74 protein-coding genes and 1 pseudogene (1 of these 75 running past the window's edge) are annotated in these 115,343 nt (G+C 57.8%); 36 read left to right on the top strand and 39 right to left on the bottom strand.

Annotated features, from left to right (window positions below; translation table 11 throughout):
- The 10 genes from Mal65_RS12730 to def form a co-directional block, all read right to left on the bottom strand.
- A protein-coding gene (locus Mal65_RS12730) for a vWA domain-containing protein (protein WP_145298077.1) crosses the window boundary here: on the bottom strand, positions 1-390 show its start. The gene continues 2,412 nt to the left of window position 1, outside the view; 390 of the gene's 2,802 nt are visible here — the first part of the coding sequence; its start codon is at positions 388-390; the stop codon falls past the left edge of the window.
- Positions 387-2,930, bottom strand: a complete 2,544-nt coding sequence (locus Mal65_RS12725) for an N-terminal double-transmembrane domain-containing protein (protein ID WP_145298074.1) — start codon at positions 2,928-2,930, stop codon at positions 387-389. The genes Mal65_RS12730 and Mal65_RS12725 overlap by 4 nt, the downstream gene beginning before the upstream one ends.
- Positions 2,931-3,024: 94 nt before the next feature.
- Positions 3,025-3,906: a DUF58 domain-containing protein gene (locus Mal65_RS12720; protein ID WP_145298071.1), complete on the bottom strand. Its 882-nt coding sequence runs from the start codon at positions 3,904-3,906 to the stop codon at positions 3,025-3,027.
- A complete protein-coding gene (locus Mal65_RS12715) occupies positions 3,896-4,990 on the bottom strand; it encodes an AAA family ATPase (protein ID WP_145298068.1) in 1,095 nt (364 codons plus the stop codon). The genes Mal65_RS12720 and Mal65_RS12715 overlap by 11 nt, the downstream gene beginning before the upstream one ends.
- Positions 4,991-5,391: 401 nt before the next feature.
- Positions 5,392-6,765: a Gfo/Idh/MocA family protein gene (locus Mal65_RS12710; protein ID WP_145298065.1), complete on the bottom strand. Its 1,374-nt coding sequence runs from the start codon at positions 6,763-6,765 to the stop codon at positions 5,392-5,394.
- A gap of 91 nt (positions 6,766-6,856) precedes the next feature.
- The gene (locus Mal65_RS12705; protein ID WP_174820164.1) at positions 6,857-8,551 is read right to left on the bottom strand and encodes a sulfatase-like hydrolase/transferase; all 1,695 of its coding nucleotides are present in this window, start codon (positions 8,549-8,551) and stop codon (positions 6,857-6,859) included.
- Positions 8,552-8,681: 130 nt separating this feature from the next.
- Positions 8,682-10,916, bottom strand: a complete 2,235-nt coding sequence (locus Mal65_RS12700; protein WP_145298059.1) for an alkaline phosphatase D family protein — start codon at positions 10,914-10,916, stop codon at positions 8,682-8,684.
- A gap of 425 nt (positions 10,917-11,341) precedes the next feature.
- Entirely contained in the window at positions 11,342-12,556 is a 1,215-nt protein-coding gene (gene xseA / locus Mal65_RS12695; RefSeq protein WP_145298056.1) for an exodeoxyribonuclease VII large subunit, read from the bottom strand.
- Between the two features lie 3 nt (positions 12,557-12,559).
- Positions 12,560-13,588, bottom strand: a complete 1,029-nt coding sequence (fmt, locus tag Mal65_RS12690) for a methionyl-tRNA formyltransferase (RefSeq protein WP_196784799.1) — start codon at positions 13,586-13,588, stop codon at positions 12,560-12,562.
- Positions 13,589-13,610: 22 nt separating this feature from the next.
- Positions 13,611-14,195 carry a peptide deformylase gene (gene def / locus Mal65_RS12685; RefSeq protein WP_145298053.1) on the bottom strand — a complete coding sequence of 195 codons (585 nt, stop codon included), beginning with the start codon at positions 14,193-14,195 and terminating at the stop codon, positions 13,611-13,613.
- Positions 14,196-14,468: 273 nt separating this feature from the next.
- On the opposite strand from def, the gene Mal65_RS12680 reads away from it, so the two are divergent.
- Entirely contained in the window at positions 14,469-15,437 is a 969-nt protein-coding gene (locus tag Mal65_RS12680; protein ID WP_145298050.1) for a hypothetical protein, read from the top strand.
- An 18-nt stretch (positions 15,438-15,455) separates the two neighbouring features.
- On the opposite strand, the gene Mal65_RS12675 is transcribed toward Mal65_RS12680, so the two are convergent.
- Positions 15,456-16,649 (bottom strand): trans-sulfuration enzyme family protein, encoded by a 1,194-nt coding sequence (locus tag Mal65_RS12675; RefSeq protein WP_145298048.1) that lies wholly within the window; start codon positions 16,647-16,649, stop codon positions 15,456-15,458.
- Complete coding sequence (locus Mal65_RS12670; protein WP_145298045.1) at positions 16,646-17,971, bottom strand: trans-sulfuration enzyme family protein; 1,326 nt, start codon at positions 17,969-17,971, stop codon at positions 16,646-16,648. The genes Mal65_RS12675 and Mal65_RS12670 overlap by 4 nt, the downstream gene beginning before the upstream one ends.
- A 376-nt stretch (positions 17,972-18,347) precedes the next feature.
- On the opposite strand from Mal65_RS12670, the gene Mal65_RS12665 reads away from it, so the two are divergent.
- From Mal65_RS12665 to Mal65_RS12655, 3 genes are all read left to right on the top strand, one after another.
- Positions 18,348-19,949 (top strand): hypothetical protein, encoded by a 1,602-nt coding sequence (locus Mal65_RS12665; RefSeq protein WP_145298042.1) that lies wholly within the window; start codon positions 18,348-18,350, stop codon positions 19,947-19,949.
- 245 nt (positions 19,950-20,194) lie between these two features.
- Positions 20,195-20,896 (top strand): hypothetical protein, encoded by a 702-nt coding sequence (locus Mal65_RS12660; protein ID WP_145304876.1) that lies wholly within the window; start codon positions 20,195-20,197, stop codon positions 20,894-20,896.
- Between the two features lie 75 nt (positions 20,897-20,971).
- Positions 20,972-21,979: a hypothetical protein gene (locus Mal65_RS12655; protein ID WP_145298039.1), complete on the top strand. Its 1,008-nt coding sequence runs from the start codon at positions 20,972-20,974 to the stop codon at positions 21,977-21,979.
- Positions 21,980-22,001: 22 nt separating this feature from the next.
- On the opposite strand, the gene Mal65_RS12650 is transcribed toward Mal65_RS12655, so the two are convergent.
- Complete coding sequence (locus Mal65_RS12650) at positions 22,002-22,565, bottom strand: DUF4416 family protein (RefSeq protein WP_145298036.1); 564 nt, start codon at positions 22,563-22,565, stop codon at positions 22,002-22,004.
- Between the two features lie 134 nt (positions 22,566-22,699).
- Here Mal65_RS12650 and Mal65_RS12645 point away from each other — a divergent pair, with 134 nt between their 5' ends.
- On the top strand, positions 22,700-23,803 hold the full coding sequence (locus Mal65_RS12645) for a pyridoxal phosphate-dependent aminotransferase (protein ID WP_145298033.1): 1,104 nt from the start codon (positions 22,700-22,702) through the stop codon (positions 23,801-23,803).
- Positions 23,804-24,282: 479 nt separating this feature from the next.
- Here Mal65_RS12645 and Mal65_RS12640 read toward each other — a convergent pair whose 3' ends face one another.
- From Mal65_RS12640 to Mal65_RS12615, 6 genes are all read right to left on the bottom strand, one after another.
- Complete coding sequence (locus Mal65_RS12640) at positions 24,283-24,990, bottom strand: hypothetical protein (protein WP_145298030.1); 708 nt, start codon at positions 24,988-24,990, stop codon at positions 24,283-24,285.
- 103 nt (positions 24,991-25,093) lie between these two features.
- Positions 25,094-27,727 (bottom strand): sulfatase-like hydrolase/transferase, encoded by a 2,634-nt coding sequence (locus tag Mal65_RS26475; protein WP_390621972.1) that lies wholly within the window; start codon positions 27,725-27,727, stop codon positions 25,094-25,096.
- A 154-nt stretch (positions 27,728-27,881) separates the two neighbouring features.
- Positions 27,882-29,078: a galactokinase gene (gene galK, locus Mal65_RS12630; protein WP_145298027.1), complete on the bottom strand. Its 1,197-nt coding sequence runs from the start codon at positions 29,076-29,078 to the stop codon at positions 27,882-27,884.
- A 236-nt stretch (positions 29,079-29,314) separates the two neighbouring features.
- A complete protein-coding gene (gene acpS, locus Mal65_RS12625) occupies positions 29,315-29,698 on the bottom strand; it encodes a holo-ACP synthase (RefSeq protein ID WP_145298024.1) in 384 nt (127 codons plus the stop codon).
- A 97-nt stretch (positions 29,699-29,795) separates the two neighbouring features.
- The gene (gene trpS, locus Mal65_RS12620) at positions 29,796-30,767 is read right to left on the bottom strand and encodes a tryptophan--tRNA ligase (protein WP_145298021.1); all 972 of its coding nucleotides are present in this window, start codon (positions 30,765-30,767) and stop codon (positions 29,796-29,798) included.
- Between the two features lie 73 nt (positions 30,768-30,840).
- A complete protein-coding gene (locus tag Mal65_RS12615; RefSeq protein WP_145298018.1) occupies positions 30,841-32,709 on the bottom strand; it encodes a carbon starvation CstA family protein in 1,869 nt (622 codons plus the stop codon).
- Between the two features lie 411 nt (positions 32,710-33,120).
- Here Mal65_RS12615 and Mal65_RS12610 point away from each other — a divergent pair, with 411 nt between their 5' ends.
- The gene (locus Mal65_RS12610) at positions 33,121-34,194 is read left to right on the top strand and encodes an NAD(P)/FAD-dependent oxidoreductase (RefSeq protein WP_145298015.1); all 1,074 of its coding nucleotides are present in this window, start codon (positions 33,121-33,123) and stop codon (positions 34,192-34,194) included.
- Here the strand turns inward: Mal65_RS12610 and Mal65_RS12605 are convergent.
- Entirely contained in the window at positions 34,170-34,442 is a 273-nt protein-coding gene (locus Mal65_RS12605; protein ID WP_145298013.1) for a hypothetical protein, read from the bottom strand. The two genes, Mal65_RS12610 and Mal65_RS12605, sit on opposite strands and share 25 nt — an antisense overlap.
- Before the next feature lie 557 nt (positions 34,443-34,999).
- Between Mal65_RS12605 and Mal65_RS12600 the strand changes: the two genes are divergently transcribed.
- The 5 genes from Mal65_RS12600 (at position 35,000) to Mal65_RS12580 (ending at position 46,138) form a co-directional block, all read left to right on the top strand.
- A complete protein-coding gene (locus Mal65_RS12600; RefSeq protein ID WP_145298010.1) occupies positions 35,000-36,601 on the top strand; it encodes an NRAMP family divalent metal cation transporter in 1,602 nt (533 codons plus the stop codon).
- A gap of 116 nt (positions 36,602-36,717) precedes the next feature.
- Positions 36,718-38,112 (top strand): asparagine--tRNA ligase, encoded by a 1,395-nt coding sequence (gene asnS / locus Mal65_RS12595; protein WP_145298008.1) that lies wholly within the window; start codon positions 36,718-36,720, stop codon positions 38,110-38,112.
- Positions 38,099-39,124, top strand: a complete 1,026-nt coding sequence (locus Mal65_RS12590; RefSeq protein WP_145298005.1) for a glutamate--tRNA ligase family protein — start codon at positions 38,099-38,101, stop codon at positions 39,122-39,124. The genes asnS and Mal65_RS12590 overlap by 14 nt, the downstream gene beginning before the upstream one ends.
- Before the next feature lie 216 nt (positions 39,125-39,340).
- Complete coding sequence (locus Mal65_RS12585; protein WP_165701236.1) at positions 39,341-40,504, top strand: WD40 repeat domain-containing protein; 1,164 nt, start codon at positions 39,341-39,343, stop codon at positions 40,502-40,504.
- A gap of 222 nt (positions 40,505-40,726) precedes the next feature.
- Positions 40,727-46,138, top strand: coding sequence for an SdrD B-like domain-containing protein (locus Mal65_RS12580; RefSeq protein WP_449252308.1), 5,412 nt, complete (start codon positions 40,727-40,729; stop codon positions 46,136-46,138).
- A gap of 592 nt (positions 46,139-46,730) precedes the next feature.
- On the opposite strand, the gene ltrA is transcribed toward Mal65_RS12580, so the two are convergent.
- From ltrA to Mal65_RS12570, 3 genes are all read right to left on the bottom strand, one after another.
- Complete coding sequence (gene ltrA, locus Mal65_RS12575) at positions 46,731-48,224, bottom strand: group II intron reverse transcriptase/maturase (protein ID WP_196784796.1); 1,494 nt, start codon at positions 48,222-48,224, stop codon at positions 46,731-46,733.
- Positions 48,225-48,611: 387 nt separating this feature from the next.
- A complete protein-coding gene (locus Mal65_RS26470) occupies positions 48,612-48,836 on the bottom strand; it encodes a hypothetical protein (protein WP_165701235.1) in 225 nt (74 codons plus the stop codon).
- Positions 48,837-49,015: 179 nt separating this feature from the next.
- Positions 49,016-49,996: a hypothetical protein gene (locus tag Mal65_RS12570; RefSeq protein WP_165701234.1), complete on the bottom strand. Its 981-nt coding sequence runs from the start codon at positions 49,994-49,996 to the stop codon at positions 49,016-49,018.
- Positions 49,997-50,357: 361 nt separating this feature from the next.
- On the opposite strand from Mal65_RS12570, the gene Mal65_RS12565 reads away from it, so the two are divergent.
- From Mal65_RS12565 to Mal65_RS12545, 5 genes are all read left to right on the top strand, one after another.
- Positions 50,358-50,630, top strand: a complete 273-nt coding sequence (locus tag Mal65_RS12565) for a hypothetical protein (protein WP_145297993.1) — start codon at positions 50,358-50,360, stop codon at positions 50,628-50,630.
- 38 nt (positions 50,631-50,668) lie between these two features.
- A protein-coding gene (locus Mal65_RS12560) for an IS3 family transposase (protein ID WP_145293271.1) occupies positions 50,669-51,855 on the top strand; the annotation gives its coding sequence in 2 pieces (ribosomal slippage) (positions 50,669-50,939 and positions 50,939-51,855; 1,188 coding nt in all).
- A gap of 2 nt (positions 51,856-51,857) precedes the next feature.
- Positions 51,858-52,985 carry an IS4 family transposase gene (locus tag Mal65_RS12555; RefSeq protein WP_165701233.1) on the top strand — a complete coding sequence of 376 codons (1,128 nt, stop codon included), beginning with the start codon at positions 51,858-51,860 and terminating at the stop codon, positions 52,983-52,985.
- 226 nt (positions 52,986-53,211) lie between these two features.
- Positions 53,212-53,757 carry a DUF2975 domain-containing protein gene (locus Mal65_RS12550; protein ID WP_231131357.1) on the top strand — a complete coding sequence of 182 codons (546 nt, stop codon included), beginning with the start codon at positions 53,212-53,214 and terminating at the stop codon, positions 53,755-53,757.
- Between the two features lie 9 nt (positions 53,758-53,766).
- Positions 53,767-53,991 (top strand): helix-turn-helix domain-containing protein, encoded by a 225-nt coding sequence (locus tag Mal65_RS12545; RefSeq protein ID WP_145297982.1) that lies wholly within the window; start codon positions 53,767-53,769, stop codon positions 53,989-53,991.
- Positions 53,992-54,099: 108 nt separating this feature from the next.
- On the opposite strand, the gene Mal65_RS12540 is transcribed toward Mal65_RS12545, so the two are convergent.
- On the bottom strand, positions 54,100-55,863 hold the full coding sequence (locus Mal65_RS12540; protein WP_145297979.1) for a ShlB/FhaC/HecB family hemolysin secretion/activation protein: 1,764 nt from the start codon (positions 55,861-55,863) through the stop codon (positions 54,100-54,102).
- Positions 55,864-56,291: 428 nt separating this feature from the next.
- Between Mal65_RS12540 and Mal65_RS12535 the strand changes: the two genes are divergently transcribed.
- Both Mal65_RS12535 and Mal65_RS12530 read left to right on the top strand, forming a co-directional pair.
- Positions 56,292-64,184 (top strand): two-partner secretion domain-containing protein, encoded by a 7,893-nt coding sequence (locus Mal65_RS12535; RefSeq protein WP_145297977.1) that lies wholly within the window; start codon positions 56,292-56,294, stop codon positions 64,182-64,184.
- A 344-nt stretch (positions 64,185-64,528) separates the two neighbouring features.
- Positions 64,529-65,863 carry a tetratricopeptide repeat protein gene (locus tag Mal65_RS12530; protein WP_196784795.1) on the top strand — a complete coding sequence of 445 codons (1,335 nt, stop codon included), beginning with the start codon at positions 64,529-64,531 and terminating at the stop codon, positions 65,861-65,863.
- Positions 65,864-65,902: 39 nt separating this feature from the next.
- On the opposite strand, the gene Mal65_RS12525 is transcribed toward Mal65_RS12530, so the two are convergent.
- From Mal65_RS12525 to Mal65_RS12500, 6 genes are all read right to left on the bottom strand, one after another.
- Positions 65,903-67,915 carry a sodium:solute symporter family protein gene (locus tag Mal65_RS12525; protein WP_145297974.1) on the bottom strand — a complete coding sequence of 671 codons (2,013 nt, stop codon included), beginning with the start codon at positions 67,913-67,915 and terminating at the stop codon, positions 65,903-65,905.
- Between the two features lie 6 nt (positions 67,916-67,921).
- Positions 67,922-68,602, bottom strand: coding sequence for an HAD family hydrolase (locus Mal65_RS12520; RefSeq protein WP_145297971.1), 681 nt, complete (start codon positions 68,600-68,602; stop codon positions 67,922-67,924).
- A 184-nt stretch (positions 68,603-68,786) separates the two neighbouring features.
- Complete coding sequence (locus Mal65_RS12515; protein WP_145297968.1) at positions 68,787-69,593, bottom strand: PEP-CTERM sorting domain-containing protein; 807 nt, start codon at positions 69,591-69,593, stop codon at positions 68,787-68,789.
- A gap of 514 nt (positions 69,594-70,107) precedes the next feature.
- Positions 70,108-71,157, bottom strand: coding sequence for a LacI family DNA-binding transcriptional regulator (locus Mal65_RS12510; protein ID WP_145297965.1), 1,050 nt, complete (start codon positions 71,155-71,157; stop codon positions 70,108-70,110).
- A 168-nt stretch (positions 71,158-71,325) separates the two neighbouring features.
- Positions 71,326-72,249, bottom strand: coding sequence for a sugar phosphate isomerase/epimerase family protein (locus tag Mal65_RS12505; protein WP_145297963.1), 924 nt, complete (start codon positions 72,247-72,249; stop codon positions 71,326-71,328).
- A 28-nt stretch (positions 72,250-72,277) separates the two neighbouring features.
- Entirely contained in the window at positions 72,278-75,658 is a 3,381-nt protein-coding gene (locus tag Mal65_RS12500) for a DUF4838 domain-containing protein (protein WP_145297960.1), read from the bottom strand.
- 209 nt (positions 75,659-75,867) lie between these two features.
- Between Mal65_RS12500 and Mal65_RS12495 the strand changes: the two genes are divergently transcribed.
- The 4 genes from Mal65_RS12495 to Mal65_RS12480 all read left to right on the top strand — a co-directional run bounded on the left by Mal65_RS12495 (position 75,868) and on the right by Mal65_RS12480 (position 82,060).
- On the top strand, positions 75,868-76,266 hold the full coding sequence (locus tag Mal65_RS12495; RefSeq protein WP_145297957.1) for a cupin domain-containing protein: 399 nt from the start codon (positions 75,868-75,870) through the stop codon (positions 76,264-76,266).
- Between the two features lie 538 nt (positions 76,267-76,804).
- Positions 76,805-78,979, top strand: coding sequence for a glycoside hydrolase family 32 protein (locus Mal65_RS12490; RefSeq protein ID WP_165701232.1), 2,175 nt, complete (start codon positions 76,805-76,807; stop codon positions 78,977-78,979).
- A gap of 14 nt (positions 78,980-78,993) precedes the next feature.
- Complete coding sequence (locus Mal65_RS12485; protein ID WP_145297951.1) at positions 78,994-80,334, top strand: sulfatase-like hydrolase/transferase; 1,341 nt, start codon at positions 78,994-78,996, stop codon at positions 80,332-80,334.
- A gap of 433 nt (positions 80,335-80,767) precedes the next feature.
- Positions 80,768-82,060, top strand: coding sequence for an IS4 family transposase (locus tag Mal65_RS12480; RefSeq protein ID WP_145296824.1), 1,293 nt, complete (start codon positions 80,768-80,770; stop codon positions 82,058-82,060).
- An 830-nt stretch (positions 82,061-82,890) separates the two neighbouring features.
- Here Mal65_RS12480 and Mal65_RS12475 read toward each other — a convergent pair.
- The 4 genes from Mal65_RS12475 to Mal65_RS12460 form a co-directional block, all read right to left on the bottom strand.
- Positions 82,891-84,018 carry a patatin-like phospholipase family protein gene (locus Mal65_RS12475; RefSeq protein WP_145297949.1) on the bottom strand — a complete coding sequence of 376 codons (1,128 nt, stop codon included), beginning with the start codon at positions 84,016-84,018 and terminating at the stop codon, positions 82,891-82,893.
- A gap of 357 nt (positions 84,019-84,375) precedes the next feature.
- Entirely contained in the window at positions 84,376-84,843 is a 468-nt protein-coding gene (locus Mal65_RS12470) for a hypothetical protein (protein WP_145297946.1), read from the bottom strand.
- Complete coding sequence (locus Mal65_RS12465) at positions 84,840-86,597, bottom strand: hypothetical protein (RefSeq protein ID WP_145297944.1); 1,758 nt, start codon at positions 86,595-86,597, stop codon at positions 84,840-84,842. The genes Mal65_RS12470 and Mal65_RS12465 overlap by 4 nt, the downstream gene beginning before the upstream one ends.
- A 228-nt stretch (positions 86,598-86,825) precedes the next feature.
- Positions 86,826-88,463: a sulfatase family protein gene (locus Mal65_RS12460; RefSeq protein ID WP_145297941.1), complete on the bottom strand. Its 1,638-nt coding sequence runs from the start codon at positions 88,461-88,463 to the stop codon at positions 86,826-86,828.
- 250 nt (positions 88,464-88,713) lie between these two features.
- On the opposite strand from Mal65_RS12460, the gene Mal65_RS12455 reads away from it, so the two are divergent.
- The 3 genes from Mal65_RS12455 to Mal65_RS12445 all read left to right on the top strand — a co-directional run bounded on the left by Mal65_RS12455 (position 88,714) and on the right by Mal65_RS12445 (position 92,916).
- The gene (locus Mal65_RS12455; protein WP_196784794.1) at positions 88,714-91,185 is read left to right on the top strand and encodes a glycoside hydrolase family 3 protein; all 2,472 of its coding nucleotides are present in this window, start codon (positions 88,714-88,716) and stop codon (positions 91,183-91,185) included.
- 143 nt (positions 91,186-91,328) lie between these two features.
- Positions 91,329-91,544 (top strand): hypothetical protein, encoded by a 216-nt coding sequence (locus Mal65_RS12450; RefSeq protein WP_145297938.1) that lies wholly within the window; start codon positions 91,329-91,331, stop codon positions 91,542-91,544.
- A gap of 190 nt (positions 91,545-91,734) precedes the next feature.
- The gene (locus tag Mal65_RS12445) at positions 91,735-92,916 is read left to right on the top strand and encodes an FG-GAP repeat domain-containing protein (protein ID WP_145297935.1); all 1,182 of its coding nucleotides are present in this window, start codon (positions 91,735-91,737) and stop codon (positions 92,914-92,916) included.
- A gap of 288 nt (positions 92,917-93,204) precedes the next feature.
- Here the strand turns inward: Mal65_RS12445 and Mal65_RS12440 are convergent, their stop codons facing one another.
- Positions 93,205-94,575 (bottom strand): Gfo/Idh/MocA family protein, encoded by a 1,371-nt coding sequence (locus Mal65_RS12440; RefSeq protein ID WP_145297932.1) that lies wholly within the window; start codon positions 94,573-94,575, stop codon positions 93,205-93,207.
- Between the two features lie 218 nt (positions 94,576-94,793).
- Positions 94,794-96,128 carry an excinuclease ABC subunit UvrC gene (locus Mal65_RS12435; RefSeq protein WP_145297928.1) on the bottom strand — a complete coding sequence of 445 codons (1,335 nt, stop codon included), beginning with the start codon at positions 96,126-96,128 and terminating at the stop codon, positions 94,794-94,796.
- A 232-nt stretch (positions 96,129-96,360) separates the two neighbouring features.
- Between Mal65_RS12435 and Mal65_RS12430 the strand changes: the two genes are divergently transcribed.
- The 5 genes from Mal65_RS12430 to Mal65_RS12410 all read left to right on the top strand — a co-directional run bounded on the left by Mal65_RS12430 (position 96,361) and on the right by Mal65_RS12410 (position 103,583).
- Positions 96,361-97,944 carry a vWA domain-containing protein gene (locus Mal65_RS12430; protein ID WP_165701231.1) on the top strand — a complete coding sequence of 528 codons (1,584 nt, stop codon included), beginning with the start codon at positions 96,361-96,363 and terminating at the stop codon, positions 97,942-97,944.
- A gap of 38 nt (positions 97,945-97,982) precedes the next feature.
- Entirely contained in the window at positions 97,983-98,285 is a 303-nt protein-coding gene (locus tag Mal65_RS12425) for a P-II family nitrogen regulator (protein WP_145297923.1), read from the top strand.
- Positions 98,286-98,537: 252 nt separating this feature from the next.
- On the top strand, positions 98,538-101,045 hold the full coding sequence (locus Mal65_RS12420) for a PSD1 and planctomycete cytochrome C domain-containing protein (protein ID WP_145297920.1): 2,508 nt from the start codon (positions 98,538-98,540) through the stop codon (positions 101,043-101,045).
- A 43-nt stretch (positions 101,046-101,088) separates the two neighbouring features.
- Complete coding sequence (locus tag Mal65_RS12415) at positions 101,089-102,537, top strand: DUF1501 domain-containing protein (RefSeq protein WP_145297917.1); 1,449 nt, start codon at positions 101,089-101,091, stop codon at positions 102,535-102,537.
- A 122-nt stretch (positions 102,538-102,659) separates the two neighbouring features.
- Positions 102,660-103,583 carry an NAD(P)-dependent oxidoreductase gene (locus Mal65_RS12410; protein WP_145304872.1) on the top strand — a complete coding sequence of 308 codons (924 nt, stop codon included), beginning with the start codon at positions 102,660-102,662 and terminating at the stop codon, positions 103,581-103,583.
- A gap of 18 nt (positions 103,584-103,601) precedes the next feature.
- On the opposite strand, the gene trhA is transcribed toward Mal65_RS12410, so the two are convergent.
- Both trhA and Mal65_RS12400 read right to left on the bottom strand, forming a co-directional pair.
- Positions 103,602-104,357, bottom strand: a complete 756-nt coding sequence (trhA, locus tag Mal65_RS12405) for a PAQR family membrane homeostasis protein TrhA (protein WP_196784793.1) — start codon at positions 104,355-104,357, stop codon at positions 103,602-103,604.
- An 87-nt stretch (positions 104,358-104,444) separates the two neighbouring features.
- Positions 104,445-105,299, bottom strand: coding sequence for an alpha/beta hydrolase (locus Mal65_RS12400; protein WP_165701230.1), 855 nt, complete (start codon positions 105,297-105,299; stop codon positions 104,445-104,447).
- A 306-nt stretch (positions 105,300-105,605) separates the two neighbouring features.
- On the opposite strand from Mal65_RS12400, the gene Mal65_RS12395 reads away from it, so the two are divergent.
- From Mal65_RS12395 to nadA (Mal65_RS12370), 6 genes and pseudogenes are all read left to right on the top strand, one after another.
- A complete protein-coding gene (locus tag Mal65_RS12395) occupies positions 105,606-106,916 on the top strand; it encodes a hypothetical protein (RefSeq protein WP_145297912.1) in 1,311 nt (436 codons plus the stop codon).
- 71 nt (positions 106,917-106,987) lie between these two features.
- The gene (gene nadA / locus Mal65_RS12390; protein WP_145297909.1) at positions 106,988-108,142 is read left to right on the top strand and encodes a quinolinate synthase NadA; all 1,155 of its coding nucleotides are present in this window, start codon (positions 106,988-106,990) and stop codon (positions 108,140-108,142) included.
- A gap of 2,316 nt (positions 108,143-110,458) precedes the next feature.
- Positions 110,459-111,400: a hypothetical protein gene (locus tag Mal65_RS12385; protein WP_231131355.1), complete on the top strand. Its 942-nt coding sequence runs from the start codon at positions 110,459-110,461 to the stop codon at positions 111,398-111,400.
- Between the two features lie 32 nt (positions 111,401-111,432).
- The gene (locus Mal65_RS12380) at positions 111,433-112,695 is read left to right on the top strand and encodes a hypothetical protein (protein ID WP_165701229.1); all 1,263 of its coding nucleotides are present in this window, start codon (positions 111,433-111,435) and stop codon (positions 112,693-112,695) included.
- A gap of 47 nt (positions 112,696-112,742) precedes the next feature.
- Positions 112,743-113,666, top strand: a complete 924-nt coding sequence (locus Mal65_RS12375) for a DUF1559 family PulG-like putative transporter (protein WP_165701228.1) — start codon at positions 112,743-112,745, stop codon at positions 113,664-113,666.
- Between the two features lie 126 nt (positions 113,667-113,792).
- A pseudogene (gene nadA / locus Mal65_RS12370) lies at positions 113,793-114,116 on the top strand (quinolinate synthase NadA); the annotation flags it as partial.
- 34 nt (positions 114,117-114,150) lie between these two features.
- On the opposite strand, the gene Mal65_RS12365 reads toward nadA (Mal65_RS12370), so the two are convergent.
- Complete coding sequence (locus Mal65_RS12365; RefSeq protein WP_196784791.1) at positions 114,151-115,044, bottom strand: aldo/keto reductase; 894 nt, start codon at positions 115,042-115,044, stop codon at positions 114,151-114,153.
- Positions 115,045-115,343: the final 299 nt, after the last annotated feature.

Below are 115,343 nucleotides of genomic sequence, written 5' to 3'. Positions count from 1 at the left end.
TGTCAATAACGGCGAATCATCCAGCAGGGTTTCGGCCAACTGCACCCGACTGGGCGATCCCGGATCGATGCCGCCGGCCAGCGACATGCTTTGGCTGGTGTCGACCATCAGGACGACTTCGCTGGGCCGCGTCACCACCCGCTGCGTTCGACGTTGCAGATCGAAGAAAAAGAACACCAGCGCGATCACGGCCGTCAAACGCAACAGCATCAGCGTCCAGCCGACCGGCCGTGAAATTTCCACGATGTCACGTCGATAAAAACGCACGCACAGCGTCAGCAGGGCGATCACGCCCAAGACGACCACGGCCCAAATCCACCACCCGTCCAGCGATCGGGCTCGCATGAATTCGTAAACGACTTCGCTTCGGTCCGCCACTTGTCCGATCATCCGACGCGATCCCCCGTCAAATCACCGTTCGCTTCCGAACCTGTTGTCGATCGATCCGACCAGGACGGCGCGGCGCTTCCCACGCCGCCGCCACGCCGACCACTCTTGATCGACGATGGGGCCGCCGCGTGATAGCTGGCCCAGTACGCCAGGGCCTGTTCGATCGCAAATACCAATGCCAACAATCCCAACAACACCAGCGACACCAACGAACTGCCCGCTTGGCGTGTCTGGTCATTCCAACGTCCTCGATCGATGAACTCCGCATCGACCGGCTGCAAGTCACGCAAGACCTCGGCATGCTTGCTGCGTTGCAAATCGCTTTCGCCCACTCGGATCGTCGTCGCCACCGGCCGCATTTCCGTTTGGCCGTCCAGCGCCGTCAGCATCCATTCGCCCAAACCGGGACGCATCAGATCCGTCACATCGACACGGCCGTCGACGATCGCACCGACCGGATCGAGTTCCAGCGTTTGTTGTCCGTCACCGTCACCAGATGCTGCACCGGAGCCCGCATCGGTCGAATCATCTTCGGCAAGGTCATCACGGGACAGTTCGATCGGCAATCGCGGGGGTTCGTTGGCCGGCAACCAAGTCAACACAGGGGCGTATCGATCAGCGGGCAAGGAAACACGCATCGGGTCGTCGACCGACCGAGCCGTTGGAGGCGACGCGGCACTCCACAAATACGCATTGGTTTGCAACAAGAACACCACAAAGGTCGGATCACCCGTCCAGTTGGTCCATTGTCCGTCCAGTCCCGCGGCGACGGTCACGACACGGCCACGGCCGTAATCATGTTGCATCACCACCGGTACACCATCGGTGCGTCGCAGCGGAACTCGCACCGGTCCCATCACAGGGTTTTCGGACTCGGTGGTGGTTGCTTCGGCCACATCGCCTGACACCACGTCTGTCGTAATGCCCGTGTCGTTTGGGTCGTTCTCTTTCAAGTCCAGCAACCAAGAATCGCTGAACCGGACCAAGGAAAACACGCCGTCACCGGCGGATGCCAGCGGACGCAACAGATCCGACGAATCATCCATCCGCACATCCGCCGTCACGCCATCGGGGCGATCACGCAGCGGTTGGATTTGCAGCAACGGAGCCGGCAATAACCGTCGATCCGCCGACACCAAGGTTTGGTTGTACACCGTTCGATCGACCGATTCGCCCAAGAACCACGCCAGCCCGCCACCGCTGCGGACATACTGGTCCAGCGCCGCGGCGGCACCTTCGCCGATTGTCGGAACATCGATCAGATAGACCGCTCGAAACTCCGCCAACGATTCCGGCGTGATCGATCGCAGGAAACTGGAGGCTTCGACTTGCGGAACCGCACCGATATTGACTTGGCCGCCGGGATTCAGAACCGATCCGACGTGATAGGCACCGCGGCCGTCGGGATCATCGTCGATGACCAGAACCTTTTGCGTTTCGGATAACGGCAACGTGCAGATGCGGCGGTTGTCGATCGCCAAAGCATCCTCGGGCAACCAAGCTTCGATCGCATGAGTCCCCGGTTGCGCGACAAAGACTTGAAAGGTCTTGGTGACTTCTTCGCCACTTTGAAGCGATTCGATCACAATTGCGGGCAACGATTCGACACGACCGCTTTGTGGCAATCCGGGTTCGGGTGTCGTGACGTCGTCGCCGTACAAAACCATCCGCACCCCGATCGTCACGTTGTTGACCGGACCGCTGCCATAATTTTTGACTTTGGCCCGGATCACCACTGGAACGCCCGCGACCCAGACGTCTTGCTGGGGTGACAGTTCGGTGATTGCCAAGTTGCCTGCCGCCGCACCGGCACAATCGACCAGCCGAATTTCTGCATCGCCGTCGATCCGACGAAGCTGTTGAGTCAAACGCTCCGGCGCCGACCAATCGCGACGCCGAAAATCGCTTAACAAGTAGACGTGTCGTTCATCGGCCGAATCGTTTTCCAACAACTGGGCGGCCATCTCCACCGCCGCAGTCATGTCGGTCCGCAGCGGTGATGCCGCCGTCGCCATCACACGTCGGATCAAACGCGAATCGCCGGTGATCGTTTGCGACGACAAATCCGCCGCCGTATCACCCCGCTGGATCCCGCCTCGTGTCGCCAGTGCCGCGCGGCTGGATCGCATCACGGTCAAACGGTGTTCGCCGTCTTCCTGAGCCAATTGGCGGGTCAAGTCCTGCAGCGTTTGCAACGCCGACTGATAGGCGGTCGTGTTGCCGCTGGCATCTCCCATCGAATAGCTGTCATCCAACAGCACGACGTGGTGAACCGTTTTGCCGCCCAGCATTTGCATCAGCTTGCCGCCGCCGGTCCAACCGGCCAACAAGGCGATCAGCAAGGCTGCGAGGGCCAGACGCGACAGCAACAACAACAGTTGCCGCAACACCACCCATTTGCGTTGCTTGCGATAACTGGCCAACAAAAAGTCCATCGCCGCCCACGGTTGTCGGCGATGGCGCAGCATGTTGATCAGGTGGACCAACAGCGGCACCGCGACAAACAGAAAACCGATCGTCAGGACGGGAAACAGAAACAAGTCGAAGACTTAACGGAAAAAGGAAGACGTGGGGTAAAAACCAATCAAAGGGTCGGGCGGCCGAATCAAAAACCCTTCGACCGGGCGGCGAAATTTACTTGCGCAAGTTGGGCAACCTTAAACGCGTCGACAAAAACTTGGCCAGCACTGCATCTAACGGTTCGCTGGTGCGTGTCAGCATGTAATCGATCTGCAACCGGCCACAAGCCCGGCGGGTGGACTCCAGGAACTCGTTGAGCGCCTCCAGATAACCTTCCCGCAGTGCCCGCGGGTTGCAGTTCAGAATTTGGTCGGTCTCCAAGCCTTCGAATCGCGTCGCCCCGTCGAATTGAAAGTCGACTTCGTGGTCATGCAGCACATGGAACAACGCGACGTCGTGACCGCGGGCACGGAAAACCTGAAGCCCTTCCAACAGTGAATCGACGCCCAGCAAATCACTGATCACCACGACCAAACCGCGCCGAGGGATTGTTTGTGCAATTTCCATGGCCACCGATTTTAAATCGGTCCGTCCGTCGGCCCCCACCGATTCCAACAACGCCAACATGCGGGCAAGCTGTTGTTGGTTGCTGCGCGCGGTGATGCTGTCGCGGACCGCGGTGTCGAAGGTGTACAGGCCCGTCGCGTCCTTTTGCCGAAGCGCCAAGTACGCCAGTGATGCGGCGATCGACGCGGAATAATCAAACTTGTTCGAATCGCCATCGCCGTACGCCATGCTGGCCGAACGGTCGACGACCAACTGCAACCGCAGGTTGGTTTCTTCTTCGTATTGCTTGATGTGCAACCGGTCCTGCCGCGCGTACACCTTCCAATCGATGTGCCGAATCTCGTCACCGGGCACGTATTGCCGGTGCTGCAGAAACTCGATCGATTGACCGAAGTAGGGGCTGCGGTGCATGCCGCTAAGGAAGCCTTCGACGACCCGACGAGCCGTCAACTCCAAGCGGCGGATGCGACCGGTAACCTCAGGACGCAAATATCTTTTGGAACCGGGCATCGCGTGACAGGGCGTCTTCGGTGGTGGGCGTGGCGTCAATGATCCGATCGATGACTTCGTCGCTGCCGATGCCTTCGCTTTCGGCGGCGAAGTTGACCACCATGCGGTGACGCAGCACCGGTTTGGCCAACGCTTGGATGTCTTCGATTTGGACGTGGAATCGGCCCTGCAATAATGCCCTGGCCTTTCCGCCCAGAATCAAAAACTGGACCGCCCGCGGGCCGGCACCCCAGCCGACCAATTCGTCGACAAAGTCCGGCACGCCGTCGCTGCCGACCCGCGTTTGACGGACCAGCGACAGTGCGTATCGAATGACGTGATCGCTGACCGGGACGCGACGCACCAGGTCTTGCAGACGAATGATTTCTTCGGCCGCCATCACCGGTTGGACGTCCTGATCGTTCATTCCGGTCGTTCGCCGGGCGACTTCGAATTCTTCGTCAAAGCTGGGATACTCGACGAAGATTTTGAACATGAACCGGTCCTGCTGCGCCTCGGGCAGCGGATAGGTGCCTTCCTGTTCAATCGGGTTTTGGGTCGCCAAGACAAAGAACGGATTGTCCAGCGGGTGCCGCGTCCGCCCCACGGTGACCTGACGTTCCTGCATCGCTTCCAACAACGACGCCTGCGTCTTGGGCGGCGTCCGGTTGATTTCGTCCGCCAACACGACGTTGGCAAACAGCGGCCCCTTCATGAACCGCAATTCGCGATGCCCAGAATTCCGATCTTCTTCGATGATTTCGGTGCCCGTGACGTCGGCGGGCATCAAGTCGGGGGTGAACTGGATCCGGCTGAAACTGAGGTCCAACGTCTGTGCCAACGTGCTGATCATCAGCGTCTTGGCCAAACCAGGCACACCCTCGAGCAATACGTGACCGCGGCTGAACAGCCCGATCAAGATTTCTTCGATGACATCGTCCTGTCCGACGATGATTTTGCCCAGTTGTTGACGGATCCTCTCCCGAGCTTCCGACAACCGCTTCGCATCATCTGTCCCCAAAGCGGCGTCGTCTTGCGGCGGTCCACCGTTGACGGTCCCGCCGTGATCGGCATCAGCGGCCATGCAATATCCTTGACGTGTTCCATGGATTGGCAGTGAAAAGATCGCTCCGACGCCTCAGTGTATGGCAAAACACATCCGCGGTGCGTCGCCCGGCGAATTTGGCCGTCGGCGTGAAGTCATTCGCCCCACAGTGCGGGCGACCGTCCGTCTGGCGGACCTTAACGCCGACCGCATGTTTCGGCAATTCAGGCCAACAACGACGCAGAATCAAGCAAAATCCGATGGCTGGCAATCGACAATCGCTCGATCGACCGGCCGAATTCCGTACGACCGGCCCGCCACCCTTGGTTCATGACGGCCCGATCAGCAATGCCAAGATTTCCTGACTTTGGACCCAGGTGACCACCCGTCTGGTGTTCGGCCACGCACCGCATTTCCGCCGGCGCAGCGGATTCGATCACCTACATCTGGATCTCATAGCCCGGTCGATACGGACGCGCCAGCATGCTGTCGGCCAATTCGTCTCCGATCACTCGCTCCGCATCGGGGTCCCACCGGATCTCACGTCCCAGACGGCAACAAATCCCGGCCAAGTGACAAACGTGCAGCGACCGCATATGCGAATGCACGTTGGCGATCGGCAACTGTCGCGTGTTGATGCAGTGAATCAGGTTGGCCCAGTGCGCCGGCCGATCGTTGCCTTCCATCGGCATCCCACGATAGATCTTGGCGATCGCATCGTCGGGCAACGGGTCGTGTGCCAAGTCCTCCACCGGTTTGCCGACCAACTTGCCGCGATTGACGAAGATGCGTCCCTGGTCGCCTTCGAACAAAATCCCGCGATCGCCGTCGTGCCGGATATTCATCTCCACGTCGCCGCCGGCAAACCGGACCGTCAAATCAAATTCACGCGCCGTGTTGTAGCGATCGTCTTGCTGTGGAATCCCGTCGACAAACTTAACGTCATGAGCCGCGGTCCCGTTGATAGAAACGGGTTGATCGTTCAAGCCGGCCGCGGCAATGCCCAACAGACCAATGTCGATGTGGTGGGCGCCCCAGTCGGTCAGCTTGCCACCGGAATACTGATACCACCAACGGAATTGTGTGTGCCCGTTGGTGTACCACCTATCGTTGGGCGTTTTCAAATAGCGGTAATCCGCTTTCGGTGCCGGACCCAGCCAACGATCCCAATCCAAACCGCTGGGAACGTCAGCCAGCGGAATCTCTGGACTCCAACTACCGGCATTGATCCGCACGGTCACCTTCTTCAACGTGCCCAACCGGCCCTCGGCGATGATCGCCAACGCTTTGTTGAACTTGTCAAAGCTGCTGCGTTGTTGCGTGCCGACTTGGACGACGCGTCCGGTTTCCTTTTGCACTTTGCGAATCAGCTTGCCTTCATCGATGGTCAACGTCAAAGGCTTCTCGCAGTACGCGTCTTTGCCCGCCAACATCGCTTCGACCAAGATCTTGGTGTGCCAGTGATCGGGCGTCGAAATCTGCACCATGTCGATATCGTCACGTTGCAGAATCTGTTGATAATCCGAATACAAGTCCGCTTTGCCGTCACACAGCAATTCGTTCCCACGCTGAAGGTGACCTTCATCGACATCGCACAACGCGACCAAGTCGGCAAACTCCTTCCCCACCGGCGACGTCCGCGTTCCATTGCCACCGCATCCGATCAATGCAAACCGCAGACGCTCGGACTTCGAAGCCGCTTTTGCGGTGGTCGATCCGATCGGCCAGGCGGCCAACGATGCGGCCGACGCGGTCTTCAGAAACTGACGGCGCGACGGCGCGTGTGCTTGAAAGCCTTCGTTCTTGCGATTCATTGCAGTGTCCCTGCGGTGGGGCGGTGGGAAGGGAAAGTCAAAGATTGGTATCAGTCGCTGGCATCGCTGTTGCGCCGACCACTCGTCACGTTCAACGGTTACCAGATTTTGATTGTTTCGATGCAAGCTGGCGTTCCAGTTCGCTTTCGTCGGTGTAACGCAGCACCGCCGGTGGTTCGGTGCCACGAGCCTGTCGCAGTTTCTGACGCCACACCTTGCGAAGTCGATTCAGTTGACGCGCGTGTTTCGGATCCGCGGCCAGGTTGTTCAACTCGCTCGGATCATTGGCCAAGTCGTACAGTTCTTCGTAGTCGGGAAACGGCGTACGCAGCGAAGATTCCACCAAATCACGATAGTGGAACATCATCGGATCGCTGACGCCGTACAGCGCCGCGGTCTGCTTCAATCCCAGCTGAGCGGCCGCTCCGATCTTCGCCTCGGCCGACATGCAATTGTTGCGATAGTAACGGATGTATTTCCAACGCTTGTCTTGGACCGCTTCGATCTTGGGATTCCCAAAGTGGGTAACCCAAAGGTTCTCGGTGAAGATGTAATCATGAACCGCGTCGCCGTCCTGGTCGATCAAACCTCGCAGCGATTTGCCTTGCATCGTTTCGGGAACGTCGACACCCGCATAGTCCAACATGGTCGGGGCCAAGTCCACCGTCTGGACCAGTTCATCACATCGCCGGCCGCGCGCATTCGATTCCGCCAATGGGTTGTAAATCATCATGGGAATATGCGTGACCTTTTCATAGCAAAGTGCTTTGCCACCAAGGCCCTGTTCGCCCATGAACAATCCGTGATCGGACGCGAACACCAAAATGGTGTTTTGATCCACGTCCAACTCGGCCAGCTTTTCACGCAACTGACCGACCATGCGATCGATCCCCGTCATCGCCTGCATTTTGCGGATGATTCGTTCTCGGTTGTCGTCCGGATTGTCAACGTGGTCGTATCCGGTTTGACGATCCGACACTCGCCAGACGTCGGCGGGGACTTTGGGCTGTTTGATATCGGCTTTGGCCACGTAGTGCGGCGGCATCGGGATCTCTTGATCTCGATACAGCGTTTTATAAATTTCATCATCCGAATCACGCAGCGCCATCGACCCGGTACCCGCATTGTGCGGTAGGTTGAAACACACGCTCAGACAAAACGGTCGCTCGGTCGGCCGAACGTCCAGAAAACGGATCGCTCGCCCCAAGCGGTGTTCATTTGACAAGAAATCCGTCGCCCCTTCGGACAAGATTTCTACCTGGGTATCAAAAGCCGCGTCATTAAAGATCGCGTGCCGATCCTTGGGATAGAACGTCAAATGCCGATGGCCGGCGTAAAAGTAGTCGAACGACTTCTCCATCAGCCCGCTGTCATAACCGCCATCACCAATCGGTGCGTGGTTCTTGCCGACGTACCCGGTGTAATACCCGGCGTCGCGCAACAGCACCGGGTACGACTTCTTCCAAGCTTGCGGCGCGACACTGGTCCCCGAGTTGAAATTCACACCGTGCTTACGCTCGAACTGGCCCAAAAAAATCGATATTCGGCTGGGCGTACAGATCGCACTGGAAACATAGGCGGAATCAAAGAAGACGCCATCTTTCGCCAGCTGGTCCAGGTTGGGCGTTTGAGTCAATTGATTGCCGTCGCACCCCATCATCCCGTACGACTGATCGTCGGTCAAAATGAAGACGAAATTGGGTCGCGTGTCGGCATGACACGGCGGCAACCCTAACCAAAGTCCGGCCCAACAAAGGCCCAAGGTCATCAATAAGTATTGTTTCATCACAGGTGGGACGTTCGGATGAAAGGTTGGGGGAAGGTTAGATTTACGAGAAGTACAATGCGGCTGCCAATGTTATTGAATTCCACGTCGCAGCCGTTTGGCAGAGCGAGGGTTGGGCTCGCTTCGCCGTTTAGTTGGAACGGGAACGTATTTGAATGGTTTGCGGAAAACCATCGAACATTTCTTCTTGGTCACCCAAGCGATACAGGGAAATCTTGGCAGATCGCCGATCGGCGGAGAAATCCACGACGCCATACCCGCTGCCTTTGCGATATCCGATTTCCATGGGGTCGGTCGTTTTTGGCAACAGGTTGCTGCCCGGCTGTGGATTGCCGACCGCCAGGATATGGATCGGGTGCCCGGCATCGTCATGGAACTTGCCGGTGTAATCGCCGCCCGGTTCTGGCTGGCCTTTGTTCACGCCCGGCCACCAAGCACGAGGGAATCCATTTGCCGTTCCCGGCACCATGAACGCGTAACCGGCGTCATCGAAATCGTCGACGCCTTGCCGCAGCAAAACACCCAGGTGCTGGTCACCGTGTATCGACAACGCTTCACAGTCACCCAAGATTCGAACCGCTCGGTTGCGTGCCTCGACCGGCCACGCACCGCTGTCGTGATAGTAACGCCCACGCTTCAAGTTTTCGCCGACATGAGTGGCGGCATTGCAGAAAATCGTTTGTGATAACGCGACCTTCACACGTTGTCCCGTCCATTCGTCAGCCCATCGTGCCAAGAACGCTTCTTGATCAGGCCCCAGCAAATCGTATCCGTCGCCCCGTGGACGATCCGAGGCTGGTATCGCATCGGGGCCCGTTTTGAATTTGCGATCCTCCAAGATGGCAAATCCAATTCCGGCATAGGTCAGGTCCGTAAAGTACGGCTTGATCCCGTGAGGCAAGATCTTGTCGATCGCGGGATCGGGCAAGCTGCCGACTTGCGTTCTTTCCACGGCATTGACCCAATCGGCGGGCATCAGATAACCGCCGGCGGCCCAGTCGTTCTTCTTGTCCGACGGTGGTAAGGCGCGTCCGCCGTGCCCCCAAATATTGCCTTGGAACACATCGTGATCGTCCGGCAGAATCACGCTGGGACGATCCTTCAGCAAGTCGCGCCAGGTCCATCCGAATTGATAGTACTTTCTCAAATAATCCAGCATCGCGACCGGTGTGTCGGCACGACGTACCACACCAAAGCCGCCATAACTTTCGTAGATCTGGTCGCCCGCAAAGAACATCATGTCGGGATCTTGCCGACTGACCTGCCCAACCATCGCGGGGATCGGAAACAGATATCCGTTGTCACAAGAAAAGCAAGCCAACTGGAAAGGTTCATCCGCCGCCGGTTCCGCTCGAATCGTACCGGACCACCGATACGTCTGCCCAAGCCAATCAAACCGGATCTGATAATCTCGATCGACGGTCCCGTCCCAATCGTCCAACGTGAAAATCGCGGTGCGGCTGAGCTTTTCAACGGGCTGTGTGCCCATTTCGCGAAATTCCCCCTGGTTGTCTTCGCCACGAAGACACAGCCGTGCCTTGGATCGGTTCCCCTTTCCAAGCGGTGCAAATTGCACCATCAATCGGACGCGGTTTTGATCGAGCGTGTACTGCGACCACAAGATCGGTCCGAACGAACGATCCGGGTGCGACGAGATCAACGATCCCGTCAGGTCCACATCCGCAAATTTGCACATTCCGGCGGGGCGAGACCCGCCGGCTCGTGGCGGCCCGTCGGCCAGCAATGAAATGCCGCCCACCACTTTGTCCAAGCTGACGGTGTCTTGAATCTGCCAAGTCTGCTGTCCGTTTTCAGCGGACAACGTCAATGCGATCCGCTGGCCGCTTCGTTGCCCCGTCAGCGTCAGCCTGATGGGCGCATCGCCAATCGCCACCGCTTCGTCACTGGTTTTTGACCCCAGAACGAGCTCTCCATTGGATCGAAGTCCCGCGTCAAAGAACTTCGTTGCCGACACCAAGGCGTGACGGTATTCGTCAATGCCACCGCGGCGTCCGATGCGAAAACCGGCGGTGATGGGGCGAAGGTTCTTGTCACCCTTTATGGGCACAAACGTGAGGTCGACCGATAGATCCAGACTTTGACCGTCTGTCGAATCAGGGTCCGCTTCCACTTCCGCCGGCAGCCAGCACAACGTGCGATCTTTGCCGGCGGCGGCGTGAACGACGCCGTCACGAATCGACCAGTCGGTCAAAGGGTTGGCCCACCAATCCGGTCCGATCCACGCGCGACTGCCCCGCCACGTGTCGCTCGCTTCGCGTGGCTGATCCGTTTTGGCATCTTCGGAAAAGATCGTCGACGAGACCTGCATGGCGAACAAGACGATCGGGAAGATCAAGAAACGCATAGCGTTGGTCCTTTCACCGGCCACCGGGACCGTGGGGAAGATTCACACTCACTGATTGGCGTTTGATCATAGCCACATTCTCATCCCCAGTGCGAATCACTGCAGGTTAAGAATCGACATGCCGAGATTAGCTCGGGCTATGGAACGCGGACGCAGCGGAGTAGAGATTTCAACTGGGCCTATGCGCGCGAAGCTCCAGCGAAAACCTCAGCGAAACCCCGGCCTTTCAACTTCGCCCCAACGCCCACGAAGACGCAAACATCGACGGTGCCGATGCTTAGAGCGAAGCGATTTAACGATCGCTCGGGTTGCAAACGGTCGACACGGGGCGAGTCAGATCATCGATCGCCGACACTTTGGTGTGGGGCGAGACAGGTGATGTTGGATTCCAAATGGATTTCTTTTATCGCACCAAGTCGACCAGCCTATTTCGCGTCGTCGATCGACTGAACGGTCGACTTGACGCGACCATCTGATAGCCGCGTGCGAATGACGTCGCCCGGCTGGACCGATGTGGCATCGGTCAACGGGTTTCCATCCGGGCCATAGGTCAGGCTGTACCCGCGGCCCAACACCGCCAGCGGTGAAAGCGCGTGTAGCGAACTTGCGGCGGTGGCCACCCGGCGTTCGGCAGCTTGCAAACGACGCTCCATCGCCACACGGCCGCGACTGTCCAGTTCGTCCAGAATGCGACTGCGGTGATGCAGAAACTCCATCGGACTCTTCAACACCGAGTGTTTGGACAGTCCGTCCAAACGCAATCGATGTTCACGAATCTGGCTCAGCATCCGCTGGCTCAACCGGTCGCGCCAACCTGCGATGGCGCCGGCCAAAGCCTGGGCATCCGGCAAGACTTTGGTTGCCGCATCGGTCGGCGTCAACGCGCGAACGTCGGCAACAAGATCACACAGTGTGACGTCGATCTCGTGACCGATCGCCGACACGATGGGCAGCGGAAAATCGGCCACCCGCCGCACGACGGCTTCGTCATTAAAGCACCACAGGTCTTCCAGACTTCCGCCACCCCGGGTCAAGACAACCGCGTCGGGCGGATCCGACATCGCGTCGACCGCATCCAGCGCGGCCAAGATTGACGGCGTCGCGCCCACGCCTTGCACCTGAGCCGGCACGATGAAGATTTCCGTGCCGCGATATCGCGCCGATGCCGCTTGCAAAAAATCGGCGATCGCCGCACCGGTCGGGCTGGTGATCACCGCGATACGTGCGGGAAACACCGGAAGATCTCGTTTCCGCTCGGCCGCAAACAATCCTTCGGTTTGCAGCTTGGTCCGCAACTGATCGAACGCCAATTGCAACGCGCCGACGCCCTGCGGTTGGACTTTACGAACAACGATTTGGTAGGTGCCGCGTGGCGAATAGACTTCCAGCCCGCCGTAACACAACACCGCCTGGCCATCGGTCAGGTCGAAGGGGATTCGCGCCGCGGTGCTGCGCCAAATCACGCCACGGATCTGTGAATCTTCGTCTTTCAGCGTGAAGTACATGTGGCCGCTACGCGGCTTGGCCAGATCGCTGATCTCTCCGGCCACCCACAACGGCGGAAACGTGGCTTCGACCACCGCTTTCAAATGGCCGTTCAGTTCGCTGACCGACAGAATGCGTTCGGGTGATTCCGCCATTGATCAAGCCGTCCCGCCTTTGCCACCGACCGCCGCGTCGCCACACGTGGCGCCGAAACAGGCATCGGGGCCGGGTTGATAGCCGTTGGCGAACGCCGCGCCGGTCATCGGTTTCTTGCCGGCCGGTTGGATCTGATCGATCCGCAAGACGCCGTCGCCGCTGGCCACACACAATCCGTCACCCGATACCAGGTGGCCCGGTTGCGACTGGCTTGGCGCATCGCCACTCGCATCGTCACCGATGGGTGTGACCTGGCGAATCTGTACCCGAACCGGTTTGCCGCCGTTGCCCGGATGAAAGAAGGAAAATGCGACTGGCCATGGCTGCATCCCGCGGACATGGCAATCGATCATGCGGCTGGGCTGTTGCCAATCGATCTGAGCTTCCGCTTTGGAAAGCCGTGGTGCTTTGCTGACCAATGCCGCATCTTGCGGATCGCCGATCACGGATTCTTGATCCCAGTCCAGCAGACGGTCGATCGCTTCGATAGTGGCGTCGACGCCGATGGCCGACAAGCGCTGCTCCAGTTGGCCGGCGGTTTCATCGTCACGAATCTCGGTCACCCGTCGCGCCAAAATCGGACCACCGTCCAAACGCGGCGTCATGTGGATCACGGTGACGCCGGTTTCGCGATCGCCAGATAACACGGCACGTTGCACCGGAGCCGCCCCGCGATAATTGGGTAACAGCGAACCGTGCAGATTGATTCCGCCCAGCGGTGCGGTTTCCAACGCCGCGGGCTTCAATATCTGGCCATAGTCGCACACGACCAGCAAATCCGCGTGCAAGGATCGAAGCTGCTGTACCGTTTCATCATCGTTGATGCTGTCGGGACGGATCACGGCCAGCGATCGCTCTTCCGCCCAGTCGGCCACGGGTTGCGGCGGTGGGCCACCACGGCTTTTCACCGGCGGCAACGGCCGCACGATCACTTGGACGATTTCGTGGGGACCATCGGCGATGCGATCAAACGACGGGACCGCAAACGGTCCGGTGCCCATCAGCACCAGCCGCAACTTAGAATCAGCCACTGGAAGACATCCTTTGGTTTTCTCAGGCGTATTTCTTTTCCCACGCCGACAACGCTTCGACCAATTTGTCGTCCGACGGCAGCGAACCGCTACGCTGTCGCGATAAGTGATCGGCTTGGAATTCGTCCAGCGCCGGCATCAATTCCTTGGTCGCTTGTTCGGGCATGCGGTCAAAAAACAGCACGCCGTTCAAGTGATCATTTTCATGCTGGACCACGCGAGCGAAAAAGCCGTCCAGGACGCGATCGATTTCGTTGCCTTGTAAATCGAACGCCGACAAGCGGATCGTTTTGGATCGCTTCACTTGGCCATACATTCCCGGCAAACTGAGACAGCCTTCCTGGCCCGATTCGGTTCCACGCGGTTTGCTGATCACGGGATTGATGACGACCAATTCTTCGCCGTCGCCGCGGACGCCGGTCGGGTTGCAGACGAACAACCGCAGCGGCAGATCGACTTGGTTGGCGGCTAACCCGACGCCCTCGGATTCGTACATCAAATCCAGCATTTCCGCGACGATGGATTTCAATTCGGCGTCGACGCGGCGAATCGGCTTGCTTTCGTATCGCAGCGTCGGGTGGGGGTACTTGATGACTTCGAGCGGCATGATTTCCAGATGGATCGTTTCGGCGGGCTTTGGGGGCAGCGAGCGACCCGGGACGAACCGGGCCAACGGCTAAGGATGACCGATTGATCGGTGCCTGGGGAGCCCCGGCCGAATCGGCGAACCTGGTCGGTCAGTCAGCGGAGCGAACCGACGCAGCAGATTGTGACAGTCAATCAATCCAGCGACCGCCGATCAGGGCAGCAACGCACCGACGGTTCCGTTAGCCTGCGTTGTGCAAAAGACCCGAAAAACGTCGCTCGACTCAGCCAGCCGATGCCAGAATCCCGCGAAGCAAACTTGCTGACAGACAAAGACCGGATTTCACGACAGTCTGGCGATGCGCGACGATCGATGCTGACGGCGCTCGCCCGGCTTCTGGCCGTTTTCGTCATCGCGACCATGTTGGCGACCGTGCTGATGTGGCTTCGAAACCGATCACCATTCTTGTCGACGATTTCCCTGTGGATGTGGGTGTTTGCCCCGGTTTCCGGCATCGCCGAACAGATTGCCAATGTCGTCACCGTGCAAATTGTCATCGCGGCGCTCTGGCCCGTACCGCGTCTGTTGCGTTGGTATCAATGGCTGACCGTCATGATGGTCATCGTGGGTGTGATGGGATTGCGTGCGGTGGTCCCGAGCTATCCGGAACTGGATTACATCAACCAATGGGTCATGGCGCTGATGATCAGTCAATCACAGCTATTGAGTTTCTTCTTGTCCGCCTTTGTCATGGCAGCCGCCGCGCCCGTTGTGCAGACACACTTGGTGGCAAGAAACCAACCCATGGTTTTGCCGAAACGACAATGGACCATCGCCGGCATCATGGCCGTCACTTTGTTGACCGCCAGCGTCTTTCTAAGCCAACGTGTTTACCGGACTTTGGTGGAATGGTATTGGGACGCCGACGCCATCATCGATTCAAGCGGTTGGCAAATGCTATTCGGCTATGCGTCGTACATCTTTCCGCCGGTAATGATCGCTTGGGCCGCGGCATTTCGCGGGGCCGGTTGGTCTTGGACGTGGGCGATCCTGTTGCTGCTTTTCGCTTGGCTGTTCCAGTTGGCCGGACAACTGTCGATCATGATTTCCATGGAAGCAAACAATCTGTTCATGGTCCTTGGCATTTCCGGGGTGCACTATCTGGTGGCCAACGGATTCGCGTTTCTGGTTCACCGGTGGTGTTTCCGGCGTTGGCACCGGGCGGGATACGACCTTTGGGTGAACGTGCGGTGGGCTGCATGAATCGCACGGCAGCACAGTTCAACCGATCGCCGCGTTCAAATCGTCACGCAGGTCGTCGAAAGACTCCAAGCCCACCGACAAACGGATCAGCCCATCGGTGACGCCAAACTTTGCACGATCGGCCGCGTCGTAACTGGCGTGGGACATCGTCGCAGGCTGTTCGATCAACGATTCAACCGCACCCAGGCTGACCGCCAGATGAAACAACTGTGTCGATTCGCAAACCTTTGCGGTCGTCTCCAGCGACGCATCCAATTCGAACGTCAACATGCCGCCGAAAGCACCGTCGAATTGTGATCGGGCCAGGTCGTGTTGCGGATGGTTTTCTAGGCCGGGATACAACACCCGGGCCACACGCGGATGTTGCGAAAGCCAGACCGCCAAACGCATCGCCGTTTCGCTTTGCCGTCGCACCCGCAGGTCCAGCGTCTTCAATCCCCGAGCCACCAGGAAACAGGACATCGGATCCATCACCGCCCCCGTCGCATTTTGAACGTAGGCCAATTCGCGACAGAGGTCTTCGCGCCCGGTCGCCAGTGTCCCGCCCAGCACATCGCTGTGCCCGCCCAAGTACTTGGTGGCCGAGTGCATCACGATGTCGAAGCCGAATTCCAAAGGCCGACAAAGTGCGGGCGTTCCGAACGTATTGTCGACTGCGGTGATGACTTGACGACGCCGGCCGATGGCCGCGATCGCCGCCAAATCGGGAACGGTCATCTGAGGGTTGCCGATGGATTCCACCCAGATCAACTTCGTCTCCGGCTTGATGGCCGCTTCGATCGCCGCCGGATCCGTGGCATCGACCAGGGTCGGCGTGATGCCGGAACGATCACAGATTTTGTGCAGCAACCGATAGGCACCGCCGTACAAGTCGCTGCCGGCGATGACGTGATCGCCCGATCGCAACAGCATGGTGACCGCGTGAATCGCCGCCATACCGGTGGAAAAGGCCAACGCCCCGCCGCCGGATGACTCGTCGTCGACCGCAGAATCCAAATTGGCCAAGGTGGTTTCCAGCCTTCCACGCGTCGGATTACCGCTGCGGGAATAATCAAATTCGCCCCACTGGCCGGCACCCGGTTGGCGAAACGTCGATGCGAAATGCACCGGCGGGACGACGGCACCCGTCTGTGGGTCCAGATCGTTACCCACATGGATCGCTCGGGTGCAAAAGCTTGTCTTGCGCGAGCGTACGCTATCACCTTCGCTCATGCCGACAACGCCTGATCCAGGTCTGCGATCAGATCATCCGAGTTTTCGATTCCGCATGAAAAGCGAATCATGTTGTCGGTGATACCGAATTGCCGACGCTGATCGGCCGTGTAGTGGTAATAGCTCATCACATACGGCTGTTCGATCAACGATTCGGTGCCGCCAAGGCTGGGGGCGATCCGTGCGATTCGCGTCGCGTCGACCACTCGGGACGTCTGTCGCCAATCCGCATCCTTGATTGTGAACGTGACCAAGCCGCCGAAGCCGGACATCTGTGCCGCGGCGATCGCGTGGGTCGGATGGCTGGGCAACCCCAGATAAAAAACGCGATCGACCCGAGGGTGCTGCTGCAAAAACTGGGCGACCGCCATGCCGTTTTCGTTGTGACGCTGCATCCGCAGGTCAAATGTCTTCAGGCCGCGTTCCAACAGATACATGTTGTGCGGCGAATTGATGTTGCCAAGGCATCCGCGCATCGCCCGCACCGGATCCAGGTCTTCCTTGCGGCCGCACAACACGCCGGCCAACAAATCGTTGTGTCCGCCCAAGTACTTCGTCGCCGAGTGCAAAACGAAGTCGATACCATGATCCAACGGCCGGACGTTGGCCGGTGTCGCCAAGGTGGCGTCGATCAGCGTTTTCACACCAAAGCGGCGGCCGATGTCGGCGAAGGCGTCCAGATCGATCGCCGTCAAATGTGGGTTGGTGGGCGATTCGCTGACCAACAATTTGGTGCGGTCGGTGATGGCGGCCGCCATCGCATCCATGTCGCCGGTGGGGACTTGGATGGTGCGGACACCGAACCGGGCCAAGTGCTGGGCACAAAACTGTCGGCTTCGATGATAACACTGGTCAAAGAAAACGATTTCGTCGTCTTGCCCCAGCGACGTCATCAACAATCCGACCAAGGCGGACATGCCGCTGCTGTACAAGATTGCGTCTTCCGCACGGTCCAACGCCGCCAATTTGGCTTCGACCGATTTCTCGTTGGGGCAACCGTATCGACCGTATTCTTCACGCTCGTGACGGCCTTCGACAAAGTCGATCAGCTCGTCGGTGGACGAAAACGTGAACGTCGACGCGGTGTGAATGGGCGTGGTGATCGCACCGTCGGCTTTCTGCCGGTGTTCGCCCGCGTGAACGCACTGCGTGGACAATCCGTACGACGACGGATGCGTCACCGGAACGGGGCGTGGCGAAGAATCGCCGGGAATACCAACCCGCTGAATTTCGCAGGCCTTCGCCGTAGCGGTTGGTTCCGAAAGATCGACTCCCACGGAGTCGGCCGAGCCGTTGGCCCGGAAATCGACATTCAATGACATCTCGATTGGCTCTTTAGCAGGTAAGGCTGCAAGCGGCCGCAAATCCCTAAAATACGAGTCGAACCTGAATGGGACCCCAGATCCGACGATCGCCAAGACTAGCCGGGCCGATTCCGGCCAGCAAGCCCTTTTCCACTTTCCAAGCCGGCGAATGTGGGTGAAAATGCAATCTTGCCTTTTCCGTCCCGACGCCTTTCTCATTCTTCCACGTCTCCGATCGACAACTCCTTGCCGCCGACCACCGGGCCCGCGAAGCTTGCATCGCCCGGCCGACAGATAACGGCTCCATCGCAACGCACACGCCGCCGCGACCGCCCCGCCGACGTCCGGTTTCTCCTGTTCGACATCCGCGTTTTCCATCATCGAGGCCATGATCGTGACTAAACGCGAAATGCATCCGCGTCGCACAGCAACGTCGCCGATCATGACCGCCTTCGCTTTGGCGGCGTTGACGATGGCCGGCATTCCAGGATCATCGGTCGTGGCACAGCAGCCCCCCACGCCTCCGCCGGCGTCGTCGAATCCTGCAGAATCCTCTGGCCAGACGGAAGCTGAAGCATCACCACAGAAACCGATCGCCCACATCGCGCCGCTGTCGCCCGATCGTTACGAACAGGTCTTTGCCGAAGCCGATCCTGAACGTCAGTGGCGATCGGTCACCGAGCCGCTGCGTTCGCAATCCGCCGGTGATGATGCGGATACCGAAGGAGCGCAAACCGCCGGTGAAGACGCAAGCACGGAAACACAAGACGTTGCACCGGAGGCCACCGGTCGCGAGTCATCCGATGCGACATCGCCACGACTGAAAAGCCGACAAGAATTGGCCGAACAGTTTGGCCCGACGTTGGAGACGGTCGAAACGTTGGTCGACCAACTGGGGTCGTCCGACTTTGCCGTCCGTGAACGGGCATCGGCCAGTCTGCTGGAAAGCGGTTATCCGATCGTTCCGATTCTGCAACGCGGCGAAGCTCTGTCGGGTGACCCGGAAGTGCGTCTGCGTCTGGGCCGCCTGCTGGCTCGACTGGAAGACCAATACCAACGTTCGATCGAATCGGCATTCCTGGCGGGCACCGGCAATGACATGCCGGGTTGGTCGGTCGCGAAGAAGCTGATGGGGGATTCCGGTTGGGTTCGTAGCGAAGTGGTGATGATGTACCGCGAGGTTCCTGATCTGCTGCAATCGTTGGAAGGAACCACGGATGATCGCCGCCGCGCGATCCAAAAGGCTTTGAACACGCCCAACGCCAACTTCCGCTCGGTGATGGGACCCGACACCCGTCCCGCACTGACGGCGTTGCTGATGGCGGCGGCCGACCCAGACTTTGCACCGGAGCTGGCGACCGAACGTGCGATGCTGAACCAGTTGCGTCGCAGCCAGGGCGGATTATTGCTGAACGGGAACGCATCGCGATCGTACGGCACCAATTTGTTCGGGGCGTTTTTGTTGAAGACATCCGATTCGGATCGCCCCGAATGGCTGTTCCACGCGTCGGATCGCAACGTGCCCGCAGCGGGTGATTTGGCCGTTCGGACACTGGATGAAACCGACCAACCGCAAAGTTTGGTCCAGGCGATGGCCACGCTGGTACGATTTGACCGTGCCGACCAAGTTTTGAAGGTCACCGAATTTTTTGATGACCATCGCATGTTGGGGCTGAACCAGATCCGCGACGGATCGTTGCTGGACGTCCGCGTCAGCGATGTTGCGATGGCGACCGTGGCGGGTTTGCTGGGACGTTCGACCATGGACATCGGATTCCCCGAAGACGCCAACTATCGCCAAGTCGGGCTGGACTACAACCGGCTGGTCCTGCCGGTGATCGAAGACGAAAAGACGAAACAGTTGCGACGCAACATACGCCGGAATGTCGACGAATTGGTCCGTCGCCATCGTGATCAACCTGACCAGACCGATCAGCCCCAAGACGCCGATCCGCCTGTCAGCAACGTTCCGCTAGATCAGGCCGAGCGACCATAATGAACTGGACAATCGGTTTCGCCGCTTCCGTTGAACATGCCCGTTGCTCGTCCGTTTCGGACGCGTCACGGTGCTGGCCGTGTGGACTTGGCCACGAACAATTCCACAACCCCGTCGGGCATTGCCCCTCTCATTGACGTGTCGCCGTCGTACCGCGACACCGTCACTTTTTCATAAATCGATGATCGAAAGGAACATGCCACGTGCTTGGATACAGCGATTACTGCGACGAGTATTACGTGAACATGAACTTGAGCACCGAAATGAGCCTGCCGCAGACCCGTGAATCGGTGCTGCACTACTTTGAACAGGTTCGTCGTCGCTATCCCAGCATGGTCAACTTTTACAACCGCGAAGCGAATGAGTTTGTCCTGGAGGAGGAGAAGGACAACGGCACGTATCGTTGGGTCGGTACGGAGTCGAAGCGAGTCAACAGCGGCGTGGTCAATCCGGAATCCTATGATTCGGCGTGCGAGCAGCACCGGGCCGTTTTGGATTTGGTGCCCTACGAATTGTCCGTCAGCCCGCTGGATTGTGAATCGCTGAGCGTGATGCTGGGTTTCGACTTTGCCTACAAGGGCAACCACAACGAAATCTTGACTGAGGCGATCGGCATCGCGCCGGGCTTGGAAAAATTCGCCAACCTGCCCTACGGCAAGGTATTATCCAATGAGCCGGCGATCCAGTTTTCGCTGGACGAAGAATGCCGAACACAGTGCCGAATCGGCTTTGAATCACGGACCAATGCGTACCAAATCCGCACGGGCGAATTCTCTGAAGACCAACTGAGCGTTTATTTGACGGTCCGCCGTTACGACAGCTTGGCCCCGACCGAGACGTATGTGTCTGAATTTGATCGCCTGTCATCACTTTGTCGCGACTTGGTCGACGAGTATTTGATCGAAAGCGTCCTGCAACCACTGCAAAAAACGATCAGTTTGCGCTAATTCGCCTTAGCGGCACGATCGTTGCAACCGACCGATTCGGACCCACCCCAGATGACTTTCGGGAGACCTTCGAAAGTGAGTACGAACTTGAAACGATACGCCGCACTGGCATTGGCCGGTTGCCTGTTTGCCGGCGCCGATTCGGCGCACGGCCAAGACGATGCCCCGGGAATCACCTACGGCGGTGAACTGCCGACCCCGGTCGGTGAACCGGATGAGTTGCCCGACGCCAAAGCCGGCTCCGTCTTTGACGCACCACTCCAAGACGACTCGGCCGACGCCGCGACCGACACCAACAACACACTGCGGGCCAGCGATTCCGGCGAGCAAGCCGATGATTCGACGCCCGAGTTTGATCAGTTGGTCCAGTCGATCGATCGGCTTTCGCGACTGATCCGTGGATTGCCCAGCAGCGTGAACCGTGCCGATGAATGGCAGTTCACCGTCAATCAGGTTGCACAAGACGTTCGCGATCTCGCCGACCAAAACGATCAACAGAGTGTCGAAACCATCCGCGCGATGAGCCAGTCGTTGCGTTTGCTGGAACGTTCGATCCGCGACGTGATGAGCCAAGGGATGCCGACCGATCAATTCAACGCGGTGCGTCAACTGCGTGACGTTTTGACGGGCGAAGTCTATGCGGCGCTGGCTCCCTGGGAACGAGGTGCCGGAATCACCCCGGAAACTTGGTCGCCGTCGACCCGTGATCGCGTCGTCGGCCGGGCGCCGATCCAATCCGGCGGCGACCGCGTGATCGCGCGGCCGGTGATGCCGGTGCCCGAAGCCACCATCGATCCGTATTCGTCGTATCGCCCGTCGATCACCGAGGAATACCGATACGTGCCGGCGCGTCCACGATTCGAATTGGAAATCGACATTCCCGCTCCGCCGATCGCCCCCTACGGTGTCGCCGTCCCGTACCCACCGGCACGCGGCTATCGTTACGGCTATGGGCCGATCTATGGTCCCCGCGATTACTTCTATCGCGGCTACGCCGTTCCGCCGGTTCCGGTCGCACCGCTGGGCGGTCTGCGGATCGACATCCCGATCGGACCACTGGGTCCCTTCGGAATCGGATTCTAAAACCGACCGATCGCCAAGTGATTCATGCCGTGGCGGTTCGCGTCAGCCCGTTGGCCAGAATGTGATCACGCAAACGATCACGGCAACGCATCGCGAAATCGGCAATCGGATCCGTGCGATAACTGGGATACGTCCAGCGGTGGTGGACCCACCGCCGGCCGACGTAGTTCAACGTGACTTCGGCGAAGATGCCGTCACGCAAATACATCCGATGGTCGCGATCCTTGACCGTCGCCAGGACCCACTTGGCTTGGGTGATGTAGCCGACGTCCAAGTTGATCGGCCGCGGCACATCGGCGTCGATCCGTTCGGCCAATTCGAATTCCCACCGGTTCGTCGCAGTCTTCCACGGTGCCAGCCCGGCCGGGTCCGCAAAGCCGTCAAACGCGACCACCTGCTTGACCAGGCCATCGCCCATCGTCGGCGTGTAGAACCCGCCGGCTTCGAACGCCAACGGCTGACTGGTTTCACAAACCGGCCCCCAACGCTGGACCAGCCAATCGATCGCCGTCTGACGCCACGCTTCCTGTTTTGCGATGACGCCGCAGATTCGTACGACCGGTTCGACAGGACGCAGATCGCTCACGGTAACCGTTGGGTTGAATGCCGGGGGAACAGAACCAGCCGTTGGTCGGCTGCGCGAAACCGGGACGAGCGACTAGAATCCTACGCCGTTCGACCTTTCGCCATCATTGAATCTTATCCGACGCCGGAAACCCTATGCACCCTTGGATCGCCCAGCGCACCACGACGTTCGACAGCAGCGGCATTCGCAAAGTCTTTGACCTGGCCGCCAAACTAAAGGACCCGGTCAACCTGTCGATCGGTCAGCCTGATTTTGATGTGCCGCAGCCGATCCAAGACGCGGCGATCCAAGCCATCCGTGACGGCAAGAACGCATATTCCCCAACGCAAGGGATCGCACCGCTGCGTGACGCAATCAACGATCGCGTGCAGCAACAATTCGGGCACGACGACCGCGACGTCTTCATCAGCAGCGGGACCAGCGGCGGACTGGTGTTGTCGATGCTGGCGATGATCGACCCGGGCGATGAAGTGATCTTCATGGATCCCTATTTCGTCATGTACCCGGCACTGATTCGGCTGTGTGGCGGCGTTCCTGTACCGGTCGATTCGTATCCCGATTTTCGGTTGCATGTTGATCGGATCGAAGCTGCCATCACTGACAAGACCAAGATGATTCTGGTCAATAGCCCGGCCAACCCGACCGGCGTCACAGCGACCGAACAAGAATTGCGAGACGTCGCGTTGTTGGCAAAAGAGAAAAACATCGCGTTGTTGTCCGACGAAATCTATTCGCAATTCATGTATGACGCGCCGTTCTATTCCCCGGCGACCGACAACGACCAAACGATCGTGATCGACGGATTCAGCAAGAGTCATGCGATGACCGGTTGGCGGGTCGGATACGTCCACGGGCCGTCGGAAATCATCGCGACGATGCTGAAGATTCAGCAGTATTCGTTCGTCTGCGCCCCTCAACCGGCACAATGGGCGGCGCTGTCGGCGCTGGACGTTCCGTTGACCGGCCACATCGACGATTACCGCCACAAACGTGACTTGGTGATGCAGGGGTTGTCGGAGAAGTATGAGATCGAAAAACCCGGCGGCGCTTTTTATGCGTTCCCCAAAGCTCCCGGATCCAGCGGTGAAGCGTTCGTGCATCGCGCGATCGAAGCGGGGCTGCTGATCATCCCCGGCAATATCTTCAGTGGGCGGGACTCTCATTTCCGAATCAGTTTCGCCGCGAGTGACGAAACGTTGCACCGGGGAATTGAGATTCTCAATCGACTGGCGTCGTGATTCGTGGTGGGGCTGCGTTTCTTTGTGAGCCGCACGGCGCTGGTTGGTGAGCCGCACGGCGCTAGCCGCGGGTTCTGTGAGCCGCACGGCGCTAGCCGCGGGTTTTTTGAGCCGCATGGCGCTAGCCGCGGATTTTGTGAGCCGCACGGCGCTAGCCGCGGGTTTAGGACGTTTCACCGACACAGCCCGACGCTAGGGTCTTCGCCTCAGGACTGACGGAAGAACGCTACTTTCGGCGGAGCGAAAGGCGACTATGTGAGCCGCACGGCGCTAGCCGCGGTTTTTGTGGCGTCCTGTTTCGACTCGTTGGCAATCGAACCGGCGGCTAGCGCCTTGCCGCTGATTCCTGAGCCGCACGGCGCTAGCCGCGGGTTCGGGACGTTTCTCCAGCACAGCCCGACAGTAGGGCTTTCGGCCGCGGGACTGACGGAAGGACGCTACTTTCGGCGGAGCGAAAGGCGACTTTGTGAGCCGCAGGGTCACTGGCTGGCGATCATGCCGTCCAGGGCGACGGTTTCGCCGAAATCATACGGGTGGAACAGTCGGCCGACGCGAGCCGCCAGAACGGACAGGTACAGCTTTTCAAACTTCGTTTCCGTCGTTTCGCTGACATGCTGGCCGGCGTTCTCCGGATACGTGAACTCATCGATGTCTCGGGAAAACAACAAACTGCCGTCGGCGGGATCGATCAATTCGACCGTCGCGCTGCACTGGCCGCGATACAGACTCTGGCCGTCACGCAGCGAAAGATTCGTCACGTCGACCACCAACACACGATCAGCTTTCAGGTCTTCGCCCAACTGAGCAAATTCCATGTTGTCAAAGCCGTTTTCGTCACGCCACTGTTGCACTTCGTCTTCGCGAACCAGACGCAAGTCTTTCAGTTCGCTGGTCAAGATTTGCCCGACCTGGCGGCTCAAGAAACGGCTGGCGGTATCGTTGCTGTACCGGCTGGCTTCGGTCAGCGTGACGACGGCAATCCGTTTGTCTTTCAGGTCTTTGTAGTTTTCGTATTCCGGCGGAATTTTGTCGGCTCCCACCGCGTGCATCAGGTTGGCGGCGATTCCCAGGCAACCACACTGGGTGGACGTCAACGTCACGGAAGCGAAAACGGCCAAGCACACCATGGGTGTCAGGCGTTTCAGGATTTGATGGGCATCAAACAAACGGAATCGCGGTCGTTTCATCGTGAAGCTCGGGTCGGGAAAGCCGGCAAGTGCGTCTGGCGTGATACGAAGTTCACCACCCAACGCGAAAGCCCGATTTATCCGAAAACCCGAACGAAAACGACTATTTCGATTCGCTCAGACGGCGGATCAGGTCCGTTTCGGCCGAATCATAGGCACGACCGTCGGTGTGAAAGATGTCGTGAAACCAAGGATCCGGAATCGACGTGTAGGCGGCTTGCCAAGAATCCCAGGGATAGATCGTCTGCGATCGGCCGTTGACGAAACCCCAGTTGTACGCCCCCACCTTCAATTCGTTCAGGATCGGCAACACGCCGGCGAAGGTGCTGTTGTTGCCACGCGCCATGTATTCGGTGCACAACAAAGGTCGCCCCAAAGCCAACAGATCCTCCATTTTGCGACGCGCCGTCTGCGGTCCTCCGTAAGTGTGAAACGAATGGACGTCGTTGTTGTCCAACACCAAGCGGTCGATCGGACGTGGCTTGTTCACGTAATCGCCGGTCCAAAGTCCGACCGTCAGCGGTTGTGACGGATTGACCTCGCGGGCCCAGCGAAACGTCTTTTCCAACAACTCATGAGCCCGCCGTCGTTTCACGTCCGGATTCAGTTCCAGGTTCTGGCCGGCCAGGCCATAGGAGTTTCCGTTGCCGTTGTCCGGTTCGTTGAACAAGTCCCAGACCAGCACACGTGAATCGTCGGCGTAGCGACGCAGCACCGATTGCACGTAGGGCTTGAGCGCGTCCTGCCCGGCGGGATCGTCCAAGATCGTTCGGCCGGGCGATTGGACCCAGCCGGAATTGTGCACGCCTGGCACCGGTTGTGGCTGTAAACCCGCGACAGGGTTCGGATGCCAGACGCCGTCAAAGAAAACGAACATCGTGCGGATGCCGTGCGAATCGGCGATCTCCAGATATCGGTCGACACGGCGAAAGAACCCTTCGGCATCGGTTCGCCAAGGGATGTCGTGCAAGAACACCCGCATCGTGTTCATACCGATCTTTTCGGCATAGCCCAGTTCGCGGTCGATCGTGTCCGGATCGAAGGTGGCTTCCTGCCACATTTCCAGTTGGTTGATCGCGGTGGACGGGACGAAGTTGGCGCCCAGCGGCCAATCGATTTGGCGGTACCAATTGTTCGCACGCTTGGCTGACCAGCGACCGGCGATGGTGGACGATTGGGCGTCCACCGCGGCGGCCTTTGGCTTGGCTTGCCCCTTGCCGTTCTTCTTTTTACCGGCGGCAGATTTCGTTCCCGCTCGCGGAACAGCCTGTGGGTACGTTGCCAGAATCGCCGACAAGCGACGCACCACTTGCGGCATGTCCGCGGCCAAGTTTTTCGTTTCCAGCGGATCCGATTGGTAATCGTAAAGTTCGTATTCCGCGTCCAAGTCGGGTGCCCCGATTCGTTTCCACTGGACCAGGCGATAACGATCGGTCCGAATCGCGCGTCCCATCATTTTTTTGGGGTACGCATGGTAAGCGTGATCGCGAACACGCGCATCGCGGTCTTTCAACACCGGCACCAAGCTGACACCGTCGATCGGCTGTGGACCGGTGGGTTTCGGCAAGCCGGCCAGTTCCGCCAGCGTCGGATAAATGTCGACCGTCTCGGTCAATTGACCGGTGGACGATCCCGGCTCCGCGACTCCCGGCGCGACAATCACGATGGGAATCCGATTGGCTTGTTCAAAATTGGTGTGCTTGGTCCAAATGCCCAAATCGCCCAAGTGGAAACCATGATCGCCCCACAGCACGATGATCGTGTTGTCGTCCAAGCCTAGTCGGTCGACCGCTTGGACGACTTTACCGATTTGTGCGTCGACAAAACTGGTCGCCGCGTAATAACCGTGAATCAGATTCCGTTTCAAATCATCGCTGTACGACGCCTCACGCTCTTCCGGTACCGGCTTGTAATTGCTGATTTCACCGCCGCGTTTGCCGGCCACCTCCGGTGCACCTTGCGGTAACTGCTCATTTTCCGGCATGGGCAACTCGGCCGGATCGTACAGGTCCCAGTACTTTTTCGGAGCCGAAAACGGCAGGTGCGGTCGTGCGAAACCGGCGGCGATGAAGAACGGTGTGCCCTCGGTTTGCCGTCGCTTCTTGGCGGCTTCCAATCGCCGAATGGTTTCCTCGGCGACGCGTCCGTCGGCATAGGCGGTGTCGGCGACGTCGGGTGATTCATAGGCGGCACCGCGAGGCAGTGATTTAATTTCGCCTAGTTTCTGGTTGGTAAAGAAGGCTTCTTCGCGAGTCAGATTGCCGCCATCGGTGCTGGCCGGATCGGCGTATTCGATCACTTTTTCTTTGAAGTGCGGCACCTGGAACGATTCGGGATCACCGATGTTCCCGTGTCCGATGTGAAAGACCTTGCCCAACGATTCGGTGCGATACCCGTTTGCGGCAAAATGCTGGGGCATCGTTACCGCATCGGGATCCGATTCACGCAACCGATTGCCCAGCCCGTACAGCCCCGTGGACGTGCTGTGCGATCCCAGCATCAACGTGAACCGTGACGGTGCACAAACGGCTTGGTTGCAATACGCGGCGTCGAAACGCATGCCCCGACGTGTCAGATCGTCCAGATTCGGCGTCTGGGCCGTTTCGTTGCCGAACGCGCCGATCGCCGGCTTTAGGTCGTCCACCAGGATCAACAAAACGTTGGGGCGATCTTCGGCAAGACCGATCGACGTGGCGGCGAAAGACACCGCGAAAAAGGCAGCCAGCAAAATGCGCATCATGGATCCAAGACCCGTCGGGAAAGATGGGGTGGGAAGCAAGGTGGGGTGGGGGCATCATGCGCCGGATGGAGCCCCGACGCAAAATCGTTCAATGACAGACATACGATCCGAGACCGCAAAATCTGTTCACAGGGATTCGCATTGAAGCGAATCAGCCGAGATCGTTTTGAACGATATGAGCGCCGCGTGCGGGGCGACTGGCAAAAGCGTCCGCGGTCTTTCCGGTCGCTTTTTCGTAGCCGTCGGCCATGGCCGCGATCACGTCGGATGCCTTGGCCGAATCCACCAGACTGACCGTACAGCCGCCGAAGCCGCCGCCCGTCATGCGGGATCCGTAAACGCCGCCCTCGGGGCCGATCTTTTCGGCCAAGTCGACCAGACAGTCCAATTCACCACAGCTGACTTCGTAATCATCACGCAGCGAGTTGTGGCTGTCGTACATCAGCCGTCCGACGGTATCCAAATCACCGTTTCGCAGCGCATTGGCGGTTTCCAAGGTTCGTGCGATTTCGCCGATGATATGTCGAGCGCGTCGGAACCGTTCGTCGCCCAGTTCGTCTTTGCACCGTGCCAGATCATCGGCGGTGACGTCGCGCCAGTTTTCGGCCCCCAGAATTTCCTTGGCTTCATCACACTGTTGACGTCGTTGTGCGTATTCGCCGCCGGCCAATTCGTGTTTGACGTTGCTGTTGGTGATGACGATCGACACGTCGTCCCGGGCGAACGGCACCGCTTCGATTTCTTGGCTGCGGCAATCCAACAACATGAATTCGCCGTCGCGGCCAAAGACGCTGCTGAATTGATCCATGATCCCGCACGGCACGCCGGCGAAATCGTGTTCGGCTTTTTGGGCCAGTAGCGCTTTGTCGGCCAGACCGAGAGTTGTGCCGCTGATGGCTTCGACCAACGTCGCAGTGGCGACTTCCAATGCGGCACTGCTGGACAATCCGCCGCCCAGCGGAACGTTGGAGGTGAATGCCGCATCGAAAGCCAGCGAATCGATGCCTCGCCCCGCAAAACCTGCCAAAACTCCTTGGGGATACTTCGACCAGCCCTTTTCGCCCGGCTGGTGATCGTGCCCGGTCCGATAGGCGGCGTCTTGCTGAAGATCGACGCTGTACAGACGGACCGCATCGTCGTCGTTGGTGTCGGCCGCAATCACGACGTATCTCTCGATCGCCATCGGCAGCACGAAACCGTCGTTGTAGTCGATGTGTTCGCCGATCAAGTTCACGCGACCGGGAGCCGCGACGACGATCGTGGCCGGGCGACCGAAACGAGATTCAAATTCGTCGCGGGCCCGGCGGCAAAGCGCTTCGGTGGATTCAGTCGGTGATAGCGCAGTCATGCGAAAAACCTGAGTCGGCGGAGATCGGAGAATAGCGGCCCCCGAGTGTAACCACCCGACCGGCGAACCGACAATTGACGCTGACGCACACCTGCACACCGTGCGACGGTTTGAAGCACCGGGCTGGTGGAGGTAGGCGGGTGGCGGGTAGGCGGGTGACGGGTGGTGTTGGGGGTGGGGCGATCTGGAGAAGAGCAAGGCAGAGTCGCCGATCGATTTCGCTCGCGGAGGCTCGTCTAATCTTCGTCGGTCGCCACGACGTAGGCGGTGGCATGAGTCCGACAGGCCGCCAGACTGACGTGCAGCGTTTCGATGCCGTGCATTTCGGCCCACTGTTGAGCCCGACCATACAGGCTGATCGACGGCCCGGTCGCTCGATCCACGACGACCTCGATGTCCGTCCACATGATTTGTTGGCGGTAACAATTCATCGCCTTCAACGTCGCCTCCTTGGCTGCCCAGCGGCTGGCGAACATCTGTGACGCTTGAGCCGATTCCACGCAGCGATCGATTTCCGATCCCGTGTACACCCGCAACAAAAACTGTTCACCGTGTCGGTCGATCATGTTGGCGATCCGGACACATTCCACAATCGTGGTACCGATCCCAAGGGTGGCCATCGCCCGTCGCATCCTTTGTAAGCAGACCGGCGGGGCCAAAGGTCAGTGGGCCGCAACACGACCGAACCGCAGCGATCCGATTGCGTCGCCGGAAACGTCAAACCGATTCCTGCAGCCCGCAATTCTTCTTCGCCCGGCTCAGCACCAACGCGGCCGCTTCGCGGGCCCGCCGGGCACCATCGCGAAGGACTTCGTGGACATAGTCCAAGTTCGATTCTAGTTCCGCGCGGCGCTGCCGTGCGTCGGCAAAGTAGGCTTCGCTGGCTTCGGCCACCGCTTTTTTGACTTCCCCGTATCCAAAGCCGCCGCGACGATACATCGCCGCCATTTCGTCGATCTGTTCTTGTTCGGCAAACAACTGGAACAGTTGAAACAGGTGATCGCCTTCGGGTTCTTTGGCGTCTTCCATCGGGCGACTGTCGGTCGTGATCCGCATGATCTGTTTGCGGATCCTTTTCACTTCGCCGAACAGCGGCAGCGTGTTGTCGTAACTCTTGCTCATTTTTTCCCCGTCGGTCCCGGGCACTTTGGCGCCATGGACCAGCGTCTGGGCTTTGGGGATGACGAACGTTTCGCCGAAGTGATGGTTGAACGCCTGGGCCAAATCACGGGTGACTTCGATGTGCTGGATTTGGTCCTGGCCGACGGGCACCAGCTGGCTGTCGTAGGCCAAAATGTCGGCCGCCATCAACACGGGGTAGTTGAACAGCCCCGCGTCGGCCGCCAGCCCTTTTGCCTTTTTGTCTTTATAGGCATGGCATCGTTCCAACAGGCCCATCGGTGTGCCGGTCATCAGGATCCAGCACAATTCGCTGACCTCGGGCACCTGCGACTGTACAAACAGCGTCGCTTTTTTCGGGTCCAGTCCCAACGCCAACAAGTCCAACGCCGCGTTGATCGTGTTTTCACGAAGCGCATCGGCTTGGCGGACCGTCGTCAGCGCGTGCAGGTCGGCGATGAAGTAAAAGCCTTCGTTGTCCTCTTGCAGATCGATGTACTGGCGGATGGCTCCGAAATAGTTGCCCCAGTGGGGACGACCGGTCGGCTGGATACCGGAAAGACAACGCATGACGCAGACTGAACGGGTTTGGGCGGAAAACGGCGGATCGTGAATCGACGCATCGGTCGACGTTGTTGTGCGTCTAATTCTGCGCGACCGCGACGTTTTCGCGAAGCGGGGCGACGCGACCAGCGGGCATCTCCGGCGGTGGTTCCAAAACCCCGCGGCAACGTCGCCACAACAACACGCCTTCGACCGCCATCCAAACTTGCAATCCCAGAATGACGACGCCGAAAATCACCAACACCGTGGAACCCGACGGGATCCAGTTCCAATACAAGTCATAGGTGATCGCCCAGGCCGGCATCAGCATCATTACGATCATCGGAAACAGAATCGCCGCCAACGGTTTGCTGCGTCGTGATAGATAGAACAACGCGACCATCAGCGCCAGCCCGGCAAGCAACTGGTTGGTCGCACCGAACAACGGCCACAGAATCAAACCGCCCTTGCCCGGTTGATCGCCGGCGAAAACGGCGATCGACAGCCCCACGATCACCGCGATGGCCGTCGCCACGTATTTGTTGGCCAGGGCTGGTGCGCGAGCACTGAGTGCCAATTCGCTGATGACATACCGTTGCAGCCGAGTCGCGGTGTCCAGCGTGGTGGCCGCGAAACAGGCCACCAGCGTCGCCATCAACGCCACGCCCAGCTTCAGCGGCAATCCAACGGCGGTCAAAAAGTTCGCACCGCCGTCGATAAACGCGGCCAACTTTTTCGACAAGTCCTGCTTTTTCCATCCCGCGTTGGGATCACCATCGGCTCCCGTGCGGTAATAGTCGCGCCACGCCTGTTGGCCCGTCGCCGCTTGACGGCTGAACGAGGCAATGCCGTCGTCGCCGACGGTCCGCGTGACTTTGCCCATTCCCACGCCGGCACAACAGGCCAGGATCACGATCACCGCCAACATGCCTTCCAACAACATGCCGCCATAGCCGACCGCTTGGGCGTCGCCGGCCTTTTCCAACTGCTTGCTGGTCGTTCCACTGCTGACCAGACAATGAAACCCGCTGCAGGCGCCACACGCGATCGTGATGAACAGGAACGGCAAGATCGGCGGTGCGTCGGCCGGGATTTCTTTGGCGATTGCCGGTGCGGACTGCGTCAGGTCGGCCGCGCCGGTGGTCGATGCCACGCCCACGCCGATGACGATCAATGCGAGCGCCAAAAACAATTGCAGACTGTTGATGTAGTCACGCGGTTGCAACAACAACCAGACCGGCAACACCGACGCGACGTAGGCATAGGCCAACAAGATGACCGTCCAAACGACGACCGGATTCAGGTACTTCGCATCGGCGGGCAAAATCCCGGCCAGATCCACCGGCATGAGGTACGCCCCGACATAGACCGCCAAATACAGCAACGTCAGACCGATAAGGCTGGGCAACAACAATCCGCCGCCACGACGGTACACCCACCATCCGATCATCACCGCCACGGGCATCGCGATCCATACGCTTAACACCGATTCGGGATACAACGCAAAGATCACGGCGATGACCAAACCAAAGATCGCCAGGACGACCGACAAAGCCATCGCCAGGACGGTCAGAAACAGAATCTTTGCCCGCGGCGACACCAAACGCCCCGCCGCTTGGCCGATCGACTGGCCCTTGTTGCGGATGCTGATCACCAGAGCCGACAAATCGTGGACGCCGCCGATCAGGATCGACCCGAACACGACCCACAACAACGCCGGCAACCACCCCCAAAACACGGCCAACGCCGGGCCGACGATGGGGCCGGTTCCCGCGATGCTGGTGAAGTGGTGTCCAAAAACGATGCTCCGCCGGGTGGGAACGTAATCGACATCGTCACGCAATTCTTCGCTGGGCATCACCGCGTCGTCGGTCAGGGCGAACAGCTTTCGCGCCAACCAGCGACCGTAGGTGTGATAGGCGACCAGAAAGCCCAGCATCGAAGCGACGGCGACAATCAGGGTGCTCATGGGCGATGATAACGGCAAAGGGTTGGCGACCGGGCGGATCGTCGCGGCAAACGCGTCGGACGGTTTTCACCACGCCAAAAGGTCAGGCGGTGCCGGAAAACGGATCCGAATTTGACGCCAGAAATCCGGGCAATGGTCGCCCCTGGGGCGGATATTGGTGGCCACCTATACTAACGCTGCCGAACCGGACGCACACGGCGCTGCGGAGCCCCGGCGGGCAAATTTCGGCTTGCCCGATTCCCAAAAATGCCGTCTCGGCATGACGGGCGTTTTGATTGACGCGGCTCCGCTTGGCACTCATCCGGTTCATTTGGCCATTGCCATGATGACGCCTTCGTCGATGGCCTTCCAGCGACACGAACGATCCGACAACGACACCAGCATTCACCTTCTGTGAGGAAAGACAGATCCATGGCTGACTCCATCGAAAAAACCATCATCATCGGCAGCGGACCGGCCGGCTGGTCGGCCGCCATCTACGCCGCCCGCGCCAACCTGAATCCGGTCTTGTACGAGGGAACGGTCAAGCCGGAAATGATCCCGCTGGGCCAGTTGGCATACACGACGGAAGTCGAAAACTTTGCGGGCTTTCCGGCCGGCAACATCCGTGCATTCGTCGAATCCGCCGTCGACAAGGACCGGCATTACAACTTGCCCATGGTCCCCCAAGGTCACGAAAAAGACGGCCAGCCACACTACGCCGTCCAAGGCGTCGAGCTGATGGAGTTGATGAAACAACAGGCGCTGAATTTCGGCACCAAAGTCGTTTCCGATGACATTGTCGGCGTGGATTTCAACAGCGGCGGCGTCCACACGCTGCACACCGGCAGCGGCGAATCGGTGAAGACGCACACCGTGATCGTGGCGACCGGCGCGCGTGCGAATTACCTGGGTCTGCCCAGCGAAGAAGCCTACAAGAACAAAGGCGTCAGCGCGTGTGCGGTCTGTGACGGCGCTTTGCCGATCTATCGCAGCAAGCCGTTGGCCGTCGTCGGCGGTGGTGATTCCGCGGTGGAAGAGGCCACGTATCTGGCCAACCTGAAGAACGCCGCGACGATCTACATGATCATCCGTCGCGACGAAATGCGCGCCAGCAAGGTGATGCAAGACCGCGCGATGAATCACCCCAACATCGAAATCAAGTGGAACCGTGTCGTCGACGAAGTCTTGGGTGACGGCAACCAAGTCAACGCGTTGCGGCTGAAGAGCACCGTGGATGACGAAACGGAAAACTTGGACGTCGGCGGATTGTTCTTGGCGATCGGCCACACGCCCAACACGGCGTTCCTGAAAGACGCCCTGAAGATGAACGACGAAGGCTATCTGCAGTGGACCAAACCGTTCCGGACCAACACCGAAGTCGACGGGGTATTCGCCGCCGGTGACGTTGCCGACGATTATTACCGTCAAGCGATCACATCAGCCGGCACCGGGTGCATGGCCGCATTGGACGCCGAACGCTACCTGGGCGAAAAAGACGTGTGATCGGCATGGCCGGTCGTTTCGCGGGCCGGCAACCGATCCGCGTTGTGGGCCGGCGATCTGTCTAAGCGTCCGGCGGTTCGCTGGGTGAGTCGCGAATCGTTGAAACGCAATTCTTTCCCGACGTCGCCGCCATTGGTGGCGACGTTGACTGGCCGCAGTCGCAACTTTCCAGCAGGTTCGCTTTGCCCCGACAGGCCCGATGCGACAAGTAAACCGGTCAAACAAACGACGAAGCTGAACAGCGTCATCCGCATGATTGGGTGCCCCGAAAAAGACGTTCAGAAAAGATGGGTCGCCGGATCGTTGGTGCCTTCCATCGATCAACGACGCCCCCGCATCGTTGATCGCTGTGTCCGACAGGAAAACCCTAGCTCGAAATGACGGACCATTCGGCACGTTTTTGCGACGTGCGACATGTTGGCACGATTTGACGAATGACGGTGCTGCGGCGGCGCCATGCCCGGGGGTGAACCGTCGACCATCGTCGTCGGAATTCTGTTGGCCGGATCGCGATTCTTCTGGCTGAATCGCAATGGAACAATGCCAACACCGGCCGCACCGCAAGCCGCATAGCGGAAGGTCCGGCTTGCAAGCTTTCCCAGACATGCAAACCACTCGGGCGCGTCGTTGTGTTTGGGTGGATGATCTTTGCGCCCCCGCTGAACCTTTCCTGCTAGTTTCGTCGGCCCACAGCGTCTGATATTCTGTCGATCCCTCGCGGTGCGTTAGGCGGTGCTTCGATCGATGTCCTCTGCGCGTTGCCCCCATTCCCCCCTGTGTTGACAGCCCCCCTCAGGACTCAGCAATGTCAGAACAAGCAAGCACATCCCAAGCAGCCGTTTCGGAAGAAATGAAAGCTGAGATCGCTGAGCTCGAACGTCTCAACGGGCTGCCCTTTGCATCTTCGGCGTTGGGCTACATCAAACGCACCGGCCCCGGGTTGCTGCAAAGTGCCATGACATTGGGCGCCGGCAGTGCCGCGGCATCGGTGATCGCCGGTGCATCGTTTGGATACAAGCTGTTGTGGGTCCAGCCGGTTGCGATGTTCTTGGGCGTCATGATGCTCGGTGCACTCAGCAACGTGGTTTTGACCACGGGTGAACGACCCTACAAATCGTTCGGACGCGAGATCGGAAAATGGCTGGTCGTCCTGTGGGCACTGGGCACGATCATGTCGTCGATCATTTGGCACTTTCCGCAATATGGTCTGGCCGCCAGTGCGGCGCGTGACCTGGGTGCGTTGCAGGAAATCGTCAGCATCCCGCCGGAGATCACCGCGGCCAGCAGTGTCGTCGACGAGGCGATGAAGACGAATGATCCCGCGGTCATTGACCAGGCCAAAGCGAACCTTAGCAAGGTCACCAGCGAAAGCACGCCCTTGGGACTGGGATTCACCCCAGCCGGCTTGGCGATCAGTTTCGGGATCGGGATTTTGATCCTCTGCATCAACATCGTGACCACGTTCAACTACGGCGGTGATTCCAAAGGCGTTCGAATTTACGAATGGTTTCTACGCGGCTGCATTGCCTTGGTCGTCGTGATGTTCGGAATCGTGGTGGTCGCCAAAATTGATGTCGTGGCGGCCGAGTCGGGGGAGATCCTCAAAGGCTTCATCGGCTGGTACGGAATCCCGAACCTGTGGAACGTCGATGGTTCACTGAACAACAGCACGGTCACTCAAGTACTGGGGATGCTTGGTGCCGCGGTCGGTATCAACATGACGTTCCTGTATCCGTACTCGCTGCTGAAAAAGGGTTGGGGCGTTCACCACAAAAAGCTCGCCCGCTGGGATTTAGGCATGACGATGTTCTTGCCCTTCGTGCTGGTGACCTCGCTGGTGATCATCGCGATGAAGGTCGGCGGAGTTTACGACGGCGCGGATGTCGTCAACACAACGATTCGCCCGCTGGGTGCGGCCAAGGCGCTCGGTGGTGTGCTTGGCGAAAACGCCGGCCGCGTGATCTTCGACTTGGGTTTGATCGGGATGACCTGCGGGGCGATCAGCACTCACATGGTCGTTTGTGGGTTCACGTTCTGTGAAATGCTGGGATTGGAACAAACCAAAAAGCGTTTCCGATTGTTCGCCCTGACTCCCGCCATCGGCATCCTGGGCGTCGTGGCGACGTTGCCGATTTGGTTCCCGGTCGCGGCATCGGCGGTTTGCTTCACGATGCTGCCGATCGCTTACCTGACGTTCTTGATCATGAACAACAAACGCAGCTACATCGGCGACGCCGTTGGCAGTGGGTTCCCGCGATTGCTGTTCAATACCATCCTGGTGATCGCGCTGGCGGTGGCCACCATCGGATCGGGGATCAAGATCTACGGCAACGTGATCAAGAAGATCATGCCGGCCAAAGAGCCCGCGGCCGAACTGGTGGTGCCGGTCGATTCGAGGGCCTGTTAAGGTCATTCGACCTCCCGCCATCCAGCGGCAAAACCGGCTTCCAAACACAAACCTGTTTCCAACGTTAAACCCCAGAGCGTTCCTACGAGAGTGCCCGGAACAAGGACGATGACAAGATGAGCACTTGGACCTCGGTGGCGGAAGCCCGAAAAGAATCGGCGATTGGACCCGATGTCGAAGTTCGCGGCTGGGTACGGACGCGCCGTGATTCCAAAGGCGGGTTCAGTTTCATTGAGGTGAACGACGGCAGCTGTTTCGGCAGTTTACAGATCGTCGCGCCCGGGGAACTGAAGAACTATGAATCCGAAATCAAGCGTCTGGGGGCCGGGTGCAGCATTGTCGCCATCGGAAGCTTGGCCGCATCGCCCGCCAAAGGCCAGGCGACCGAAATGCAGGCCGACCAGATCCGCGTCCTGGGTTGGGCCGACGGCGAAACGTATCCGCTGCAGAAAAAACGCCACAGCTTTGAAAAGCTACGTGAATGGGCCCACCTTCGGCCCCGAACCAACACCTTCGGCGCGGTGATGCGAGTCCGTGATTCGATCAGCCGGTCGACGCACGACTTTTTTCACGACGAAGGGTTCTTTTATCTGAACACGCCGATCATCACGGCCAGCGATTGCGAAGGGGCGGGCGAAATGTTCCGCGTCACAACACTGGATTTGGACCGGCTGGCGGCGTCGGGCAAACCCGTCAATCACGAGTTGGACTTTTTTGATCGGCCCGCCTATCTGACCGTCAGCGGCCAATTGAACGCGGAAACTTATGCCACCGCGCTGGGCCGCGTGTACACGTTCGGACCAACGTTCCGTGCCGAAAACAGCAACACCAGCCGGCACCTGGCCGAATTTTGGATGGTCGAACCGGAAGCCGCCTTCTTCGACCTGTCGGACAACATGGCGTTGGCCGAACGATACTTGAAGCGATTGCTGCGGGATTGCCTGGATCGCTGTGACGAAGACATGCAGTTTTTTAACCAGCGAATCCAGCCGGGTATCTTGGACCAGTTGACCGCCGTTGCCGAAGCACCGTTTCGTCACATGACGTACACCGATGCGATCGAGGTGTTGGAAAAGGCTGACGCGAAATTCGAATACCCGGTTTCCTGGGGCGTCGATCTGCAAGCCGAACACGAACGCTATCTGACCGAACAACATGTCGGCGGTCCGGTGATCTTGACCGACTATCCATCGACCATCAAACCGTTCTACATGCGGCTGAGCGATGACGAGAAAACCGTTGCCGCGATGGACGTGTTGGTTCCCGGCGTGGGTGAAATCATCGGCGGCAGTCAACGTGAAGAACGACTGGACGTGTTGACCCGACGAATGGACCAAGCCGGATTGAACCAAGACGATTATTGGTGGTACATCGATCTGCGGCGGTACGGAACCGTCCCGCACGCCGGATTCGGCTTGGGCCTGGAACGCGTCGTCCAGTATGTCTCGGGAATGGCCAACATCCGCGACGTGATCCCGTTCCCTCGAACGCCCGGCAATGCCGAATTCTGACCGCACCCAGAAACCGCCCGACCCGGAAACGGCTCACACCCCACCGTCGGTCAAAGGCCGCCTGGCGCCATCGCCCACCGGCGCCCAACATCCCGGCAACGCGCGGACGTACCTAATCGCGCATTGGTCGATGATCCGGCAATCGGCCCCGATGGTGCTGCGGATCGAAGACATCGATTCGCCTCGCGTCAAACCCTGGGCGATCCAACAAGCGATCGACGATCTGCGTTGGCTGGGCATCGACTGGGACGAAGGCCCCGATGTCGGTGGCCCCAACGGTCCGTACATCCAAACGCAACGTACCGATCGATACGACCAGGCGATCGCCAAGCTGCGATCACTGGGCCGTGTCTATCCATGCACCTGCACACGGCGTGACATCGAAAGCGCCGCATCGGCACCGCATGTGGAATTCGGCCACATGATCTATCCCGGTCTGTGCAGCGATTGGACCGAAGGCGATCCGATTCCACCGCAGGGCACGTATTGCTGGCGATTTCGAGTCCGCGACCAAGTCGTCGACTTTGATGATGCCGTTGCCGGTTCCCAGTCGTTGAACCCGAGCCGCGACTTGGGCGATGTTCCCGTGACGCGCAAGACGGGGGAAGCCGCCTATCAGTTGGCCGTGATCCTCGATGACGATGCGATGGGCGTGACGGAAGTCGTTCGCGGTGACGACTTGATCGACAGCACGTTCTGGCAAATTGATCTGGCCGACGCATTGGGGCTTTCGGTGCCCAGCTACGCTCACGTTCCCCTGGTCATCGGAGACGACGGACGGCGGCTGGCCAAACGACACGGCGATACGCGTCTGGACCATCTGCGTCGCTGTGGCGTTGACCCGCAAGACGTGATCCTGTGGGCCGCCCGGTCGTTGGGGATCGGCGATCTGCCGGAGCCCGGTGCTTGGGAAACGAGCCGATTGCATCGCCACATCGCCGCCCAAATGGACTGGACAACCGTGAACCGCGATCGTGTGGTGGTGCCGTCAAAATGGACACGATTGGGCTGATCCGACGCCACGGCCGGGGAAACTTCTGTTTCACTCAGTTTTCCGATTATTCGGGTCATGCGGGCCAACGGGCGGGCCGATGAACGACAAAGCCACGCCGTGCGCCACCGACGCGCCGGTACCGCCGACGATCTTGCCCGTCGTCACGGTCCGCCGTCATCCAGGCCCGGCGTGGGAATCGTCGCTTCGCACCCGAATTCCCCCACGGTCCGATCCATGCCATCGAATCCATCCCGGGCGTCCGGCCCCGCCGATGTGTCGCGGTCCACACGAATCGTGTCCCGTCGGTCCGCTCTTGGTCGTCTGTTGGCCGCCGCCTTGATCGCATCGCCAGTCGATTGGACGCGGCCGTCCAGTGCGGCGCCACCCGAAGCGACACAGTTGACCGTCAACATGCGGGTCCCGCACGACGGCCAAATCTTACGGCTTCGACACATCAGCGAAGACGATCAAGCCGTTGTCATCACCGCGATCGCCGCGGATCCGGCCGGCCGTCTGATCGCCGCCGCTGGTGACGACTTGGCCATTCGCCTGATCGACGCGGAAACGATGGAAGTCGTGCGAACGGTGACCGACGATGCCACGCATCACCATCGCGATGTGATTCGAACCCTGGCCTTTGACGATTCCGGACACCGGCTGGTGTCATCCGGCAACGACGGTTGCATCGTGATCCGCCACAGCGCCGCGGACTTCGCTGCCACTCAACACATCGACGGCGCCCCGGCGCTGACCTGCGTGCGATTCCATCCATCCGGACGTCAGATGGCGGCGGTCGGCTTCGACGAAGAAGTCTTTTTGATCGGAAAGCCTGCCGCACAAACCAAGCTGCGCTGTGGATGTCGCGACCTTCGCACCATCGCCTTCAGCCCCGACGGCAAAGTCATGGCCGTGGGCGGTCGCGTGGGTGACGTGCATTTGTTCAACACCGATCCGGTCAAAGCCGACGGTGACCACCCGTTGCACCGGGGACGGATCCGCAGCATGGCGTTCCGTCGTGGTTCCGATTCGATGGTCTCGGTGGGCGAAGACGGCGACGTGGTGGTCTTTGACGTCAACGATCGCAAGATCGCCCGCCGCGTGCACGTCGGCAACTGTCGTTTGTTCTGCGTGACGATGCTGGACAGCCGCATCGCCGCGGCCGGTGGCAGCGACAATCGCATCCATCTGATCGACACCGACGCTGGCGAACTGATCGGACATTTGGCCGGACACCGCGGGACGATCAGCGATGTCGCCCAGGCCGGCCAGTGGCTGTATTCCGGCAGCTATGACGCCACGATCCGACGCTGGGATCTGCATTCGCTGCAGGAATCCGTTCCGCAATTGGCCGGTCGAGAAGACCGCATCGTCGAACGGCCCAACCGTCTGGATCGCTAAGTCCGCCAGGCAACCGCAAACGTCCAATCGACGGATCATCATCCCGGCGATCGATGATCCCCCATCCATCCTTTCCGCCAATCAAATCGTCGCCCATCGGATGGGCGTCACACTGCCATCAGGGGCACGGAGGCATCCAACGTGATCTGGAAACGGAAACGAAAAAAACGAACCGCTTCGACACCCGCCAACGGATCCCGTGCGGCGGTCTCACGACGCGGTCTGCATCCGGAACGCTTGGAATCACGACGGTTGATGGCGGCCGATCCGATTCATGTCGGTGTGGTCTATCTGGAAACGGATTATTTGGAATCGGACCAAGACGTCGGCAGTGATTCACGCGGCGACCGATTCATCCTGTCCTTCACCGGTGGCGCCCCGGGGACAGAACTGACCGAACTGCGGATCAACACCGACAAGTACGGCGACGGCGTCAGCATCGGCGATCCGATCTTTGACACCGCCATCGGTGGTCTGGGCAAAAACGGTGCCCACGATTTTGAAATCGTCAAGATTGAAACGGCCGATGGTCGCGTCGCCACCGCGCAAGCCTTTGTCGAAGACGGCGGTCAAGAACTGATCCTGCGTCTGACCAACTTCCAAGCCGGTGACCGCTTGGAGTTCACGATGGACGTCGACGAAGTCCTGCGGCAAAGTTCCGACCTGGACACGTTCAACGCCGGATTGGACGTGATCACATCGGGACAAGAGTTCCAGGATTCCATTTTGGAAGCCACCTTCAACGCGCCGCATTACGAAACGTCGGTCGCCGATGCGCTGTTCGTCAACGACTTTGGCGATCCCGCGTCCAGCCACGGCTTGGACTTGCCGCCGGACGAAGGCACCCATATCGACAGCCGGCCCAACCGTAGCGCCGCCGCCGTCGGAACCACCGTGCAGACGCCAAAGCCGGTGTCGATCAGCGGATACGTCTGGGTCGACAACGACTTGGACCTGAAACGCGAATCTGGCGAACGCGTTCTCGAAGGCGTTGAAATCGCGTTGTATCAAAAACAAGGGAACTCCTTTGTCGATACCGGGCTGCGTGCCGTGACCGGTGCCGATGGACACTATGAGTTTGCAAAATCATTGGGTCTGATGCCCGGCGAATACAAAGTCGTCCAAGCTCAGCCCGACGGACTGTTCAGCGTCGGTGCGGTTTTGGGTCAAGTCGAAGGCCAAACGGTCGGCAACGTCGAAAACGTCAACTCAATGTCTAACATCTTGATCGTCGACGGTGATACCGAAGCGATCCTGTATGACTTTGCCGAAGCCGATCCGGCATCGGTGTCCGGCTTCGTCTATCGCGACGACAATGACAATGGCCGTCGTGATCCCGGCGAAGTCCCCTTGTCGGGCATCCGCGTTCAATTGATCCCCGTCGATACGATCGCCGCGCAGTCGGGTCTGATCGCGACGACCAACGCCGCCGGTGCTTACCAATTCACCGGCCTGGCACCGGGCAACTACCAAATCATCCAGTTGGACCAACCGGTCGACTTGCAAGACGGCACCGATGCGGCCGGGACGATCGACGGCATCGTGGTCGGATCGGCGGTCAACCCGGGTGACAGCATCGTCGGTGTTCAGCTGGACGGCGGCGACGACGGTATCGAATACAACTTTGGCGAATTACCGCTGGGATCGCTTTCCGGTTATGTCTATCTGCTGGGGCCCGGCCAAGACTGTGACGGCATCCGTGAAGCGGAAGGGAACACGCCGCTGCAGGACGTCGAGATCATTTTGGAAACGATGGACGGCCAGTTCATCGCTCAAACGGTCACCGATGTCGACGGTCGGTACTTCTTTGACGACCTGACCAAAGGCCAGTACCGTATCCGCGAAATCACACCCGATGGCCTGATTGACGGATCGTCCCACGTCGGTCGAATCGGAACGGTCACGGTCGGGAATTCGATCGACGGCGGCCTGATTCAAGACATCGTGATGATCGCAGGTGGCCACGGCACGGAGTACAACTTCTGTGAAGCCGCGCCGGCCGACATCAGCGGCTACGTTTATCACGACGCATCGAACGACGGACAACGCGATGCATCGGAGACCGGGATTGCTGGTACGCGTTTGGACCTGGTGGACTCATCCGGCAACGTGATCGCGACGACCACGACGGATGCCAACGGCTTTTATCGCTTTGCCGACATCTTGCCCGGTGACTACACGATCCGCGAACACCAGCCAGACGGTTTCTACGACGGTAAAGATTCTGTCGGCACGATCCGCGGCACGCATGTCGGCCAGCTGGGCGGCGACGGTGATTCCTTGGCCGCCATCGAATTGAAACAAGGCGACCTTGGCGTCGAATACAACTTCGGCGAACTTCTGCCGGCGTCATTAGCGGGCCGGGTCCACGTCGACTTGGACGAAGACTGTGAATTGGATCCCGGTGAACCGATGCTGGAGGGTGTCGTCATTCGCTTGCTGGACGCCAGCGGCAACGAGATCGCCATGACGACGACCGACGCGGACGGAAACTATAAGTTCGACAACTTGGTGCCCGGCCGATACACGGTGATCGAAGAAACTCCCGCGGGGTACTTCGAAGGTGGTTCCAAACCCGGTTCGGCGGGCGGATTGTCCGATGGCCCCAACCGCATCGGCCAAGTCGACCTTGCCTCCGGTGAAGTCGCGGTCAACTATGACTTTTGCGAACGTCCGCCGGCGGAGATTTCCGGATACGTCTACAACGACGCCGACGGAGATTGCGTTTTTGATCCCCAAGAGATCGGCATCGATGGCGTCACCGTCGAACTGTATGACGCCGATGGGAACTTGGTCGCCACAACACAAACCGATGCATCGGGGCACTACAGCTTCACGCATCTGCAGGCCGGCATGTACACGGTCCGCGAGATTCAGCCCGCCGGTTGGTTGCAGGGCGGACAACAAGCCGGATCGGCCGGCGGCGACGATTCGGTCCAAGACACGATCAGCAGCGTGCCGATCTCCTGGGGCGATCGACTGATCCAGTACAACTTCTGTGAACTGGAACCGTCCAGCCTGGCCGGCACCGTGTACGTCGACCGAGACGGTGATTGTTTTCAAGACGACGACGAACCACCGCTACAAGGCGTTCGCATCGATCTGTTGGACGCCGACGGTCGCATCGTCATGACGACGACCACCGACGCCGACGGCAATTATCGATTCACCAATCTGCGACACGGAACCTACCAAGTCATCGAACATCAGCCCGAAGGCTACTTCCAAGGCGGCCAGATGCTGGGCAGCGGCGGCGGCCAAATCTTGGGCGACGACCACATGGCCGTGGACATCGGCATCGGCAAAGACTTGACCGACTATGATTTCTGCGAACTGCCGCCGTCCAGCCTTTCGGGGACCGTTTACGTCGACGCCGACCGTGATTGCGTCTACGATCCGGAAGAAGATCCGTTGGCGGGCGTTCGCGTCGACTTGATCGATGAAGCCGGCAACATCGTGGCGACGACAACCACGGATGCCGACGGCAATTATCAGTTCGACAACCTGGCCCCGGGCACCTACCAGATCATTGAGCACCAACCCGACGGTTACTACCAAGGCGGCCAGAAACTGGGCAGCGGTGGCGGTACCATCTTGGGCCAAGATCACATGTCGGTCGACGTGATGGCCGGCGTCGAACTGGTCGACTACGACTTCTGCGAACAGTTGCCCGCCAGTCTTTCGGGATACGTCTGGAGCGACCAAGACCTGGATCGCCAATTCGATGGTGACGAACTGGCTCTGTCCGGCGTCGTCGTCGAAATCATTGACGCCGAAGGCCAAGTCGCCGGTCGGACCACCACCAACGCGTCCGGATACTACCAGTTCACCGATCTGGCACCGGGCGTCTACTCGGTTCGCGAATTCCAACCCGAAGGCTACTTCCACGGTGGCGAGACCGTCGGCAGCCACGGCGGAACCGTCGGCGGCGATGACTTGATTGTCGCTGTCGAACTGCGTGGCGGTGACGACGCGGTCCAGTACAACTTCCCGGAAGTCCCGCCGGCAACGATCAGCGGCTATGTCTTTCAAGACGGCGATTCGCTGAAGTTGCAGTTCGTCCCCAGCGCCGAAGACCTGCGTGACTATCGCGACGGGATGTTCACCGCGGACGACACACCGCTGTCCGGCGTCACACTGGAACTGCGGAACGTGCTGGGCCAGATCTTCACGTCCGATCGGATGCTGCCCGGCATCTACGACGACGGATTGGTTCGCATCACCACCGACGCCAACGGCTACTACGAGTTCACCGGACTGCGACCGGGTACCTATCACGTTTACCAAGTCCAGCCCGATGACTATATCGATGCGTTGGACACGCCCGGTTCGACCGGCGGCGTCGCGATCAACCCTGCGGATGTCATTGTCGATCAGGCGGCACTGATCACATTCCAAACCCTATCGGCCAACGAAGCCACGGATCCGGGCAGCGACGCGATTCTGAACGTGACCGTCGCCGCCGGGGAAACCAGTGCGTCGAACAATTTCAGTGAGATCTTGGTCGATCCCACACTGCCGCCGCCGCTGACGGAAAACGCGGAATCGATCCCCGAAGTCGTCGCGCCGATCGAAACATTTGATCGCCCGATCCGTCTCGTCGGATACGCCGCGCCGTACACCGTTCGCACCCTGGCGCTGCACCCGATCGAATGGGCTGTCAGCTGGCACCTTAGCGTGATCAACGCCGGGTTCCCACGCGGCGAAAACGCCGGGTCGGGCATCGTTCGCACCGCCGGCGCGGAATTTAATGATCCGGCTTGGACCGAAGGCGAATATGCCGCCGGCACATGGTCGGCGATGTCGGGCGATGGCGTGAATCTGTTGTCCGGCGTCAACCTGGGTGGTGGAGACGCGATCGCATTGACCGGTGACTTCAACGGCGATGGAATCGACGAAACGGCGATCTATGTCGCCGGCCGTTGGTACATCGACTTGAACGGCAACGGCGTCTGGGACGAAGGCGACTTGTGGGTCCAGTTGGGCACCAAGTACGACCGACCGGTCGTCGGCGACTGGGACGGTGACGGCAAAGACGACGTCGGGATCTTTGGACGCCAGTGGAACCGAGACCCCCAACGTGTGGAGATCGATCCAGGGCTGCCCGATCCTGCCAACCGACGGCGCACCGAAGTCGACATCGCGCGGCTGGCCGCCGCGCGGATGCTGGAAGAAACCGAAGACCACGACCAACAGCGTCTGCTGCGACGTGGCAATCGCGGTGATCTGCGTGCCGATGAAGTCGACCACGTGTTCAAGTACGGCGAACACGTCGACCAACCTGTTGTCGGCGATTGGAACGGCGACGGTATCGACCAAATCGCTGTCTTCCGCAGCGGCCAGTGGCTGTTGGATGACAATGGCGACGGCCGCTGGACATCGAAGGACCATCCCATCGAATTCGGCAAGTCCGGTGACGAACCCGTGGTCGGTGATTTCAACGGCGACGGCATCGACGAAATCGCCGTCGTACGCGGCGACACCTGGATCATCGACACCGACGGTGACCGGCGTCTGACCGCCAATGACCAACGGATTGTCGTGCCACGCGGCAGTGCCGACAGCCAACCGGTCACCGGCGACTTCGACGGCGACGGCAAGGACGAACCCGGCTACTACGACGAAGCCTCCTAGCGGCTTCGAACCGATGACCGCTCCAAAAGGGGTCAGGCGTCTTTGTTGCGGCCGACGCCTAAAAGGGGTCAGGCGTCTTTGTTGCGGTGACGCCTGCGGGTTGACAAGCCTAGAGAGTCGTACTCGTCACAAGAGACACCGATATCGATCGCTCCTTGAAGCGTGTTGTGGTGGAGACAGGGCGTGATGTGCGGGACCGACGGAAGGGGTGGTGCCTGAATGCTGGCGCATCCAGCTACGGGACGAATCATCCCCGGTATTGCTCTCCATACCCAGTCTCAACGTACGCCGGTTCGCGGAGCGCAGCGACGAAGCACTACAGAAACAACCGCCGAACCCTAAATCACGACGTCTCCGCCGGAATTGCGTTGCGTTTGGCACGGCCTACCAAATCTCCTCGTGGCATGTGCCTGGTATCGTCCCGAACGCAAAGCGTGCGTCTTGGCCGCCCACCGACAATGCCGCCTCGCCGCAGCTTCATCAAGCATCGTTGCACACTAATGCTCCGGCTGGATCACTTGTCAAAGACGATCGCGGTAGGGACGGCTGTTGCCAGCCGCCCCCCGCACAGATCCGGACTTGAGTGTCTACCTCATCCGGCTCCTACGTCGAATCGGGTGTGAAAGTTTTGCTGAGGGTAGCTGTGTAAGATTCTCGGTGTTGGCAGATGCTTGCGTGCTAGACGTTGCATTCGAGTCCATGTCCACGTGCTGCGTTGGCTTCGGCGACGAAGCACGGCAAGCCAAAGCTTAGCGACTTCATTGCGAAACTGTTGCAACCGGACCATGTTCCCCGGCACCGCGTGGTAGTTCAGCCAGCCACGCATGACTCGGGCTAGCCACCTACCAACGACGCCCACCGGCCAATGCCGACGCTGACGCAGTTTCGCCTTGATCGCCGCAAGCGTTGCACGCATTCGCTTGGCGATCGTCTCGCGACGGATCGTGAACCAGCCATGTGACCGGGTCACATCACAGCGGTGCGTAAAGCCGAGAAAGTCGAACGTTTCCGGTCGACCCTCCCCGCGCTCTTTGCGGTTGCTCATGGCGAACCGACCGAACTCAATCAGCCGAGTCTTTTGGCCGTGAAGCTCCAGACTGAACTTGGCAAAACGTTCTCGAAGTTCTTCCAGGAACGCTTCGGCCTCGTACTTGTGCTGAAACCCGACAACGAAATCATCCGCGAAGCGTATGATGACCATGTCGCCACGACCGCGACGATTACGCCAGCTTTGAATCCAGAGGTCTAAGACGTAGTGAAGGTATATGTTCGCAAGCAGCGGGGAAATCACCGCTACCTGTGGCGTCCCCACCTTCGTCTCGGACCACTCCCCGTCATCACTGACACCGGCACGAAGCCATTTGCCGATCAAACGGAGCACACGTTTGTCCGCGATGCGGTGTTCCAGAAACTTCATCAACCAGTCATGGTTCATGTTGTCAAAGAAACCTTTCACATCGGCGTCCAATACCCAGTTCACCTTCTTGCTCGTCAAAGCAACACTGAGCGCATCGAGCGCCTTGTGCTGACTCCTTCCGGGCCGGAAGCCATAGCTGAAGCCGAGAAAGTCCTGCTCGTAGATGCACTGCAAAACCCAACCGACCGCTTTCTGGACGACCTTGTCCTCCAGCGAAGCAATCCCGATTGGACGCTCGCGCCCATCGGCTTTGGTGATGTAGATTCTCTTCGAAGGCTTTGCTCGGTAGCTTCCCCGATGAACGCGACCGTGAAGATCGGCGATGCGATCTTCCAGGCCCTGTTCGTAGTCGTGCCACGTCACTACATCGACGCCCACCGCCGCGGTCTTCTTCAAATCGAAGAAGGCTTCGGTCAACAGGTTCTCGTTGACGTGATGCAGCAACGACGTGAACTTCAACTCGGGCTGCGCCCGAGCCGTCTCACGCACGCCTGCCAAACCGTAAGACCTGCCACGTTTCCGCTTCGGTGCGCGGGACACGTCGGTTTGATCTGCGTTCTTCTTCGTCGGCTCCCTTCCCTCGGCGGACTCCGCCGAGGGTTCAGCCCCCGCGTTGTTCATCCGAGTCGGCGGTACTACGAAGCCGTCTGACTTCCCATCGGCGTTCATGTCAGGCTTTCCCACTGAGTGGTTCCCTGACCGGACCAAGCTTGCTGCCTGGCCACCGATGGGATCTCCCGGTTCTCGCGTTTGGAATGTCCACGCATGCACAGGTTCACAGACTCCGCCGTGTTCGCATCGATCTCGCCCAAGTAGCGATCGACCCGATGTTGCCTTCCCCTTGTCAGGACAAAGTCGGCACACGGAAGCATAAAGATTCCGGAGCTCAATAGCTGGCCTACGTTTCCCCCGGATCGGATGCTCAGCACGACGTCGTTACCTTCATCGCACCTCCGGCAGGGGCCGAAGCAGTTGGCTAAACCTTCTTCGTAAAAGACTCTCACTTTCTATTCCAAACCGGTTTTATCCCGGCACTCCCTGCCCCCTTTGTCTTGCTCACTCAAAACTCGGATTGAACTCGGATCGACAGCGTGGAATCCGCATGAATGCCCACACCGCATAATTCTGCTTTTCGACGTGGTTGAGGATAGTTTTGAGGTGCATCTCTTTGATGCATTCCGAAATGGTTGCTGCTTGAACAACAACATCTATAATCGATTCGCTGAAGAGATGCACTTTTGAGTCAAAACTGGTCCGAGCCGCCTTCGTTGGAGCGGCCATCGGTCGCTCGCCCTGTTCGAGCGAAGCGACTGGGCGACCGATGGCTGGTGCAGACGGAGCACAGCGACTGCCTTTGTGGGAGAGGCCGGAGGGAGTGGCATTCGCTCGGCTGCTCAACCTCAAATTGGACCACTGATTCGGCGAAAGAGCCCAGAACACTCCCGCGACCGCACACGACCTCAGTCGAAGTGATCCGAAAAGATGCCGAAATGAAGCTCACCAACAGAGCTTGCGTCAAAAACAGTATCGTCGACCCGCTCGTTGAATAGCCAAACAAATTCAGCTTCCACTTCGCTGGGATTGCGATCCGAGATACGCACAGCACGCAACTTTGACGGCCGCACGAAGGATGGTGGAAATTCCTTCCACTCGGTGCGGGTACGCGAACTAATTCTCCGACTGTCGACACTCATATGGGCTGGAACCGGTCCCGTAGAGTGTTCAGTTAGTACAGGAACATCATTTGCAAACAAGATATCCTTGTACGTTCCAGTCGTCGCTTCTGACTCGATAAGAGTATTCTTGTCCGGAAACACGAACCGAACCGCATGACCTGATCCACGCGGAGCGTAGCCATGCAGGAGCTTTCGCGAAAAACGTTGCCATTCGATCGAAAGCCCACGCCGTGCGATAACTGGCACGGGATTTACCGAAGCTATCAGAGGGTCGAACAGGGTTCTGCTTGCGAAACGCAGCTTTGGGTCAATTGGGATGTCTCGCACTTGCCTTCCTGCTCCATCATGAAGCACGTAAGTTGGCGGTTCCGTCGATCCGTCGATTAGCAGGTCCAAAACCGTGTTTCGAGGCCTTACCGGTGCAATTCCGCCTGCAGTACCATTGGCACTAGCAGGCTTACCGTCAGAAAAGACAATACTCTCTACGCTCAGATAGCGACGTCTGCGTGTTGCCGAGTTTTCCGCAATCAGAAACGCGAACTGAGTGAGCTTGGCCACCGCTTCGCCACGAACTTTTCCGGACATTGATGTTAAGCCGCGCGCCAATACGCAAAACGAATCGGACTCTGCCGGTGCAACGTCGAGATCCTGGAGATCTTCCATGACCTTATCCGTTTGTTCAGCCGAGGGCGTGTCAAACCTAAGGCCGGCCAGTGCGTACTCATCGTCGTCTGCGCGACATTTCGTCGTCGCGAACCAACTCATGGACACGCAGATAGCGACGTGAATCCGTCGTTGGCATATGTTCAATGTCTAGTGCCTCGACAATTCCAAAGAGAAATCTAACGCTCGCCGCGTTTCGCGTGCGCGGCGAAGCAGGTCCAATGCCCGCGACAAACCTCGCGCAGCGACGCGAAGTCTTCGCAAAATCCACTGGATGCAAACTATATTGACGGAGGTACCGGTGTTTCTAGCTCACGATACATCAGCAATCCAAAGGGGTCAGGCGCAATACTGTTCGGCACGAAAGTTGCGCATTGAATTTTAACGACTTTTGGCACGGCGATTGCGCAAGCATTCAAATTTGGCGGATGTTCCGCCAGTTTGACACGCAGCGGATGAGTCAGTGCCGAACCGACCCCCTAAACAACGAAGCCCAACGACCGAGAGCCTCGGCAGCGACAGGGATGCGGCCTCGGAAGACTCGCCTGATATTCGCGCCGCGGAACTGCAGGGCCTGAAGTTCTTCAAGAAGATCCGGCCACTGTTGGATTCCCTGCACGAGATCGGTACTGCACGCGACAAATCCTGCAATCGTGATTTGCACATGGACCAGTACGGCGTGCTAGTTCTTATGTGGATGTGGCGTGCTCCCCAAAAACTGGTCCATAAGTTATGAGAGTGTACTGGCCAATAACGGCCAAGGAGACTCTCGAGATGAAACAAGCACGAAAGCGACGTAAGCCCGAACAGATCGTCAAGGCGATCGCCGCGGGTGAAGCCATGTTGGCCGCCGGCAAGAGCCTGGCGGAGGTGTACCAGAAGCTTGGGATTGTTGAATCGACCTGGATGCGATGGAAGAAGCAGTACGGCGGCATGAAGTCCGATGAGGCTCGACGGCTTCGCGAACTCGAAATCGAGAACCAGAAGCTCAAAGAACTGCTGGCCGAAGCAGAACTCGATAAGCGAATGCTCAAGGTGATCGCCGAGGGAAACTTCTAAGCCCGACGCGTCGCCGTGAAGCAGCCTGCAAGTTGCAGAGTTGCTTCGGCGTCTCGGAGCGTCGGGCTTGCAGGACGCTCGGCCAATCGCGAAGTAGCCAACGATACCGGCCAAACGCAAAAGAAGACGAACCACGTCTGGTTGCTCGAATACTGGAACTCGTCAGCGAGTTTCCTCGCTATGGCTATCGACGCATCACTCGTCTTCTGCGGCAGGAAGGCTGGCGTGTGAACTTCAAACGAATCCACCGACTCTGGAAACAACAAGGTCTCAAGGTGCCGGTCAAAAAGGCGAAAAAGCGACGATTGGGTAACTCCGAAGGCGGCGTCATTCGTCGATCGGCCGAGTACCCCAATCACGTTTGGTCGGTCGACTTCATCTTTGATCGAACCGAAGACGGTCGCTCGTTGAAGATCCTCTCTCTGATCGACGAGTTCACTCGTGAGTGCATTGCACTGGAAGTGGGTCGAAAGTTCACCGGCGACGATTTGGTGGCGCTGTTGAGCGACTTATTCGTCAGCCGCGGCATCCCGTCGTTCATCCGCAGCGACAATGGCCCGGAGTTCATCAGCAAGGCGGTCCGCTCCTTTCTGGACTTCATTGAGGTGGGGACTTCCTACATCGAACCGGGCAGTCCCTGGCAGAACGGCTACGTCGAAAGCTTCCACAGCAGGCTTCGCGATGAGTGTTTATCGTGCGAGCTGTTCAGCAGCTTGTCCGAGGCACAGTCGATCATTGAGTCATGGCGTCAAACGTACAACCATCGACGTCCGCACAGCGGCATCGGTGGAATGGCCCCAGCGGAGTTTGCTTCACAGTGGGCTGCTTCCGCTTCGTTCGCTGCGCTCCCTTCGCGGAAGCAGCCCACTGTGGAATCGTTTAACCAACCCGTACTCTCATAACCGTGGATCAGGAAATGGGGGCATTCCAGATGTTCAATCCGATCCTGACATCGCTTCGTGGACTACAGCAAGCCAGCACACTCAAAGATGTCCAGAAGAAGTTCGGCGTCGGGCGAGCTTCGCTGGGATCGCTCTCCGAGTCGGTGAGCATCTTTGACCCCGAGCCGCTCAAGAAGATCGCCGCGGAGCTTGCTACCGAAGTGCCCTCGGCCGACCCATCGAAGTTTGATGTGATCGGACATCAACTCACCGCCGTCGATGGCAGCGTCTTCAAGACGGCCGTGCGTGTGGCATCTTTGGCTTGGCTGCCTGATAAGGCAGGCGGAACGACTAAAGGTAGGTCGGTTGATGGATACCGCATGCACACTCATTTCGAGATCCTTCGCGGAATCCCCGAGCGAATCGATGCCACGCCAGCCAAGCCCAAGGGGAAAGATGACGAAAAGGCAGTCCTGGCTTCCGTCTTGCAACCAGATCGCTGCTATGTGATTGATCGTGGGTATGCCAAGTTTGAATTGTTCAACCAAATCAACGCCGCCCGAAGCAGCTACATTTGCCGAGCCCGCGACAACAGCACGCCGAAGATCCTTTGTGAGCGAGACCTAACCGCAGCAGATCGCGACGCCGGTGTCCGCATCGACCGAGAAGTCGTTTTGGGAGCTCACACCAGCAACCGCAAAACGGTCGCAAGCGATCATCCGGTTCGTTACATCGAAATCGAAGTCCCGCCGCATGTCCGCACTGGCAGCAAAGGCTCTCACTGCGATGGTCGACTGCGATTGGTCACGAACTTAATGGACGTTCCGGCGGAACTGATTGCCGAAGCCTACCGGCTTCGCTGGCTCATCGAACTGTTCTTCCGAATGATCAAACAGCTTCTGGGCTGTCGGCATCTACTGAGCACCAAGCCGGCAGGCGTCGAGATTCAAATGTACTTAGCCATCATCGCTTGCCTGCTGATCCTGATCTACACCGGGGGTCAACCGAACAAACGGACCTACGAGATGAGCAAGACAAAGGGGTCAGCAAGACAAAGGGGTCAGGCGTCTTTTTTGCCTTCCCACGTCGGAATGCAGCGGGTTGTTCAATCGGAAAACTGCTCGATCCTGATGTTTCCGGATGCATCCTGACGGCATTGACCGATGAAGGCTTGAGATATGGGGTGCGAATCACGACCAAAGTTTTTATCGCAAAACAATAAATCGGACATTGCCTAGACCGATCCCCCAGTTTACCGTTTAGCGATAAATCCAATGGAGGTCCTCGATGTCGTCAAAGCCGTTCTCTTTTCGATGCTTAAAATTCGTCCTGGCGTGCTGGTGGTGGCTTACCTTGCTTGGGTTCGCCACCTGTCTGTTGTTTCTAATCGCGGCACCCTCTGAAAAACTTTCGTTCGCCGTTTTGGGGTATGCCAGCGACATTGATACGACGGCCTTCTCGGTCCATGACCGGCAAGGGCGATCACTTGATTTTGCATTCCCCGACGGAATCCCGGTCACGCTGCAATTCCCTGCGTCGGGTAACGGCGTTCGGGCCGGCTTGGTTCAGCGCGCATTCGCCGCGATGGTGATCGTGCCCTGCTTCCTTGTCGGCCTGTTCTTTATCAAGCAGCTCCGCGACATCATGAAAACGGTGGACCAGGACGATCCTTTCGCCGTCGCAAACGCGCGTCGAATTCGCATCATTGGGCTGCTGATTCTTGCGTTTGAATTGATCGTCTGCTTCGGGCGTTTGGCGATGTCCGGATTTGTCGACATCATGGCTCGCCCCGAAGGATTCAACTTCAACGGACGAATCCATCTTGACCTGGAACTGTTGGTGGTCGCGATTGCGATGCTAGTCCTATCCGAAGTCTTTCGGCACGGCACAAGGTTGCGCGACGAACAATCGTTGACGATTTGAGGTGAATCGATGGCGATCAAAGTCAACTTGAGTCGGGTCATGAAGGAGCGTGAGATCTCGTTGACCCAATTGGCGGAAGAAGTGGGCATCACCCTGGCCAATCTATCCATCTTGAAGACGGGAAAGGCGAAGGCGATCCGCTTTAGCACTCTGGACGCGATCTGTCGTGTCTTGGAATGCCAGCCGGGCGACATCCTGGTCCAGGAAGACGAGTCGGACGCGAAGTCGGGTTGAGACGTCGATTGGCGGTGGACCTAACCCTGAACTCTGGCAAATCCAGATACGAGGGCGGGCGTGTCCAGACCTGAACTCTGGCGAGTCCAGCTACGGGGTAATTTTGCGTTAGCGAACGCGTGGACCGAACAGGGACACGAAGCCGATATGGACTCGGTCGCGACTTGCGGCACCGGGGATCTTTTCGAAACCGTGACCATAGGACGCTCGCAAAGATGTCCGATCGGTCAGCGTCAGACGCATTCCCAGGCCCATGCTGATCAAGAACTCGTCGCCGAATTCGCCCGGCAACGGATCGATGTTCGATCCGCTGCCCATGTCGACAAACGTGAAGGCGCGAAAGGTGTTCGGATTGGAACAGCAACCGAAACGTTTCATTCGCGGCCCGAACTCGAGCGATGCAAACCAACCGTCATCGCTGCTGTAAACACGCTGATCATACCCGCGAATGGAATCGTAGCCGCCGAAGCCAAGCGTTTCGCTGAACAACAGTCGTTCCGATGCCAACTGACCGACAAAACGCCCCATCAGTTGCCAGTTCTGCTGCACGTTCCACAGGCGTTCGGCACGAAGCCGTGTGTAGAAATAGTCCGGCGTCGTGTTGGCACGGATCGTGTTGAAAGCGGCCGTGTTGTGATCGCCGGTGAATCCGGCACCGGGCCCGACAAACGAATCCCACATCAGCAACCCGTACTGGTCGCGGCAACCACGGCGAAGATGCTGGAACGACAATCGAAGCTGGATCAAATCAGCCGCCGAGTTCTGAACCAACTGACCGCCGAATTCAAGGTTGTTGTTCGTTTGTTTGAAATCAACACCCAGCGACCAGTTAGTGTCCACCCACCGAGTCTTCTGTAGGTGGTGAGTGATGCCCATCCCCAGTTGCCAGCTTTCACCATCCTGATTGACCGTTGGAATCGTCGGCGTCACACCGGCCCAACTGCCATAGGCGTTCCAGCTGATTTTGCGGCTGACCGGTTGCGCGTAACTGACGCTGTGAGCATTCAACCGATAGAACTCCGCATCGGCCGTGTACTGATAGCTAAGGATGCCGCCTTTGCCGAATGCATTGCCATAGATCATTCCGGCATACAACCGTTCCAAGCCCAACGTCCGCACGCCCGTGTCTTCGTATCCGGAATACACTCGAATCGGGCAAACGTCATCGATGTCAAAGATGATGTCTGTCGTGCCTTCGATATCACCGGGACGCATGTCAACGGAAACACGTCGGAACGGATTTTGGTTCAACCAGAACAAATCGTTGTTCAGTTTACTTTCAAAGATCTTGTCGCCGCGGCGCGTACACTGAACCCAGTGGCATAGATCTTCCGCTTCGAACACACAGCCATCGGTCATCGTGACCGAACCGATTCGTGCTTCGGTCACGACGATCTGGACAACCCCCGAAGTGATCTTTTGTTCGGGAATAACGACGTCGACAACCGGCTGACCACATTTGCGGTAATAGGTGATGATGTCGCGCGACATCTGGTTCAGCCGACGCAGCGTCACCGGTCCATCCAGATAGCGATAGACGATCGACTGCACCCCCGATCCATAGACCAGCGACGATCGATCGTCAAAGTCATGCTGGATCCCGGCGACCCCATCATGGGCATCTTCGGCGTCCACCTTGTCGGCATGATCCAAAATGATCACGCCCGCCAGCGCGTCGACCAGAACCTTGTCGCTTCCTTCGACCGGGTCCAACGATTCAGGCTGAACCGTCGGTTGATTGAACCTTTGGCTCGGCACCGACAGCGGCTTGTAACGCTCGTAGTTCTGGGCCTGCGTCTGCGTGGCATGAGCGAAGAACGCGGTGGCCGCTAGACATCCGGCCAGCGCGGAGCGTCTCCATGAAATTTTCATTCGTGGTAATCCTTTACCAGTGGCCGATCGCGTCGGGCGGTGCATCAAGGGGGGCAAGTAACCAGGCGCGGCATGGGGCATCGTGCGCTATGACCGAGCAGCATTCAGATCGGAAACATGCCACCCAGATCGCAGGTTAACGCATACAGAAGCGGGGGTTTCCCGCGGCACGCGTACCAGGATGCGGAACGACCGGATTGCTTGGGTTTTTCCGATAGCACGCCGGTTTGGGTGACATTGCCCCGCGTTGCCAGAAAAAGTTTGACTCCGTTGGGGGGGCTATCCAAACTAGCCACGCTCCAGAGAGTCCGTCTGAGTCAATTGCACGGGTTGGTTTAGCAACGCCCTCTCGATCCGCACTGTTATTAAAAAACCTGCTTGCCCGGCAACGATCCGTTGGCCGAGGCGCTTGCGACGAATTGAACGCCATGAGCCAACGACGCCGACGACAAAAGCGTGCCGAACTTCGTAACCTTCTTTTGGGCGGCGTGCTGGCCGTCAGTACGGCAACCACCGCGTCGGCTCAAAACCCGACCGGTGGCACAGTCGTCGCCGGTGCCGCGACGATTTCCAACGCGGGATCAACGCTGAATGTGAATGCCTCGACCGATCGTGCCGTCATCAATTGGCAAAGCTTTTCGATCGGCCAAGGCAACACAGCCAACTTTAATTTGCCGTCGGCATCGTCTGCCGTCCTGAACCGCGTGACCACGCCGAATACGCCGTCGGCGATTCATGGTGCGTTGAACTCCAACGGCAACGTCTTTTTGGTGAATCCCAGCGGCGTGCTTGTCGGACCCAACGGTGTCATCAACACCAATGGGTTCACGGCATCGACGTTTGACATCGGCAATCAAGACTTCATGAACGGTGGCCCGATGACGTTCCGTGGTTCTTCCACGGCAGACATCGTCAATCAGGGAACGATCAACACGGGTTCGGGCGGCGCGCACTTCATCGCCAACCAATTCAGTAACTCTGGCACGATCAACAGCCTAGGCGGATCGGTCACGGTGGGCAGTGGACGGAGTGTGACCTACAGCAACGGCGTCACGCATGTCGAAGCCGACATGGCCACGCTGCAAAACGGCTACAGCGAAACGGCATCGCTGATCAACAACACCGGCACGATCCGCGCGACCGGTGCGGTGATGGCGGGCGGCGAAGTTTACTTGACCAACCCAGGTGGCAAGGTCTTCAACAGCGGGACGATCGCGGCCAGTCAGTCCGTCTCGGTTAACACCGGACAACTAAATCACATTGGAACGATCGACACCAGCGGGACGACCGGCGGTTCGGTCACCGTGACATCCAATGACGCGCTCGTTCAAGGACGCATCGATGCCAGTGGCACGCAGTCCGGCGGTGACGTTCAAATCCAATCCAACACGGTGGACCAATACGCGGCGATCGACGCATCTTCGGATGCCGGAACTGGCGGCAATGTGCAGATCGAAACAACCACTGCCTACACCGCGACGACCGCGGGTGACATCGATGTTTCGGGGACCGATGGTGGATCCATCGCGATCACCGGACCAGGCCGCATCGTGACATCAGCAACACTGGATGCAACCGGGGCGACAGGCAACGGCGGCACGATCGACGTGTCCAGCAGCACCAAGACGTCGATGCTGGGTACCACGTTTGATGCATCCGGATCGATCGACGGCGGGATGATTCGTGTCGGCGGTGAATACCAGGGCGGCCGAGACCTGACGACCGACGAACTGGCCAACTCCGGGCAGACTTTGATCAGCCCTGGCAGCCAAATCATCGCCACCGGCGAAAGCGGCCAAGGCGGAACGGCGATCGTCTGGAGCGATGACCGAACGCAGTTCTACGGCGGCGTGGACGTCAGTGGCAGCGGAGCGGACGGGACCGGCGGATTCGTCGAACTGTCATCGGCAGGTCTGCTTCAGTATCAAACCACCGACGAAGTCCAAACCGGCGGCGGCACCGTTCTGCTGGATCCGAAGAATGGTGTGATCGTCGATACCGCTCCGTCCGGCATGGACATGATCACGTTTTCGCTGTTGGGTTCCGGCGAAACGTTCTTGGATGCGTTTGATCGGTTCGGCGTATCGGTCGGCCTAAACTCGGCGGGTGACCGTTTGGCGGTCGGTGCGATCGGTGACGACGGTGGTTCGGTTTTGAAGGGTGAATCTGGCGCGGTTTACCTTTTCGATCTTGATACCAACAGCGTTCTTGATTCCGTGTCGCTCGCACAGATCTTGCGTGATGGTGCGGCACTTTCCGGCGGCGGCACGCTGGAACTGGAAGCTGACGACCGCTTCGGCAGCGCGGTTGATTTCGACGGCCCCGGCGGCATCCTGGCGGTCGGTGCATCGCGCGACGATTTCTTGGGCTTCGATCAGTCACTCAGCCTGCTGGACGATACGGGCGCGGTTTATCTGTTCCAGCTGAGCACCACCGACCTTTCACAAGCACCTGAGTTGCCGATCGTCATTCGCGATGGCACACCGTTGGTGGGCGGTGGCGTCTTTGATCTGCGTGCCAACGAATCGAACTCCATCAACGCACAACTGGGTGGCGATCTTTTCGGAACCAGTGTCGCGTTGGATGAAGACGGAAACCGTCTAGCGGTCGGCGCCAACGGGTTCACCAATTCATTCGTCTATCTGTTCGAAATCAACCCGACCAATCTGGCCGCCGCTCCCAACCTTGCGCAACGACTGGGCAGCGATACGCTAACCACTTTGGGTGACCTGGATGCGGCCGGCTTCGGCGAAAGTGTCGCGTTGAACGCATCGGGCAGCATCTTGGCCGTCGGTGCCCCCGAGCTGAACAATCGTGCGGGCGGCGTCTATCTTTTCAACTTGATCAGTCAGAACTTTGGTCAGCCGGCACGGTTTCGACAGTTGGTCGAAAACGGTCCCGGCGGCCCGGTTTCGGTGGGACAAGCGGAATTTGGAAGCGGCGTTGCACTGAACGCTGTCGGCGACCTGCTGGGCGTCGGTGCCGAAAATCTTGGATTCCTCAACGGTGGCGTTTTCGGTTTCCAATTGAACCCATCGGACTTGACGGTTGCACCCAATTTGCTGGTTCAAGTTTCCGACGGCGTCCAGATCGGTGACACGACCATCGAAATCGGCAACGAATCCTATGGAGCGGACATCGCGCTGGATGCCGCCGGTACGCGCGTCGTGGTGGGGGCACCGGGTTTCGATGGTGACAACCGCGTGGCACAAGATTCCGGGTCGGTTTCGCTGTTTGATTTGGAATTCACTGGGACCTCGTTCCGCTATGAAGGCCGACGACTTAGCACCGATGCCATTTCAACCACGATGCCTGACGTGTCAGGCCTTGGACTTGCGGTTGAATTGGGATCGAACAAAACTCAACTTGCCGTCAGTTCGCTGGGCCCTGAATTTGGTGACGAATTCGGCCAAGTTCATTTCTTCCTGCTGGACGAAGACAACCTGAACACCGTGCCCACCCTGGTGACCACGCTTCGCAATGGTGTGGGCATTGATACGCCGGTCGGGTTGGAAACGCTTCAGTTGGACGATCAAGACATGTTCGGCAGCTCGATCTCCATCGCCGACAACGGGAACCTGCTGGCGATCGGTGCAGCGGGTGATGATGGCGTCGGAAACATGGACATGAACTCCGGTGCAATCTATCTGTTCGAGGTTGATCAGACCGATCCGGTGGTTCCACTTTCGTTGCCGCAAGTGATCCGCAATCAACAGTCTCTCAGCGGCGGGCAAACGTTGATGCTGGGCAACAACAGCGGCTTCGGTGGTGCCATCGCGCTGACCGAAGACGGCCAGCGTCTGGCGGCGGGAGCCTCGGGTGATTCCAAGGTCTTCCTGTTTGAATTCGGCGCCGGCGGATTCATGGGGCCGGCGACACTTGCACAGACCATCGCAGACGGAACCACACTGGCCGATACCACAACGCTTGACATTCCGTTTTCGCCCATCGGTTACGGTCTGGATGTGAATGCCGATGGTTCCCGGCTGGCCGTGGGAGAGCGAAACGGTGCGGGCGGGGGCGTCTATCTGTTTGAGTTAAACCCCAATGATTGGAGCCAGGCACCCGACTTGGCTCAGGAGCTTCGTCGTGGTGTGACGTTGGCTGATGGCAGCACTTTGTCTTTGGTCGCCGGCGGTGAATTCGGTCGCGGCATCTCGTTCAATGACGCCGGCGACCGCTTGGCCGTTGGACAGCCGTCTGACTTCAATCTCAACAGTGTCTTCTTATTCGAACTGGATACCAACGACCTCAGTGTCACGGCGGATCTGAAACAGGTCATCCGCAACGACACGCCACTCGCATCCGGCGACACCTTCCAGGGCGGCAATTCAACATTCGGACAGTCCGTTTCACTCGATGGCAGCGGCGACCGACTGGCGGTCGGCAACCCGGATCGCAATCGTTTCCATTTGTTCGATTTCGGCGGCGGCGGATTCGAGCAAACGGTTAATTTGGCCCAATCGATTAGCAATGACTCGCCGCTGGGCGGATTGGTTGAATTGCCCGCCTTCAGTGGATTCGGTGGCGCCGTTGCATTGAACGGGACCGGCGAACGATTGGCGGTCGAAAGCAACCGATCGATCTATCTGTTCGATGTCGACACAACCTTGGCATCGGATCCCGTGCTGGGACAAGTCCTACGTTCCGGATCGGGGCTAAGTGACGGGACGATCCTGAACATTGATCTTTCCGATTCCGATTTCGGCAACTCGCTCGCGCTCAACGGCGCCGGTGACATCTTGGCGGTGGGCGATCCAGAAGACCGCGGCGCGGTGTTCTTGTTCCAACTCGACGAAACGGACTTGAGTCAACTTCCTTCGCTGGAACTCTTCCTGACGGATACGTTTGGCGCCCCAGTTGAATTGGACCTGGGCTTTACGGATCGATTTGGTTTTTCGGTCGACTTGAATGACGCGGGAAATCGGTTGGCGGTTGGGGCCATCGGAGACCAAGGCGCGTCGGATCTTTCAGGCAACAGCACGGGAGCGGCCTACGTCTTTGATCTTGATCCGGACAACTTATCTCAAATGCCAACGTTCCGGGCTTTGATTCAAGATGGAGCGACATCGGGGATGGGGCAGGTCGTCGACTTGGACCCAGTGGATTTATTCGGTTTTTCTGTTGCATTGACGAATGACGGAAATCATCTGATTGTCGGTGCGCCCGGCGACGACGGCGTCGGTAACCTGTCGATGGATGCGGGTAACGTCTACGTCTACCGCGTCCCGGCGGTCGGAGTGCCTTCGAGTGACACATTCGATCTTGCTTTTGATTTCGCGGGTTCTCAGAATCTGATTGGTCCGGAATTCGCCATTGAGGCAGGAGATCGATTTGGCGCATCGGTTGCTTTCGCCGGGCCAGGCGATTTCTTCGCAGACACCGCCAACAACAACATCTTTGGCCAAATCGATGGCCACGGATTAGCGGTCGGTGCTACCGGTGACGACGGAGCATTCAACAACTCGCCGGACTCCGGTGCGATTTATCTGTTCGCCGAAGCGGCGTTCAATGGAGTTGACGACACCGGATTTGAAAACGGTGGCTTGACCACTTTCTTTGATGTCTTGAGATTTCCCGGATCCGATGCGCTCGGCAGTGCTGTCAGTCTAAATTCCGGAGGGACGCTGCTGGCAGTTGGAAACCAAGCTGATTCAATCGGCACGAATGACATCCGCGCCGGTGTCGGTAGCGTTTCGCTGATTTCATTTGGTAGTTCCTCAGGATTCTCACTGACTGGCAATTTGGCGTTCAGCGACTTCCCCGCCGACACCACCTTCATTGACCCTGATGACATCGTGGCGATCTTGAATGCGGGCAATGATCTGGTTCTGCAGTTCAGTAACGATCTAGAGATTCGATCCGACTTCTCCACTGCTGCGACGGGGGTTGGCACGTTGACGCTGCAGTCGGGACGCAACATCACCTTGACCCCCGGAACGGACCTTTTCATCGGCGATGGATCGTTGATGCTGGAATTCAATTCTCAGTCCGCGATCCCCGGGCAACGAGACCCCGGTGACCCGACATTGCGTCTAGACACGGTCTCGATTTTGGCATCGGGTGATGATTCAAGGATTCAGCTGTTACCTGGTGAATCGGAGGATGCATTGCTCGCCGATTCGGACCCGCTTGTTCACATCAGCGATTCAATCATCGGTGCAAATGAAGTGATCATTGGTGTCACGAATGCCCCCGCTGCTAATCAACGAGTCGTGATTGACGACGATTCCCTGTTGGCGGGAAATCGAGTGATTGTTCGGGGAACAAACAGCAGCCGCGGAATCGGAATTGATATTTCGGGAATGGGGACGGAACTCGTCGCATCGGAGGAACTGTCGCTCGCAGCCATTGGCGGCATAAGCATTTCCGATGGTGCGAAACTGACCGGAACCGAAAACGCATCGATTGGCATCGGCAACATCTTGCTGGGGAACGACCCTGAGTTTGATGTATTCCGAACTGCAGGAGATGGTATCTCGATTGACGGAGGCTTGTTGCAGACCGCCAACGGAGACATTGGGATCGAAGCGGTGTCTTTGGAAATCATCACAACACCTTCTGTCGGTGCTCCCGTGATTAGCGATGGTCCTAAATTTGAACGCGACTCTCTTCGCATGACAAATAGCGAAATCATCGCTGGCGGAAGCGGAGATGTACAAATCATTCAATCCGGAGAGGATGCGTATTTGCTCTCGCTTTCGGAGTCGACCATCAGTGGTCTGAACACCACGATCGTAATGAACGGCTTGGCTTTCAGCCCAAGGTCGGGTGCGTCGACAGTTAGCCTGCAAAATCAATCCCAAATCAATTCCGCAGCAAACGGAGAGTTGCGCATCTACCTTCCGCAGCAGTCGGGTGTGTCGGTGGACAGTTCATCAAGCTTCAACGGTGTCGCTGGCGGAAACCTGTTGGACTCCAATGGCAACCTGATCAATAGCGTCGGTGTGGGTGAGTTCATTGGAGAACAAGCCACCTTCCCCTTTGATGCTGACTACTTGGGCAATCCCCAGGCAAACGTTGCTTTTTATCTCGCATCGATTGATCTGACCCCCGGACTGTTTTTCACCGCCAACGACGGTCAGTCGACGTACGGTCAAACTCCAATCGATCCCGGTCTGTCAATCACGCGCGGCGTGCTGCAAGAAGGCGATACACTGCAAAGCATCGGTGTGGGCACGGACTTTAACCTGACCCAGTTCTCCGATGCGGGCACCTACACGATCAACGTCGAAGCGACCGATCTGGATCCCAAGTACCGATTGTTGGGTACCGCCAGCGGAACCTTCACGATCCTGCCGGCCGACTTGGTCGTGACAGGTGGCACGTACACCAAGACCTACGGCGACACGTTCGTCTTCCCTGACAACGACTTCACTGTCGAAGGCCTGGTCAATGGTGAAATGATCGGTCCGGTTCAGTGGCTCAGCCTTGGCACCCGTCCCGACGCCGATGTCATGGACACTCCCTACGCGGTCGGCCTGAACGTTAGAGGACAAGGGACTTTCAATCCATTGAACTACAACATCTCGTTCTCCAACGGTGGCTTGACGGTCGTTCCCGCCGATTTGGTCGTCAATCCTTTGAGCCAGCAGAAGACCTACGGCGATTCGATGTTGGACCGCACACGCTTCGAAGCGATCGGGCTGAAGAACGGAGAAACGATCCAACAAGTCAGCTTCACTTCGCCCGGCATCGCCGCAACCGCGAATGTCGGCAGCTATGACTTGGCCGCATCAGGAATTGCTGCTGCCGGCAATGGGTTCGACGCGAACAATTACAACATCGAACTCGGTTCGCTGTCCGGTGGATTGATGGTCACACCCGCACCGCTGCTGATTTCGGCGAACAACCAGTCGAAATTGATTGGCGTCGAATTCGTGTTCAACGGATCGGAGTTCACGGCGTTCGGCTTGAAGAATGCAGATACGATTGACCAGGTCGACTTGGCCAGTGAGGGAACTTTCGCCGATGCCGAATTGGGACAGTATCCGATCATCGCCATGAATCCGATGGGCGATCTCGATCTGGGCAACTATGACGTCACCATCAACAATGGCGTCTTCACCGTCCGAGATGAAATCCCGTTGCCCGAAGTGGGCATCCGTACCGACGACTTGGTTTACGACCAATTCGGTCGCTACATCGATTTCGCCAACACGGTCGACATGCTGACACCAACGAATGTCGGTACCATCAACCTTGGTCCTTCCCCGTTCAGCGCGAATGAAGGCGACGACTCGGATGACGCCACACAGGCCGATGAACCCAGTGGCGATGTTTACCTTCCAAACGCCATTCGCAACAGCAGCCGAGACTAAACACGACTCGTCATAGCGTCGGATTCCGACATCTGAGCCGACGGCGCAAGCCGAGATTGCAATTTATTGGAACGAGTTTCCAATCCCCACGTTGTGACGAACGTTCCCTCAACAACGTAGCACTGGTCACGCCAAGCACGGACGAATCGCCCCTGACAAGATCGCCGATGGGTGCCAGGGCCGATTGCACGCGGGCGGGCCGCTTTTTCGCTATCAACCGATCGAACCATACCGGTTGACTGCGGATGAGTTCGATCTGGCCCGGATCAGACGTTCGAATTGTTCCCGTCTGATCTAAACTGCACGATCCAATCGTTGAACGAACACCCCCTATGAAGATTGCAATGAAACTGTTCGCCATTGTCTGCATGCTGTTGCTGGTCAGTCCGGCGCTGCATGGTCAAGAATCCGCTGACAGCACTCAGGCGACCACTCAGCAGGCCCCGCACCCGGCGCAACCGTTGCTGGACAAGGCGTTGGCCGCATTCAAAGAAAGCGACGCCACTGCAGCGATGGAGTTGTTCCAATCGGCATACAACCAGCATCCGGATCTGCCGCCGGGCGAAGTGATGTTTGCTCGACTTGCCTACGCGACGGGAAATCGAAGTAGCGGACGCACCGCTTTGGAACGTGCCGCCGAAAACCATGGCAACGACCCGGAGGTCTGGAACATGCTGGCGGAACTTGCCATCGGCGAAGGACGTATCGCCGAAGCGGAGGTGTTGTTCGAAAAAGCGTTGGAGCTGTCGGATAGCTACGATCGCAACGAGACCCGGAAAAACAAACTGACGGCAACAGCCCACGCCGGCTTGGCCGCGATCTATGAACGGCGTCAAAATTGGGCCGCGGCAAAACCACATCTTCGTGCTTGGATCGAATTGGACCAACGCAACGAGGCGGCCTGGAATCGGCTGGCGGCGGCACATTTTCAGCTGGAAGATTATGAATTTGCCAAGCAGACGCTTCAGAACCTCAGCACGTTTTCGAAATCCGGCGTCCTTCCCGAAGTCGCCATGGGGCGAATGTACCAGGCCGACGGAAAGCATGAATTGGCAAAGAAGGCGATGCTGAATGCGAAACAGGCTGGTCAAGATGACGCGCAAACACAAATCGCCGTGGGACTGTGGGCGATGGCGGCGGGCGAGCAACAATTGATGCAGCAATGCGTCAATCGCGCCAAGGAGTTGGTGCCGGACTCTCCCGCGGTCAACGCGATGCTGGGAACCGTCAAACGTTTCGAAGGTGATTCTGTGGGCGCCGAGATAATATTCGCGGAACTGCACCAGCAGAATCCGGCTAGCTTCGACGCGACCAATGGCTTGGCTCTGTCATTGCTATCGCAGGACAGCCCTGAAAAACACCAACTTGCGCTGCGTCATGCGGAAGTACTGTTGAAGAGCAACTCCAACACCAAGACGCAAAAGGGACGCGCCGCGGTGGCCACCTACGCGTGGGCTTTGTTTCGGATCGGCAAGACCAAGGAAGCCAACCAAGTCATCCGAAAAGCAATCCTTGGTGGCGAATTTTCACCCGAAGTCGGCTACTTCGCCGCCGCCATCTTCGAATCCGGTGGCGAACTGGACGCCGCCAAACAGTTCGCCCAGGCGGCCCTCAACAGCTCCGTTGCCTTTCCCGAAGAAGCCGACGCCCGCGCGTTGCTGACACGCTTGTCGAAATAACGACACCATCCGGATCGATCCGTCAGCGGAACGGAGGTTTCAGTCGTCGGCGTCGGAGATGTTTTGAGCCAGTCGCACCAAGAATCGCTTCAGATCTCCGACAGCACCCACGCTGAACCAACACGTGGTTACCAAGGCGATCACCAAAGTCGCCTGGATGTATCCATTCCAAAAAGTCGCCCACCAGCGACCGTCGACCTGGAAGAAGCAAGCGGCCGTCGTTCCCACCACAAAGACGATTCCCAGCCCTCCGGTCCACGCCATTTTTGCCCCCCAGATCCACTTGTCACCGAGGGTGAATTCCTCGGACGGAAACAGGCTGCGTAACATGCGACGCACTTTGCCGGATTCGCGTTGCACGTCGTTGACCCCATCGACAAAGAATCGTGTCACATCGCCGGTAGGCCAACCCATGAATAGTCCCTGCACAACCGACCCGAGAATGTAGCTGGCCGTGGCCAACACCATTGTTCCTAAACTCCACCATTGTCCGTCGATCGGAAACTGCTGATCTCCGACGGGAAACTCAATTCCGGGCAATCCCAGTGTCATCGCGTCCAAAACTTTTTGCAGCGGTTCCAACCAATTTGGGTGCGAATCACTGAGCCAAGGATAGATTCGATCAATCCAAAACGTTTGGCCTATCACGCCTACCGTTGCGACTGCCGCGCCAACCGACAAACTGGCCCACGCCCCCCACGTGTTGCCCCAGTTCGTGTAAAGGCCTCCGATCAGCACGGCGCCGGCACCCCCAATGAAGATCGAAGCGCTCAAGAACATGAACTTCAACAAATAGTCGCTGGGCTGAATCAATAGACTGATCGCAAGGATCATCGCTGCGACCGTAACCACACCAAAACGCAACAAACGGATCTCCCCTTTGTCGCTGAGCGGTTCGGATCGAAGCGGCTGAACAACGTCGCGGATAAAAACGCTGGCCCACGCGTGCAGGTAGGTGTCGTGCGTGCTAAGGAAAGCCCCCAGCACCAGCACGATGAAGGCCCCCTTTAAACCGACCGGCAGCAAGACAGACGCTGCCGCGGGAACCGTCATCTGCCTTGCCACAACCGGATTATCGATCGACGCGATCTTAGATTCCACGGCCTGCTTCAGCGTTTCATTCCCGCCGCCTTCTAGCAATATGATCGCGGCCAACGGTACCAGCATCATCATCAACCGCACGGACAGTGCCCGCCATTCCACCAAGACCGCAGCCATCTTTGACTCATGCGGTGAAATCGGCGCGGCGCGGTACGGCGTGTCCCCCTGGAATGTCATCGTCGCATAGAACGAAAACAGAATGCCGATCGCAAAGTACCAGATATTGAACCCGGCCAAACGCGCCGAGGAAAACGGATCCAGACGTGAATGCCCCACCGGATCAGACTCGAACACATCAACCAAGACGGCCCAGTCCATCCACCACCACAGATAGCTGATCACACAAAACATCGACAGCATCGTGACAAACCCGAACAGCAGGTCCGTCAGGATGATAACGACCTGCCCACCCAACAGCACGATGCACGTCGCGGCCCCCACCATTGACACCATCAAGATGGGCTGCAACGGAAAATCAACGCCGATCCAGATCGACTCCGGCAAATCGGCCAGCGTCATGACAAATCTGGATCCGACCGCCGGGAAGATCCCAAAGTTCAAAACGCCCGAGACGAACGCTAACACCCCTGCGAAAACTCGAAATCGCTGGCTGTACCGCTGCCCCAAAAACTCGCCCAACGTCATCGCCCGCGTCTGGCGAAATCGATAGTAGACCCATCCGCTTAAGGCGATCACCAGAGTCGCGGGAATCGACAACAGCATCCACCAGTTTGCGGTGAGCCCCGCGTCATAAAACATTTCAAACTGGGCAACGATTGTGATCGCTCCCAAGCCAGCCATTCCATTGGATACCACCAACAGATAACGCCCCGCGGAACGCTCGGCCACCAAGTATCCCGACACACTTCGCACCAGGCGACGCGCGTAGACGGCGATCGCCAAAGCCGACACCATGACCGAAACAACAATGATCCAATCAAATAGATGCATGACGGATCAATGGCGAGTGGTGGAATTGGATGATCGATGATCCAGCAACTGACGCTCCGCTGCCGCCCAACAATCCGCCGGATGGTCCGTCTGATTCGTCCCTATCGGAAACCATCGATTGATCCCGACGGTGCTGGGAATCTGACCATCTTCGATGGGATTGTCGCCGATCACCGCTATCGTTTCCGGCGCAACCCGCAACTGACCGACCACACAACGCCAGAACTGCACCTGCCCCTTGTTGGCCCGACAATTGTTGGTACCGAAAAAGTCCATAAACAGATTCTGTTGCGTCTGTGAATCGAATCCCGCCAGTCGCAACTTGTGCCGTATGCCGTCGACCGGGTTGTTGCTGGTGATGCACAGCCGATAACCCGCCTGTTGCAATCGCGCCAGCCGAGCTGAAATCTGCGGATCGAGGACCGTCGTCCGTCGTGATTCGATCAGGTCCGCCTGTAGCCAAAACTCTACCGGATCAACGCCGACCGCGGCAAGGAAATCGCTCCAGGTCCAATAGACCGCATCCAACACATCCTGAATTGCTCGCAACGTGCTGCGGGTTGCCAAGCCCTGGGCCGCGGCCTGTTGTTTAATCAGTTCTAACAATGGGTAAGTTTGACCTGCGACGCCCGACTGGTGAACAAGTGTATCATCGATATCAATAAGCAAGGTAGATAGCGGTGGCATCGATCAACTTTGTCTGACAGCGGCACCAGCGGGCATTCGGCAACAATTTCCAATCACATGGAATCGTCGCACTGAGAATCATGCCGCAATGATGCCGAACAAATAAATAGGGCAACCGGACCTGTACCAAGGCATTGCCAGGTCCGGTCGCGAAATTTCAATGACGGGTCGCGTCGGGATAACTTCAATTTGTCCCCGGACCGGGCGCAACGCATCCATTTGCACGACGATTACGGCGACGTTTCCATGCATACACGCCACCGAGGGCCAGCAGACCAAGGCTGCCCGGCTCGGGGACGGCTGTCACACTGGCGATACTAACGTCGTCAAAACTGCGTTGAAAAAAGACATCCGTCGGAAAATTCGTGTCTTCGAATTTGACACTGATGATGTCATTCTCGTCGCTTTGAAAGCCGAAGAAACTGTGATTGGTGCCACTTTGCGCATTCAAGTTTCCGACCATCGAAAAGACTTCATCGGCGCTGCCAATTCGTGAGACGGTCACAACCTGGTCCACACCGCTACGATTCAGGACCAATCCGAACATCGCGACCGGGTTATCGAATGAGAACGTTACCTCCTTGGCCGCCGAATGGATCGCCTCATCTCCGCTGGATGCGAATTCCGGCTTGCCGTCGGCCGCACGAACCGTAAAGCCGACGGGATCAAACTCCGAGAACGGTTGCGTGATCGACACTCGATTTCCGATTCCAGGCATTTCGACGATCGGATTGTCGATTTGCACTGTGCCGACGATTTCGCGTCCCAACCCTGAATAGCCGTGTTCGGTCTCGAAAGTCATCGTCGATCGCCCCGACACCGCATTGAAATCGGTCAAGGAGATATTCCCGATCGATTCAGTCAATGCAACGCCGTTGGAATTGACGTCGAAACCTAGATCTGGGTTGGTCGCAATGACGTCGCCCCAAAGTGAGGCGCCGCCCAACAAACCGATCACTGGAATCAATAAGTACTCAAGAATTCTGGTCATCTGATTTTCCCTTAAAGTCTTTGTAGATGCTCGTACCGGCCCTAAATCACATCGTTCGATGGATTCTTCAAAGGCAGCGTTCTTCCCCCCCGCCCCGGTGGCGGTGATGAATTGCGATCGTTGGATCCAATGGGCCTACCAGATAGAACGTTCTATCTCTCGCGGTGATGATACTTGGGGCGGTAACCTTGGAAACTCAAATCAGCGAATTTATCGCCAGACTTCACCGTATCTTCGCGGTCCACGTATCGCGTCGAATGGTGACCTGAATCTTCAACGACGTTCGTCGCCCTGCCGAGGTAATCTAATACTCCCAAAGAATACAGACGTGCCCCACGGTAGACCCAGATGCACCACACCTTTGCCTTCAGTTGTCGAAGAAGCCAGCGTCACACATTGCGCAACTTGCACCGCGACTTGCCTCGTCAAGGTGTCCTCACAACGTATCGCTCAATCGACGACCATGATTGAAATCGTGTCGACAGAGTCGGGCCAAGAAAACGATATGACCAGCTTATAAGTCTTCGTTCGAAACTTGATTGGTCGTGCCGCCCACTTGGACGGGGCAGGGAATCATTCGGCTGCGGCACGACTGCGCAGACTTGGTCGCCAAAGTCACTGCCATTTCACCGGCGGCCTGACCAAACGCCTGTTGGGATAGAATGGCTGCTGTGATGGACGGGGCGTTGGCGGTACACATGGTTCCAGAGTCGAAGGTTGCGATTGCCAGCGAGCGGGGCACTTCGCGTCCGATTTGCAAAGCAACATCCAAAAAAACTTGCGCTGCGGTGCAACTTCCAAGAATCACCGCTGTGGGTTGGGGATGATCGTCCAACCATTGACGTGCAAAACTCGCACGCTGCGGGCGCGGTACGAGGTGGTCAAAGTTGATCACCCCATGGATTGAATTCGCCTCACAGGCCCGTTGAAATCCCTCGGCTCGCTGACGAATAGCAAACGCGTCGTCCGGCGGGGCGTTGAGATCCAGAAAGTGAATCGTTCGGTGCCCACGTTGGGCCAAGTGCTCCACCAAGCCCGCTGCGGCTTCCGCCTCGTCATAGGAAACCGAGTTTTTTGAGAGCGGGCGATGAAGCCACAACAACGGCAAGTCCATCGAACGCAGCGCACGCACCAAAGTGGGCTCTGGCGCCCGAGATAGTCCGACCACCAGTGCATCGACACAATCCTCATTCATCAGCCGAGATTTCCGTCTGGCTTCGGCATTGGACAGCAATACGCTGTCGATCATCAGTCCAAGATTGGCCTTGCCGAAACAATCGGACATCGCCGCCAAGATGTTTTGTGGTAGAAACACCCCGGCGTCTTGGCGATCCATCAACACCCCCACACGACCGTGCCTTGCAGTGCGTAGCGAAGCCGCGTCGGCATTTCGACGGTACCCCAATCGCTCCGCCGCTTCACGGACGCGACGACGAGTTTCGTCGCTGGCTCCGATCGTTGACGGACCACGACCGTTCATCACCGCACTGACCAACTGAACCGAAACATTGACTTCGGCGGCCACATCGGCAAGCGTGACACGGCCGGTTCGACTTCCTGCCATCAGTTCGGTGCCCTCGTTTTATTGGTGGTTGCAATCCCTCGGTCGCCACAGTCTGCCATCATCACGATAGAAAACTCGATGCATCGCGATTCTCCGATTTGTTCTCGATCCAAAGGGCAGTAGAGTATCGGCTTTCGCAAAGGAACGGACAACCAACTGACCTGCCGACTAAACTTTCGTAGACTGCGCCGATTTTGACGGCACACCGGTTTTCGTTTGTTCCACGCCCACCGAGTTCAGTGCTTCGCAAAGAGTCATCCTGGCTAGCCGATTCGCTTCTGACCAAACAACGGAGGTCTTTGATGTTGCATCGGGATCCTGGCAACGCAGGGGTGCGCTGAGTTCGATCAACATCGGCCGCGACCACTGCAATGGAGAAATCGCCTGGGCCCACCGGTGCCACGAAAACGAACCTTTGCCCGGCGGTTGGTGCGCATCACACCATCCCGGATTGTCGCTTAGATGAAGATGGACGATCCGTTGGTCGAAAAGGGTCAACGCCGTTTCAATGCTGCCTTCCGGTCGCACGTTCCAATGCCCCGTGTCGAAACAAACCCCCAACGGCGATTGGTCGATTCGATCCATCAGACGACGCAAGTGGGCCAATCCATAGGTGGGCAAATTCTCCACGGCCAATTTCGTTTCTCCGTCACATTCTCCGATCAGATGGTTACACAGTTCCACGTCTCTTTCCAACAAAGACTTGGCGGTTTCCACCACATGGGGATGACTATGGGGCGTCGGATGCACGACAAAGGCATCCACCTTCATTCGGTTCGCGATTCGCCATTGCGGCAAAATCTGATGCAAGGCATGGGGAACGGTTGTGGCCAAGCCTGGAAAATTGGGACCATGAATCGATCGCACCGGAATTTGCATTTCGACCAATCGTTCTGCCAGTTCCGTCCAATAGGTCTCCCCCAGTGCGGACAATAAATGTTGGGCGTGTGGCAGTGGAAGTTCCAATGCATCAAAACCGGCAGCCTTCGCCGCGCACGCGGACCGTATCACAACGTCATCAAAATTCTGTAACGTCAGTGATTCGGCAAAGGAAAGCCATTCCGCCGTGACCGACAACTTCAACGCGTTCATGCCATCATCCTGGTATCGTTCATTTCGTCTATTGTGAACTTGGCTGAAAATCGAACCATAATCGAATTTCGGCCAGTTCTTGAGGCCTGTTCATCGCCGTGGCCACTTCGTCCTGGTCCAACGCGTGGTCCAAGATGATCAAATCATCAATGGCAATAGGTGATGCATCCGATCCGCTGGCGGAGTTCCCACCAACAATCAACGGTGCCGATGGAAACCCACACGGCCAACGCAAATCGCTGCGTCGCTGCGCGACTTTCCCATCCAACCAAAGCGTCAATTCGGCCACCGCGGACTCAGGATGATGCTGCCAAGCAAACGCAACATGATGCCAGCGTGTTGAATGATCCCCTCGACCAATGGAACCGACCGAAGGCCGATCGAGTTCCCATCCGGCGTTTACAGAAACGTAAGCCTCTCCGGGTCCCTGATACGGAGACTGACCCAACTTTGCCAGCCAATTGAAGCCTTCGCGATCCACCGACAGTGCCAACCACGCGTCACGATTGTCACCGGAGGACACCAAAAAACTTGTCCCGTCGTCCGTGGGAACATGAATCCAGGCCGCGACGGTCCCCGCGTCGACGTGCAGATCACCTGTGGGAACAACCAGACGGTGCGTGTCATCAAAACACGCGCCCCATTGATCGCCACGACGCATGTGACCGTTCAGTGACCCCGACGCCTTCGATTGTGCGCCACCTGAAATCAATCCAATCGGTTCCTGTTGGTGCTCCTTGAAATCGCCGCTGTCGGCAAGGTCAGTGTCGACGGGCAGCCCGATCCGCGATGGGTCATCCAACGGCATGATCCGCTGGACCAACTTGTAAGCGTCACCGGGATCGATTCGCACCGTCGGCCCGAGACACTCCAACTGGAACCGATGATCCGATGGCGACACAAAGGTATAGCCGTTTGGCATCTCCGATGCTTTCTGAACCATCGTCCTCAGCATCAACCCACGGCTTTCCGACGCCTGCCAGACAGCGATGTCGTCAACCAAATTTCCAGATGCCGGACGCATTTGATCGTGCATCCCGCCCAGGGTGTCGATATTCCGCCAACGCCCGCTCGCATCCATCCGGAAAGCCATCGCTTTTGAGACATCACCCCCCAAGCAAAATTGTGGATGCGTTCGCAACGCGGTCTCCATCGATTGACTGGTCGTATTGGTCAGCGTTTCACGAATTTCCAAGTATTTAGGATGGCCATTGAGACGATAGACTCGGTTCAGCTTCCATCCATCACCGACTGATTCCATCTCGATCTGGGACTCCGCCTTCTGCAGCACTCGATAAGACTGTTCCCAACCGGCGGACCCAAATTGACGCCCCACATAAGTCTCGTAGCCCCCGTAGTCCAAGTAATCCGCCGCCAGTCGATCAACCACTTGTGATGCCGGACCTTCGGCCAAGTAATTCCACCCAGTTTCGGAATCGATCAATCGAACCGCTCGGCCTCCCAGTTCCGGGATCACCGCCAACTGCAGGCCACCGTTTTCAATTCGTTCCATGTCGGCAACGCGTCGACGACAGCGAAATGCGGTGCGTTGCAGGGCCGGTCCACCGCCGCCTCGATCGCTGGCTTCTTGAACCATGGCGGCGAACTGTTCGGAATCAACAACCGGTCCATCCGGATGAATCACGTAAGCGTCCGATGTCCGCAAAAGCCGCCATTGGCCATTGCCGGTCAGGTCCACCGTCCGCGCAACTTTCGCAGCACCTTTGGTCGCATCCAGAGCGATACGAACCGATTGCAACCGCTGTCGTTGGTCCATGGAAAGCGGATACGCCGACGCCCGATCCAGCAACGAATCCAACCTTTCCAACAGTTCCGGAGTGAACACCAGCGGCGACGGTACCACCACTTCGCCATAAGTCATTGGGGACCACTTCGATTCCTGACAAGCGATCTCCATGGCACGATAAAACTTCTCCATTGGTGGCCCAGCGTCAGGGCCAAAACTGTGATGACAAAAATCGGCGATCAACGCATCCGCATCTTGGGTCGGATTCCAAGCGAATCGGGCAAGTGCGTGATAGACCAGCGGGTTATACGTCTGATAGGCGGGATTGGACTGGGTGAAGTAATGTTTGCAACCGATGTCATGCAGAAAACGCATCGTGTCACGGATCCGATACACCAGGGGCAGCAGGACCGGTGCGTCTTCAGACTGATGAAAATCGCCGATTAAAAAGTATTCCCAGACGCCAAAGTCCTTTGCCTGGGAAGCCCAACGACGCATTTGTTCGACAGCGAGAGCATTGTGTTTTGATTGCGTCGGACCGTGCGCATAGTCACCGTGAAAACAATACTGGACCATAATATTTGGTTCCAGTTTGGCTTCGTCCAGCGGAATCAGATAATTGGCATATGCCGGCAAAAGTATTCTCTGATTCGGCTTGCTTTTCGATGCGATACGACGTGCAACCTCGTTGGCAAAATACACCATGCGGCCGGTCATCGAACCTTTAGCACCGGTCGTGAAATTCGTTCCACCTAACTTCATCGCTTCAGTGGATTCATCCCAATAAATCGCGCCGTCATTTGGCCACAATGGAACGACTTCACCATCGGGATGATCGTGAAACCAACGTTGAACAAAGGCGGCCGTGTGGTCGATCACATCTGCATTGGTGAGCGCCAGATTTCCACCGCCATAGTACGGTCGGCCTTCTGATCCAGGTCGTCGGCGTCGCCCCTGGTAAAGTGCAAAGTATTCGGGGTGCTGTTCAAACCAGGATTCTTCCGGCGGAAAAATGAATCCGAAGTTGTGCGCGATCCACTGCCAGTGCCTAGTCCCACCGCGTTTCCGCCACGCTGCGTCGACACGCATCGCATCAGATGGTTCGGTAAATTTACCGGATCGCAACGCAAAGGCCCGGTTCAATCGGTTCTTGGTTCTCCAGTCGATGGCCGAAACAGGATCGATGCCCTGCGGTGCCCCGCCACCAATCTCACGGGTGTGCATCGCGGGCGATTCGACCCTTTCCGATGACTCCAGGTGCCAATTCTTTCGCGTCGGCACAATTTCACCCAGCGGTCCGGGGCCAAAGAATCGACACCCCTGTTGTTCCAAGAACGCGTACACGCCGTATAGCGCGGCACGTGGGGTGGCTCCGGCAATTTCCACCGTCCCACTTAGCCGGTCGACCTCCAAATAAAAGGTCTCGTCCGTGGGGGCATCGATGGAGGTTTCCAACGTGGTCAGATCACCATGAATGGCAACCTTCAGTGGTTCTTCCACCACGCCCATCTGGCGTGCGTACCGACGTAGTTCCTCTTTCGCAAAGACCAGGACCGGATCCGCGTCGTCGTGCAGACGTACCGTCTGCGCCCCGGCCGTACCGATGCTCAACAGCGCCCCCACCAGGACACCAACCACGGATGAAATAGAACGTTCTATCATGCGGGCTAGACTAGTCCGACGACGGTGACCCCGCAAGCGTCTTTGGCTTCCAACCTGCGGATCGATGCTGGCAACAGGACATTACACAGAAGGTTGGACCTCACGAATTGTCGTTCTGCACACGTCAGTTCGTACTTTTGCACGGTCATCGAACGCTGGCCCCCTAACCGCGCCGCAATCCCTAACGCATCCTTCACGAAACTTTCCCGATGGAAAAATGCGATTTCAAAGAACTCGACTCACGCGGACGCGAACCACGTCTTGTTGGCCGTTCACAATGGGCATCCGATCCGGTGCAGTGGTTCGGCACATTGGAGGGAAAGACGCTGGATACCGGCGTCACTGTCTTGTTCTATCGCACCGAACAGATCGGCGAAGGCCCACGTTGGCACGTCCATCCTTACGACGAGGTCTTCATCATTCGCAGTGGGCGAGCCCTGTTCACCATCGGCGACAAAAAACTGGAAGCTCGGGAGGGTGACGTGTTGATGGGACCAGCCAACGTTCCTCACAAGTACCACAATCTCGGACCGGGAACGTTGGAGACCACCGACATTCACCTCTCCGACCGTTGGATCCAAGCCGATCTCGATGATCCGGAATCATGATTTCCGCAACCCCTGCAACGGGTCCGGGACCAGCTCGTCTTCTTCGCTTGGGCAACTTTTGTTCATCTTAAGGTGCGAAGCAAAGCACCATACGTGCTGTCGGAATTGGAACACCGAAATTCGCAGGCTCCCATACCTTTTGCCGCTGCCACATCGATTGCCACCGGACAAACGTTGACGCAACGGATGCTAGACAACGCAGCTCACTTCTCCGCTTCAAAACCGCTTGATGTCACATCAAGAGCTGAAATCACGCCCGCGCTCTCTGTCCTCTCCAACCGACCACACTGCCGAATCCAGCAACGGCATTGCGTCTTGAAACGTCCGAATACGAAATCCGGTCGTAAGTCGCCAACGGCACCTTTCGAGTTCGATACGATGGTGGCGGGGAAGCGGGGCATGCTTCGCAGTGTTACCCCACTTAAGAACATGTCAGTGACCGGCCAAGTCGGTACGGCTGCATCCCTTCGTTCATCCCACACCCAGCATCGATCACACCCGCCGCCTTCCTGTCTGGAAAACATCCGGGAGATTCGCTGTGAAAGCGTTCACCGCAACCTTATGTGTTTGCGTCCTGATTACCAGCGTCATGGTTGCTCAACGCGTCGACGCCCAACCGCCGGCACGTCCCGATCTTCTGGTCGCCGACTTTGAAGAAGCGGACTACGGCGCGTGGAAAGCCGAGGGCGATGCGTTTGGCACCGGCCCGGCAAACGGAACGCTGAAGGGACAAATGCAAGTCAGCGGCTTTCGCGGCGATCGTTTGGCCAATTCCTTTCATCAAGGCGATCGCAGCACCGGAACGCTGACGTCACCGCCGATCACCATCGAACGACGTTACCTGACGTTTCTGATCGGTGGTGGCGGGCACGCGGGCAAGACTTGCATGAATTTGCAAATCGGCGGAAAAACAGTGCTTACCGCGACCGGCACCAACATCCGTCCGGGCGGCAGCGAAGCGTTGCAACCTGCTTCCTGGGACGTCGGCGAATACGAGGGCCAGACGGCGACGATTCAAGTCGTCGACTCCGCGACCGGTGGCTGGGGACACATCAATGTCGACCACATTGTCCAGTCCGATACGAAACCTAGGCTGCCCGATTTTGCGGCTCGCGAAAAGACGTTCACGATCGATCATCGGTACCTCGTCATCCCCATTGAGAACAAGCCAAAGGCCCAGGGCCAGATTCAAGTTTTTGTCGACGACCAGGAGGTTCGTCGCTATGCGTTGAATATCGCAACGTCGGCAGAAACGACCGACTGGTACGCCTTCTTTACATTGGATGCCTATCTCGGTCAGACGGCTCGCGTCGTGGCCAACAAAGTGACTGAGGAAGGATTTGCGCTGGTCAGACCATCGGATCACATTCCAGGTGAAGACGACTTCTATCACGAACCCCACCGGCCTCAGTTTCATTTCACGCAGAAGGTCGGCTGGAACAACGACCCTAACGGGATGGTCTATCACGACGGCACCTGGCACTTGTTCTTCCAACACAATCCGGTGGCCCTGCCTTGGGGGAACATGACGTGGGGTCACGCGACCAGCAAAGACCTGCTGCGCTGGCAACAGCATCCCAACAAACTGTTTCCCAAAACGATGGCGCAACGTGATTGTTTCTCCGGCGGTGCCACGGTGGACAAGCACAACACGGCCGGTTGGGGCAAGAACACGTTGGTCGCTTTTCTAACCGATACAGGTGCCGGCGAATCGATTGCGTACAGCCAAGACGGCGGGAAGACGTTCACGTGGTACGAAGACAACCCCGTTGTCGAACACAAAGGTCGCGATCCCAAAGTCATATGGTACGCCTACGGTGACGCAGACACGCCACTGAACGGAGCGGCAAAGAAATTGGGTGGCCACTGGGTCATGGTCGTCTACGACGAACATCCCGAATACAAACGCAACGCAGCGTTCTATACGTCAACCGATCTGAAAGATTGGACCGAACAGAGTCATTTGCCGGGGTACTATGAGTGCACCGAACTGTTCGAATTGCCCGTGGACGACCAGCAACACAACACGCGTTGGGTCGTCTTTGCGGCCGATGCCAAGTATGCGATCGGAACGTTCGACGGCCGCGTATTCACTCCCGAACACGAAGGCAAACACCAAGTCCACTGGGGACCGTACTACGCATCACAAACGTTTGACAATGCACCCGACGGCCGGAAGATTCAAATGGGCTGGCTCCGAGTCTCCTCGCCCGGCCCGTACAACCAACACTTCAGCTTTCCGCATCGCTTGACCCTGCGAACGACCGAAGATGGCATTCGTATGTTCGCCCAGCCGATTCGTGAAATTGAACAACTGCGGGTGAAAAGCCATCGCGCAAAACCACAGCCGATGATCGGCGGCCAGCCGGTTCGCTTACCTGTGGAAAGCGACCTACTGGACGTGCGTGTCTCCTTTGAGGTCGGTTCGGCCAAAACGGTCAAGCTCGAGATTCCCGGGCGAACGATTACCTACGACGCGAAGGCACAAACCTTGAACGATGTCCCGTTGAAAACGATCAACGGCCGAGTTGACATTCAGGTCCTGGCCGACCGCAGCCTGACTGAAATCATCGGCAACGACGGTCGCGTCTTCGTCAGCGGAAGCGGGCCGGCCAAGATCGGCGGGACGGAGGTCTCTATTTCTGCGATCGGTGGAAACGCCAAACTTCTTCGGTTGGACGCCCACGAACTGAAATCCATCTGGAACAAGTAGAAGGTCAATCTGCGATGCCGTTCATTCAACAAGTTTCCGCCGGTTTGCGACTGTTGGCCGGCCTGTTGCTGGTCGCTGCTTCGGCGACACCATCGCTGGCGGCGGAAAAGCCGAACATCTTGATCATTTTCACCGATGACCAGGGCTACGCTGACCTCGGCTGCTACGGCAGTCCAACGAATAGGACGCCGCGACTGGACCAGTTGGCCGAGGAAGGGACACGATTCACGTCGTTCTATTCGCAAACGGTATGCGGCCCCTCACGTTCGGCTCTCTTAACCGGCCGTCAACCGATTCGCAGTCGCGGCTGGGGAATGCCGGCTTCGGAGATCACGTTTGCCGAACTGATTCGCCCTGCCGGATATCAAACGGCGTGCATCGGGAAATGGGATGTTTCCAACCGCAAAGCGATCATCGAACGCATGCCTCTTGCGCAGGGGTTTGACTATTACTTTGGAACGTTGGGTGCGAACGACAACGGCAAAGTCGACTTTCATGAGAACAATGAACCGGCCGGTTCGACCCGCGACATGGGAAGCCTGACCAAGCTTTACACTGACAAAGCGATCGATTTTCTTACGCAACGTCGTGATCCGGACAAGCCGTTCGTCCTGTACGTCGCCCATACGATGATGCACACCATCATCGATGCCTCGGACGATTTCCGCGGCACGTCGGCCGGCGGACTTTATGGTGATGTGGTCGAAGAGTTTGATTTTCAGACGGGACGGCTGCTTGATGTTGTCGATGACCTCGGCTTGCGTGATGACACACTGGTGATCTACACCAGCGACAATGGACCATGGAATCAAGACAAGTACACGAAACGGAAGAAGGGGCATCCGGAGGGATCGATCTTCTGGGGCAACGCCGGGCCGCTACGCAACGGCAAAGGGTCTCCCTACGAAGCCGGCTATCGTCTGCCTTGCATCGTGCGGTGGCCCGGCAAGGTGCCCGCGGGAAGAGTCAGTGATGCCATCTTTGCAACGATCGACTTCATGCCGACGTTTGCCAACCTTGCCGGCTACGCGGATCCCGACGACCGCCGAATCGACGGAATCGATCAAACCGATCTGTTGCTGGGTCAACGAGATTCCGGACGAGACTACTTTTACTTCTCGCGTGCGGGCGTTCGGCAAGGTCGCTGGAAGTACTTGAAAGCCGACGCGCATTTTCATGGTTACGCCGTCGAAGATGACCGCCCGATAGCAGAGGAGCTTTACGACCTGACCGCCGACCTAGGCGAGCAACAAAACCTTGCAGCAAAGTATCCGGACAAGGTTGCAGAGCTACGCGCGCTGATGCGTTCGATCGAAGGCACTGACGCCCTCCGGCCACAAGACAGCATCCGTTGACCGAAATGGGAGCCCGACGTCCAACACGGGGTCAGGCCTGTTTTTGGCGTTAACACTTTCGGTTGGCTGGCCCAAATGAACCAATTGAAAACCCAAGTTGATAGCTTGCTGGACACAGCGTGTCTTGGTGACGACGGAGTCAGCTTTGTGAGGCGGACGGAAGGGGCGGTGCCTGAATGCTGGCGCATCCAGCTACGGCGTATGCCTCGGTTGCCACGGGGCAGCTTTCGACACAGACGTTGCGAAACGACGAAGCCAACCCACGCTGCACCAAAACCGCTTGATGCATCCCAGATTGACAAATTGACGCCTGACCCAATACTGTTCGGCACGAAAGTTGCACATTGAATTTTAACGACTTTTGGCACGGCGATTGCGCAAGCATTCAAATTTGGCGGATGTTCCGCCAGTTTGACACGCAGCGGATGAGTCAGTGCCGAACCGACCCCCTAAACAACGAAGCCCAACGACCGAGAGCCTCGGCAGCGACAGGGATGCGGCCTCGGAAGACTCGCCTGATATTCGCGCCGCGGAACTGCAGGGCCTGAAGTTCTTCAAGAAGATCCGGCCACTGTTGGATTCCCTGCACGAGATCGGTACTGCACGCGACAAATCCTGCAATCGTGATTTGCACATGGACCAGTACGGCGTGCTAGTTCTTATGTGGATGTTCAATCCGATCCTGACATCGCTTCGTGGACTACAGCAAGCCAGCACACTCAAAGATGTCCAGAAGAAGTTCGGCGTCGGGCGAGCTTCGCTGGGATCGCTCTCCGAGTCGGTGAGCATCTTTGACCCCGAGCCGCTCAAGAAGATCGCCGCGGAGCTTGCTACCGAAGTGCCCTCGGCCGACCCATCGAAGTTTGATGTGATCGGACATCAACTCACCGCCGTCGATGGCAGCGTCTTCAAGACGGCCGTGCGTGTGGCATCTTTGGCTTGGCTGCCTGATAAGGCAGGCGGAACGACTAAAGGTAGGTCGGTTGATGGATACCGCATGCACACTCATTTCGAGATCCTTCGCGGAATCCCCGAGCGAATCGATGCCACGCCAGCCAAGCCCAAGGGGAAAGATGACGAAAAGGCAGTCCTGGCTTCCGTCTTGCAACCAGATCGCTGCTATGTGATTGATCGTGGGTATGCCAAGTTTGAATTGTTCAACCAAATCAACGCCGCCCGAAGCAGCTACATTTGCCGAGCCCGCGACAACAGCACGCCGAAGATCCTTTGTGAGCGAGACCTAACCGCAGCAGATCGCGACGCCGGTGTCCGCATCGACCGAGAAGTCGTTTTGGGAGCTCACACCAGCAACCGCAAAACGGTCGCAAGCGATCATCCGGTTCGTTACATCGAAATCGAAGTCCCGCCGCATGTCCGCACTGGCAGCAAAGGCTCTCACTGCGATGGTCGACTGCGATTGGTCACGAACTTAATGGACGTTCCGGCGGAACTGATTGCCGAAGCCTACCGGCTTCGCTGGCTCATCGAACTGTTCTTCCGAATGATCAAACAGCTTCTGGGCTGTCGGCATCTACTGAGCACCAAGCCGGCAGGCGTCGAGATTCAAATGTACTTAGCCATCATCGCTTGCCTGCTGATCCTGATCTACACCGGGGGTCAACCGAACAAACGGACCTACGAGATGATCTGCTTTTATTTACTCGGCTGGGCGAGCTTGGAGGAACTAGAAGCTCATATCAAAAAATTGAAACCGAAGGCTCTGTAGGAGCAATGCGCACCGACCGAAGTGAAGCCACTTGGGCGGTTCCCTGCTGCGCGGTCGACTCGTGTTCGCGTTGCCAAACCCTTCGTCGCATTTGCGGCGTCGCACTGCCTCCCACGCAAAAGCCGCCCAAACCGCATCAGTGCATAAGGTGAGCCGAACAGTATTGCGCCTGACCCCTTTTTCTGGCGGAAGGAGAACTCGCATGTGTGAGGACGATAAACCCTGTCCGAAATGCGCTTGCATGATGAGCCGGGGATTTCTGTCTGGTTTTCCCGGATCTTCTGCCGTACTGACCGCTTGGTGCGACGGAGAGCCCAAAAGGAAACGCGGTTTCGCCTTGGATTCTGTGCGGATCGACCCGAAAGACTGCGTGTATCTGCAAGCATTCCGATGTGCAGGGTGCGGTTACATTGAGATATACGCTCGGGCGGCGGATTCCATCAACACGTCGACCTGAGTGAGTCTCGTAGATAACAAGTAGCGGAACTGCTCTCCTTGAGTTCAGCAACCATGCGTTGGCGAGGAACGAACCGGCAAAGAACGCGTTCCCTTTGCTACGGGTTTTGAAGTTGCGATTTCCTGGTAACCCGACGCGTGAGCGAGTGAAAAAATGATGTCGACATCGCCTCGCTTACGCTTCGGGTTACCCAAAAACCAATGCCCCGGGTAAAAGCGCAACTTCAAAAAAGCTACTCGTGGGTTTGCCATTTGTGACAAAACTCCTGTCAGTCTGCTTAGGCCTATTTGCGGACCCTGAATGCTGGCGCATCCAGCTACGGCGTTAGGTGGGTGCCCGAGAGAGACTGTGTGGCTGGTCAGCGTTGACGACACTAGGCAGCTTTGAACTGGACGTGATTTTGTGGTTGGATTCGCAGCAACTTGTCCCCGTGCTTGACCATCGTTGCGTCGGCAACTTCGTAGCCGTGTCGAAATAGCAGGCTGAATTCGCCATGGCCGAGTCGTCGCAACGTGGTTTCCATGTCGGCAACCCGTTTGACTTCGTCTTCGGTCAACGCATCCTGGCCGTTCAATCTGCTGCGGGCGTCGCTGCCTTTGCTGCGCAGCCCCAATCGCAGATAGGCTCCGCATCCGGGATTCTGTTTGAAGAAGTCGATCAGCATGCGGGCGCGAAGACTGCGGACTTGATCTGTTGCAACATCCACCAGTCGCAAGGATGCCTCCACGTACCCCGGATGTGCTTTGGATCGGCGTGGCGTACCCGCCAATGCGCGCGAGGCATCGCTGACCAATAGAAAGTCGGTTCCTTCTCGCAGACCGGCACCGGGCTTGAACAATGATTCGACGCCAAGGTTGTCATACACACCGCCATCCCACAGGTTCAAACGTTTGTAACCCGGTTCGACGGCCTGCCAACCATGCGGCTGGTGTTCGGCCCATCGATGGCTGCGAGTTTTGACGACCAGGGAGCCGATCAAACCGGGAACGGCTGCGGATGCCGCCAGCGCATGTGACAGGCGAAAGTCGGGGTTACGCACATACTTGGTTTGATAGTCCCCCATCACGTCACGCTGGAAACGCCAGTTCTTTCCCGTTTGGTAGCACGTGGCGTTGATGATGATCCGAGGTGAATCGGGCAGGTCGGCCAATTTACCGTCGATACCCCAATGCCTACGCAGCGTATCGCCCAGGACCGATGCTCTGCCACGTGCGAGACGCCAAGGGAACGTCAGCGACTTGAAAACAAACGAACGCTGGACGTCCCGTGTCGTCAGCAACTGGTGTATATCAGGCACGACGTGGCGCAGGTATTCCTCGCTGGACGGCCAACGATAACCTGATCGCGACAGGACCAGACCGGCCGCCAGGCTGCCGCCGGAAACGCTGCTGACCGTGGTCACGTTGCCCAGCAAGTCTTGACGGGCAAGACGCGCGAGCACGCCGAGGTGAAACACCGTGGCACGAACGCCGCCGCCGGAAAACGCGAGTGCAATCTTCATGAATCCAGCGGAATACGGGGACAGTCGGCGCGTGAAACGCGGCTTTGCGGCAGAACGAATGCGAGGCACACGAATTCCGCCGCTGGGGTTGGTTCGAAACGCGGGCAAAGGTAGCCGTTTTCGGCCCCACAGATCCAGGCAAGTTTTCGCGGCGGTGCTTTCCCTGCTTTCCCGTGCCGGCCAGCCACCACGACGCCCCAGCCCAACTTTCCCTGAAGCGAATCGGACCTCCGATTCTCCAAAACGCCCCCCCCCCACGGCTATCGCACACGGGAATCGGCCCCGGTTCCTAGCAAAGTGTCCCCAAAGTCGTCAGCTTCGCTCGACCCCAACTTCATTGCTAATCAGTTGTTGTTGTCAGACAGTCGCGGCAGGAACCAGAGCGGCGGCCTGGTTTTGGATCCACTCATGCAGTTCGTCATACATCACGATCTGGACATCGTGCACACCGGTCACGGTGTACCGCCAACAGTTACTGATCAGTCCCCACCGCGTCGGCTCCATGCGAATGTCGCGATACAGCAACTGCAGTGGCGGATGAAACAATGAAAAGGGTGGCATCAACGACAGCATGATGCCTTCGTCGCCGACCGACACCGTGACGATGCCTTTGTAAGAATTCCAGCCGATGTCGCGTCCGGTCAAAAACACCGTCTGCATGGTGCGTTTGGAAAAGACGGGCGTCGTTGCGTTGGTCGGTCGTTGATTCGCCCGATATTTTGCGGCCAGTCGATTCCAACGCCGTGCATGGGCTTTGGACATGGTGACCATCAACGCGACAAAAACACCATAACCGAATAGGTGCATGATAATCTTTTCCATCATGATTCGTTTTTGCCCTTCTGATCTTCTTCGTATCGTTTCAAACGGTCCGCGACCCGAGAGCGAATCCGTTTGATGGATTGATCGGACTGGCCGGGAAAGAACGGCATGTCCGACTCTGGTACGCCCATGCGTGCCAGAGCGAATCGCCACTGGTCGGCTTCCTTGGACGTCCGCATGATGGGCGATGGGCGACGCAGAAACAGTTCGCGAATCTTTGGTGCGGCCTCGACACCATCGGGCCCCATCCGGATCAAAGCTTCACGAATACCATCGACCAAGCCGCGACGTTGTCGGTAATCATCTAAAGTCACTGCGTGATCCAGCGCGGAGTTCAGTGTGGGCATCGCGACCGCAGGATCCAAATCGGCCAGTGTTGCCATGAAAGGTCCCGCCTGGGAATAGAGTTCCGGAGTGTTCCAAATCTTGCGGTGTTCGACCGAAGGCTGGTCAAATGTTCCGGGCGGAAGTGTTGCCAGAAACTTCGCAAGCCGATGCCGCAATTCCGCGGATGTGTGATCCATCACGATCCGCTTGGCATAAGCATCTCGCATGGCAACGGGAAACTTCTTTTCGGAAAAGACGTCTCGAATCGAATCGTCGATGCCGGTCACGCGATCGTCGGCAACGATTTTTGCGATCAGCGCATGGTCAGTTGGCACCGAGTCGAAGAACAGCAGACCTAGGTACCTCTTGGCAAGCTCCAGCCGGGCCAGTGGTGCGTCCGGATCATCCAGTGCCTGAATGACTTCTTCGCGAAGCGTGTCCAGCACTTGGGAATCGGTGCGAGGTAGAGCTAGTCGAACCGCGGACAGCAATTCTGTCTCGGGACGCAACGAAATCGGTCCCGTCTGCAGCGTTTGACGTCCGATGTGAAACGATGCACTGGAGATCGTTCCGGCACCACAACTGACATGAAAGCCGAAATAGAACATCCGGGCCGGCACCGATTGCTTGTGAAAACGTTTGCGAAGACGCACGGTGCCGTTGGAGTCCGCGACAGTGACCTCGCGAAAATCATACGTCGGATATCGTCGCTTTTTCTGGACGCGAATGATCCAGTCCGCGGTTGCCGCATCAACGGGATCCGCCAGACGCAAGCGTTCATTGCCGCACAAACGCAAGGCCCAGTCAGCCTCGATGACTTTGCGTGCAACGATGACTTCACGCCCCACGTGGGCCTTGGTCAGCGGAGGATACTCATGGATCAACTGCCCAGGCTTGTTGGGGAACAGCCCGACCGGATCCGTCGGGTCGGCGTCCACCAATTGGTATGCGTTTGTTGGGACTGTCTTTCGGTTCGGTGTTGGCTGAACGTCATCACCAACGCGAACGGTGACGCTGTTCACATCCGCCGAATCTAACAATGCGGTGCACAGGTAATCGCACTCTGGATCGCCACGACGATCCGGAAACTCGACTCGCACGTCTCCGTCCAGATGGATCAGCTCGTCGGGCGCCACATCCGGTGCCTGTTGTGCGTGATAACCTCGAAGTGCGGAGGATCGAAACGGCTGCATCACGGCCCAACCCAACAGCAACGCCAAGCCGAACGCAACGACCGTTGATGCCACGACAGAGGTGATCGGAAGCACGCGGCGGATCAGTGCCGTCGCCGCCAAGTAAACGAAAACCGTCGGGGCCGCCGTCAAAACCAACCCGGGAATGATCAGAAAGAGATAGCCGAAGACGACCGACATGGGGGCCGCCATCGCCAAGCCGGCCAACAGACCGGTGATGATCAGCGCAAATTTCATCCGCAAAATCGCTACAACACACACGGCAATCTCTGTGCAACCGTCCGAACCGTGCCAACCGGACGCTCCGCGACTCGGCTACCTGCCGGAAGTCACACGCAACCATAGGTCGTGCGGGCAGACGAAACGGAGAGAAAGTCGTGGTGTTGTGGCGTGAAAAACTTTGCGACGATGCCGTCGTGGTTTGCGATACTTTCGCGCGTCGTAAGGCGACGTTGGCTTAACCGCCTACTTTCCGAACTCGCCGAACGTCCCCGGAAGCCGCAATACATGGGCGTTCAAGATCTGTTTCATCTCGCGCAGTTTCTCCGCGTACTCCGGGGCGCCGGCCAAGTTGTTCTGCTCGCCAGGATCGTCGTCCAAGTTGTACAACTGGTCGCGGTCATAGTATCCCGGCAGACTGCCCGTCGAACCGCTCTCGGCGTCACCGCCGCCGGGGATCGCGGTCAGATGGCTGAACGGCAGACTCGGGTCTTCGGTCACGATCCGAACGTGCCGCCGTCGCCGTGCGGCGTTCCAGTTTTCCAGAGTTCGTTTCCGCTGTTCCATCGACATGTTTTCAATGTCAGCCGGATACCGCACCGCCAAGTACTTCCAAGAACCTTTGCGGACGGCGCGGGTGTAACCAAGCTCGAAATACAAGACGCGATCGCTGGTTGCGGGCGTTCCGTTCAGATAACCCAGAAAGCTCTCACCATCGAATGAACCTGTCGATGGATCCACCCCGGCGATTTGCACGATGGTCGGTGCAAAATCGACGACGTGAACGAGTGCATCGCTGGTCGATCCGACCGGGAAACCGCCCGGTCGCCAAACGATACTGGGGTTGTGCACGCCGCCTTCGTACAAAGTGCCTTTGGCCTTTTGACCGTGATCGCTGTAGAAGAAGAATACCGTGTTCTGCAACTGATTGGTCTGTTCCAGCTTTTTGATCAGCGCCCCGACCGCGTCGTCCAGCCACAACAGATTGCACGTGTCGTCGTTGACCGAAAGCCCGGCTTGGCGAATCCGTTCTGGAATCGTTTGTCGTGCGGGTTGTACATCGGGAGCACGATCCAAGTACCCGAGCGGCGAAATCAGCGGATCGGCGTTCCATGATTGCGGACCATTGGTGGGACCATGAGGAACGGTCGTGGCCATGTACAGAAAGAACGGACGATCATGATCCTGGTCCAGAAAGTTGATCGCCCCCTCGGTGATCCATTCCATGTTCTGGACCGCGACTTCGTGAAGCCCCAGGAAGTGCGGGTTATTGTGATAAACACGGTCAACGTAATCGAATCCGATTTCACGAATTGCTTGGCAAACCTTGTCATGGTTGGCTTTTAATCGCGTGATGTTCTCGGGGGCTTTGGCACTGGCATCAAAATCCGGAAACGTTTCCAACCCCGCGACCTCCACCACGTGGTTCTTGCCCACCATCGCGGTTTCGTACCCCGCCCGCTTCAGCATTCGCGGCAGCGTCGGGGTGTCCTTCATGATGTGCGTGTTGAACTCCACCTTGGTCTGACCCCCATTGTTCTGCGTGGTTTGCAGGAAAGCGGGGTTCGTCGCTCGACTGGCATAGGTACCGGTCAAAACGTTGTAGCGGCTGGGGGTACAAATCGGCGAAGCGCAATACTGGTTCACCATCACCACGCCCTCGCCCGCCAACCGATCCAGGTTCGGTGTCAGATTGCGGCCTTTGCCTTCGGCCAAACAATTGAAATGATGCGGCAGCATGTCATCGGCAATGAAGAAGACAACATTGGGGCGATCGGACTTTGGTTGATGCGTATCGGCGCACCGCGCGCTGGAACCGGCGAGGGTCGACGCGACGGCGATCGCCAACAATGCGATGAGTTTCCGAATCGATACGTCGTTCATGGTGTCCCAAAAGCTGCGAAAAAGAGAAAAGTATGCCAGAAAAGCCGCCGGGCAGCCTGCCGCGCCGGGTCCCGAATGTCAATTCGGCTGGGCCCCGTTCGGACGATTCGCCGCCGCACAGCAAAAAGGACCCCCGTCCCCTTTGTTGGTAAGATGGGGCAAAACGTAGCATCGCCGCGCGGGCCGGGGCGGAGGTGCTTAGAATGACGGCGGCTTCTGAATCCACCTTTTCTGTCTCTCCGTGAAATCCATGTTTCAGTCTCGACTTGCTCTGTTTTCACTCGTCTGGTTCGTTGCGCTCGGCGGCGTCGCATCGTCACAAAACGATGGCGAGGTTCATCCACAGATTTGGCCAGAATCAGAAAGCCCCGTGGGCTTGGACCCGAAGATTGAATCGCGGATCACGAAACTGATCAGCCAGATGACGCTGCGACAAAAGGTCGGCCAAGTCATTCAGGCGGACATCGGTTCGATTCAACCCGACGACCTGAAAACCTATCCGCTGGGGTCCGTATTGAATGGCGGTAACTCAGCCCCCGGCGGCGACAACCGTGCCGATGCACAGGCGTGGTTAGATCTGGCCGACGCGTTTTACCAGGCCAGCCGACAGTGTGATCTGCAGGGTGGTCCGTACATTCCGTTGATGTGGGGTACCGACGCCGTTCACGGTCACAACAACATTGTCGGTGCAACTTTCTTTCCCCACAACATCGGACTGGGCGCGACACGCAATCCCAAGTTGCTGCGCGAGATCGGCGCCGTGACGGCCAAGGAGATTCGCGTCACCGGCCAAGAGTGGACTTTTGCGCCGACGATTGCGGTGGTGCGAGACGACCGTTGGGGACGAACCTATGAAGGTTATTCCGAAGATCCCGCGGTGACCGCCAGTTACACCGGAGAATTGATTGAAGGTATTCAAGGCGTCGCCGGACAGGACGACTTTTTGACCGGCGCCCACGTGATCGCCACGGCCAAACACTTTGTCGGAGACGGTGGCACATTCGGCGGGAAAGACCAAGGCGACAATCAGATGTCTGAGGAAGACCTGCGTGATTTGCAGGCTGCGGGTTACCCGGTGGCGATCAACGCCGGCGTCCAGTGCGTGATGGCTTCGTTTTCCAGTTGGCAAGGCAAAAAGATTCACGGTCATCGCGGCCTGTTGACGGATGTTTTGAAAGGCCGCATGGGGTTTGACGGATTCATCGTCGGCGACTGGAACGCACACGGCCAAGTCCCGGGCTGTACCGTCACCGACGCGTTGCCGGTTTTGAACGCCGGCCTGGACATGTTCATGGCACCGGACAGTTGGAAAGGAATGTTTGACAGTCTGATGCAACACGCCGAAGCGGGCGAAGTCGACATGGCACGACTGGACGATGCAGTCCGGCGGATCTTGCGGGTCAAGTTGCGGGCCAAGCTGTTCGATGCAGGTTTGCCGTCGACACGCCCGTTCGCTGGCGACTTTGACCAGCTTGGAACTCCCGAGCATCGTGACGTCGCACGCCGTGCCGTCCGCCAGTCGTTGGTCATGTTGAAGAACAACAAACAAACGCTGCCGCTATCACCGTCGTCCACGATCCTGGTCGCCGGCGACGGAGCGGACAACATCGGAAAACAGTGCGGGGGTTGGTCGTTGTCTTGGCAGGGCACGGGCAACAGCAACGATGATTTTCCCGGCGGCACGTCGATCTACGACGGGTTGAAAGCTCAGATGAATGCAGCGGGTGGTGACGCCATCCTTGCGTCCGAAGCGGCCCCCGGGATCAAACCCGACGCGGTTCTGGTCGTCTTTGGCGAAGACCCGTATGCGGAATTTCAAGGCGACGTGGAAACACTGGCGTACAAGCCAGAAGACCGCTCCGATCTGCAATTGCTTCAGCAGTACCACGATCAGGGTATCCCGACGGTCGGTGTATTCTTGTCGGGACGACCGCTGTGGGTGAACGCAGAAATCAATGCGACCGATGCGTTTGTGGCCGCTTGGCTGCCTGGTTCGGAGGGCGTGGGCGTCGCCGACGTTTTGCTGGCGAAGACCGATGGCACGCCGCAGTATGACTTCCAAGGCAAGCTGCCCTATTCATGGCCGCGGACTCCAGACCAAACGCCGCTGAATGTTGGCGATGAAAACTATGATCCGTTGTTCGCTTATGGATACGGTTTGACTTACGGTGATCAGGTCACCGTTGGCGAATTGGCCGAATCTTACGACGCCCAAAACTTGGCCGGCCGGTCACGGTTTTTCCAGTCCGGTCGCGCGGTTGCACCGTGGCAGATGACGCTGGCGGCGGACGACGAGACCGTGGCCGTTCGTGCCACCCGAGCCGCAACGACCGATGGGACCTTGCAAATCTATTCCGCCGACGAGAAGGCGCAGGAAGACATCCGAGTCGTTCGTTGGAACGGGGCACGGCCAGCCGCTTTCGCCTTCACGTCGCCAACGCCCGTGGAATTGGCGTCGGATCAAAAGTCGATTCGGATTCGGTTGCGTGTCGACCAACCGGCCAGCGAAGACGTGACGCTGCGTCTGTCGGCGAGCGATTCATCCGCCACAGTGTCGATCACAGACCGGATCGCAGCCGCCGGCCAGGGACAATGGGTGAGTCTGACGGTTCCGCTGACGTCGTTTTCCAATTCCGACGCCGCCCTTTCCGGTTGCTCGGGGATTGAAATCGCCACCGATGGCAGTCTGCAAATCAGCGTCTCCGACATCGATTTGCAGTAGATTCAGGGAGCAACACCAGGCGATGTGCGCGGGCGGTCGTCACCACAAGACGCCGCCGATGCTTTTTCCGCGGTCGGTTGCCAAGAATCGGCTGCGGCCAGCGAATCGACCAGCCGTAACCGAGCTTCATCACGGGAGAGACCATGTCGGATTTTTTCACCAGCCCATTCTCCATTCCGATCGTCGCGATCGTCTGCGCCGTGGGAATCCCGATCCTGGCCAAGACGTGGGGCGATTGGGCAAAACACCAGGAAACTTGTCGGCTGAAGGAGTCGATGATCCAGCGTGGCATGTCGGTCGATGAGATCGAACGAGTCATGGCCGCCGGAGACTCGAAATCCACCGACTGCCGCCTGTAGGTCCGACCGGCCGATCGCGGGTCGGTTATGCTTCGCATGACGATTCGTCGCTTATCGAATCGCCGCGTGATGGTTTGACGAAGCGGTTCGATAACGCGGTGATGGTCCGCGGCGCAGGGCCGACGGCAACCGGAAACAGTCAACGGTGCATGCCAGGTGCCCATCCCTTTTTCCGGACGAATGCAGAAGCATGTTGAATCGAATCACGACGCAGCTTTGCGTGGCCAGCCTCCTGGTAATCTGTCAATCGACTCTTACATTCGGCGACGAAACGACGCCCCGGTTTCAGTGGTCCGTCCAAACGATTGATCAGATTCAGATCGGTTATGGCGTGCAATTGGAAGATGTCAACGGCGACGGCAAACGCGACATCGTGCTGGCCGACAAACGGACGATCCAGTGGTACGAAAGCCCGTCGTGGACGAAGCATGTGATCGCGGAAGACCTGACCAAACGTGACAACGTCTGCGTCACGGCTCGAGACATCGATGGCGACGGACGCTGTGAAATTGCGATCGGAGGCCAGTGGAACTATCGCGAGAGTGTGAAGGATGGCGCGGTTTTCTACCTGGTTCCGCCTCAGGATCGCACGCAGCTTTGGGAACCGGTTCGCTTGCATCATGACCCCAGCACGCATCGCATGCACTGGGTTCGAACCGGGACCGATCAGTACCGTCTGATCGTCAAACCGTTACGCGGCAAGGGAAGCGTTGACGGTGACGGCCCCGCCCTGCGGATCTTGGAATACACGATGCCGCAGGATCCACGCGAACCATGGAATTACTCGGTCGTCAGTGAATCGTTGCACCTTTCCCACAACTTTCACCGCGTCAATTGGGACGACGATCCCGAAGAAGAGTTGATCGTAGCGGCAAAGGAAGGTGTGTGGCACTTCGACCGCGGCAACGATGGCTGGACCCCGCGTCAATTGACCGAGGACTTCGCCGGTGAAATCCGCGACGGACGACTGCCCAACGGAAAACGATTCATCGTGACGATTGAACCGAAACATGGTTCGACCAGCGCGGTCTACGTGCAATCAAACGACGGCGGTCTGTGGCAACGACAGGCCGTTCTGGATCAGGCACTGAAAGACGGCCATGCACTAGCCTGTGCGGATTTCCTGGGTGTCGGTTCCGACCAAATCGTCGTGGGATGGCGAGCGATGAATGATACGGGGATTCCCGGCATTAAGATGTTCATTCCGGCAGCCGAAGACAGATCGCATTGGACCGAACAGAGGTTGACCGCGGAGGAAATCGCCGTCGAAGATCTGAAGGTTGCCGACATGAACGACGACGGCAAAGTCGACATCGTCGCTGCGGCACGACAAACGAAGAACCTCGTCATCCTATTCAACGAGACACCCTGATTTTGGGGCGATTTTAAGGTGGGAGCGGACGCTACTTTCGCGGAGCGAAAGGCGACTTTGTGAGCCGCGGGGCGATCGTTTTCGTGACCAAGACCTGACGATAGCGTGTCGGACTCAGGTTGGTTGGCCGGGAGCGGACGCTACTTTCGCGGAGCGAAAGGCGACTTTGTGAGCCGAAATGACGCTAGCGGTGGGTGACCTTTTTGACGAGGCCACCCGATGCTAGCGAGTTTGGCGGAGGGTTACAGATAGGCCGACCATTGATCGGCCGTAGGTGCAAGTCGAGACCTACATGTCGATCTCGTAGCCCTTGCGGCTTTCGCGCGACAGGAACGAGTTCGCTTCTTCATCGCCGACGATTTCGCGTTTGGCGGGATCCCAATTCAATTCACGGCCCAAACGGATCGCGATGTTGGCCAAGTGACAGGTTTCCAACATGCGGTTGTGCGACCAAACGTCCGAGATCGGCTGGGTGCGATTTCGCATGGCTTGGACAAAGTTGTCCGTATGGTTCTCAGCCACCGGGCCGCCGTAGACGTCTTCCACCGCGCCTTCGGGAAGCGGGTTCGATTCCAAATCCTCGACAGGTTTGCCCACGATCTTTCCTCGGTTGACGAAGAAGCGACCTTTGGTGCCCTCAAACAAAATGCCGTTGTCGCCTTCGCTCGTGATGACGAGCGGAATGTCGCCCGGCATGTTGGCGTGAATCTCGAATTTCGTCGGCGAGTTGTATTGGTCGGCAACGGTTGGGTATCCGTCTTTATAGTCCACCGGCAACGAATAGCTGACAGGCGTGATCTTGTTCGGACCGGTATCGCCGGCTCCCAATGCCCAAGTCGCGATGTCGACGTGGTGGGCACCCCAGTCGTTCATTTGACCACCGGAGTATTCGTACCAGTTCCGCCAAGCGTAGTGGCAATTCGTGTAAAGAGGCACACCGCCGCCGTAGCCTTTTCGCATTTCTGGCAACGCACGGTAGGCAACCTTAGGTGCCGGTCCGAGCCAGAAATCCCAATCGAGACCTTCAGGAACATCGATGGCGGGAATCACGGGGGAACCAGTGGCACCGTTGATTCCGCAAGTGACCTTCTTGATTTCGCCGATTCGGCCTTCGCGAATGAGTGCGATGGCTTGCAGGAAACGCTGCTGGTTCTCGGTCCGCTGCATTGTTCCGACTTGGAACACTTGTCCGGTTTGCTTGACGATCTTTTCGATCAATTTGCCTTCATCGATCGTCAGCGTCAGGGGTTTTTCGCAGTAGACGTCTTTGCCCGCCAGCATGGCTTCGACGGCGATCTTGGTGTGCCAGTGATCGGGCGTCGCGATCATGACGGCGTCGATGTCTTTGCGTTCCAGCACCTTGCGGTAATCCGCATAACCTTCGGGAGCCGTGCCCTGGCGTTCTTTGACCTTCTCGATGTTCTCACCCAGAACATTCGCATCGACGTCGGCCAGCGCGGCAAAATCGGCGTACTTGAACGACTTGCTGGTGATCGTCCACCCTTGATTGCGCAGTCCGATCGTTGCAAAGACCGGGCGTTCGTTCGGCGAGATCGCGGCCATCGATCGCGGCGATGCGGCCAGGGAAACACCGGCCGCGCCGGTGGCCGCCATGGCTTGCAGGAAACGACGGCGTGAGTGGATGGCGACTCGGGACATGGCTGGTTTCTCCGGAAAAAGAGGGGGGCAGGCAGGTTTGATTCGCGGCCGAGCCTGGAAAACAGGCGTTCCGCGCTGGCTGGTGAAACGGCACAGTTTAGCATCAAGTCGGGACGTGTCGTTGCGCCGGAGCAGGACTGCGACCATTTTTGAGGTCGTCCGGTCGCCGATGTCAGATTGGCCGGATTTTGGGAATAGGCGAACGAAAACAAATCGGCCTAGCGATCATCCAGCGTGGCTTTGGACCGCAGGATGTGGTGATAGTGCTGGGCAAAGCGGTGCGATTCGTCGCGGACGTACTGCAACAACCGCAGGGCGAAGGCACTTTTGCTAAGCCGGATCGGTTCGCTTTCGCCCGGTCGAAAGATTTCTTCGTCGCGTTTGGCCAAACTGATCACCGTGGGCGGAGTGATTTCCTGGTCACGGAACGCCGCCATCGCGCTGTTCAATTGGCCTTTACCGCCGTCGATCAACAGGATGTCGGGGAACGTTTCGCCGTCGTTGCTGAGCTTGCGGAAACGTCGCGAAACGACTTCATAGATGCTGCGAAAGTCATCGATCCCCGAAACGTCCTTGATGCGAAAGCGTCGATAGCCAGGTTTGAAAGGCAGACCGTCGATGAATTGCACCAGACTGGCAACCGTCTGGCCGCCACCCAGGTGCGCGATGTCGACGCCTTCGATCACCCGCGGCGTTTCGCTCAGGTGCAACACTTTGCGCAATCCCGCCAGGCCCTTTTTCGGATCGATATAAAAGACCTCCGGCTGGGCATGGGTGTCCAGTTCGCCGCGTTCGTCCAGACGCTCCAGCATCCGGATCTCATCCCGTAACACGGCCGCTCGTTCGAAGTCCAGGTTCTTGCTGGCCGACTGCATCTCCTGGGTCATTTCCTTCAACAGTTTCGTTCGCCCGCCTTCCAGGAAGGTTTGCAGCCGCCGGATGTCGCGTCGATAATCTTCCTTGCTGATGCGGAAATTGCACGGCGCGGTGCACTGTTGAATGCTGGCCAGCAAACACGGTCGGAACCAGTTCCAACGTTCGTCCGATTCGCTGATGTCCAGACTGCAAGTGCGAAATTTAAAAATCCGCTGCATCACTTGGATGGCCCCCCGCAATGCACCGGCGCTGGTGAAGGGGCCGTACAGTTTGACGCCTTTTTGTTTGGGTTCGCGGGTGACCTCCACGCGTGGGAATTCTTCGCGGGTGGTGATCATCAGGTACGGAAACGTCTTGTCGTCCTTCAGATCTTTGTTGTGCCGCGGCTGGATGTCTTTGATCAGCCGTGATTCGGTCAACAACGCGTCGACTTCGCTGTCGGTTTCCAAGAAGTCGATGTCCGCGATTTCGCCGATCCAATCGGCGGTCCGCATGTCTTCGGCGGCGGCTTTCAAAAAATAGCTGCCCGCGCGGCTGCGCAGGTTCTTTGCTTTGCCGACATAGATCACCACCCCGGCGGAGTCTTTCATCAAATAGACGCCGGGGCTGGTCGGAAACGTTTTGACTTTCGCGGCCGCCTGTTGAAAGCCGGGCGTGTCGGGCAGAGGCTGAGTCATCCGGTGACAAAATGAAGGTGATTGAGTGACGGGGGATACGAGTCGCAGCCGGCGAGCGTGGCAAAGGCGGTTCGTGGATCGCTTCGACGCGAATTGCCTTAAACGCCGTCTGTGTCGTGGATAAATTCGTTCTACAAGAAGAACCGGATTGCAGGGCGGACCGGATTTGCAAGCCGGACGGACCTTGTCAGAATAGGCGGGTGTACACCAGTTGCCGATGGGATGATTGACTTTGACCGATTCGCAAGCCCCTGATCCCGCCGATCAAGACCCGACCGACGGCTGGCCCGACGATCCGGTTCAGCGACGAAAGGCCATTGAAGGTGAACTACGTCGGGTCCGCCAACAGCGTTCGTTGGCCGAACTGAGGGCCAAGGAACAACAGTTGGAATCGCTGTTGCGTCAGCTGGACGAAACCGACGGCGGGGCAACGGCGGTGGCCGATCCGCCACGCTTTACCGATTGGAACGACGTCGCGGCGGCCCAAGCCGTTTCGATGGGCGGGCCGATCGGCCAGGCGGTGATCGAACCGACCGCTGGATCCGCTTTGTTGGACCAACCGCAAGTTCGACGGGATTCGCCGCACGACGAGATTCGCCGCCCCCATTTCGATCGCTCCGGCGACGCGGATTCCGCCGTCGATCCGACCGAAACGCCCGATTCCGCCGCCGATGGCGACGGGCCAGACCAAGTGACCGCCCGCACAGCGTCGTCCGATGTGGTGGGCCCCGATGCCGAGGCCCCCGATTTCAGCAGGCTGGACGCGACGGCGTTGTCGATCGAGCAGACGTTGGACGCGGCGGAACACGATTTGGCATTGGCCAATGATTCTGATCAAGACGGCGACGGCCCCGATTTGGTCGATGCCGAGGAATCGGAGGAGGACGAAGCGGGGCGCCGTGTGCGGCCGATGCCGTGGCTGATCAGTGGCGGTGTGCACTTGGTGTTGTTGTTGATCTTGGGTTGGATGACGCTGCAAGCGACACGGCCCAAAGACCAGATCGCGATGACGGGTTCGCCCAGCGATCCGAATCCCGAACCGACCATCGAAACCCTGTCGATCGAAACGAACGAACCGGAAGTCCAGCCGGAGGATCCGTCGACGACCGATGTGCAGTATGAGCTGAGCCCCGTGGGGGAAGTCTACGCGGCATCGTTTTCGCCCGACCCGTCCGATGCACCGGTGGCGGTGACGCCGGCGGCACGTTCGCTGAGCCAGTCCAGCGGGACGGCGATGTCGTTGGCCGGCGGTGATTCGATGGAGAAGATTGAATTCTGCGGCATCAAGGGCGGCGGCAATCACTTTGTTTATCTGGTCGACAGTTCGGGCAGCATGGGCGACGCGTTCGCATCGGCACGTTTGGAATTGTTGCGTTCGATCGCGGCACTGCGAGCCGACCAGCGTTTTTATGTGGTCTTCTTTGACGCCGAAAGCGATTACATGCGGTTGTCCGACGCCAACCGCGACGAACCACGTAGTGTCTTGGCGACGCCGGAAAACAAAGAGAAACTGCGTCAGTGGGCGATGCGGATCAAGATCGACAAAGGCCGCGCCCCGTACGACGCCCTGCGTTTCGCACTGGGGCTGAAACCCGACGTGATCTTCTTGCTGTCCGACGGTGAATTCCCGCAGGGGATCGTCGAACTGTTGGACGAAGAAAACCGGGTCGAAAACTTGTTCGGCGACGCAAACCCGATCAGCATCGTTCACACGATCAGTTACCACAATCGTGAAGGCGAGACGCGGATGCGTTTGATCGCGAAGAAGAATCAGGGACAATTCCGATACGTGCCCGACCCCAGCGAAAAACGATAGCCGTCAAGGCGGATCGTTTGCGATACGGACCCATCGTCGTGAAGCAGATCATCACCGTCATCCGACCTCATCTGGCCGAAAAAGTGCTGGCGTCGCTTCGCCGTGCTCCGCTGGAGGCCCTGACGGTGACGGAAGTGAAGGGATACGGTCGCCAGAAAAGCTACTTGGACGAATACCAGCGAACCGAATACGACGAAGCGTTTTTGCCGAAAGTCGAAATCACCATGTGGGTCGACGATTCGCGGTACGAAGAAGTCCTGCAGAAGATCACCCAAGTCGCCCGCAGCGGACGCATCGGCGACGGTAAGATTCTGGTGACGTCGGTCGATTCGTTTCTGTAGACGCCGCGGAACATTCTCAGCCATCGCGAGATATCGGTGCTGGGCATCGACGTGATCGCTTCGCCCCCCGATTCGGATACCGGTGGCGGCCCCCATTTTTCTTGCCGTGGGCCCCGGCGATCCATTAAGCTGGTGTGGCATGACGGCCCGCGCCGCCCCCGTCGATCGGCGATAGCGGTGCGTTTCGCCACATGCGTCCCCCCCACCCTGCCCCGCCTTTCCGCACCTTCCCACCGCCAGAGGCGCCGTTTGATGACGCGCGGATCCCTCGACCGATGCCTTCGTACCCCGGCGGCGCGACTCGCGATCGGTCTCTCGGTCTTTCTATGCGGGCTGATCGGTGCCATGCGGGCGGCGGAATCGGCCGACGCGACGCTGGTGTCGGTGGAAGCTTCTCGCTCGAATGCCAAGTTTTTTGAAAGCGAAGTCCGACCGCTGCTGATTCGTCGTTGCTATGAATGCCACAGCGAAACGGAAAGCGAAGGCGGTTTGCGTTTGGACGTGGCGACCACGATCACCCAGGGAGGTGACAGCGGCGTGGCCGTGATCCCCGGCGACGCGGATGCCAGTTTGCTGATGGCGGCCATTCGCTATGACGGTCTGGAAATGCCGCCCGATGAACCACTGACCGAATCGGAGACCGAGATCCTTCGTCGTTGGATCGACCAGGGTGCTTACTGGCCGGAATCCTTTGGTCACGCCGGCGACGATTCCGACTCGGATTCCGATGCACAGGACTATTGGGCTGCCGAACCGGTTCGCACCGTTCCACCGATCGGCATGGTCCCCACAGGCGACTTCCCCGCGGCGGCCGGAATGATCGACCGATACATCGACGATGCGCTCGCAACAGCCGGTTTGTCGCGAGCCCCACGATCGGATCGGCGTACGTTGCTGCGGCGGTTGTTCTATGACGTGACCGGAATGCCACCCGGTCAAAGTGACATCGACGACTTCTTGGCAGACGATTCGCCCGATGCCTACGCACGAACCGTCGATCGGTTGCTGGCCGACCCGCGTCACGGCGAACGGATCGGGCGGTTTTGGTTGGACCTGGTTCGCTTTTCCGAATCGGACGGTTATCGCCAAGACGCCTTTCGCGCGTCGGCGCACCGATATCGCGATTGGGTCGTCAACGCTTGGAACACGGCGATGCCGTACGACGAATTTGTGACGATGCAAATCGCCGGCGACGAAGTCGATCCGAACAGCGAAGAAGCACTGACGGCCGCCGGATTCTTGCGACAAGGCATTTACGAATACAACCAACGCGATGCCGAAGGCCAGTGGGAAGTCATCGTTGACGAATTGACCGATGTCACCGCCGATGTCTTTTTGGCGACCGGTTTGGCTTGTGCAAAATGCCACGATCACAAGTTCGATCCGATCCCACGCAGCGATTATTTCCATTTCCGCAGCGTGTTCGAACCGTTGATTTTCCGCGACATCACCAACCCGAAGATTTCCGATACCGCGGACGCCCGAAACAGAACCAAAATCGAATCGCTGGTCGCCGAGTTGGCCACGATCGATTCCGAAGCGTTAGAAAAAGCAGGACGCGCCGCGGCGGAATTGTTTCCGGACGAAGTGCTGGCGATGTACGACAAGCCGGCCGATCAACGCAACAGTTACGAATCACAAATCGCGCACCTGGTTCACTTGCAGGTGTTGGATCGACAGGCACGCGACAGCGAAATTGAAAAGACGATCGGCAAAGAAGCCACCGCTCGGCGACGCGAGATCATCGCGGAATTGAAACAACTGGGATACAGCCCGCGACCGTCACGTCCTGTGATGACAGTCGCCGATGCGTCGGGTGACATTCGTCCCACGCGGTTACCAGGCCGACATAGCGGACGAAGCTTTGCACCGGAGGTCCCGGAGATCTATGGCGGAATGCCGCTGGATGTCGCCCCACCCCCATCCGACCCGACATCGACGGGACGACGATTGGCGCTGGCACGTTGGATGACGTCGCCGGAAAATCCGGTGACCGCTCGCGTGATCGCGAATCGCATTTGGCAACACTACTTCGGCCGTGGCATCGTCGCGTCGCCCAATGACTTTGGCGCGCTCGGGACCCCGCCGACTCATCCGGAACTACTGGACTACCTGGCCGATCGACTGCAGCGAACCGGTTGGGATTTGAAACGGCTGCAGCGTGAAATCCTGCTGAGCGAAACGTACCGGCAATCGGCCCATCATCCGCGACGTGCCGACGGCCAAAGAATCGACGCGATAAATCGGCTGCTGTGGCGTCGCAGCGTCCGGCGTTTAGATGCGGAACAGTACCGGGACACGCTGCTGGCGGTGATGGACCAAGTGAATCACCAGATCGGTGGCCCCAGTCCCAGCGGAGCGCCGCCGCGTCGAACGATCTACCTGCAGCGGAAACGTAACACGGGTGACGAGATGCTGCAGTTGATGGATGCCCCGACTGGGATCGTCGGCACCGCACGCCGCGACGTCACGATCACCGCCACCCAGTCGTTGATGATGATCAACAACGATCGTCTGATTCATGTGTCCGAAAAGTATGCCGATCGTGTCCAAGCGGACCTTCGCCGCGATGGCATCCACCGCGATTCGGGCGATTGGGCGGAACAGTTCGTTCGTCATGCGGCCCTGATCCTGACATGCCAACCGATGTCCGACGATGACGTTGAATTATTGTCGCCGTTGGTCCAGGCGGGTGACGACGGATGCCGCGACGTTTGCCACGTGTTGTTGAACGCCAACGCGTTTTTGTTCGTCGAATGATCCTGCACTTTTTGTTCATTTAACACTTTCCCGGGTATCGCCCATGACTTCATCGCTGTGTGATCGCATCGGCGTCCCGCACCATCGCATCCTGCGTGACCGTCGCGACTTTTTGGTCAACGCCGGTGCGGGGTTTGGGGCGCTGGCCCTGCGCAGCATGTTGGCGCAGCAATCGGCCGCCGCGGGCACCTTGGCCGGCGGCGGTGTTCACCATGCGGCGACGGCGAAAAGCGTCATCTTTCTGTTCATGGAAGGCGGCCCCAGCCAACTGGACACATTCGATCGCAAGCCGTTGTTGAATGAACTTGCCGGCCAACCGTTGCCCAGCAGTTTCAAGGAACCGATCACGGCGATGGGCGAAAAGAACACCGCGTTGCTGGCGTGCAAGCGGAAGTGGGATCGCTATGGCGAAAGTGGGCTGGAGATCAGCGATTGGTTCCCCAACGTCGCACAGCACGCCGACAAACTGGCCGTCATTCGTTCTTGCTACGGCGAAGGCATCAACCACGCCGGCGGCTGCAACCTGATGAACACCAGCAGCATCCTGGGCGGGCGTCCGTCGCTGGGGGCATGGACAACGTATGGACTGGGCACCGGCGATGCGGACCTTCCCGCGTTCGTCGTCATGCAAGACCGCACGACGCCGGTGGTCAATGGGGTTCGCAACTGGGGCAACGGTTTTTTGCCGGCCACGTTCCAGGGAACACCGGTGGGCAGCGATGATCCGACCCAGCCGATTCGCAATCTTTCAACGCCGAAACAAATCAGCGACATTCGGCAACGTGAAAAGCTGGATCTGATCGCAGAAATCAATCGCCGTCACGCCAGCCGGTTGCCAGAAGTCAGCGAATTGGATGCGCGGATTCGATCCTACGAACTGGCCTATCGCATGCAAGCGTCTGCACCGGAGGCGGTGGATCTGTCGCAAGAGACGGCCCAGACACACCAACTGTATGGCATGGACGATGACACCACCCGACCGTACGGCCGCATTTGCTTGCTGGCACGCCGATTGGTCGAACGCGGCGTGCGGTTCATCCAGCTTTACAGCGGCGCGGGCAGCAAATGGGACGCTCACAAAGGCATCGAAGGCAACCACAGCAAGTATTGCCGGGAAGTCGACCGGCCGATCGCGGGATTGCTGACCGATTTGCAGCAACGCGGCATGCTGGATGAAACCTTGGTCTTGTGGGGCGGTGAGTTCGGACGCACGCCGATGAGCGAACAGGGCGACGGACGCGACCACAATCCGACCGGCTTCACCATGTGGATGGCCGGCGGCGGCGTCCAGGGCGGCCAGACGATCGGCGAGACCGATGAACTGGGTTTGTACGCGGTAAGGGATCGTGCGCACGTGCACGACATCCACGCCAGCATCTTGCACCTGATGGGGCTGGACAACATGCGGTTGTCCTACAACTATCAAGGACGCTTGGAACGGCCCACGGTCAACGAAGGCGCGTTCATTCAGCAACTGGCCACGATGGGCTAGCCAAGCCCCGGATTTGATTCGCGCATCACTTGAAGCGATGACAAAGTCCACAAGGCTTTGCCATCGTTCACAAGATCCGTTTCGGCCGACAACGTTTTCACCTTCGCAATTCAAAGGCAATGATGTCCGTCAACGCGATCGAACCCGGAAAGACACGCATCGGATGGATTGGAACCGGCGTGATGGGTGCCAGCATGTGCGGGCATCTGATCGACGCGGGCTTTTCGGCAACCGTGTTCAATCGAACGCGATCGAAAGCCGAGGCGTTGATCGAGCGCGGCGCGACATGGGCCGACAGCCCTCGTGCGGTAGCCGAGACGTCTGATGTGATCTTCACCATTGTGGGTTTTCCCCACGACGTTCGCTCGGTGATCTTGGACGAAGATACCGGTGTCTTGGCCGGATGCGACAGTGGGAACATCATCGTCGACATGACCACCAGCCAGCCCTCGTTGGCCGTGGAAATCGCCCAGGCTGCGGCCAAGAGAGACGTGTTGGCTTTGGACGCACCGGTTTCTGGTGGCGACAAAGGTGCCAAAAAGGGCACGCTGTCGATCATGATCGGTGGCGATGCCGGGGCGGTAGCGGCGCTGCAGCCGTGCTGGGACGCGATGGGCAAAACGGTCGTGCATCAAGGCGACGCGGGTTCCGGCCAACACACCAAGATGGTCAATCAGATTTTGATCAGCACCGGCATGATCGGCGTCTGCGAAGCGTTGATCTATGGCCACCGCGCGGGGTTGGACTTGCCGACCGTGTTAAAGAGTGTCGGCAGCGGTGCGGCGGGCAGTTGGTCACTGTCCAACTTGGGGCCTCGCATCATCGACAACAACTTTGACCCCGGCTTTTTTGTCGAACACTTCATCAAAGACATGGGGATCGCGCTCGCCGAAAGCCGACGCATGGGATTGTCGATGCCGGGCTTGGCGCTGGCTCAGCAGCTTTATCAAGCGGTCGCCGCACAGGGGCACGCCAAAGACGGAACCCACGCGTTGGCACTGGCACTGTCCAGCCTGAACGGATTCGACTGGAAAACGCGAAATTAGCGATCCGACGACCGTCGCTTACCTCGATGCCATCGCCAAGTCGACGCAATACCAATCGATGCACCGGTAGTGCACGAAAGCGGCCGCCATCACAAAGGCGTGCCAGACGACGTGGGCGTATCGAAATCGACGGTCGTTGATCAAGAAGATCACCCCGATCGAATACAGCACTCCACCGGCAAACATGCCCAACGCCAATGCCCGTGGGACTTGGCCGATCAACGGCACCGCGGGAAACCAGCCCAGCATCAAATAGGTGACCGTGCTGATTCCGTTGATCCGGTGTCGCAGCGCCACCTTGGCGACAAATCCGGTCAGCGCAGCCGTCCAAACCGCGATGCTTAGCCAGATTCGATTCGTCGGTCCCGCGTGGGCGACGATGATGGGCGTGTAGGTGCCCGCGATCATGCAATAAATCATCGCTTGATCCCAGGCACGGAAACGGTTCAACCAAGGCTGGCGAAACACGGTGTGCGACAGCGTCGACGCCAGAAACGTTCCCACAACCGACACCGCATACGCGGCACAGGCGATCCCCATCGTCGTGTCGACCCGCCATGCTTTGGCGACCAACATCACACCCAGGATCACGGCCGCCAGACAAGCGCCGCCGTGCGACAGCGCGTTGGCCCATTCTTCACCGGGCTTCATCGGCGCTTGCGACAGCGTGGGATCGGGGTCCCGGGCCGATGATTCATCGGAGGCAGAATCAGTGCCGTTGGATTCGCCGTCGCCATCGGGGCAATCGGGCTGAATCGGCTGTGGCTGTAACACCGGGCGCATCCTTGTTTGTGATCTCTTGCGTCGTGGAAATAGGTCGATGGTTCAGCGACGCAGCGCCCGGCGTTGATTGTCGCCGGGCTACTTGGCCATGCCGATCTGACGCAACCAAGTCGCACACAGGTCGGGCCATTGATCGGTCGGGGAATCGGCCTGACGCAGACCGAACCCGTGTCCACCACCGCTGAACACGTGCAGCGACGACGGGATCCCGTTTCGCTTCATTTCCGTGAACAACGCCACGCTGGACAGGCAACTGACACGGTCATCAATGGCGTGTGCAAAAAACGCCGGTGGCGTGTTTTTGTCAACCGTGATCTCGTCGATCAGTGTCAAATCTTCATCCGATTCGACCAACCAGGCGGGATAAACCAGCACGCCAAAGTCGGGCTGGAACCGAATTTTGCCGTCGCCCGGTCGATGTGCGGCATAGTGTAGCGTCGACGCCGTCAACGCCCGCGCCGATGCGTTCCCGCCGGCCGAAAACCCCAAAACGCCAATCTTTTGTGCGTTCACGCCGCTGACTTTGCTGGTTCGCAGCATCACGATCGACCGCTGAATGTCCTGGACCGGCGCCAGCCATTTCTGGTCCTCCGATCGAGTCGGCACGCGGTATTTCAACACTACCGCGTCGACTCCCACGGAATTCAGCCACGCCGCGATCTCTGTGCCTTCCAAATCCCACGCCAGGATCGAATAGCCGCCGCCCGGCGCGATCACGACCGTCGATGTGCCCGGTCCGTCGGCATGGGCGGGATAAACGTGCAGCTGGGGTGTCGACACATTTCCCAGACGGATCACCGAGCGACCGGCGACTTTACGACCGTCCGGTCCGCTGGTGTCACTCTCCTCGGCCTGCGGTGCATTCCAAGCCGGTGCGTCGCCGTCCCAGATGTCGATGACGGCTGTCGCTGCTTCGTCGGCGGATGCCTTCATAGAAATTTCCGTGCAAAGGAGTCCCAAAACGATGGCGGCGGACCAACGGATCATGCTGCAAACGGAAATCATCGGCCGCGGGCCGGAGGTCTGTCTGGCGGGATTCGGCGCGAGCGAGTTGAGAACATTGGAATGAAACTTCTTGGCAAAGTCAGGGTGTGTCATCGGAATTCCTTGGTCGAAGTGCAAGACAGGGACGTTTATAATCCACCGCGGCCGGTGACACACGCAAAGCCGTCACGAAGCGTGAATCGAAAGGTGGATGGACCCCAAGTCACTCGGCCAGCACCAGGAGGGCCCTGGCCCATGGACACTCGGACCCGTCCAGATAAACGAACCGACGATACCAGCGACGGCAATGCGAACGTCGACGCGGAGATCGTGACATCAGGCTTTGCCGACGCCTGTCGTCGTGACGGCTATGAACTTCGTTGGCTTCGTCGACGGACCAGGATTGAGCGAACGATTGGACTGACGTGCAGCCGGCTTGGCAATGATCCGCACCGTCGACGACAGGTCTGTCAACGTTTGCGGCGGATCATGACCGACGCCCGCAATCGTAACGCGGCCTTTGTCGTTTCGGCGGGATCCGCCGTGCTGCCTTGGGCCAGCCGAGCCGCGGAATTGTTCGGCGCGTCACTGGGGGTTTTGTCGCCTTGTGTTCCCCCGTCGCCGGGCGAGACCGACCGACAATCATCGCCGCAGCGTGGGAACGGCAAACGCCGTGACCGCAAACGCAGCGACACGACCGCCGGCGATCGGTGTTTGATTCAAAACTGTGACGCAATCGATGCGTTGTACGTTCGTCGCGGCGGATCGATCCAGCGTTTCATCACGCAACGATTGAAATTGCGACCGTCCCCGAACGTTCGCATCGCGGTGACCGGACTGGCCGATTGTGCATCCGGCCCGTTGATCCGCGGCGGTGCCGTCGGGCACTGGATGTACGACCAAGACGTCGCCGGCGGTGACCATCCCGTCAGCGATCGTGGCTGGATCCACACCGATGCCGACTGGATTCAGCAATCGGACCGGTGGCTGGTACACTGCACAAGACCTTGCACCGGAGCCTGGCCGGGCCAGACGTCCCAGCAATGGATGGACGATTGTCTGTTGTCGGTCGACCGGGACCGGAGTGCCCTGGGGACGCTTCATCGAATCATCACGACACGGCGTCTGGTGGCATCTGCGGTCGCATCGTCGCACCAGTATCCCGTCGTTTGCTTTTCCGCCGTTTCGGTCAGCGAATTGATGCAACGCCGATCGTATCGGTCGCACCTGCGGCGGTGGGATTACCTGCCGTTTGGCATCGCGATCCGGAAATCAGCGGCTTTGGACTGCGGAATTCGCCCGGTCGTGTACGGCGATCCCGAACAGTCGTCGAGGCTGGACGAAGCGGATCGCTATCGTTCCCAAGCTCGCGGAAAGACCGTCGACTGGACGGCGGAACGCGAATTTCGGGCTGCGGGCGACGTGGATTTGGATGCTTTTTCGGCCTCAGATTTGCGGGTATTTGTTCCCGATGCCGAATCGGCGGCTGAAATCCGACGCGTCTGTCCATGGTCGATTTCGGTGGTGGAACCTACAATGGACCCTATGGAGCACGGCGATCGCTAGGCATTGCCGACCGGTTCCAAAGCCGGTGTTCCGCCCCACCATTCCCCATCAAATGAGCCCCGAAAAAGTCGATGACTGCATTGCCAACAGCCAAAGTTGCGAAAGACGATTCGCTGCACCCGTTGGCTTCGTACAAAACATTGGAATCCGACGAACTGCATCAGCGGATCGAAGCGGTGCGGCAATCGATGGGCGATTCCCTGTTGCTGTTGGGTCACCACTATCAACAGGACGAAGTCATCCAGCACTGTGACCTGCGGGGAGACAGTTACAAGCTGAGCGAGTTGGCTGCGTCCAGCGAAACGTGCCGCACGATCGTTTTCTGCGGCGTGCACTTCATGGCGGAAACCGCCGACATCTTGGCCAACCGTCCGGAAAAATTGGAATCACGTGGCGGCGACCGGGTCACCGTAATCTTGCCAGACATGGCGGCCGGTTGTTCGATGGCCGACATGGCGGCGATCGCCCAGGTGGAAGACGCTTGGGCCGACATGGGCGAAATCATCGACACCAGTCGCGTGATTCCCGTGACCTACATCAACAGTGCGGCCAGCTTAAAGGCGTTTTGTGGTCGCCACGGCGGCATCGTATGCACCAGCAGCAATGCCGCATCGGTGATGGACTGGGCGTTTGAACGGGGCGATCGCGTTTTCTTCTTTCCCGATCAACACCTCGGCCGCAACACCGCGTTGGGCATGGGCATCGGTACCGAACAAATGCCCGTCTGGGATCCCTATGCGTTGGAACTGGGGGGGAACACCGAACAGGCACTGCGCGACAGCCGTGTGATTTTGTGGAAAGGCCACTGCAGCGTTCACCAAATGTTCCGGCCCGAACATGTCGAGGGTTTTCGCAAGAACCATCCCGGCATCAAGATCTTGGTGCACCCGGAATGCCCGCGTGAAGTCAACGACATCGCCGATGTCAGCGGCAGCACCGGAAAGATCATCGACACGGTTCGCAACAGCCCGCCGGGAACGAAGTGGGCAATCGGCACGGAATTGCACTTGGTCAACCGGCTGAAGGCGGAGCACCCCGAACAGGAAATTCATTTCTTGTCGCCGGTCGTCTGCATGTGCGCGACGATGTACCGGATCGACTTGGCCCACCTGTGCTGGTGCCTGGAAAACCTGCGTGACGGATGCGTGGTCAACCAAATCCTGGTCGACGATGAAACGACGCATCACAGCTTGGTCGCACTGCAGCGGATGCTGAAGGTGAAGTAAACAGGCTAAGGAATTGGTGAGTGAATCCGATGAAGTGGCCCAATTCTTGGGCACACGCATATGAGGGAGCGGGTTTGGAAAACGGTTCACTTCGCAGCAATCGCGTGATCAGTCGGTATCCAAAGCGTGGGAACTCTGAAGCAAAATCCTGGTTCCGCTTGATCAATGACGGTTCATCTTCTTTCGCCGCTGATTGATGTCGCTGGGTGGTCAATGATTGACATGCCCGACGATCTGACACGTCACAGGTCTTTTGAACATACTTGACTGTCTAACACTGCCATGCCGGGAGTCGGTCGTTTTCTTCTCAAACCTCAGTTTGACCAAGAAAGACTTGACCGCGCCGGGGGGGGGGGGGGGTACAACCAAGGGCAAGATAGTCGGTCTGTCCAGCTCGATGGTGAAGGGGTGAGAAATTGGTTTTAGCGAGTCAAAGGTATCGCGCAGCGAGTAGAAGGATTGCTGGTCTTTTCGCACTGTGCATCATGACCCTTTGCGGAGGGTGTGGTAAAGATTTTCAAAACCAAATGGGGACTCCTTCGCCAAGCCAGCATCGTCGGCCTTTTGCAAAGAAACCGCTGAGTCCAAGCATCGACCTGGGCTTAATCTAACGAGACCGTCCATACACCTATATTCTCCCTTTAGAAGAATCATTCAATTCGCCAAATTCCAAACTCGAATCAATGGTGTCTTCCTGTGATTGCATCCAACCGCAGCTGGTGTTCTGTTCGCTTCCAAACGGAAGCAACCTAGTTGGGCTACGTATCAACATTGACGCCTTGGGTGAATCAGAACCTGCTCCTTCTGCGATCGTGGCCGTCATCGAGTTTCGGTTTGCTCACCAGGAATCGAAATCGCTCGAATTGCGATTTCGATACATTGAGCAACTAGCCCCCTACGTCATTGGGGACAAACAAGGATACTATCGAAGCTTTCCGCACTCTTCATCAATTCAAAACGAAGGGGGGGACCTTTGCGTCGAGAGAATATCGAATAGTCTTTTACACTTGTATAGTGCTGGCGTTTGAATTTCCGAACCAAATTACCGATGGATTTCATAAATGTGGGTGAACCAATCTGCCAGAATCTTGATTCTGCTCTCGGCGATGTTAGCAGTCATGTTCTCACCTCAGCTTTTCAGTCTATTGGCAGCGAGTGAAGATGGGATTCTGATTGTTCCCAACCGCTAGGAGCTCGCTTATCAAAGCATTGATCAAGAACACGATCAGACCCTGTCAGTTGCCCTTCAAAATGACACGCATGTCGAGGCAGAGATTATTGGGCACCAGGTGACCTGTTCCTGCATTGTGGTGAAAGGGGCGGAAGGAAAACTACAGAGCAGTTCCAATAAGACAATAGAGATCAGTATTAACTCGGAAGCCGCAAGACACATAAGGTCGCCACAGCGAGTCGATATATGGGTTGAATATTCGTCAAAAACGGTGACAGAATCGATCCGGATTTTTACGCGGAATAGTTCCAACTCATTGCAAGACGCATAATGACCCATCAATCGCACTGTCGCCCGCTCAAAATACAACGCAATCCTACTTAGGAATACTATATTCAGGTCGTGCCTAACAAGACATTTCTACTAATCGTACCTACACACGGTTGCCCCAGAACACATCAGCACCGATAGCGTCTGCCCACGGTGGCAACAATTTGTCGGTGTAAGACTCCGGTCCCATACAAAGAGTGACACTGCCCAGTGACCCACGGTTTTCCAGGGAAGAACACCTACGATTCGCAAGGCAGAATTTCGTGAATCACCGTTTCATTTCCAATTTATGCAAGGTGGATTGATGGTTCAGAATCAAAGAGTTTACCGGTATCGCACCATCTGTTTTGCGATCGCAGCGATTGTTGCAGGGCTTTCTTCCAGTGTAAACGCTTACAAAGACCACGATGAGTATTGCTTACTCTATTGCAACGAAGCAGATTTAGAGGCATGTTTTCAAGACATGATGATGTGCAATGAACCTTGCCACCCCCTCGGCTATGGATGCCGAAATTGCAGGTGCGAGCGATACCAAAACATTAACTGCTATTGCACGACGGAGTCGTGGCCCTAGGCTGAACTCTACGTCCTGAATTCAGATTTTGGAAGACAATACAGAGAAACGAACTGGGGGGGGGAATCGCAATTTTTTCATCGTCGATTTGCGTTTCCCCTCGTGTTTCTCAAGTTTCTCATCAAGGTGGAGGTTTCCAGTGGGAATATTGAATCGATTAGTGTTCGTGCTTCGAGTTTGTTCTTCATGGTTTCTCCGTTTGTTCAATACCAGTCATCCGTGCCGTTTCACAAGTTGCCTATTGCTGTTCAGTTTTCCATGCATGCCTGCCGGTGCGTCAGAGACATTACCCAAGGACGTGTTGCGGGGGTATGAAAAGTTTGCCAAACGCATGCACTGCTACCTGGTTGAGCGCACGTACATGGAGATTGTCGACGGCGAACAAAGTGCGCCGCAAGTTTCCGTTCACGAAAGGTGCGGTACTGATGCTGTTTCGCTTGAGTATCAGGATGACGGAACCGGTGAACGAGTCTTTGGGCGAAACGATGACTATTTCTTTTTGATTGGCCGCCCCTCACAGGAGGAGCCCTGGCGACTCAAAACTCTTTTCGCCATGGATGCGGAACAGGCCAGTCGTCCTTCACCGCACTTAGATTCGCTTCGGCTGGATTTTTCTCCGGCCGCAGCGGGAGTTCGTGTTGGTGATCGGCGTCTATTTACGGCGATCTTAAACGGAGATGCAGAGTTAACACGAGTTTCTAAAGAAGGAGATTCCATCGTCGTGCTCGAAGTCAAAAACACACGCCCTGAGAATTCGAGTTGGCGCGTGCGAAGCGGTGTGTTTAGGCTTCGAAGTGACAGACACTATCAGATCGAATCAGGCACCTTTGAAGAAGGGAATAAGAGCGGTGACAGAGCGAAATGTGATATAGCGAATAGTTTCAAATACTCAGACGACTACAAGGCTTGGATCGTCGATTCTCAAGTTTACCGTACACGCTGGGCAACTCCCGATGGATCTGAGCAATTGGCGTTGGACTTTCATTTTGACTACGAATATTCTCCATTTAAACAGATCCCTTCGCAATTCCAACTCACGCGATATGGCATCGGAGAGCCGTACGGGCTTTCGCAGAGTTCGCGTTTTGGTTGGAAGCTCATTGTGGCCGCGTTAATATTTTTATCTTTTTGTGCTGTTTTGGTGTGGAGATGGGCGAAGAGAAAACACGGATCTTTGGGCTAGCGGATGCGCTTCGGTTCGTCTTTGTACCCCTGATGGCCACAGCCTTCATACTAATTGCGAAAGTGCCGTCCTCATCATTCCTAGCAGGCTTGGGACTTTCTGCGGACTATTCCGGTCACCTTGGTGGGGAGTATATGAACCTTGCATACTCGCTATTTTTGGGAAACGGATTCTCAGATCCATTCGGACGCGCGACAGGGCCCACGGCTTGGATGCCTCCTGTAATCCCCGCCTTGATTGCCCTTGTATTAACTGCGTCCCAGGGCGACATGCGTTGGGTCAAGATTGCAGCGGGTTGCGTACAGTGGACCACGATCGCTTGCGTTCTGTTTCCACCACTGCTCTTGGGGTCAGTCTTAACTTGCGATGCCAAGCAATGGCGATTTATTCTAGGTGCAATTGTCGGATCAATTGCCGTCGCATCCAATTTTTACCATTTAGCGCAATTTACGCATGACCATCTTTTCGGTTTGATATTTCTTACACTTCTCTGGCTCATGGTCGTCATTGACGCCAGAAACGAATCTGGCTCAAAATTCGCATTTGCAAAAGGTTTTTTTTCCGGTGTGGGTGCACTGACACATACCGTCGGAGGAATTGCTGCAATCATATTGCAACTCTGGCTGTCCAGAAACGCAAGGACCCGACTCCTATTAGTCTTTGGTTTTCTTCTCGCCGGTCTACCTTGGTGTTTTCGATGCTATCACCAACTCGGGCGTTTTTTTCCTATCAAATCGAATGCCGGTTTCGATGCCTATCAAGCATTGATCGTCGACGATGATGGTGTTCCCGAATACGCATCTTTGGCCCAACATCCAGTTCATGCCAATTCGCCAGCAGGTGCTGAGTATGACGAAATAGGAGAATCGGAATTTGTGCGTTCCAAGCAAAAGCTGTTTTTCCAACGCTTACAGAATTCTCCTGCTGATGCTATCAAGCGTGTGATCTTTCGATTTCAGGCGTTCGTGATGGGCGAGGGGTCTCCTGAGCATGAATTTCTTTGTGTTCAACGTAGGCAATGGAAAGTTGGATGGAATTGTTTCTTCGGCATAATGGTGGTTTTGCTTGCGATATCTCGGGATTCTCCCTTCTACGCGATTATCGCGTTGAAAATCTGGATGCTTTTCAGTGTTCCGTATGTTCTTGTCAGTTACTATGACCGGTATGGAGCAGCGTTGGTTTCGATCCAAGCTATTATTGTGTATTCGGGTGTATGCTTGCTCATTGATTGCATGATAGACAGGCGTTTTCCTATATTGAGGCGATCAATAAAGTTGTCTGGAAAGAAAGGGTGAAATCGATGTTATGCAGAATTTGTCGATCAAGACAGCAATCATTTTGCATGACGCGGTCCGCAGTAACATTGATCGAATTGGTAACCTTTTTTGCCATCGCTTCCATTTTGGTTGCATTGATTCTTCCAGCAGTCAATGCTAGTCGAGAATCCGCCCGTGGTGTGCAGTGTGGAGAGCGATTGCGACAACTGGGCCTTGCAACTCATTTGTTTCATGGGGCACACAAGGTGTTACCTGGAAATGGTAGACGCGGCGCCAATAGAAAGATCCCTGCTTTGGATGGTGAGGGTTTTCGTCCGTACACCAATGATTTTTTTGCCCGTCAGCGGTTCTTCTGGGGAGTCGGTTCTCCCAAGTTCTCTCCTTGGAAACAGGAAGGTTCGTGGTGCTTTGCACTTTTTCCACAACTTGAACTTCAAGCTTGCTATGTCGACAATGTCTTTCTACCAAGTATAGCTGTCTTCAATTGTCCTTCACGAAGTCGAGGAGGTCCCGCCCAGGTGCCTCACCTAGACACCTACGGTGACTACGGCTCCGGCGGCCATTCGATGGCAAAGACTGATTTCGCTGCAAATGGTTGGAAGATTCGCAATCTTCCCGAATTCTCGAGCTTTCGGGATTTTGGTCGAGGTACGAGCAACACGCTATTGTTCGGTGAGAAGGCATTTGATCAGACTGTGCAGGTTCCCACGTCGTGGTACTGGGACGAACCAGTTTATCTTGGCGGATCCGCGGGCACAGCCAGACGTGGATTCGGTGTTGTGCCTGATGGAGTCGGTATTCCTTTTCGCGAAAACTGGGGCTCACCTCACCCGGGATACGCATCGTTTGTTTTCGCAGACGGTGCGTTGCGTCGAGTAGCCAACACTGTGGAAAAAAACCTTTATAGTTTTGCTCGATCCAGACTCGCAAGATTGGGTCCAGCAGTAGAAAAAACACTTGTTCGTTTAGCGATTAGCTTTGTCCACTGACAGGTCTCGTCGATCTGGTTTAGCTTGAGCGACGGCGTCGCCCGTTGCCCACATCGGGCTGTTGGAGGAATGTAGACCAAGCAGGATGCGCTACATTGTTTGTTCACACAAGAACAAGGCTGTTTCGAAGTCAACGACATCGCCGATGTCAGCGGCAGCACCGGAAAGATCATCGACACGGTTCGCAACAGCCCGCCGGGAACGAAGTGGGCGATCGGCACGGAATTGCACTTGGTCAACCGGCTGAAGGCGGAGCACCCCGAACAGGAAATTCATTTCTTGTCGCCGGTCGTCTGCATGTGCGCGACGATGTACCGGATCGACTTGGCCCACCTGTGCTGGTGCCTGGAAAACCTGCGTGACGGATGCGTGGTCAACCAAATCCTGGTCGACGATGAAACGACGCATCACAGCTTGGTCGCACTGCAGCGGATGCTGAAGGTGAAGTAAACGGGCTGAACGGATTCAACAATTCAGCCGCTCGCTAGACGTCGGCCAACAATTGATCGATCTGCGCCAGCGTCGATGCGTCCAAGGCGGTCGCGTCGGCCGTTTCCAAAATCTGATCAGGCCGACGCGCACCGACCAGTGCACCGGAGACGCCGTCCTGGCTGACCGCCCAGCCGATGGACAGACTGGCAACGCTGCGACCGATCCCTGAACCGATGTCGCGCAATGCATCAACGATCCGGTGCGCTCTTTCGCGTTTCTCTCCCTGAAAGACATCGTATTTGGGCCGGCTGTCACCTTCGGGAAACTGATGATCGCGGCCGATCTTTCCGGCCAACAAGCCCTTCATCAACGTCCAGTACACGTGACACTGGGCACCGTCGGCCGCGGCCGGGCGAATCAATGTGTCCAGTGAATCTTGCTGCAACAAGTTCAACGGGCACTGAATCGCATCGCATCCCGCGACGGCGGCGAACTGTTTCCGCTGGTTTTCATCCGCGTTGCAAATGCCGATGCGTTTGGCTTTTCCGCTACGACGCATTGTATCGATCGCCGCAGCGGATTCGGACAGCGGCACGTCGGGATCGGGGCTGTGCAACATCAGCACATCGAAGTGATCCAGACCTGCGCGACGAAGCGATTCTTCGACGTCGGCGGTCAGAGTCTGCGGCCGTCCATCGACAACGCGTTTGCGATCCGGCGTCCAACGTTGCCCGGCTTTGCCGATCAGTTCAAAGGAATCACGATCGGCCTGCAGAAACTCACCGATCAACCGATCACTCTCGCCGTCATACCCATAGCTGTATGCGGTATCGAATCGCCGTATGCCAGCATCGATGGCCGCGGCGATCGTCGATCGGGCATCATCACGGCTGACGCCGACGGTGGTCACGCCGGCGATCGGCCAGAGTCCGAGGATGACTGACATCTTGATATGGTGCTTTGGTGGGTGGCTGCGTTTGAGATGCGAACGTGGATCATCCGGCGATTCAAGCCGACGTGTTCGGTGATCATCTGGGCCGAGGCCCCGGTCAAAAGTAAACCGAACTTTCAGCGGTGAATCCGGCACGGCGGATTATCTCAGATGCGGCCCGACTCATCACCCCTCATCATGCGAATTTCGCAGTAGCCCGGCGTCGCCGGCATTGTCCGTTGCCCGATCGGGTATGTGTTACCAAAAGCTTCCCCATGGCATCGCGATTCCATGGGCAAGACGACCAAAAGTCC

Source organism: Crateriforma conspicua, from assembly GCF_007752935.1.
Taxonomy (GTDB): Bacteria; Planctomycetota; Planctomycetia; order Pirellulales; family Pirellulaceae; genus Crateriforma; species Crateriforma conspicua.
This window is presented reverse-complemented; position numbering and strand designations above follow the sequence as displayed.

Excerpts from the sequence above, each read along its gene's own strand:
- Mal65_RS12530 (WP_196784795.1), top strand. The coding sequence starts at position 64,529 with ATGAAACTGTTCGCCATTGTCTGCATGCTGTTGCTGGTCAGTCCGGCG.
- Mal65_RS12510 (WP_145297965.1), bottom strand. The coding sequence starts at position 71,157 with ATGGCAGGAAGTCGAACCGGCCGTGTCACGCTTGCCGATGTGGCCGCC.
- Mal65_RS12410 (WP_145304872.1), top strand. The coding sequence starts at position 102,660 with ATGTCCGTCAACGCGATCGAACCCGGAAAGACACGCATCGGATGGATT.
- trpS (WP_145298021.1), bottom strand. The coding sequence starts at position 30,767 with ATGCGTTGTCTTTCCGGTATCCAGCCGACCGGTCGTCCCCACTGGGGC.
- acpS (WP_145298024.1), bottom strand. The coding sequence starts at position 29,698 with ATGGCCACCCTTGGGATCGGTACCACGATTGTGGAATGTGTCCGGATC.
- Mal65_RS12520 (WP_145297971.1), bottom strand. The coding sequence starts at position 68,602 with ATGCCACCGCTATCTACCTTGCTTATTGATATCGATGATACACTTGTT.
- Mal65_RS12515 (WP_145297968.1), bottom strand. The coding sequence starts at position 69,593 with ATGACCAGAATTCTTGAGTACTTATTGATTCCAGTGATCGGTTTGTTG.
- Mal65_RS12445 (WP_145297935.1), top strand. The coding sequence starts at position 91,735 with ATGTTGAATCGAATCACGACGCAGCTTTGCGTGGCCAGCCTCCTGGTA.
- galK (WP_145298027.1), bottom strand. The coding sequence starts at position 29,078 with ATGACTGCGCTATCACCGACTGAATCCACCGAAGCGCTTTGCCGCCGG.
- Mal65_RS12700 (WP_145298059.1), bottom strand. The coding sequence starts at position 10,916 with ATGCGTTTCTTGATCTTCCCGATCGTCTTGTTCGCCATGCAGGTCTCG.
- Mal65_RS12600 (WP_145298010.1), top strand. The coding sequence starts at position 35,000 with ATGTCAGAACAAGCAAGCACATCCCAAGCAGCCGTTTCGGAAGAAATG.
- Mal65_RS12605 (WP_145298013.1), bottom strand. The coding sequence starts at position 34,442 with ATGACGCTGTTCAGCTTCGTCGTTTGTTTGACCGGTTTACTTGTCGCA.
- ltrA (WP_196784796.1), bottom strand. The coding sequence starts at position 48,224 with ATGAACGCCGATGGGAAGTCAGACGGCTTCGTAGTACCGCCGACTCGG.
- Mal65_RS12545 (WP_145297982.1), top strand. The coding sequence starts at position 53,767 with ATGGCGATCAAAGTCAACTTGAGTCGGGTCATGAAGGAGCGTGAGATC.
- Mal65_RS12675 (WP_145298048.1), bottom strand. The coding sequence starts at position 16,649 with ATGAGCGAAGGTGATAGCGTACGCTCGCGCAAGACAAGCTTTTGCACC.
- xseA (WP_145298056.1), bottom strand. The coding sequence starts at position 12,556 with ATGGCGGAATCACCCGAACGCATTCTGTCGGTCAGCGAACTGAACGGC.
- Mal65_RS12440 (WP_145297932.1), bottom strand. The coding sequence starts at position 94,575 with ATGTCCCGAGTCGCCATCCACTCACGCCGTCGTTTCCTGCAAGCCATG.
- Mal65_RS12375 (WP_165701228.1), top strand. The coding sequence starts at position 112,743 with ATGACGCGGTCCGCAGTAACATTGATCGAATTGGTAACCTTTTTTGCC.
- Mal65_RS12660 (WP_145304876.1), top strand. The coding sequence starts at position 20,195 with ATGAACTTGAGCACCGAAATGAGCCTGCCGCAGACCCGTGAATCGGTG.
- Mal65_RS12705 (WP_174820164.1), bottom strand. The coding sequence starts at position 8,551 with ATGAAACAATACTTATTGATGACCTTGGGCCTTTGTTGGGCCGGACTT.
- def (WP_145298053.1), bottom strand. The coding sequence starts at position 14,195 with ATGCCGCTCGAAGTCATCAAGTACCCCCACCCGACGCTGCGATACGAA.
- Mal65_RS12570 (WP_165701234.1), bottom strand. The coding sequence starts at position 49,996 with ATGAGTTGGTTCGCGACGACGAAATGTCGCGCAGACGACGATGAGTAC.
- Mal65_RS12670 (WP_145298045.1), bottom strand. The coding sequence starts at position 17,971 with ATGTCATTGAATGTCGATTTCCGGGCCAACGGCTCGGCCGACTCCGTG.
- Mal65_RS12540 (WP_145297979.1), bottom strand. The coding sequence starts at position 55,863 with ATGAAAATTTCATGGAGACGCTCCGCGCTGGCCGGATGTCTAGCGGCC.
- asnS (WP_145298008.1), top strand. The coding sequence starts at position 36,718 with ATGAGCACTTGGACCTCGGTGGCGGAAGCCCGAAAAGAATCGGCGATT.
- Mal65_RS12645 (WP_145298033.1), top strand. The coding sequence starts at position 22,700 with ATGCACCCTTGGATCGCCCAGCGCACCACGACGTTCGACAGCAGCGGC.
- Mal65_RS12465 (WP_145297944.1), bottom strand. The coding sequence starts at position 86,597 with ATGAAATTTGCGCTGATCATCACCGGTCTGTTGGCCGGCTTGGCGATG.
- Mal65_RS12365 (WP_196784791.1), bottom strand. The coding sequence starts at position 115,044 with ATGTCAGTCATCCTCGGACTCTGGCCGATCGCCGGCGTGACCACCGTC.
- Mal65_RS12610 (WP_145298015.1), top strand. The coding sequence starts at position 33,121 with ATGGCTGACTCCATCGAAAAAACCATCATCATCGGCAGCGGACCGGCC.
- Mal65_RS12475 (WP_145297949.1), bottom strand. The coding sequence starts at position 84,018 with ATGAAGATTGCACTCGCGTTTTCCGGCGGCGGCGTTCGTGCCACGGTG.
- Mal65_RS12615 (WP_145298018.1), bottom strand. The coding sequence starts at position 32,709 with ATGAGCACCCTGATTGTCGCCGTCGCTTCGATGCTGGGCTTTCTGGTC.
- Mal65_RS12400 (WP_165701230.1), bottom strand. The coding sequence starts at position 105,299 with ATGAAGGCATCCGCCGACGAAGCAGCGACAGCCGTCATCGACATCTGG.
- Mal65_RS12535 (WP_145297977.1), top strand. The coding sequence starts at position 56,292 with ATGAGCCAACGACGCCGACGACAAAAGCGTGCCGAACTTCGTAACCTT.
- Mal65_RS12415 (WP_145297917.1), top strand. The coding sequence starts at position 101,089 with ATGACTTCATCGCTGTGTGATCGCATCGGCGTCCCGCACCATCGCATC.
- Mal65_RS12590 (WP_145298005.1), top strand. The coding sequence starts at position 38,099 with ATGCCGAATTCTGACCGCACCCAGAAACCGCCCGACCCGGAAACGGCT.
- Mal65_RS12455 (WP_196784794.1), top strand. The coding sequence starts at position 88,714 with ATGTTTCAGTCTCGACTTGCTCTGTTTTCACTCGTCTGGTTCGTTGCG.
- Mal65_RS12470 (WP_145297946.1), bottom strand. The coding sequence starts at position 84,843 with ATGATGGAAAAGATTATCATGCACCTATTCGGTTATGGTGTTTTTGTC.
- Mal65_RS12585 (WP_165701236.1), top strand. The coding sequence starts at position 39,341 with ATGCCATCGAATCCATCCCGGGCGTCCGGCCCCGCCGATGTGTCGCGG.
- Mal65_RS26470 (WP_165701235.1), bottom strand. The coding sequence starts at position 48,836 with ATGGCCGCTCCAACGAAGGCGGCTCGGACCAGTTTTGACTCAAAAGTG.
- Mal65_RS12450 (WP_145297938.1), top strand. The coding sequence starts at position 91,329 with ATGTCGGATTTTTTCACCAGCCCATTCTCCATTCCGATCGTCGCGATC.
- Mal65_RS12525 (WP_145297974.1), bottom strand. The coding sequence starts at position 67,915 with ATGCATCTATTTGATTGGATCATTGTTGTTTCGGTCATGGTGTCGGCT.
- Mal65_RS12680 (WP_145298050.1), top strand. The coding sequence starts at position 14,469 with ATGCCAGAATCCCGCGAAGCAAACTTGCTGACAGACAAAGACCGGATT.
- Mal65_RS12435 (WP_145297928.1), bottom strand. The coding sequence starts at position 96,128 with ATGACTCAGCCTCTGCCCGACACGCCCGGCTTTCAACAGGCGGCCGCG.
- Mal65_RS12420 (WP_145297920.1), top strand. The coding sequence starts at position 98,538 with ATGACGCGCGGATCCCTCGACCGATGCCTTCGTACCCCGGCGGCGCGA.
- nadA (WP_145297909.1), top strand. The coding sequence starts at position 106,988 with ATGACTGCATTGCCAACAGCCAAAGTTGCGAAAGACGATTCGCTGCAC.
- Mal65_RS12495 (WP_145297957.1), top strand. The coding sequence starts at position 75,868 with ATGGAAAAATGCGATTTCAAAGAACTCGACTCACGCGGACGCGAACCA.
- Mal65_RS12500 (WP_145297960.1), bottom strand. The coding sequence starts at position 75,658 with ATGATAGAACGTTCTATTTCATCCGTGGTTGGTGTCCTGGTGGGGGCG.
- Mal65_RS12640 (WP_145298030.1), bottom strand. The coding sequence starts at position 24,990 with ATGAAACGACCGCGATTCCGTTTGTTTGATGCCCATCAAATCCTGAAA.
- Mal65_RS12395 (WP_145297912.1), top strand. The coding sequence starts at position 105,606 with ATGGACACTCGGACCCGTCCAGATAAACGAACCGACGATACCAGCGAC.
- Mal65_RS12715 (WP_145298068.1), bottom strand. The coding sequence starts at position 4,990 with ATGGCCGCTGATGCCGATCACGGCGGGACCGTCAACGGTGGACCGCCG.
- Mal65_RS12380 (WP_165701229.1), top strand. The coding sequence starts at position 111,433 with ATGGCCACAGCCTTCATACTAATTGCGAAAGTGCCGTCCTCATCATTC.
- Mal65_RS12505 (WP_145297963.1), bottom strand. The coding sequence starts at position 72,249 with ATGAACGCGTTGAAGTTGTCGGTCACGGCGGAATGGCTTTCCTTTGCC.
- Mal65_RS12460 (WP_145297941.1), bottom strand. The coding sequence starts at position 88,463 with ATGAACGACGTATCGATTCGGAAACTCATCGCATTGTTGGCGATCGCC.
- Mal65_RS12485 (WP_145297951.1), top strand. The coding sequence starts at position 78,994 with ATGCCGTTCATTCAACAAGTTTCCGCCGGTTTGCGACTGTTGGCCGGC.
- Mal65_RS12710 (WP_145298065.1), bottom strand. The coding sequence starts at position 6,765 with ATGAATCGCAAGAACGAAGGCTTTCAAGCACACGCGCCGTCGCGCCGT.
- Mal65_RS26475 (WP_390621972.1), bottom strand. The coding sequence starts at position 27,727 with ATGCGCATTTTGCTGGCTGCCTTTTTCGCGGTGTCTTTCGCCGCCACG.